The organism is Serratia sp. CY38905 (assembly GCF_052168875.1).
GTDB classification, from domain to species: Bacteria; Pseudomonadota; Gammaproteobacteria; order Enterobacterales; family Enterobacteriaceae; genus Serratia; species Serratia sarumanii.
This window is the reverse complement of the sequence record NZ_JBJNLV010000007.1, coordinates 115344-228211: the sequence shown is the minus strand read 5'-3', so window position 1 is coordinate 228211 and position 112868 is coordinate 115344. Positions and strand designations below refer to the sequence as shown.

The window sequence follows — 112868 nt, the reverse complement described above, 5'->3', positions numbered from 1 at the left end:
GTGGTCGAGAACCGCGAAGAGTGTGAATACGCGATTATCCCCGCGAGCGTCGCTGATAAAATCGCGCAGCGCGATGCGGCCAGCATTGTGCTGCACAGCGCGCTGAGTCAGGAAGAACAGGATGAAGACGATCCGTACGCCGACTTTAAAGTGCCCGACGATTTGATGTGGTAAGCCGCGTTCAGAACGGCGCGGCGTGACGAGCGGCGATCCGCTCCCCGCTAATGGGGTGCACAAAGTCCAGCTCGCTGGCGTGCAGCATCAGCCGCGGCGTTTGTTCGGTACCTGGCAGCAGTCGCCCGCCATACAGATCGCAGCCTAAAATAGGGTGGCCCAACTGCCGGCTGTGAATACGCAGCTGGTGGGTGCGCCCGGTCTCCGGGATGAGCTGCACCCGCGTCAGCGGCAGCGAGATCCCGTCTTCCGCTTCACGATAAAAACGCTCGACGACCCGATAGCGGGAGCGGGCGGGCTTGCCGTGGAGGGCGCAAATCGACATCAGCGGGAACAGCGCCGGATCTTTGGCGATCGCCGCGTCTATTACCCCTTCGTTATCCGCCAGATGGCCGCACAGCAGCGCGCTGTACACTTTGCCGACGGTGCGCTCGCTGAACTGCCGGCAGAGCGCGGCGTTGACGGCCTTGTTGCGGGCCACCACCATCAAGCCGGACGTGCCGAAATCCAGGCGGTGCACCAGGGTGCAGCCGGGGAAGGTCTGTACCAGCCGATGGTGTACCGAATCGAGATTCTGCGGATTCTTGCCCGAAAGGCTGAGCAGCCCGGCCGGCTTATTGATCAGCGCCAGATGATCGTCCTGATAGAGGATCTCTATTTGGTCATGGCATGGCGGTGCGATAAAGGTATCGGTGACAGTAGACATTGGGCGGCCGGCTGGAAGGTGGGTGCGGATGATAGCGAATTTTTCGCCGATGGGCGAATGCGGTTATCGTTATCACTGCGCCTCATGCCCGCTGGCACCCGATGCGGCAAAGCATCGGGCGCAACGATTATGGCCCTGGCGCGCTACTGCCCGTAGTAGGCGTTTTGGCCGTGTTTGCGCAGGTAGTGTTTGTCCAACAGTTCGCGCTGCATGCTGTGGATGCCCGGCGTCAGCTGGCGTGAGAAAATGCCCATGTAGGCAATTTCTTCCAGCACCACCGCATTATGCACCGCATTGTGGGCGTCTTTGCCCCAGGCGAAGGGGCCGTGGGCGTTGACCAGTACCGCTGGGATAGCGTTGGGATTGATATCGCGCCGGCGGAAGGTTTCGATAATCACCTTGCCGGTTTCCAGTTCGTAATCGTGCTCAATTTCATCCTGGGTCATCAGGCGCGTGCAGGGGATAGCGCCATAAAAATAGTCGGCGTGGGTGGTTCCCCAGGCGGGGATGTCCAGCCCGGCCTGCGCCCAGATGGTGGCGTGGCGGGAATGGGTGTGGACGATGCCGCCGATATCGGCAAATTCGCGGTACAGCGCCAGATGGGTGGCGGTGTCCGACGACGGTTTCTTTGCCCCTTCGACGGTGCGGCCGCTGGCCAGATCGACCACCACCATATCCTCCGCCGACATATGCTCGTATTCAACGCCGGAAGGCTTGATCACCACCAGGCCGCGTTCGCGATCCACCGCGCTGACGTTGCCCCAGGTAAAGGTCACCAGCTTATGGCGCGGCAGATCGAGATTGGCCTCCAGCACCTGTTGTTTTAACTGAGTCAGCATGTCATGCCCCCTTGTTGCATTTTCTGTTCGATCCAGCGGCGGGCCTGAACGATCTCGGCCACCGGCTCCTCGGCTTTTTCTGTCCACATCTCAATCAGGAATGCGCCGCGGTAATTGAGGCGCTGCAGCGTGCGAAACACCTCGACGAAGTCGACGCAGCCTTCGCCAAACGGCACGTCACGGAATTGCCCCGGCGAAGCGGCGGTGACCGGGTAGGTGTCTTTCAGGTGAATGGCGGCGATGCGATCGATGCCCAGCTCCAGCTCGCGCGGCACGTCGTTGCCCCAGGCGCTGAGGTTGCCAACGTCTGGATACACCGTGAACCACGGCGAGGCCAGCAGGGCGTCCCAGGCTTTCCATTTACCGATCGAGTTCATAAAGGCGGTATCCATAATTTCCACCGCCAGCATCACCTGGGCGGCGGCGGCACGGTCTACCGCCCACTGCATGCCTTCGCTAAAGCGTGCCAGCGTCCCCTCGTCCTGCTCTTCGTAATACACGTCGTAGCCGGCCAGCTGGATGGTGCGGATACCGACGTCTTGGGCCAACTGAATGGCCTGTTCCATCACGTCAAAGGCGCGCTGGCGCAGCGCCGGATCGTGGCTGCCAAACGGAAAGCGCCGGTGGCCGGAGAGGCACATCGACGGGATGCGGATGCCGGTTTCCAGCATGGCGTCCACCAGCGCCAGGCGCTGCGCTTTGCTCCAGCTCAGGCGCGCCAGGCGTTCATCGCTTTCGTCCACTGACATTTCGACGAAGTCAAAACCGCAGGCCTTGGCCAGCGCCAGGCGTTCGGGCCAGCTCAGGTGTTTCGGCAGCGCCTTCTCGTAAATTCCCAACGGGTGCTGACGCATATCATGATCTCCAGATGTCATCGATGGCGGTGCGGAACTGCCTGGCGGCCGCCGGCGGATCCCCGGCTTCGGCCAGCGCGCGGCCGGCGATAAAGGCGGTGACGGCGATCTCTTTAAACAGCGGCAGGTCTGCGGGCGTAATGCCGCCGGTCACCGACAGTTCGATGCCCAGATCGGACAGCGCCTTCATCCGATCCAGATCCTGCCGGCCCCAGGTTTGCCCGCTGGCCTGCGCGTCGCGGCCGCGGTGATAGATCGCCTGGCGAATGCCGAGGCCGCGCCATTGCCGTGCATCCTCCAATGTCCAGCGGCCGAACAGTTCGATCTGGATTTCACCGCCGTGACGCTCGGCGACCTCCCGCGCGCTGGCCATGGTGGCCAACGGCGCGGCGCAGATCACCGTCATCCAGTCCGCGCCCTGGCCGAAAGCCTGCTCGGCCAGCGTCGCGCCGGCGTCGGCCACCTTGAGATCGGCCACCAGCGTGTGCTGCGGGCAGCGCTCGCGCAGCGCGCTAACCGCCTGAATGCCGGCGCTGATGCACAAAATGGTACCGGCCTCGATGATGTCCACATGGGGGCTGAGGGTCTCGGCGGTGCGCAGCGCCATATCCAAACGGGTTTGATCGAGCGCCAACTGCAGGCGCGGTTTCGTGCTCATGGAGCCTCCTTGTTGGCGGGCTGCAGATTTTGCAATGCAGCAATCAGTGCCTGATAACGTTGGTGTTTGTTGTCGTAAGCTTCAGCGGCGGCCGCATCTGGCAGCAGCCGCTCGATACGCGGCGCCAGCCGGTGCTGGGCGGCGGTGAAATCGTTGAAGGCGCCGCTGCCGACCATGGCCGCCATCGCCGCGCCCAGACAGCCGGTTTCTTCCACCTGCGGCAGCTCCACCGGCAGGCCGCTGACGTCGGCGAACATTTGCATCCAGGGGAGGGATTTGGCAGGGCCGCCGGTCACGCGCAGCGCCTGCGCCTCAGGGAAACGCCGGCGCATGCGGTTAAGGTGCGTCATGTGGCAGAACACCACGCCCTCGTAGATCGCCTGCACCAGGTGCTCGCGCTGGTGGAAGGCCTGCAGGCCGTAGAAGCTGGCGCTCAGCCCCAGGCCGGCGTTGGATCCGTACAGGAAAGGGGCGAACAGCAGATCGCCGGCGGCTTTCGGCAGGGCGGCGACCCAGCGGTTAAGCTGGCCGTAGTCCTGCAGCCCCCATTGGCGACAGAACCATTCCAGGTTGGCGGCGGACGTGGGGCTGGCTTCATGCACGATGTATTGGCCGCTTTCGGCGTGGCGGCCATAGACAAAGGGATGATCGAAACCCTCGACGATGGCGTCGGTGATGCCGCTGGTGACTGACCAGGTCCCCATCACCGCATTGAGCCGGGTTTCGTCCTGCAGGCCGGCGCACAGCGCGGTGGACACCACGTCGAACAGCCCGCCGACCACCGGGGTGCCGGTTTGCAGGCCGGTGATGGCCGCGGCGTTTGCCGCGACGCGCCCGGCGATATCGGCCGAACCGACAATCGTCGGCAGGGCGGGCATGATGTCGCCGATACCCAGCAGTTGCGCTAGCGCCGGGTCATAGCGTCCGCTGCGCATCTGATACAGGTTGGATTCGGAGATATTGGTTTCTTCGCAGGCCAGCTCGCCGGTCAGGCAATAGCGCAGGTAGTCGTGCGCCATCAGCACGCTGCCGATGCGGGCGTAACGTTCCGGCTGATGCCGCTTCAGCCAACGCAGCAGCGAGACCGGGTGCCCGGTCCACAGCGTTTGGCGCGTTTGCGGATACAGCGCCTGCGGCACGCCCTGTCGCTGCCATTCCTGCACCAGCGCCAGCGCGCGCTGATCGGAAGAGAGCATGGCGTTGCCCAGCGGCTGCCCCTGCTTATCCAACAGAAATGCGCCCTTGCCCTGCGCCGAGATGCCGATGGCCTGGATGGCGCCGGCGGCGACGCCGCTGGTGGACAGCACTTCGCGGATCACGTCGGCGGCGGTGTGCCACAGCGATGCCATATCGCGCTCGGCCCAGCCGGGCTGCGGCGCGACGATCGCCAGATTGCGCCGCGCAACGCCGTGTTCATGGCCCCGGCGGTCGTATAATCCCGCCTTGATGAAGGTGCCGCCGCAGTCGAGCCCCAGCCAATATTCCATCATTCGTTCCTCGCGCCGTGGTCGCATTTATTGGGCAGCATCAACGCCAGCACGGAGGCGATCGCCAACGAGGCCGCCAGGCTGTAGACGCCGACATCCTTACTGAACAGGCTGATCAGGACGCCGACCATATACGGGCCGCAAAAGCCGCCGAGGTTGCCCAGCGCATTGATCACGCCGCGCGCGCCGCCGGCCACTTCGGCGTTGAACAATTTGGGCGGGATGGTCCAGAACACCCCGGCTGCCGCCTGAATAAACACGCCGCAGCCGACCAGCGCAGCGTAAGACCACCAGACGTGATCCTTCAGCAGCACCGACAGCGCCATGCAGGCAGCAAAGCAGGCCAGCGGCAGGGCGACGAAGACTTTGCGCTTGCCGGTGCGATCGGAGAGGGTGGAGATGATCAGCATGCCGAAGATGGCGCCGATATAGGGCAGGATAGCGAGCAGGCCCACTTGCTCCATATCGCCGTGAGTCAGCCCTTTCAAAATGGTCGGCAGCCACAGGGTGTAGCCGTAGATACCGGTCTGGTAGAAGAAATTTACCAGGATCAACTGCCACATGATCCGGTCGCCCAGCACCCGGCGCAGCGAGGCGTTGCGCACCGTTTTTCCTTTAATCAGCAGCTGTTCGTCGTGCAGGGTCTTCACCAGATACTCTTTTTCCGCCTGCGAGATCCATTTGGCTTCCTGCGGCCGGTTGCTGATGGTGAAGTACCACAGCGCCATCACCACCAGCGACAGAGCCCCCTCCACCAGGAACAGCATGCGCCAGTCCCAGGCGGTGATGATCCAACCCGACAGCGGGGCGGTGAGGATGCCGGCGATCGGTACGAACATGATGACGATGGCGTTGGCGCGGCCGCGCTCCTTATCCGGGAACCAGTTGCTGATCATGGTCAGCACCACCGGCAGCATGCCGCCTTCGGAAACGCCGAGGGCGAAGCGCAGGAACAGCAGCTGGTATTGGTTGGTGACCAGGCCGGTCAGCACCGAGATCACCGCCCAGGCCAACAGTGACCAGCCGATGAATTTCTTGCCGTTGCCGTATACCGCCAGCTTGCCGCCGGGCACCTGCAGAAACAGGTAACCGATGAAGAAAATGCCGCCGGCCAGCCCGGCCATCGAGGCGGTGATGCCGAGTTCGTCATCCATGCCGCCGGGCATGGCGAAGGCGATATTGACCCGGTCCATGTAAGAAATGATGCAGGTGATGAGGATCGGCGGCACGATCCTCAGCCAGCGGAGCTTGGGTATCGCCTGGCTTTGGCTGACGGAAACGGAGGCTGTATTCATAAGGACCTCTTTCGATGTTCGCTTTTTTGTAGGGTCGGGCGTTATTGTTTTGCTTGGTTTGAGCGCAAGGGCGCCCGCACAGGCCCCATGGACCGGTGTTGTTATCGTTACGGGTGTTGCGGCCGATCAGGCGCTAAACGACGCCAGCGGTATCTTCACCACCACCTTGCGTATCGCGCTGGAGCGCTGGTTAATGCAGGCCGGGCGATGCACGTCCTGCGGAAAAAATACCGCGAAGTTGCCGGGTTGCATCGTGAGCCAGGATTCGTCGGCCACGTCCTGATAAAACAGGATGTCGCGCTGCGCCAGCAGCTCCTGATGAACGACGTTGTCGCCGCTGTCCGCCGCTACGCCGATAAGCTCGGTGCCGCTGACCAGAAACTGCACGTCGACGTTTTGCCTATGCACTTCCGGGCGCAGCGCATCCGGTGGTTGGGTATGCAGATCCAGCACTTGCACCACGTAGCCGGTGGCGGGATCTTCATAACGCCCTGCGGGCAAGACGCTGAAATCGGTGCGTTGCAGATAGGCGACGGCGTTGGCGACCGGCGTCGGATACTGCTCGGGCGCGGTGTTGGCGATGTGGCCGAATATCATGATGATCCTCCCGTTATAGCGCCTGAATGCGCGCCCAGACTCGTTCGTCAATCGGAATGCCGTCGCGCAGGTTTTCTTCCAGAATGCGCGGGAACTTGTGGCCCGGCAGGCGAATGGCGACGTCGGGATTGTCCCGTTCGGCGCTGGTGACGTAGCCCATGATGCGCTGCAGTTTATGATCGCGGCTGTCGCCGTCGATCAACCGGTCTATCTCAATCGCGATGAACACCTGGGAGACGCCGTATTCGTCGCGGTGATCTTCCGTCACTTCCGCCACCGAGGCGCCGCCGGACAGCAGGGTAGCGATCATGTCCAGCACGATCGACAGCGCCGATCCTTTCCAATACCCCATCGGCAAAATGCGCCGGTTCTCTTCGATGGTGGCCGGATCGCGGGTCAGGTGGCCGTCGTTGTCGAAGCCGCCGTCCACCGGCAGGGTTTTACCCGCCAGCCGGTTCAGCTCCAGCGCGCCGTAGGAAAACATCGACATCGACATATCCACCATGGTGATCGGGTTGCCGGGCACGGCGACGATCAGCGGGTTGGTGCCGATACGGCACGTTTTGGCGCCCCACGGCGGCATCACGGCGATCGAGTTGGTCCAGCAAATGCCGATATAGCCTTTCTCCGCCGCCTGCCAGCCGTAACCGCCGCCGCGCATCCAGTGGTTGGCGTTGCGCAGCGCCACCAGGCCGATGCCATGATCGTCGGCTAATTGCATGGCGCGATCCATCATGCGGCGGGCGGTAAGGTTGCCGATGCCCTGGTGCGCATCCCATTGCTCGATCGCCCCCAGAGACAACAGTTTGCTGGGTTCGGCGTCCGGCACGATATCGCCGGCGTCCAACTGCTGAATAAAGCGCGGAAAGCGGTTAACGCCGTGGGAGTAAACGCCGCTGGCGGTGGTGTCGGCGAACATGCCGGCGCAGTCGTCGGCGGTGTGTTCCGCCACGCCGCGCGCCAGCAGCACGCGTTTGAATTGCTGTTTTAACTCGCTGTAACTCACTCTCATGCCGGTTCTCCGCCTGTGCGAATCGTCTGTTTTTGGTTCGCTAAATTTCAATATACGAAATTGCATTTCAAATAAATGCTATCCCGGCGGTTCAGGGAAGTCAAAGCAAGAGGGGGTAAAATTATTCATGAAAAACATGACGTTAAAATTGAGTGGTGGTTTTGTGATCGCCGCCACGTTTTGGTGGGAATGACGTGCTTCAGACGCGACAAAGCAGGGCGGATCGAAACCCACCCTGCGTTTTGCGAGGCCCCGGCTAACCGCGGGTGTTCAGCACCATGCGGTAGAGCGAGGTGGTGGCGGTGATATAGAGCTCATCGCCGTTCGGGCCGCCGAAGGTACAATTGGAGACGCGTTCCGGCACGCTGATTTTGTCGATCTGTCGCCCCTGTGGATCAAAGACCAGCACGCCGTCGGCGCAGCTGCAAAACAGATTGCCGGCCCGATCGACGCAGAAGCCGTCCGGGAAACCGGGCTCCACCGTCGCGAAACGGCGGCCGGCTTCCAGCTCGCGGCTGTTGACCGCATAGACGCGCAGCTCGCGGCGGCCCAGCGTCGGAAAATCCACGATCGACATGTCCGCAACGTACAGCCATTTTTCATCCGGTGAAAACGCCAGGCCGTTCGGGCGCTGCAGGTCGCAGGCGGCGATGGTCAGCGAACCGTCGCGCGGATCGAAGCTGTAGAGATAACAGCCGACCACCTGGCTTTCCGATTTGTAACCCTCTTCGTCGCCGATGATGCCGTAGGGCGGATCGGTGAACCATAGGGTGCCGTCGGAGCGCACCGCCACGTCGTTCGGCGAATTAAAGCGCTTGCCGTCGACGCGGTCGATCAACAGGCGTACCTCGCCATCGCTTTCGGTGCGGCTAATGCCGCGCCGCCCGTGTTCGCAGCTGATCACGCGCCCCTCGCCGTCGCGCGCATTGCCGTTGGCGTAGTGAGACGGCGAGCGGTATAGGCTTAGCTCACCCCGGCGCGACCAGCGGAACATGCGATTGCCTTTCACGCCGCTGAACACCACCGCATCCTCCTGCGGCAGCCACACCGGCCCCTCGGCCCAGATCGCCGGCGAACACAGGCGCTCGAGCCGGGCGTGCGTGCGCAATGAATCGCCGTTCACTTCACGCCCCAGATCGCTTTGTAATGGCCCTGATAATCGTTTTGCGGGTCATACAGGTTATTGGCACCGCCGTCGGCGGCGATATTGTCGCGGGTGACCAGATGCGCCGGGGTGACGTAGCCGGAAGGCGGCTGCTTGGCGAAGGCGCGGTTGAATTCGTCCAGCAGTTGCCAACCGTGCAGCTTCAAGGGTTCCGGCACCGTCGCCGACTGGCTGTCGCCTGAGCGGATACGCTGGTAAGCGGAGATTGAACCGTCGCCGGCCGATACGTTGTAAGGTGCGTTCTTGCCGCCTTTGCCGGCGGTCTTCAGCGCCGGCGCCATAAAGTCGAAGTACAGATCGTTGATCGCCAGCGCATATTGGAATTTGTCGCCGTACTTCTGCAGCAGGCTGAAGGTCATCGCCGGCATGCGGTTGGCGGTATCGGCCAGCGGCGTGTCGATGAATTCCAGCAGCGTGCAGCCGCTGCATTTGGCGATCTCTTCTTTCATGACGTTGGCCTTGTCCAAGGCGATTTGGTACAGCGAGTCGGTGAAGATCAGCACGCTCGCCTTGCCGCCGGACTGCACCACCGCGTATTGCGCGGCGATGCGCGCCACTTCGTTGGAGTCCGACGTGACGTTATAGAACACGTTATATTTGGCGATGGGGCCCGGTTCCGGCACCGCATGCCAGGCGGTCAGCACGATACCCTGCTGCACGGCCTTTTTCAGCGGGATCTTGGCGACGTTAGGGTTCCAGCCGCCGATCACGATGCCGTCCGGCTTTTGGGCGATGGCCTGATTGAGCGATGCCAGCTGATCTTTCACCGAGCCGCCGCCGTCGAGCGTTTCCAGCTTCCAGCCGGCGGCTTTCGCCGCTTCGCTCAACCCCTGTTGCACCCCTTGCACGCCGCCGTTCTTCATGTCGGAGGCGATAAAAATGATCTTCTTGTTGGCCTGCAGCTGCGGGCCGCTGGTGGGGCCGTCCCACTGGGTGGCGCTGGCGGTGGCCTTCGCGACGGCGGCGGTGGCCTGATCGAGATAGGCGTCGGCCCAGGCCGGCGATGCGGCGAGCAAGAATGTGGTGAACCCCGGTAACAGCCAAATGCGTTTCATGGTGTGCTCCTGGTTTAAGGGTGGGTCGCTGTCTGATTGTTGTTGTCAGCCGGCGTCGCCTGGCTGCGTTGTACCGCTTTCTGATTGAGCAGCCGGCGGCGTTGGGCATAGCCGGCCAGGGTGATCGACAGCAACAGCGTCGCGCCGTTGAACAGCGGCTCGACCCAGAATTCACCGCCGAACTGCTGAATGCCGGCGATGCCGATAGCCAGAATGGCGATGCCGACCACGGTGCCCCAGACATTGACGCGCCCAGGGCGAATGGTGGTGCTGCCGAGGAAGGCGCCGACCAGCGCCGGCAGCAGATAGTCCATGCCGACGCTGGCCTGGCCGACGCCCTGTTCGGCGGCGATCAACACGCCGCTGAAACCGGTGAGCACGCTGGAGGCGATGAAAGCGCCGATGGTGAAGCGGTTGACCGAGATGCCGTTCAGGCGCGCCGCCGCCGGGTTGCCGCCCACCGCATACATGCAGCGGCCGAGCGGGGTATGTTCGGTGATGAGCCACAGCACCACCGCGACGATCAGCACGTAAAACGCCACGATCGGAATGCCGGCGATCTCGGTGTGGTGCAGCGCGATAAAGGCATCCGGCAAGTCGCCGACGATCTGCCGCCCGCCGGAGTGCCACAGGGCAATGGCGTACAGCACGGTGCCGGAGCCGAGAGTGGCGACGAAGCTGTCGATATCGGCCAGCGCCACCAGAATGCCGTTCAGCAACCCGTACAGCGCCGAGATCGCCAGCACCGTCAGCACCGCCATCTGCCAGGAGAAGCCGTATTCCACCTGCAGCGTGATCGCCAGGATATGCCACAACACAATGCCGAAACCGACGTTAAGATCGATCTTGCCCACGATCATCGGGATGGTCGCCGCCAGCGCCAACAGGGCGATTTTGGCCTTGCTCGACAGGATCGCCTGCAGCGTCAGCATCGACGCGAAAGAGGGAGTGATCAGTGAGAACAGCACGACCAGCGCGACGCACAGCAGCAGCAGGCCATAGCGGGTGAGAACCTGCATCAGCCAGGGGCCGGCGCCGTCCTGCGCCAGACTGACGCGCTGCTCCAGCGCGGTTGATTTAACGGATGTTTTAGACATGGCCTACCTCGGATTCTGACGTGATTGCGACGCTTTCCCCGGTGCTGGCAGAGGCCAGCTCCAATAAATTGGCGAATGACACCTGCTGATTTTTCAGCTCGCCGACCACTTTCCCACGGTTGAACACCAGTGCGCGGTTGCAAATATGGGCGATCTCCTCGAAATCGTTGGAGATCACCAGCACCGCCACGCCTTCCACCAGGGATTTATTCAGCAGGTGGTAGATTTCCGCTCGTGCGCCGACGTCCACGCCGGCGGTGGGATCTTCCAGGATCAGCAGCGGCGCTCCCAGGTGCATCCAGCGCGCCATCACCACCTTTTGCTGGTTGCCGCCGGACAGTGCGCTGATATCGATATTGACGTCCTTGGGGCGCACGTCGAATAGCTGCACTTTCCACCAACTGGCGCCGATCTCCGCTCGCCGCCCGTAGCGGGAGAGCAGCCGGTGGCCGCTGGCGCAGGGATTGATAAACAGGTTTTCACGCACGCTCATCGACATCACCAGGCTTTCGCCGGTGCGATCGCCCGCCACCAGCGAAACGCCGCACGCCATCGCCTGCTGCGGGGAGCTCACCTGATAGGGCCGATCGCGAAACCGAATCGCGCCGCCGTCGGCCTGACGCAACCCGAACAGCAGCCGGCCAATCTCTTCTTGCCCGGCCCCGCGCAGGCCGGCCAGTGCCAGCATCTCGCCCGGCTGCAAATCGAAGCTCACCGGGCCGATGTCGCCTACCGTGACGCTATCGAGCTGCAGCACCGGCGGACGATGTTCCGGTAGCGGTTCGCGCTGATCGTCCGCCATCGCTTCACCGACGATGGTTTGCACCAGATCCCGCAGCGAGTAGTCGGCGGTGCGGCCGCCGGCGACATAGCGCCCGTCGCGCATTACGCAGACCCGATCGGCGATTTCGATCACTTCGTCCAGGCGGTGGGTGACATAAATCATGCCGACCTTTTTGGCGCGCAGCCGGTTGATCACGGCGAACAGATGGCGCACGTCGTTGGCGGGCAGGGAGGCGGTCGGTTCATCCAGCACCAGCAGCTCGGCGTTGACCGCCACCGCGCGGGCGATCGCCAGCAGCGATTTTTCGGTGCGCGACAGTTCGAAGACGCGCGCATCGGGATCGAGCGCGATACCGACGTCGTGCAGCGCCTGCGCCGCCCGGCGGCGAATGGCGCGCCAGTCGATCAACCCAAAGCGGCGGGGAAACCCCATCACCAGCGCCATGTTCTCCGCCACCGTCATCCATTCAATCAGGCCGAGATCCTGATGAATAAAGGCGATCGGCTGGCGGCTGGCGCTTTTTATCGCGGCGGCGGAGGCGATGCTTGCGCCCTGAAAACGAATATCGCCGCCGTCGCGCGGGTAGACGCCCGCCAGCACTTTGATCAGCGTCGATTTGCCGGCGCCGTTTTCGCCCAGTAGCGCCAGAACCTCGCCCGGCATCACCTGCAGGCTGACGTCGTTGACCGCCACGTTGCCGCCAAATCGTTTGACGATGTGGCTGAGGGTAAGGATGGGTTGTGCCGCATTATCGATAGTCATGTGATGCGCCCCTGGTGTTGCGCCCGAGCGAAGATGCCGGGCAAATTAGCCAAACCGCTGGTGAGTATCTGGTCTTTAAATTTCAATATGCGAAATTCAATTTCAAAAATAATATGACGTTCGTTGCGCTAAATCAAAGGTGATGAAGTTTTAATTGTTTTTATTAAACAATGGGTTATTTTTTACTTTGCGGAAGTGTGACCGATGGCTCACTTCAATGCGGGGGAAATATTGCGGATTTTTGGCCCGCTGCGGACAATGAAACGGCGTTCCGTCTTCACGTGATGCAGGCCTTGGGGTAACATGCCCGGCAAAGAGCCTGCTGACTTCGCCGCAGCGCCGGTTGGCGGTTCGACACTGGAGAGATTTTCGCTATGAGCCTGAAAGCCGTCGACGAGAAAGATGACAAGAAAGACAAACCGCTGGGCAGCCAAAGCCTGTTCCGCGGTTTGCAGTTGATTGAGATCCTGAGCAATTTCCCCAATGGATGCCCACTGGCGCATCTGTCCGAACTGGCCGGCATGAACAAGAGCACGGTGCACCGCTTGCTGCAGGGGTTACACACCAGCGGCTATGTGACCCAGGCGCCGTCGCCGGGCAGCTACCGCCTGACCACCAAGTTCATTTCCATCGGCCAGAAGGCGCTGTCGTCACTCAATATCATTCACGTGGCCGCGCCGCATTTGGAACAGCTGAACCTGGAAGTGGGTGAGACGGTCAACTTCTCCAGCCGCGAAGACGACCACGTCATTCTGATCTACAAGCTGGAGCCGACCACCGGCATGATGCGCACCCGCGCCTATATCGGCCAGCATATGCCGCTGTACTGTTCGGCGATGGGTAAAATCTTCATGGCCTACGGCAACGACGATTACCCGGCCCACTACTGGCAGAGCCATCAGCAGGAGATTCAGACGCTGACGCGCAATACCATCACCGAGCTGCCGAAAATGTATGAGGAACTGGCCGATATTCGCCAGCGCGGTATGGCGATGGATCGCGAAGAAAACGAGCTGGGGGTCTCCTGCGTGGCGGCGCCGGTATTCGATATTCAACAGCGCGTGCCCTATGCGGTGTCTGTTTCTCTGCCGACCGCCAAGCTGCAGCAAATCGGCGTCAAAAGCCTGATTAAACCGGTGCTGGCCACTGCGCAACGCATCTCGCAGGAGCTGGGGTTCGTCACACCGATTTAAGTATTAGCATCTCTGATACTGGATTAGAAACATCAATTTCACCTAATGATCGCTTCCTCGTATGATGCGCGTGTTGACCGACACGCGCCCTCGTCCGGCGCCTTTTATCATCCGAGGAATCTCCCATGTTAGCCGTCTTCCTGCAGGGTTTTGCCCTGAGCGCCGCCATGATCTTGCCGCTGGGCCCGCAGAACGTATTCGTGATGAATCAGGGCATTCGCCGCCAGTATCATTTGATGATCGCCTCGCTGTGCGCGTTGAGCGATATCGTGCTGATCTGCGCCGGTATTTTCGGCGGCAGCGCGTTGCTGACCCGCTCGCCGCTGCTGCTGGCGCTGGTCACCTGGGGCGGGGTGGCGTTTCTGCTGTGGTACGGCTGGGGCGCGTTCCGTTCCGCCTTCAGCCCGCAACCGGCGCAGGCCGCGGCGCAGGAGCTGGCGCAGAGCCGCTGGCGCCTCGTGGTCACCATGCTGGCGGTCACCTGGCTGAACCCGCACGTTTATCTGGATACCTTTGTGGTGCTCGGCAGCCTGGGCGGGCAACTGACGGCGGACGTGCGCTCCTGGTTCGCGCTCGGCGCGGTCAGCGCGTCGGCGGTGTGGTTCTTCGGGCTGGCGCTGCTGGCCTCCTGGCTGGCGCCGTGGCTGAACACCCAGCGGGCGCAGCGCATCATCAACGCGCTGGTCGGGCTGGTGATGTGGGGCATCGCGCTGCAGCTGGCCTGGCAGGGGGCAAATTTATAAGAATTTGCCACTAATCCGAATTCAAAACGCCGCGCGATATGCTACGTTTGATGCCAGGAATCCGGCGGTTCTCACAGGGAAAAGCCGGCGATCAGAGACAGCCTGTCATTAAGGAGACACTGTGAAGCTAAAAGCATTGGCTATGGCCGCAATGGTCGGATTAGGGACGTTACCGATGGCGCTGCAGGCGGCTGAAGTGCCTGAAGGGCCGCACGTCGTCACCTCCGGCACCGCCAGCGTGGACGCCACGCCGGATATCGCCACCCTGGCGATCGAAGTGAGCGTTTCCTCCAAAGACGCCGCCCAGGCGAAGAAGCAGGTGGACGAGCGCGTAGCGCAGTACTTTGATTTCCTGCAGAAAAATAACATCGAGAAGAAAGACATCAGCGCCGCCAACCTGCGCACCCAGCCGGAGTACGACTACCTGAAAACCGGCGAGTCGGTGCTGAAGGGCTACCGGGCGGTGCGTCAGGTGCAGGTAACCCTGCGTCAGTTGGACAAGCTGAACGAGCTGCTGGACGGCGCGCTGAAATCCGGCCTGAACGAGATCCGCGCGGTGGAGCTGGGCGTCGCCAAGCCGGACGTGTATCGCGAGCAGGCGCGGCAAAAAGCGATCGAGAACGCGACTCAGCAGGCCGAATCCCTGGCCAAAGGTTTCCACGCCAAGCTGGGGCCGGTGTACAGCATTCGCTACCGGGTCGCCAACTACCAGCCGATGCCGGTGGCGCGGATGTATAAGGCGGCCGGTGCGGCGGCGGAAAGCGACGCGGCGCAAACCTATGAGCAGCAAAGCATTCACTTCGACGATCAGGTGGATGTGGTGTTCGAGCTGCAGCGCAACGCCGCGCAGTAAGGTGTTCGTGTTGAAGAAAAGGTTCGCTGCGGCGAACCTTTTTTCGTTTTAATCCTGGCGCAGCACCTGGTGGCCGTGTTCCAGCAGCGCGTCGGTCACTTTGCGCATCATGCGGCTTTCCGGCGCGAAGCGGTGCCAGTACAGCATGCGGCGCTGATACAGCCCCGGCGTCAGATCGATCAGCTCACCGGAAGCCAGCTCCTTTTCGATCTGCAGATGCGGGATCATACAGCAGGTGGTGCCCTGACGCGCCAGCTGCACGAAGGCTTCCGACGAGTTCACGATATGGCAAGGCACGCTGCCCGGCGACAGATCGAAGTTCTGCTGCAGGAACGCCTGGTGCATGTCGTCGAGATGATCGAAGGCCACCGCCGGCGCTTTCAGCAGCGCGGAGCGGGTGACGCCGCTCGGGAAATAGCGCTCGGCGAAGGCGCTGGAGGCCACGAACAGGTAATCCAGCGCCCCCAGCCGATCCACCAGGCAGCTAGGCAGCGGCTGCGGCTGAATACTCACCGCGCCCACCACCTCACCGCGGCGCAGCCGCTCCTGGGTGCGGGTTTCATCTTCCACCTGCAGATTCAGGCGAATTGGGGAATCCGCCAGCACCGGCTTCAGCGCCGGCAGCAGCCAGGTTGCCAGACTGTCTGCGTTGACCGCCAGCGACAGCAGCAGCGGCGTATCGACGCCGGTGTCGTTGCCCAGCCACTCTTCTTCCAGCAATTCCACCTGATGCAGCAACGCCAGCAGCTTTTGCCCTTGTTCGGTCGGGCGCGGCGGCACGGTACGGACCAGCAGCGGTTGGCCGAACAGGTTTTCCAGCTGTTTGATGCGTTGGGATACCGCCGATTGCGTGATGCAGAGTTTTTGAGCGGCGCGCTCGAAGCCGCGCTCACGGATCACCGCGTCCAGCGCTTGCAGCGTACGATAGTCTGGGCGTTTCATCGGAAAGATATCCCTTAAATTAGAATGATACCGGCACTATGCCACATTTTGCGCGCGGCGCAGGTGGAAAAATCACGCCCCCGTCTCGCCGCTAAGCGGCTAAAAATGCGGGCTGCGGCAAATAAGTGTGATCCTGCCGGCGTGAAAAACAGCGTTTTACCCTATAATACGCACACGTTTTCGTACAGAGGCAAGGGACATATTATGACGCAGGATGAACTGAAAAAAGCGGTGGGCTGGGCAGCGCTGGAATACGTGACGCCGGGCACCATCGTCGGGGTCGGCACCGGTTCTACCGCCGCCCACTTTATTGACGCGCTGGGCTCCATCAAGCACCAGATCGAAGGCGCGGTGTCCAGCTCCGACGCCTCCACCGCCAAGCTGAAAAGCCTCGGCATCCATGTGTTCGACAGCAATGAAGTGGACTCGCTCGATATTTATGTGGACGGCGCGGACGAAATCAACGGCCATATGCAGATGATCAAAGGCGGTGGCGCGGCGCTGACGCGCGAGAAGATCATCGCCGCCATCGCCAAGAAATTTATCTGCATCGTCGACGCCAGCAAGCAAGTGGACGTGCTGGGCAAGTTCCCGCTGCCGGTGGAAGTGATCCCGATGGCTCGCTCTTACGTGGCGCGTGAGCTGGTGAAACTCGGCGGCCTGCCGGAGTATCGCCAAAACGTGGTGACCGACAACGGCAACGTGATCCTCGATGTGCATAACTTGAGCATCACCGACGCCATCGCGCTGGAGAACAAGATCAACGGCATCGCCGGCGTGGTGACCGTGGGGCTGTTCGCCAACCGCGGCGCGGACGTGGCGCTGGTCGGCACCCCGGAAGGCGTGAAAGTGGTCAAATAAACCTCCGCCGTTTGTGGCCCGGTAGTGCCGGGCCGCATAATTCTTCGGTTAAAATATCTTTTCTGAAAAACGGCAAATTTGGTGACTTATGTCACATTGTGAAAACTGACTCCCCAAAGCTTCTGCCGAAAACTTTCCCTATGGCATTTTCTGCCGTAAACCGCCATCAACGCTGCGCCTTGTCCTGCTGGGCAGGCAATCGTTTGTATTGCCGCCCGCGTTATTTTTGTTATGTTGGATGGGAGCTGTGTCGTCACAGCCGCTTCTGAAGTCTGAACATAGGGTCGGGTAAATGGCAAAAGTATCATTGGAGAAAGACAGGATTAAATTCCTGTTGGTGGAAGGGGTTCATCAGAGCACGGTCGATAATTTACGTGCCGCCGGTTATACCAACATCGAATACCACAAGGGTGCGTTAGACACCGAATCGCTGAAGGCATCCATCCGCGATGCGCACTTCGTCGGCATCCGATCGCGTACGCATCTGACCGAAGAGGTGTTCGCCGCCGCAGAAAAACTGGTGGCTGTGGGCTGCTTCTGCATCGGCACCAACCAGGTTGATCTGAAAGCGGCGACCAAGCGCGGTATTCCGGTCTTCAACGCCCCGTTCTCCAATACCCGATCCGTGGCCGAAATGGTGCTGGGCGAGCTGCTGTTGATGCTGCGCGGCATTCCGGCCGCCAACGCCAAGGCGCACCGCGGCGTGTGGCACAAACTGGCCGTGGGCTCCTACGAGGCGCGCGGCAAAAAGCTGGGCATCATCGGCTACGGCCACATCGGCACCCAGCTGGGCATTCTGGCCGAAGGGCTGGGCATGAAGGTGTTCTTCTACGACATCGAGAACAAGCTGCCGTTAGGTAACGCGCAGCAGGTGCGCCATCTGTCCGATCTGCTCAATATGAGCGACGTGGTGACGCTGCACGTGCCGGAAACGCTGGCCACCAAGAACATGATGGGGGCGGAAGAGTTGGCACTGATGAAACCGGGCGCCATTCTGATCAACGCCTCGCGCGGCACCGTGGTGGATATTCCTGCGCTGTGCGACGCGCTGGCCAGCAATCACCTGGCGGGCGCGGCGATCGACGTCTTCCCGGAAGAACCGGCGACCAACAGCGATCCGTTCAACTCGCCGCTGTGTGAGTTCGACAACGTGCTGCTGACGCCGCACATCGGCGGCTCCACCCAGGAAGCGCAGGAGAATATCGGCGACGAAGTGGCCGGCAAGCTGGCGAAATACTCCGACAACGGGTCGACCCTGTCCGCCGTCAACTTCCCGGAAGTGTCGCTGCCGGCGCATGGCCCGAACGCCAGCCGCCTGCTGCACATCCACGAAAACCGCCCGGGCGTGCTGACGCAGATTAACCAGATCTTCGCCGAAGAGGGGGTTAACATCGCCGCGCAGTATCTGCAAACCGGGCCGGAAATCGGCTACGTGGTGATCGACATCGAAGCGGAAACCGCGCGCGCCGACGCCGCGCTGCAGCGCATGAAGGCCATCGACGGCACCATTCGCGCCCGTCTGCTGTTCTGATTCGGCGGCTCGCCGCAACAAAAAAGGCCGGAGCGATCCGGCCTTTTGCTATTTGGGCTCGTGCCACGCCCAGCTGCAGAGCGGGGTGAGGATTTCCGGCAGCGGGATATCCCAGTGCTCGATCGGCAGGTGCTCCACCTGCTGGCAATCATGGGCCAGGCCGATAGGATAGGGGCCGCCGCTGCGCCAGTTTTGCAGGGTGCGATCGTAAAAGCCGCCGCCCATGCCCAGACGCTGCCCGGTATGATCGAACGCCACCAGCGGCGTCAGCACGACGTCCAACTCGCCCAGCGGCAGCACCTGGCGCACATCGAGGCGCGGTTCGAGAATATTGAAGCGATTGCGCACCAGCGGCGTTTCCGGCGCATAGCGCAGGAACAGCAGGTGGCCAGGGCTGAACGGGTGCAGCACCGGCAGGTAAACCCGTTTGCCGAGCGTCCACAGTTGCTCGATCAGCGGCCCGGTGTCGAGTTCACCGTCAAACGACAGGAATACCGCGATGCTGTGCGCCGCCTTAATGTGCGTATGCGCGACGAGGCGCTCGGCTATCTTGTCTGCGGCAAAGCGTTGCTGGCCCGGCGTAAGCTCGCGCCGACGTTGGCGTATGAGTTGACGAATGGCTTGGCGCTGCTGCGCGAATTGGGGTTGAAAAGGCATCGTATCAGGCTTGCTCAGTGTGGCGTTCAGCACACATAAACCGCTGAGAAGGGGAATCTCCGAGATGCCGTCGCAGGCTGTAACCCTTGAACCCATGGTTCAAGGTGAACGTGCCGTCGCAATCTTAAGGCTTCTCGGCGCACCGAGCGTGCTCACCGATCGCGGAGCAACACATTCTGTTTGTACTAAATATCGGCTCAGGGGACTGGCCCGCTGGCGAACATCTCAGAGAAATTTTGTACTCGTTGCCGAAACTGTGATTTCAACAACTTAAGTTATTCGAATTGTGCATCCTGACGTTCAGAGATGCGACCTTGTTCAAGCAACGCTTGTTCAATGGTCTGCTGCAGCATCCGTATGCGTTGTTCCATATTGGACGCATAGTCACGGGTTTTCAACCGTTCTTGAGCAAGTTCGTGACAGACGTTCAATGCCGCGATGAAAACCAGTTGCTCAGTATTGGAGACTCTAGTGCGAACTTTAAGATCTTGCAACCGTTGGTTAAGATCGTCCGCCGCCATATTCAACGCATCTTGTTGTTCTGGCGGGCAATTGACTCTTAACGAGCGGCCAAAAATTTGAATATCTACCGGTTGTGCAGACATGCCACCTTCCTGCCTAAATTTCGCGCCAGCCTTGTCCGCCCTGGCCGGGCCGTCAAAGCGGGCGCCACTATATATACCTCGGTACCAAGATACAACCCCTTTTTCAGTACCTGGTTGTAATCTACTGTGGCGCACATTGCCAGTCAAAAAAGGGTTTCAAAATGCGTATTTACCGCACTTTCGTCACCCGCCGGCGCAGTGTGAAACCTGCCACATCGCGATTATAACTAGCCACTGAGGTGTCGCGCTTATCTGGTATAGCGACGGACCTTGGTGGTAGCATAACACGAACTTATCCTGCCAACGATGACGAATGCGCATGTCTATACAGAATACATTTCCAAGTTACCAATCTTTGACCGTGGCCCTCAACCAGCAGTCGGTGGCGCTGACCGCGGCAGAAATGCACGGCCTGATCAGCGGCCTGCTGTGCGGCGGCAGCCGTGATGCCGGCTGGCAGGCGCTGGTGCACGATCTGACCAACGAAGGCGTCGCCTTCCCGCAGGCGCTCAGCCAACCGCTGCAACAGCTGTATGAAGTGACGCGCGAAACGCTGGAAGACGACGAATTCCTGTTCCAACTGATGTTGCCGGAAGGGGAAGCCGTCAGCGTGTTCGATCGCGCCGACGCGTTGGCCGGTTGGGTCAACCACTTCCTGCTCGGGCTAGGCATGATGCAGCCCAAGCTGGCCCAGGTGAAAGACGAAGTCGGTGAAGCGATCGACGATCTGCGCAACATCGCGCAGCTGGGCTACGACGAAGACGAAGATCAGGAAGAATTGGAGCAGTCGCTGGAAGAAGTGGCGGAGTATGTGCGGGTTGCCGCCATCATGTGCTACGGCGAATTCACCCGTCACAAGCCAACGGCGCCGGAAAACATCAAACCGACGTTGCACTAAACGTCCTATCGGCCCTCCGCCGGCGATGCGGATGGCATGATTTCAGGAGAAGGTAATGACTCAGCAGGAATTCAACAACCGCCGTCAGGCGCTGTTGGCGAAAATGGCGCCGGCCAGCGCGGCGGTTATTTTCTCTGCGCCGGAAACGACGCGCAGTGCAGATTCAGACTATCCCTATCGGCAGAACAGCGACTTTTGGTACCTGACCGGCTTCAATGAGCCGGAAGCGGTGCTGGTGCTGATCAAAAGCGACGAAACGCACAACCACAGCGTGCTGTTCAACCGGGTGCGCGATCTGACGGCGGAAATCTGGTTTGGCCGCCGTCTGGGGCAAGACGCCGCGCCGGCGAAGCTGGGTGTGGATCGCGCGCTGCCGTTCGATGAAATCAATGACCAGCTGCACCTGCTGCTCAACGGCTTGGACGTGGTCTATCACGCGCAGGGCGAATACGCCTATGCCGATCAGATCCTGTTCGGCGCGCTGGACAAGCTGCGCAAGGGGTTCCGCCAGAATCTGCAGGCGCCGGCCACCGTGACCGACTGGCGGCCGTGGCTGCATGACATGCGCCTGTTCAAATCGCCGGAAGAGCTGGCGGTGATGCGTCGCGCCGGTGAGATCAGCGCGCTGGCGCACACCCGCGCGATGGAAAAATGCCGCCCGGGCATGTTCGAATACCAGTTGGAAGCGGAGATTCACCATGAATTCACCCGCCTCGGTGCCCGTTACCCGTCTTACAACACCATCGTCGGCAGCGGCGAAAACGGCTGTATCCTGCACTACACCGAGAACGAGAGCCAGATGCGCGATGGCGATCTGGTGCTGATCGACGCCGGTTGTGAGTACCAGGGGTATGCCGGCGACATCACCCGCACCTTCCCGGTCAACGGCAAGTTCAGCAAGCCGCAGCGCGCGGTGTACGACATCGTGCTGGCGTCGCTGCAGCGCGCTTTGGAACTGTTTAAACCCGGCACCAGCATCCGCGAAGTCAACGACGAAGTGGTGCGCATCATGGTGGTCGGGCTGGTGGAACTGGGCGTATTGAAAGGTGAAGTCGATCAGTTGATCGCCGAGCAGGCGCACCGGCAGTTCTTCATGCACGGGCTGAGCCACTGGCTGGGCCTCGACGTGCACGACGTCGGCCACTACGGCACGCCGAGCCGCGATCGGCTGCTGGAGCCGGGCATGGTGCTGACCGTGGAACCGGGGCTGTACATTGCGCCGGATGCGGACGTGCCGGCGGAATACCGCGGCATAGGCATCCGCATCGAGGACGACATCGTGATCACCGCCGACGGCAATGAAAACCTGACCGCTACCGTAGTGAAAGACGCCGATGCCATCGAAGCGTTGATGGCGGCGGAAAGGTCATAAAATGAGCGTAATTATCGTTGGTGGCGGTATGGCGGGCGCGACGCTGGCGCTGGCTATCTCGTCGCTTACTCAGGGAAGATTGGCGGTGGATCTGGTCGAGGCGACTCGGCCGGATGACCGCAGCCATCCGGGCTTTGACGCCCGCGCCATCGCACTGGCGCAGGGCACTTGCCAACAGCTGGCGCGCATCGGCGTTTGGCCGGCGCTGCGCGACTGCGCTACGCCGATCGCTCAGGTGCACGTCAGCGATCGCGGCCACGCCGGTTTCGTGAATCTGCAGGCGCAGGATTATCAGGTCGATGCGCTCGGCCAGGTGATCGAACTGCATGACGCCGGGCAGCGGCTGTTCGCGCTGCTGGCGAAGGCGCCGGGCGTTACGCTGCACTGCCCCGCGCGGGTGGTGGACGTGATTCGCACCGCCGAGCGGGCGGAAGTACAACTGGATACCGGTTTGCGCCTGCGCGGGCAACTGCTGGTGGCGGCCGACGGTTCGCGTTCGGCGCTGGCGCAGGCCTGCAACGTGCAGTGGCGGCAGGAGGACTATCCGCAGTTCGCCACCATCGCCAACGTCACCACGGCGGAAGATCCGCAGGGGCGCGCCTTCGAGCGCTTTACCCGCTACGGGCCGCTGGCGCTGCTGCCGATGTCGCAGGGGCGCAGTTCTTTGGTGTGGTGCCATGCGCGCGAAGATCGCGCCCGGGTGGATGCCTGGGACGACGAGCGTTTTATCGCCGAGCTGCAACAGGCCTTCGGCTGGCGGCTGGGGCGCATCCTCAAGGCCGGTAAACGGCACAGCTATCCGCTCAGCCTGCTGACCGCCGATCGCCATGTCAGCCATCGTCTGGCGCTGGTGGGCAACGCGGCGCAGACGCTGCATCCGATCGCCGGGCAGGGGTTCAACCTCGGTCTGCGCGACGTGATGTCGCTGGCGGAAACGCTGGCAGAAGCGATGGACAGCGGCGAAGACGCCGGTGGTTATGCGCTGCTGAGCCGCTATCAGCAGCGGCGGCAAAACGATCAGCAGGCGACGATCGGCGTGACCGACGGATTGATCCGCCTGTTCGCCAACCGTTATGCCCCGCTGGTGGTCGGCCGCAACCTGGGGCTGATGGCGATGGAGCGTTTGCCGGCGGTGCGCGACGCCTTCGCCAAGCGCACGCTGGGCTGGGTGGAACGTTAGACACAGAATCGGGCGCCCTGTGGCGCGCCCAAAACGCGGCGCGGCAAGGCGTCGCGCGTTATTAAGGAAATCGAGCAGCATGCAATCATTTGACGTGATTATCGCCGGTGGCGGTATGGTGGGGCTGGCGTTGGCCTGCGGCCTGCAGGGCAGCGGGCTGCGCGTGGCGGTGCTGGAGCAGCGCCAGCCGGACATGGCGCCGCCGTCGGAGCAGCCAGCGCTGCGCGTCTCCGCCATCAATGCCGCCAGCGAGCGTTTGCTGCAGCATATCGGCGTGTGGGATGACATTCTCCAGCTGCGCGCCAGCGCTTATAACGCGATGGAAGTGTGGGATCGCGACAGCTTCGGCAAAATCGCCTTCCGCGGCGACGAGTGCGGCTTCAGCCATCTTGGCCACATCATCGAAAACTCGGTGATCCAGCAGGCGCTGTGGAAACGCGCCGAAAGCCTGTCGGACATCACGCTGATTACCCCGGCCGCGCTCAAGCAGGTGGCGTGGGGCGAGAACGACGCTTTCGTCACGCTGGAGGATGGCCGCATGCTGACCGCCCGCCTAATGATCGGCGCCGACGGCGCCCAGTCGTGGCTGCGCCAGCACGCCGACATTCCGCTTACCTTCTGGGATTATCGCCACCATGCGCTGGTCGCCACCATTCGCACCGAAGAGCCGCATCAGGCGACGGCGCGGCAAATTTTCCACGGCGACGGCATTCTGGCGTTCCTGCCGTTCAGCGATCCGCATTTGAGCTCCATCGTCTGGTCGGTGACGCCGGAAGAGGCCGAGCGGCTCAAGCAGCTGGAACCGGCGCAGTTCAACCGCGAACTGGCGATGGCCTTCGACATGCGCCTGGGGGCTTGCAGCCTGGAAAGCGAACGGCTGGCGTTCCCGCTGACCGGCCGCTATGCGCGCAGTTTCGCCGCGCACCGCCTGGCGCTGGTGGGCGATGCGGCGCATACCGTGCATCCGTTGGCCGGGCAGGGCGTGAATCTGGGCTTTATGGACGCCGCCGAGCTGATTTCCGAACTGCGCCGCCTGCAGCGGCAGGGCAAGGATATCGGCCAGCACCTCTATCTGCGCCGCTATGAGCGCCGCCGCAAACATGGCGCGGCGGTAATGCTGGCCAGCATGCAGGGGTTCCGCGAACTGTTCGACGGCAATCACCCGGCCAAAAAGCTGCTGCGCGACGTGGGCCTGCGGCTGGCGGACAGCCTGCCGGGCGTCAAGCCGAAGCTGGTGCGTCAGGCGATGGGCCTGAACGATCTGCCCGAGTGGCTTGCCTGACATCCTGCCTTCTGCGAGCCCTCCGCGGGCTCGCGCTTCTTGCCTTATGCCATCGTCTTTCCTTATATAACCCTTCATTTGAAATAATCTAATTTCAGCCGCTTTTTATCATTACTTTTTCTAATTCCATGTTCGGTTATCAAAAGTCGGAATCTCATGTGCGGCCGTCGGTTTGTTATATAACTTCGGAGTTTTGCCGCTTTAATTGTTAATTTTGTGCCTTAAAGCGCATTTTTCCAGTGAAAAACTCTGCACACTAGCCCGGCATTTTACCGCCCCGGAACGGCGATGAGCCTATTTTAACTTATGGTTAATGTGGTCGTTCGGTGATAAGTTCGAGGGAAAGGTATCGTTTGCGTCACGGCGGTTGCACGCAGTTTCCGCCCGTCCCGGCGCAGCATTTGTGTTGAGCAGTCAGTGCGCCATGGCGATCGGGCCGCGAGCCAGGCTCCGCCGCATTGCGTGGCAGCACCCTAACTTCTAGCGACGAGTGGAAAGAGGGAAAAGATGGCAAAGCAAACCCCACTGTACGACCAGCACGTGGCGTGCGGTGCGCGCATGGTAGACTTTCACGGCTGGATGATGCCGCTGCACTACGGCTCGCAGCTTGATGAGCACCACGCGGTGCGTCAGGATGCCGGCATGTTCGACGTGTCTCACATGACCATTGTGGATCTGCACGGCGCCCGCACCCGCGAATTCCTGCGCTACCTGCTGGCGAACGACGTCGCCAAACTGACCCAACCCGGCAAAGCGCTGTACACCGGCATGCTGAATGCCTCCGGCGGCGTGATCGACGACCTGATCGTTTATTTCCTCACTGAAGACTATTTCCGCCTGGTGGTGAACTCCGCCACCCGCGACAAAGACCTGGCCTGGATCGAAGAGCACGCTGCGCCGTATGGCGTTGCGCTGACGGTACGCGACGATCTGGCGTTGATCGCGGTGCAGGGCCCGCAGGCCAAAGAGCGCGCCGGCACGCTGTTCACCCCGGAACAAAAAAGCGCGGTTGAAGGCATGAAGCCATTCTTCGGCGTACAGGCCGGCGAGCTGTTCATCGCCACCACCGGTTACACCGGCGAGGCCGGCTATGAGATCGCGCTGCCGAAAGCGCAGGCGGCGGATTTCTGGCAAAAATTGCTGGCCGCGGGCGTCAAGCCGGCCGGTCTGGGCGCGCGCGACACGCTGCGTCTGGAAGCGGGCATGAACCTCTACGGGCAAGAGATGGACGAAGGCGTTTCGCCGCTGGCCGCCAACATGGGCTGGACCATCGCCTGGCAGCCGGAAGATCGCCGTTTCATCGGCCGTGAAGCGCTGGAACAACAGCGCGATCAGGGCACCGAGCAACTGGTCGGCTTGATCATGACGGAAAAAGGCGTATTACGTAATGAGCTGCCGGTGCGTTTCACCGACGCGGCGGGGCAAACCCACGAAGGCGTGATCACCAGCGGTTCGTTCTCTCCGACGCTGGGCTTCAGCATCGCGCTGGCGCGCGTGCCGGCGGGCATCGGCGAGCAGGCCATCGTGCAGATCCGCAACCGTGAAATGCCGGTCAAAGTGACCAAGCCCGGTTTCGTTCGCGCCGGCAAGCCGCTGACAAATTGATTTTTTATTGATTGATTCTTTTATTTCTTCGAAGGAGTAACCGGCGATGAGCAATGTGCCAACAGAATTGAAATACGCATCCTCCCACGAGTGGGTTCGTGCAGAAGGTAACGGCGTTTACACCGTAGGCATCACCGAACACGCGCAGGAACTGCTGGGCGATATGGTGTTTGTCGATCTGCCGGAAGTGGGCCGCCGCGTCGCCGCCGGTGAAGATTGCGCCGTGGCGGAGTCCGTCAAGGCGGCGTCGGACATTTACGCGCCAATCAGCGGCGAAATCGTGGCGGTGAACGGCGAGCTGGAAAGCTCCCCGGAGCTGGTGAACAGCGAGCCTTACGGTGACGGCTTCCTGTTCCAGATTAAAGCCGCCGACGAAGGCGAGCTGGCGAACCTGCTGGACGCCGCGGCTTATCAGGCCTCGATCGACGAGTAATCGTGACCACGCCCCAGGCCTTTTGGCCGGGGCGTTTTAGTTACCGCTCAAGCTATATCCCGTATCACGCAAGCATTCAGGAATTTGTAGCAATGACCCAGACACTCAGCCAACTCGAACACAGCGAAGCGTTCATCGAACGCCACATCGGCTCTTCTGCGGAACAACGCCAGGAGTTGCTGGCAGCGGTGGGCGCTCGCTCGCTCAGCGCGCTGATCCAACAGATCGTGCCGGCGGACATTCAGCTGCCGGGGCCGCCGCCGGTCGGCGACGCGGCGACCGAACACCAGGCGCTGGCTGAGCTGAAGGCGATCGCCTCGCAGAATCAGCGCTACAAATCCTATATCGGCATGGGCTACAGCGCCGTGCTGACGCCGCCGGTGATCCTGCGCAACATGCTGGAAAATCCGGGCTGGTACACCGCTTACACCCCTTATCAGCCGGAAGTGTCGCAGGGCCGTCTGGAAGCGCTGCTGAACTTCCAGACCGTGACCCTCGATCTGACCGGCCTGGATCTGGCTTCCGCTTCGCTGCTGGATGAAGCTACCGCCGCCGCCGAAGCGATGGCCTTGGCCAAACGCGCCAGCAAGCTGAAAGACGCCAACCGCTTCTTCGTGGCTGACGACGTGCATCCGCAGACGCTGGACGTGGTGCGCACCCGCGCCGAAACCTTCGGCTTCGACGTCATCGTCGATAAAGCGGAAAAAGTGCTGGAGCTGGACGGCGTGTTCGGCGTGCTGCTGCAACAGGTGGGCACCACCGGCGAGCTGCACGACTACAGCGCGCTGCTGGCCGAACTGAAATCGCGCAAAATCATCACCAGCGTGGCCGCCGACATTATGGCCCTGGTGCTGCTGACCGCGCCGGGCAAGCAGGGCGCCGACGTGGTGTTCGGCTCCGCGCAGCGCTTCGGCGTGCCGATGGGCTACGGCGGCCCGCACGCCGCCTTCTTCGCCTGCCGCGACGAGTTCAAGCGCTCGATGCCGGGCCGCATCATCGGCGTTTCCCGCGATGCCGCCGGCAACACCGCGCTGCGCATGGCGATGCAGACCCGCGAGCAGCATATCCGCCGCGAAAAGGCCAACTCGAATATCTGTACCTCGCAGGTGCTGCTGGCCAACATCGCCAGCCTGTACGCGGTGTACCATGGCCCACAGGGGCTGCAGCGCATCGCCGGGCGTATCCATCGCCTGACCGACATTCTGGCCGCCGGGCTGCAGAAGGCCGGCCTGACGCTGCGCCACAACACCTGGTTCGACACCCTGACCGTTGAAGTGAAAGACAAAGCGGCGGTGCTGGAACGCGCGCTGAGCTTCGGCATCAACCTGCGTACCGATATCCACGGCGCCGTAGGCATCACGCTGGACGAAGCCACCTCGCGTGAAGACGTGCAAACGCTGTTCGCACTGCTGGCCGGCGACAACCACGGCCTGGACATCGACGCGCTGGACGCGGCGGTGAGCAAGAACAGTCAGTCGATCCCGGCCGCCATGTTGCGCCAGGATCCGATCCTGACCCACCCGGTATTCAACCGCTATCACAGCGAAACCGAGATGATGCGCTATATGCATCGCCTGGAGCGCAAGGATCTGGCGCTGAACCAGGCGATGATCCCGCTGGGCTCTTGCACCATGAAATTGAACGCCGCGGCGGAAATGATCCCGATCACCTGGCCTGAATTCTCCGAGCTGCACCCGTTCTGCCCGCCGGAGCAGGCTGCCGGCTACCAGCAGATGATCGGCCAACTGTCTCAGTGGCTGGTGCAACTGACCGGCTATGACGCGGTGTGCATGCAGCCGAACTCCGGCGCGCAGGGCGAATACGCCGGCCTGCTGGCGATCCGCCGCTACCACGAAAGCCGCAACGAAGCGGGCCGTCACGTCTGCCTGATCCCGAGCTCCGCGCACGGCACCAACCCGGCCTCCGCCCAGATGGCGGGCATGAGCGTGGTGGTGGTCGCCTGCGACAAGAACGGCAACATCGATCTGCACGATCTGCGCGTCAAGGCGGAGCAGGCGGGCGAAGAGCTCTCTTGCATCATGGTGACCTACCCGTCGACCCACGGCGTGTATGAAGAAACCATCCGCGAAGTGTGCCAGATCGTGCATCAGTTCGGCGGCCAGGTGTATCTGGACGGCGCCAACATGAACGCCCAGGTGGGTATCACCACGCCAGGCTACATCGGCGCGGACGTTTCGCACCTCAACCTGCATAAAACCTTCTGCATCCCGCACGGCGGCGGCGGCCCGGGCATGGGCCCGATCGGCGTGAAAGCGCACCTGGCGCCGTTTGTGCCGGGCCACAGCGTCGTGCAGATCGACGGCGTAACCACCCAGCAGGGCGCGGTTTCCGCAGCGCCGTTCGGCAGCGCCTCCATCCTGCCTATCAGCTGGATGTACATCCGCATGATGGGCGCGGAAGGCCTGAAGCAGGCCAGCCAGATGGCGATCCTGAATGCCAACTACATCGCTACCCGCCTGAAAGACGCCTATCCGATTCTGTATACCGGCCGCGATCACCGCGTGGCGCACGAATGTATCCTTGATATTCGTCCGCTGAAGGAAGAGACCGGTATCAGCGAAATGGACATCGCCAAGCGCCTGATCGACTTCGGCTTCCACGCGCCGACCATGTCGTTCCCGGTGGCGGGCACGCTGATGGTCGAGCCGACCGAGTCGGAAAGCAAAGTGGAGCTGGATCGCTTTATCGATGCGATGCTGGCGATCCGCAGCGAGATCGACCGCGTCGCCAAAGGCGAATGGCCGCTGGAAGACAACCCGCTGGTGAATGCGCCGCACGTGCAGGCTGAGCTGGTTAACGACTGGCAGCACCCGTACAGCCGTGAGCTGGCGGTGTTCCCGGTGGCCGGCGTGCGCGAGAACAAGTACTGGCCGAGCGTTAAGCGTCTGGATGACGTGTACGGCGACCGTAACCTGTTCTGCTCTTGCGTGCCGATGAGCGACTACGAATAACACGTTCGGCAAAGTTTGTGTTCGGGGGACACCGCATCATGCGGTGTCCCTTTTTATTTTATTGCGGCCTATTCTTTCCCGTACGTTCCCACGATTTGAGGAGTCACCATGCAAGCGGCAATCGTAACAGCGTTGGGGCAAGCCCCGGTTTTCGGCACCTTTGAGGAGCCTCAGGCGCAGGCGAATGAAGTGCCGATCGACGTTCTGGCGGCCGGTATCAAACAGCTGGATCGCGCCACCGTCGCCGGCACCCATTACTCCAGCCCCAAGCAGCTGCCGATCGTGCCCGGCACCGACGGCGTGGGCCGGACGGCCGACGGGCAACGGGTGTATTTCGCCTCCTTCCGCCGCCCTTACGGCGCGATGGCTGAGCGCAGCGTCGCGTCATGGACGGTGCCGGTGCCGGAGGAGGTGGACGACGCCACGGCGGCGGCGCTGATCAATCCGGCCTTCGCCGCCTGGCTGCCGCTGCGCTGGCGGGCGGATCTGCAGCCCGGTGAAACGGTGCTGATCATCGGCGCTACCGGCACTTCGGGAAAACTGGCGGTCGCCGCGGCGCGTCAGGCGGGAGCCGGGCGCATCGTTGCCGCCGGCCGTCGGCTGAGCGTGCTGGAAGCGTTGGGCGTGGATGCCACGGTGGATCTGAGCCTGCAGGGCGAGGCGCTGACGCAGGCCTTCGCGGCGGCGGCGGGGCCGGGCGGTTATCAGGTGATCGTCGATTATATCTGGGGTCCGGCGACCGAAGCGCTGCTCGCGACGCTCAATAATCACGATCTCTCGTCTTACGCCGGCGGGCGCGGCATTCGCCTGGTCAACGTCGGCTCGATGGCCGCGCCGGACATCCGGCTGCCGGCGGCGGTGCTGCGCAGCAATCAGCTGCAGATCCTCGGCAGCGGCACCGGCAACTTCCCGCCGATCCCGGAGATGCAGCGCTACGCGACCGAAATTCTGGCGCTGGCGGCGACGGGCGCGCTCACTATCGAGACGCAGGAGCACGCGCTGGCGGAGATCGCCGAGGTATGGGATCTGAACAAGAAAAGCGACGTGCGTTCGGTGATACGCATCGCCCGCTAAGTTCCTGCCGCTAGCAAGGGCAGACCAGGTGAATATCCTCCGGCTCGCGGGCGAACAGCTCGGCATCCGGGCGCTCGATGAGCCGGCACCCTTGCGCCAGATAGAAGTCTACGGTGCTTTTGTTGGGGATGGAGGAGACGTACAGCCCGGCGGCGCCTTCTTGCGCCGCCTGACGCAGGCAGAGCTGGAACAGCTGCTTGCCTAATCCCTGGCCGCGTTTGTGCGCGCTGACGTAAAAGAACAGCAGCTGGCGCAGATCCCGCTGCGGGCCGCGCGGCTCGGTGTCCAGCGCCGCCGCCGCCACGATCTCCTCGCCTTCGAACCGCGCGAAGAACGCGCCGCCGCGATCGAAGCAGGCTTCATGGATCGGCGTATAGGTTTCCCGGTCGTGCGGATCCCAACCGCGCACGTCGTAGTAGTCCGGGTAGGCTTGCAGTTTACCGTCCTGCAGGCGATACAGGGTGTCGATAATTTCGCTGCGGTCAATATCCCATAGTCGGTCGAGTTGCTGCCGTTGCAGCAGGACAGGGGCGCTCATGATCGTTGTTCACTCTCAGTCTGTGGCCGGTAACTTTCCGGCAAATCGATAATAAAACCGATGCCGCGATCGTCGAGGCCTTCGGTGACGCGCAGCTGCGCGCCAATCTTGTCGGCCAGGTTCCGGGCGATGGCCAATCCCAGTCCGCTGCCGGTCTGCTGCGTGCCGGGCACGCGGTAAAAGCGTTCAAACAGGCGCGGAAGGTGCTCTTCGCTCACTCCGGGGCCGTTGTCGCGCAACGTAATATAGCAGCCGAGCGGTGCCAGTGAACGGATATGGGCTTCGATGCGGCTGCCGGGCGGCGCGTACTTGAGTGCGTTATCCAGCAGGTTGGTGAAGATGGCGATCAGCGCAGGGCGATCGGTGGTTACCACCACGTCCTCGCTGCCGTCGAGCGAGAGTTCCACATCCTTTTCCAGCGCATAGGGGACGTGCTGCGCGATGCATTTTCCGATCTCTGCGTAGATGTCCACCGCCTCGATTTTCAGCGGAAAATCTTCCGCCTCCAGCTTGGCCAGGTTGATCAGCTGGCGCGACAGCGACGCCGCGCGATCCAGCCCCTGCTGCATGTCGCCGATGATCTCCCGGCGCTCCTGCTGCTCGCTGACCTGGGTCAGCAGATGCAGCTGCGCCAGCACGGCGGCGATCGGCGTGCGCAGTTCGTGCGCCGCATCGGCCATAAAGCGTTTCTCGCGCTGATTGGCGGCGTCGATGCGTGCCATCAGTTTGTTGACCTCCACCACCACCGGCCGGATTTCCTGATACTGCTCGCTGACATTGATCGGCGATAGGTTGCCCGGCTGGCGATCGGAGATGGTGCGGGCGATCTGGCGCAGCGGCCGCAGGCTGAAATAGGCGGTAAATAACAAGGTGACGATGATGGCTGCCAGAATGCCCAGCAGCGGTACGGCGGTGCTTTCCGCCGGATTGCCGAACTGCGTGGTGCGATCGTTGAACGATTCGCCGACGATGACCCGATACTGACGCTTTTCGCTCCAACTGCCGGCGAGATGCCAGTTGGCGCCGGCGTATTTAACGGAGCCGGACAGCACCGAAGGCGGCAGGCGCAGCGGTTCTCCCTGCGTCAGCGAACTGTAAAGCATCCGGTTTTCCCGATCATAAACCACGAACAGCGGGTGATAGTCGATTTGATCCTGCATGCCATTATTGATGGAATCAATGTACATGCCTTCAATGGTCTTGATGATGCCGAGATAATCGATATTGTCAGTGCCGGTTTCATCGAGAATATTGGCGATGCCTGCGGCGACGATGCGTTGCTGATTATCGAAATATTTCTCCATGTCGGGGTAATACCAATATTTCACCCAGGCGACGAGGAGCCCCCACAATAATAAAATGGCCAGCACCTGGAAAATAATGGTGCGCATAAAGAAGGATTTAAAACCGATCATGCCGCTACTCTTTCTTCAGCAAATAACCAATGCCGCGTACGGTAATAATCCTTTCTTTACCGATCTTGCGCCGTAAATTATGCATGTGCACTTCCAGCGAGTTGCTTTCCACACTGTCGCCGTGGCCGAACAGCCGCTGCTCCAACACCGCTTTGCGCACCACGGTGCCGGCGCAGCGCATCAGTTCATGCAGCAGGTGATACTCTTTTTTCGACAGCATCAGCAGCTCGTTATCCAGCGTCACCTGATGGTTGACCGGATCGAGATACAGCGTGCCGAGGCTCCAGGTTTGCGAAGCAAAGCCGGCCATACGCCGGTTGACCGCCTTGACGCGCGAGATGAGTTCGAGTAGCGCAAAGGGTTTGGCCAGAAAGTCGTCCGCGCCGGAGTCCAGGCTGTTCACCAGGCTTTCGATGCGGTCGCGAGCGGTCAGGATGATGATCGGGATATTTTGCCCGGCGGCCCGCCAGGCGATCAGCTTCTGCAAACCGTCGCCGTCCGGCAGCGTGAGATCCAACAGCATCAAATCGAACCCGCCGGATGAAAGTTTATTTTCCGCGTCGGCGAGCAGGCGCACCCAGCATAAATTAAAACCGGCCAGCTCCAATGCGCGGCACAGCGCCTTGCCTAATTGCAGGTCGTCTTCCACCAACAGTATGTTCACGTTTTTTCCGCTGAGATCTTTGAGTCGCGCTTATCTAACTATAACGTTGACGGGAAGACAACGGGGAAACCTGCACTGCCTGCACGTTCTTAAGCAAACCTTAATCTGGCTTTAATCTCGCGTTAAGGGAGCAAGAGGGAATTTCAGTTATTTTGCAGCCATTCGAAATCATGACAGAGGGCGCGAAACATGCAGACTGACGGTTCCCCGCTCGCGGGCACCTCGCGGCGGCTGATATATACAGGCGTGGCGACGCTGCTCGTTCTGTTGACGCTGTCTTTTCGCGGCGATGCGCAGAGCCATAGCGACAATGGCCCGCATGCTGCCGGCTTGCAACGGGGGCATCAGGCAGCGACGTCGGACGCCTACGGCTGCGTCAAAGCGCGGATTAAAAAGCAGCTGCGCCGCCTGGCTCAGCTTTGAAGCGCTTTTTAGGGCGCAGCTCTATACTCTGACGGGCAAACGGGGCGTCTGCATGCAGGCCGCTGTGTTGACATCGCTAACCAGAGAAAAAACAGTATGACGAAAGTGGCATTGGTGACCGGCGCGAGCCGGGGAATTGGCCGTGCGGCCGCGTTGTTGCTGGCCCGGCAGGGTTATGCAGTGGGCGTGAATTACCTGCGTGACGAAAGCGCGGCGCGGCAGGTGGTGGCGGAAATCGAGGCACAGGGCGGCAAGGCGCTGGCGTTGCAGGCCGACGTGGCCGATGAAGCGCAGGTGATGGCGATGTTCGCCGCGCTGGACGCCCGGCTGGGCACGCTCAGTGCGTTGGTCAACAATGCCGGCATTCTGTTCCGGCAGGCGAACATTGAGCAGTTGACCGCCGAGCGCATCAATCAGGTGCTGAGCACTAACGTTACCGGTTACTTCCTGTGTTGCCGCGAGGCGGTGAAGCGCATGGCGCTGCGCCATGGCGGGCAGGGCGGCGCGATCGTCAACGTTTCCTCCGCGGCGTCCCGGTTGGGGGCTGCCGGGGAATACGTCGATTACGCCGCCTCGAAAGGCGCCGTCGATACCCTGACCATCGGGTTATCGCGCGAGGTGGCGGCGCAGGGCATTCGCGTCAACGGCGTGCGGCCCGGATTCATCTATACCGAGATGCACGCCAGCGGCGGCGAGCCCGGCAGGGTGGATCGCGTGAAGGACAGTTTGCCGATGCAACGCGGCGGCCAACCGCAGGAAGTGGCGGAGGCGATCGCCTGGCTGCTGTCTGACGCCGCGTCTTACGTGACCGGCACTTTTATCGAGGCCGCCGGCGGGCGTTGAACGCATGAGGGGGTTTTGACATCCCGCCGTGCGGAGTGTATTTTGATTAAATAACAATCAAAATGTAGTTACAAAAATGTATGTTCATTTTGAATGGAATCAGGATAAAAATCACAGTAACCAGTGTAAACACCGCGTCAGTTTTGAGATTGCGCAACGGGTTTTTCTGGATCCCAACCATTTGGCCGTGCTGGAAAGGATTGAGGATGGAGAAGAACGCTGGCAAACGCTCGGTATGGTCGGCTCCTGTTTGTTGCTGGTGGCACATACGACGACCGAAAAGGATGTCGAAGGCGATGCCGTAGAGATCGTGCGCATCATTTCAGCACGCAAGGCCGATGCCAAAGAGAGGGGAAGATATGAAGCGCAAAAATTCAGCCAAAAATCTGGCGCATAGCGTACTCCCTCCGTTGACGGAGGAGCAGAAAGCGCAAATTGCTTCACTGAGCGCGCTGCCGGATGAGGATATCGATTATACCGATGCCCTGGCCCTGGGTGAGGAGAAGTGGCAGGCTGCGGTTCAGGGGCGTTTTTATAAACCGATGAAAGTATCGAAAACCATCCGAATCGATGCGGATGTGTTGGCCTGGCTCCAGCGGCCAGGCAAGGGCTATCAGAAACGCCTGAACGCTGTGCTGCGTGAGGCGATGTTGAAAGAGCATGAGCACGAGGAATAATTTGTGTCAGGTGGCTAACGGTCCGGTGAGATTCTCACCGGATTTTTTTGCTGTTTTTTAAGGCAACGCCTACCAACGTCGGCCACCTCTCGACGGAGCTCGGTCAAAACTATAAAACGGTCATTCCGTGGAACGTGAAATGTGACCGTTTACCGTTTATCTCCTGCTCATCGGCAGAACAGGGTCATCATAACTATTCCCGGTAATATCATGCGCCGCGGGGTTACCCGTCGTGCAGCAGCGCGCTGCGGAATGACAGGATATGCGCCTGCGCGGCCTCGGCGGCGGCGGCGCTGTCTTGTGCGGCCAGCGCGGCGATAATTGCCCGGTGTTCGTCGATCACTTCGCGCATATGCCCTTCCCGCGACAGGGTGCTGGCCCAAAAACGCTGTGCCCTGGCGTGCAGCACACTCAGGATATCCGCCAGCATGTTATTGCCGGCGATCTGCGCCAGCTCCTGGTGAAACTCATGATCGAGTGTCATCATTCGCACTCTATCTCGCTCCTGGCTCGCGGCTTCGATTTGCCGATTGAGTTCGGTCAGCGTCGCGATTTGCCTCTCGGTAATCCTCTGGCTCGCCAGCTGCATGCACAGCATCTCGTTAGCCAGCCTTACTTCGATCAATTCCAACGCATCGTCCATCGACAACGGTGAAACCATCACGCCTTTGCGCGGGATGACCTGCAGTAACCCCTCGTTGGCCAAGCGGTGGATTGCCTGATTGATCGGCGTTCTGCCCATATCCAGATCGTTCATCACCTGCGCGGTATTGAGATATTCGCCCGGCTTGTAGCTGAGTGTGACCAGCGCCTGTTTGAAGCGCCGGTAGGCCAGCTCGTTCAGTGAGACGCCGGCTTCTTCCGTCATCGGGCGCTGCGGGCTTTCTGCGTCAACAGTCTTCACGTTTTGCTCCTGCAAGAAGAAAGTTTTTAGACATAGTACACAAAAACATGGCATGAAAATCGCTTATTTGGTAACTAAAGATATAGTGAAATTTCACAGTGTTTTAACAAGAGGGGCGAAACTGCCATGAGACTGACCTTCACTTTACCTGAATCCCGTGGCGCGGCGACGTTGAATGTTGAGATTGATCATCTGGTGATCGCCGGTTGGACCGGACGCGATCGCGAAGCGATCTTGCACCATATTCGTGAATTGGCCGAGCTGGGCGTGCCCCAGCCCAGTGCAATCCCCCTGTTTTACCGCGTTGCCGCCAATCAGTTGAGCCAGCAAGAGACCATTGAAGTCATTGGCAACGCGACGTCCGGCGAAGCGGAGCCGCTGATTTTTGCCCATCGCGGCGAGCTGTTCGTGTCATTGGCGTCCGATCACACCGATCGTCAACTCGAAGCGCACAGCGTGGCGCTGTCGAAACAGATTTGCGTTAAACCGGTGGCGCGAGCAGCCTGGCCGCTGCAGGAGGTGCTGGAACATTGGGACAGTTTGATCTTGCGTTCGTGGATCAAGGAAGAGGGCGAATGGCGATTGTATCAACAGGGCAGCCTTGCCGCGCTGCGTACGCCTGGTGATTTGCTGGAGCGTTACTTCACCGGTATGCAGCCGCCGGAGTGCGGGCTGGCGCAACCGCAAACGCCCGACGGGTTGGCGATGACTTGCGGCACGGTAGCGGCGATCGGCGGCATTCGACCGGCCGGCGAGTTTCGCATGGAACTGGTGGACGATGTGCTTGGGCGCACCATCAGTCACGGTTATCGCAGCATTGAACTGCCGGTGGTGGCGTGATGAAAAAGCAGACGTTGATGCAGGCCAGCGCCGGCCTGGCTAGCGGTGAGTTCACCGCAGCGCAGCTGACCGCCGCCGCTTTGGCGCAGATCGCCGATGAGCGGGGAGAGGGGGCGCGCGCGTTTACGCGAACCTACGCCGAGTGGGCGCAACGGCAAGCGCAGGCCTCCGATCGGCGGCGTGCCGCCGGCTCGCCGCTGTCGGCGCTGGATGGCGTGCCTGTCTCAATCAAGGATCTGTTTGACGTGGTCGGTGAGGTGACCACGGCGGGCTCGCGCGTGTTAGCCGACGCGCCGCCCGCGGAAAAGCACGCTGCGGTAGTGGAACGGCTGTTGCAAGCCGGCGCGGTGGTGGTGGGCAAAACGACGATGACGGAATTTGCCTATTCCGGGCTGGGCATCAACCCGCATTACGGGACGCCGGCCAATCCCTGGGAGCGCCAGGCGGCACGCATTCCCGGCGGCTCCTCTTCAGGTGCGGCGGTGGCGGTGGCCGACGGCATGTGCCTGGGCGCGATTGGCAGCGATACCGGCGGGTCGGTACGCATTCCCGCCGCGCTGTGCGGGTTGACCGGGTATAAACCCACTGCACGGCGCATCAATGACGCTGGCTTATTGCCGCTGTCGCCTTCGCTGGATTCGATCGGCGTGATTGCTCATGACGTCGCCAGCTGTATTGCGCTGGACGCACTGATTGCCGACAGCCCGCTGCGGGTGCCGCAAAAAAGCTTGGCGCAGGCGCATTTTGCCGTGCCGCAAACGGTGGTGCTGGATGAACTGCAGCCGGCGGTTGCCGAGGCATTCCAGCGCAGCCTGCAATGCCTGTCTCAGGCGGGGGCGCAGATTGAATTCATTCCCGCTACGGCGTTCGCCGAACTGGCCGCGATCAATGCCAACGGTGGTTTCACCGCGCTGGAGTCCTGGCGCTGGCATCAAGCGTTGATCGCTGAACGGGCCGAGGGCTATGACCCGCGGGTGCTGTCGCGCATTCGCCGCGGTGCATCCTTGGGCGACGCCGATCTGCAGCTGTTGCAGCGGCAACGCGCCGACTGGCAGCGGCGGATTACGGCGGAGCTGCAGAGGTTTGACGCTCTGCTGATGCCGACCGTGCCGATGATTGCGCCAACTATCGGCGAGCTGGCGGCGGATGATGCCTACTTCCGTTGCAACGGACTGATGCTGCGCAATCCCGCGATCGTCAATTTCCTCGATGGCTGTGCGCTGTCCTTGCCCTGCCAGCGGCCGGGCGCCGCGCCGATCGGCCTGATGCTGGCGGGCTTGCCGATGTGTGATGAGGCGCTGCTGGGATGGGCGCTGGCGATCGAACGCCGTCTTGCCGAGGCGTGATTTTCCGGTGGGCGCAGGCCTGCCTTTTGAGATGACCAGGAGAATATCCATGAACGATTCCCCGAACGGAATGCTGTTTGTCGCGACGGATGTCGCCACGCAGGATGATGCGGATTTCAATCGCTGGTATGACCGCGAACACGTGGAGGAGCGGGTGCGGGTGCCCGGCTTTTTATCCGGCACACGCTATCGGGCATTGCAGGGCGGGCGTCAATATTTGGGGCTGTATAAAACCGAATCGTTGGCCAGTTTTACCTCCGAAGCCTATCGCGCCGCGTTTCAACACCAAACGCCTTGGTCGGTGGCCAGCCTGGAGAAAATGCGTGATCCAATGCGCCGGGTGTGTGCGGTGGAGGCGGTCACCGGCCAAGGGTGCGGCAGTCATCTCTGTATCTTCGTGCTGCCGTCGGCGGCATCGGAAGCGCTGCATGCCCGCATCTTGCAACTGGGCGCGCGGCTGGCTGAACAGCCTGGCTTTGTGCGCAGCAGCCTGTTAACGCCGGATGCCGAACTCAGTTCCCCGCTGCCGAAAGAATCGCGAGAAAACCGCCGAATACTGCCGATGCTATTGATCGAAAGCAGCGACGCCGAAGCCGGCCTGCGTTTAAGCGAGCAGGCCGCTGAAGCGCTGAACATGCCCGCCGCCGATGCCTGGCACTATGCCCTTGGCTGGCAACTGACCGCACAGGAGCTGACATCATGAACGCATACACCACTGAAACGGCACAGGCTGCCGCGCCGGCCGCAGAAAGTGCCGCCGCACCGCCCAATACCGGCAAGCTGGCGGCGGCCAGCTCGATCGGCACGGCGTTGGAATGGTACGATTTCACCGTCTACAACATCATGGCCGCGTTGATTTTCAACCATGTATTCTTCCCATCGTTCGATCCGCTGGTGGGCACGATTCTGGCGTTCTCCACTTACGCGGTGGGTTATGTTTCCCGGCCGATCGGTGGCATCGTGTTCGGCCACCTTGGCGATGTGTTGGGGCGGCGCTTTGTGCTGGTCACCACGCTGGTGATCATGGGCGTGACCACGGCGCTGATGGGATTGTTGCCCGGCTATGCCAGCTGGGGGATTTGGAGCCCGTTGCTGCTGGTGACGCTGCGCTTTATTCAGGGCATTGCGCTGGGCGGAGAATGGGCGGGGGCGGTGCTGTTGTCGATGGAACACGGTAAGCCGCATCAGCGCGGGCGCAACGCGTCCTTTGCTCAGGTAGGGCCGTCCTGCGGTTCGCTGATCGGCACCGGCCTGATTACGCTGGTGACGTTGGCGATGTCGGCGGACGATTTCCAGCAATGGGGCTGGCGGATCCCGTTCCTGCTGAGTCTGGTGCTGGTCATCTTCGGTTTGTGGCTGCGTCGGGGGGTGGGTGAGACGCCGGCATTTTTGCAACTGGAGGCATCGAAAGATGTTACGCAGTCGCCGATCCGCGAAGTATTCACGCAGCACATGCGCCCACTGCTGATCGCCGGCGGATCGCGTATCGGCTCTGACGTGCTCTATGCGTTGGTGGTCGTGTTCACGTTGACCTACGTCACCACCGTGCTGAATCTGCCGCGCCCGCTGGCGCTGGGCGCCACCATGCTGGGGGCGATAGGTAACGCCGTCGCGGTACCGCTGTTTGGCGCCTTGTCGGATCGCTTCGGCCGTCGTCCGGTGTATATCGGCGGTGCATTGGCGGCGATCGCGTGGGCGTTTGCATTCTTCGTCCTGCTCGACAGCAGTCAACCGGTGTTGATCTGCACGGCAGTGGTGATCGGGCTGTTGATCCATGCGGCGATGTATGGGCCACAGGCGGCATTCATCACGGAACAGTTCCCGACACGGGTGCGTTATGCCGGATCGTCGTTAGCCTATACCTTGGCGGGGATTATCGGTGGCGGCTTTGCCCCGCTGATCATCACTTCGTTGTTTAAATCTTACGACAGCACGCTGGCGATTTCCGCCTATGTTGCGTTGGCTCTGCTTATCACGCTTTGGGCGGTATGGGCGGCGCGGGAAACGGCGCATAAGCCGCTGTAAATAGAATGCCGGGCTACTTTAGGCCCGGCGTTCGGTCAAAACCACAAAAACGGTCATTAACGGTCATGTTGCGGAACGTGGAATTGTGACCGTTTACCGTTTCTCTCCTGTCTGCCTAAGACGCACGCGCATCATAACTGCCTGTTACTCCACACTTTCATAATTATTCATTTCATTTTCCTCCCGATTTTTTTGACAACTATCACACCGCCATCGTTGACCGATCGCGGGGCGATGCGCTTTGCGTCTGCGCGCAAAACGCGGCGCGGCAAATCGATATCGTAATCAACGTCGTGGAGGAGAAAAGAAACATGCTGCCTGTAGAACGTCATCGTTTTATCACCGAAGTCTTGAGCCAGCGCGGCCGCGTGATGGTGCAGGAGGTGGCGCAGCTGTGCCACATCTCTATCGAGACGGCGCGGCGTGATCTGGCCTTGCTGGAACGGCGCGGCCTGCTGCTGCGCAGCCACGGCGGCGCGGTGTTCGTCGAGCCGCCGGCGGTGGAGAAAACCTATGTGCCCGCCGAGATAGACCAGGGGGAATCTTTCCGCCAGCGCAGCAATGAGGCGCCGGAGCAGAAGACGCGCATCGCCAAACGCGCGCTGGAGTTTATCGCGCCGGGGGATTGCCTGCTGCTGGACAGCAGCTCCACCAGCTGGTTTTTGGCGCGCCAACTGCCGGATATCTCGCTGGTGGTGTTGACCAACTCGCTGCACATCATCCAGACGCTGGCCTGCAAGGCCAACGTGCGCACCATCGGACTGGGGGGCGAGTATTCCGCCAAGTATGAGGATTTTATCGGCGTGCTGGCGGAGCAGATGCTGAAAGAGTTCGTGATCAACAAGCTGTTTTTCTCCTGCCACGGCATCTGCCAGGACGGCGGCATCCGCGAAAGCAACGAGCACCATGCGCGGCTGAAGCAGCAGATGCTGCTGGCGTCGGAACGCAAGTTCCTGCTGGTGGACAGCAACAAGTTCGGCCGCCGCTCGTTCGCGCGCATCTGCCACTACCGGGAGATAGATACCTTAATCACCGATCGGCTCAGCGACGACGAATTTCGTCAGGAACTGGCCTGGAACAACGTCGACGTGATTGAAGTTTCACCCGCCGCGAAAAGGGCGGCGCGATAACAACAACGAAACCCCCTTATTTACAGCCAACACTTGTGGAGAGAGAACAATGAAAAAATCCGTACTGGTCGGTCTGTTTGCCTCGCTGCTGCTGTCGCTATCCGCGCAGGCGGCGGACAAGCTGAAAATGGGCGTGGTGGTGAAGATCGGCGGCATTCCGTGGTTCAACGCCATGGAGGCCGGCATTAAAAGCGAAGGCGCCAAACGCGGCATCGACGCCTGGATGGTCGGGCCGACGGCGGCGGATCCGGCGCTGCAGGTGCGCGCCATCGAAGATCTGATCGCGCAGAAGGTGGACATCATTGGCGTGGTGCCGAACGACGCCCGGGTGCTGGAGCCAGTGCTCAAGCGCGCGCAGGAGGCGGGCATCAAGGTGATCGTGCACGAATCCCCCGGCCAGAAGTACGCCGACTGGGACTTTGAGCTGGTGGACGCCTCGCAGCACGGGGTCAACCACATGAAAGCGCTGGCCGCCTGCATGAAAGAGCAGGGCAAGTACGCGGTGTACGTCGGCAGCCTGACGGTGCCGCTGCATATCACCTGGTCGGACTCGGCCATCAACTACCAGAAGCAGCACTACCCGAACATGCAGCTGGTGGGCGACAAGTTCGGCGTGGGGGAATCGCTGGATGACAGCGTGCGCACCACCAACGATCTGATGGCCAAATATCCCGATCTGAAAGGCGTGCTGGCGTTCGGATCGCAGGGGCCGATCGGCGCCGGTCGCGCGGTGCTCAACCGCGGCAAAAGCAACGATATCTGCGTCATCGGGCCGTTCAGCCCGGGCCAGGGCGCTTCGCTGGTCAATCGCGGCGCCATCAAGGGCGGTTACATCTGGAACCCGATGGTGGCGGGCGAAGTGTTCGTGCGCATCGCCGACATGATGCACAAGGGAGAAAAAATCACCGACGGCATGACCATCGAAGGCATGGGCAAGGTGCAGGTGGATGCGCAGCAGCACACCATTCTCGGCAACGCCACTGAAAGCCTGGATAAGCAAAACCTGCCGAAGCTGGTGAAGATGGGGCTGTAATCATGGCGATTTCCGGCAATACGGCAACCCAGGGCGCGCCGCTGATCGCGCTGCAACAGCTGTCGATGACCTTTGGCGGGCAGCGTGCGCTGAACGCTATCTCGCTGGCGCTGATGCCGGGGGAAGTGCACTGCCTGGCCGGCACCAACGGCTGCGGCAAGAGTACGTTGATCAAGGCGATCGCCGGCGTGTATCAACCGGACGACGGCAGCCGCATCACCATCGACGGGCAAACCTTCGGTCGGCTGTCGCCGGATCAGGCGCGCGCCTTCGGCATTCAGGTGATCTACCAGGATCTGTCGCTGTTTCCCAACCTGACGGTGGCGGAAAACATCGCCTTCGAGCACAACCTGCATGGGTTGCTGGGATGGTACCGCCCGGCGCGGCTGCGGCGCACCGCCGAGCGGCTGCTGCAGGAGCTGAGTTTCCATCTGGATCTCGATAAACGGGTGGCGGAGCTGCCGATCGCCCAGCGGCAGCAGGTGGCGATCTGCCGCGCGCTGGTGGCGGAGGCGCGGCTGGTGATCATGGATGAACCGACCGCCTCGCTGACCCGCACCGAGGTCAATCAGCTGCTGCGCACGGTGGATTACCTGAAAGCGAAAGGCATCTGCGTGGTGTTCGTCAGCCATCGGCTGGACGAGGTGCTGGAGATCTCGGATCGCGTCACGGTGATCCGCGACGGCAACAAGATCGGCACCTGGCCGGCGGCGGAGATCACCGGCGATCGTCTGACCGAGCTGATGACCGGTCTGAAGCTGGACTATCGCCTGAAGTCACCCAGCATGAATAAGGATCGGGTGCTGCTGGAGGCGGATCGCCTCAGCCGCGCCGGGCAGTATCAGGACGTGAGCTTCCGGCTGCATCAGGGTGAGGTGCTCGGTCTATGCGGGCTGCTCGGCTCCGGGCGCACCGAGCTGGCGCTGAGCCTGTTCGGCATGACTCGGCCGGACAGCGGCAAGCTCTACCTCGACAGCAAACCGGTGCGCTTTCGCGGCCATGAGGACGCGATCAAGGCCGGCATCGGCTACGTCTCGGAGGATCGCCTGACGCTCGGCCTGGTGCAGCAACAGTCGGTGGCGGACAACGCGGTGCTGACCATTCTCGATAAGCTGCGCGGGCGTTTTCGCCTGATTGACGACTACCGCAAGAATCGCATCGTCGCGGAGTGGATCGCCAAACTCGGCGTGCGGGTGGCGGATCCGGAGCAGGCGGTTTCGACGCTGTCCGGCGGCAATCAGCAAAAGATCGTGTTGGCCAAGTGGGTGCTGACCCAGCCACGGATCCTGATCCTCGACTCGCCGACCGTCGGCGTCGACGTCGGCGCCAAGGCCAGCATCTACCAACTGATCCATCTGCTGGCGCAGGAGGGGATCGCCATTTTGCTGATCTCCGACGAAGTGCCGGAGGTGTATTACAACTGCGATCGGGTGCTGCACTTCAGCGGCGGCAGCGTGATCGGCGAGTACCTGCCGGGGCAGGTGAGCCAGCAACAGCTGGCGGAGGCGGTCAATGCGTAGATTCAGCCTGAAACCGCGCGGTAACGAAGGCTACCTGGCCTGGGTGCTGTTGCTGACGGTCATCGTCTTTTCGCTGCTCAGCGAGCAGTTTTTAACGGTGCAAAACCTGCTCGATCTCTGCGAAAGCTATGCGGTGAGCGGCATCTTCGCCCTCGGCCTGTTCGTGGTGCTGGTGACCGGCGGCATCGATATCTCCTTCGCTGCGGTGGCCTCGGTGGTGCAGTACCTGATCGCCACGCTGGCGACCCATTACGGCCTGGCCAGCCCGGCGGGCAGCATTCTGCTGGCGTTGGCGATCGGCGCCGCGCTGGGCATGGTTAACGCGCTGCTGATCTACTGCCTGCGCATCGTCTCGATCATCGTCACCATCAGCATGCAGGCGTTGTTGTTCGGCATGCTGATGTGGCTGACCAACGGCCGCAGTCTGTACGCGCTGCCGGACTGGTGGACGCTGCCGCGCAGCGTGCTGCCGTTCCAGTTGGGTGAACAGAGCTATCAGCTCGGTTTGCCGACGCTGGTGATGCTGGCGGTGGCGCTGCTGACCTGGCTGCTGCTGAACAAGACGCACCTCGGGCGCCAGCTGTTTGCCGTCGGCGGCGATGCGGAATCGGCGCGGCGCATCGGCATTCGCGTCGGCCTGCTGCACCTGTTCGCCTACGGCTATCTGGGCGTGATGGCGGCGATCGGCGGCCTGGTGCAGGTGTACCGCATGGGCGAAGTGGTGCCCAACGCGCTGGTGGGCGGCGAGCTCGACGTACTGGCGGCGGCGGTGCTGGGCGGCGCCAGCCTGAACGGCGGCAAGGGCAGCGTGGTCGGCACGCTGATGGGCGTATTCCTGATCGGCGTGCTGAAAAACGGCCTCAACCTGATCGGCGTGTCCAGCTACTTCATGAACGTGGTGATCGGCCTGGTGATCGTCGCGGCGATCACCGTCACTCACTACAAGAAACGCAAAGAAACCGACGTCGGTTTCGCCTGAGGAGCGCCTGATGGGCAACTACCTGAAATTTCGACCGGACGGCACCGCCGTCGGCCTGTTGGCGCTGCTGGTGGCGGTGGTGCTGGCCTTCAGCCTGCTGATGCCGGGGCGCTTCTTCAGCGGCGCCACCTTCACCAGCGTGGCGTTCCAGCTGCCGGAGCTGGGCCTGCTGACCCTGGCGATGTTCATCCCGATCCTCAGCGGCGGCCTGAACCTGTGCATTATCGCCAGCGCCAACCTGACCAGCCTGCTGATGGCCTGGCTGTTCATCAGCTATCTGCCGCCGGACGCCGGATTGGGATTGCAGGCGCTGTGGCTGGTGTTGGCGCTGGCGGCGGCGATGCTGCTGGCCGTGACGATCGGCGCGGCGACCGGCGCGTTGGTTGCGTACGTCGGCGCGCATCCGATTCTGGTGACGCTGGCGACCATGACCACGGTCAACGGCATCGGCATCTATCTGACGCGCGGCGCAGCCCTGAGCGGCATGCCGGAGATCGTGCGGTTTATCGGCGCCGAGCGCGTGCTGGGCGTACCGGTACCGCTGTGGATCTTCTTGGCGGTTGCCGTGCTGCTGGCGCTGTTCTTGCAGAAAACCCGGCTCGGCAAATGCATCTACATGAGCGGCAGCAACATCAACGCCACCCACTTCAGCGGCGTGAATACCCATCGGGTGCTGATCGCCATTTACACCCTCTCCAGCCTGCTGTGCGTCATTGCCGGGCTGGTGATGATGGCGCGCTTCAACTCGGCGCGCATGGGCTACGGCGACTCTTACCTGCTGCTGACGGTGCTGGCGATCATTCTGGGCGGCACCGATCCGTTCGGCGGTTTTGGCCGGGTCAGCGGCGTGGTGCTGGCGCTGATCGTGCTGCAGGTGATCGCCACCGGTTTGAACCTGATGAACGTCAGCCCGCACTTCAGTCTGGCGATGTGGGGCGCGGTGCTGATTGCGGTGCTGGCGCTGAAGTTTTTCCGCCATCGCTATCGGCAGCGGCGGGCGATGCGCCGCAGTGCGGCCCAGGCCAGAGCCGCGGCGGGCCACTGATCCTTTTTCCCTTTTGCGCAGGATAACGCTAATGAAATACCAGATTTCACCTTCACTGATGTGCATGAACCTGATGGATATCCGGCAGCAATTGGCGGTGCTGAACCGCCGCGCCGATATGCTGCATATCGACATCATGGACGGGCACTACGTTAAAAACATCACGCTGTCGCCGTTCTTTATCGAACAGATCCGCCCGCACACCTCGTTGCTGCTGGACGTGCATCTGATGGTGGAGAACCCGACCGATTTTATCGATCCCATCGCCCGCGCCGGCGCGGACTTTATCTGCCCGCACGCCGAAACCATCAACCGCGACGCGTTCCGGGTGATCAACCAGATCCGCGCGCTGGGCAAAAAAGTGGGTGTGGTGCTGAACCCGGCTACGCCGGTGGAGTTTATCCGCCACTACCTTCATCTGCTGGACAAGATCACCGTGATGACCGTCGATCCGGGCTATGCCGGGCAGCCGTTCATTCCCGAAATGCTGGAAAAGATCCGCCAGTTGCGCGATCTGAAACGCCAGCAAAACCTGAGCTATCTGATCGAGATCGACGGATCCTGCAATCAGCGCACCTACCGTGATCTGATGGGCGCCGGCGCGGAAGTCTTGATCGTCGGCAGCTCCGGGCTGTTCAACCTCGATCCGGATCTGGAGACGGCATGGGAAAAAATGCTGGATCAGATGCGGCAGGCGGCCTGAGGCGGGGAACATGATGCGGCATTTTCTTGGCGTAGACGTCGGCGGCACCAATACCCGCCTGCTATTGATGGATGATGACGGCGAGTTCAGCGGTTACCGCAAGATGGCGACCGCCGATTGGGCACGACAGGCCGATCCGCTGGCGGCGTTGGGCCGCCTGATCGCCGGGCATTGCCAGGATCGTCAGGTGGCGCAGGTGATGCTGGGGCTGCCGGGTATCCTCAGCCGCGATCGCTCGCGGGTGCTGTCGCTGCCGTTCATTCCGGCGTTGGATGCTCAGCCGGTGGCGGCGCTGTTGGCCGACTTGCTGGCGCTGCCGGTGCGGATGGATAAAGACGTCAATCACCTGCTGTGGTGGGACTTGCAGCAGCTGCCGGCGCTGCCGCAGGTGGCGGTGGGGCTGTATTTGGGCACCGGCATGGGCAATAGCCTGTGGCTGAACGGCGATTTTTACCACGGGGCGCACGGCGCCGCCGGCGAGCTGGGGCACATTCCCTGGCCGGGCCATCAGGGCGAGTGCCCGTGCGGTAAACGGGGCTGCGTCGAGAGCCTGACCTCCGGTCACTGGCTGACCGGCTGGGCGCATGCCAACGCGGCGCAAACGCCGTTCGAACGGCTGTTCGAACGCCACGGCGAACATCCGGATCTGCGGCGCTTCGTCGAACGATTGGCGCAGACCATCGCCATCGAAATGAACGTGCTCGATCCAGAGCGGCTGATCCTGGGGGGCGGCGTGATCGCCATGAATGGTTTCCCGTTGGCGCAGCTGGAGCAAGAGATCCGCCGCCATCTGCGCGGGCCGCAGCCGGCGCAGGGGCTGGCGATCTCCGTCAGCCGCCTGACCGATGAAACCGGCAGTAAAGGCGCCTGCCTGGCCGCCTGGCGCCATTTCCAATTGAGCAGGGAGTACCCGCAATGAAAGGCAAAGTCTGCGTGTTCGGTTCGTTCAACCTGGATATCGTCGCCGGCATGGCGCGCTTTCCGCAGCCCGGCGAATCGCTGATCGCCCGCAACAGCATGATGGGAGCGGGCGGTAAGGGGGCCAACCAGGCCACCGCCGCGCTGCGCGCCGGGGCGCGGGTGCATTATATCGGCAAGGTGGGGCGCGACGACTTCGGCACCTTTGCCCGGCGCCATCTCGCCGCCGCCGGTTTCGATGCGGTGACGCTGTTCTCGACCGGCGATTGCCCGACCGGCAATGCGCTTATCTATGTTGCCGGCGAGGAGGCGGAGAACATGATCGCCGTCGATCCCGGCGCCAACCTGACGGTCAGCGAAGATGAGGTGCGCCAGTGCCGGCCGGCGATCGCCGCGGCGGACATTCTGTTGACCCAGCTGGAGAATAATCTGCCGGCGATTGAGCAGGTGATCGCCATCGCCCGCGAGGCGCAGACGTTCATCATTCTCAACCCGGCGCCGTTTCAGCCGGTGCCGGACAGCCTGCTGGCGCAGGTTGATATGCTGACGCCCAACGCCACCGAATGTACGTTGCTGACCGGCGTGCCGGTGCGGGATGTGGCTTCGGCGCGCCAGGCGGCGCAGGTGCTGCACGCCAAGGGCATTCGCTTGCTGATCGTGACCTTGGGGACGCAGGGCGCATTGTTCTCGGACGGAGAAAACAGCGAGCTGATCCCGGCGTTTCCGGCGCAGCCGAAAGACACCACCGGCGCAGGCGATGCGTTTAACGGCGCCCTGGCGGCGCAGCTGGCGAATCAGGTGCCGTTAGCCGATGCGGTGCGCTTCGCCGCCGCCTACGCCGCGGTCTGCGTGGAGCGCGCCGGGGCGGCGGGGTCGATGCCGAGCTATGAGGAGGCGTTGGAACGCCAGCGGGCGTTCGCTTGACGTTGAAGGGCTGCCGCGGCAGCCCGGTTCACTTACTTCAACCAGCCTTTGCGCTGCGCATCGCGCAGGTGCTGTTCCATGTGGTGCCACAGCTCGGGGTGCACGTCGGCGATCGATGCATTGCGCGCCAGCACCTGCTCCAGGCTGATGCCGTTCTCTACCCAGCTCTGGCCTTCATTGTGCAGGTTCATCAGCATCGGCATGGTGCGATCCAGCAGCAAAGCGAAGCGTGCATCGGCGCTTTCGCCATCTTCATATTCCTGCCATAAAGCGGTGAAATACTCGCGCTGAGCCTCCGGCAACATGCCGAACAGACGGCGCGCCGCCGCCACTTCCTGATCGTGGATCGCCGCGCGGGCCGCCAGATCGTAGACCAGCACGTCGCCGGCGTCGATTTCCACAATGTCATGCAGCAGCGCCATCTGGATCACGCGCTGAATGTCTACGTCATCACCGGCGTAGGGCGCCAGGCTCATGGCGGCGATGGCGAAGTGCCAACTGTGTTCGGCGGAATTTTCCTGGCGCTGGGTGCCCAGCACTTTGGTGCGGCGTTGCACGCCTTTCAACTTATCGATTTCCATCAGGAACTGGATGACCTGGGTCATTGAGCCGAAATCTAACGCGGGTACAGCGGATGACATGGTGTAAACCTCAAGGTGGGTGGGTTGAAGCCTGACGATTGTAGACCACCGGGCGGGCGATTTCGATGGTTACACGCGTTCACATTTTTATTTTAGCGTACACGTGTACACTGGAATTATTCTCAGTTAAGCTGCTTTGCGTTAATTTCGCACAAAGCAGGGCATTTTGAGGGGTTGCGCGTTATGGGGAAAACGGACGTAGTGAAAGCCGGGAACAATAAGATTGTCGCCGCGGCTTATCCGTGGGCGGAAGAGATCGCCAACAGCATCAGCCACGGCATCGGGCTGGTGTTCGGTATCGTCGGCCTGGTGTTGCTACTGGTGCAGGCGGTGAATACCGGCGCGGATGCGACGGCCATCACCAGTTACAGCCTGTACGGCGGCAGCATGATCCTGCTGTTTCTCGCTTCCACGCTGTACCATGCGATCCCGCATCAGAAGGCCAAGCATTGGCTGAAAAAATTTGACCACTGTGCCATTTATCTCCTGATTGCCGGGACTTACACCCCGTTTCTGCTGGTAGGGCTGGATTCGCCGTTGGCGAAGGGCCTGATGGCGGTAATCTGGGGATTGGCGCTGCTCGGCGTGCTGTTCAAGCTGGCCTTCGCCCACCGTTTTGAAGCCCTGTCGCTGGTAACCTACCTGACGATGGGCTGGCTGTCGCTGATCGTGATTTATCAGCTGGTTACGCGGCTGGAGGCCGGCGGCGTCACGCTGCTGGCGATAGGCGGGGTGGTCTATACCCTCGGCGTGATTTTCTACGCCTCCAAGCGCATTCGCTTTGGCCACGCCATCTGGCATGCCTTCGTGCTCGGCGGCAGCGCCTGCCATTTCATGGCGATCTACCTCTACGTCTAAACGTTATCGCTACGTCTGAATGCGTATTGAACGGGCGCCTCTTTTGTTTTAAAAAAGAGGCGCTTGCTTCTTTCGGGTATCCAGCAAGCCCGTTCTTTCATTTCTGAGCCCGCATACTCTTTCTCTAAACTTTGTTCAGGACTCATCACGATGATCGTTCGCTTATCCAAAGCGCTGCTGGTCTGCGCTATCGCTTTGTTCGCTTCGCTGGTGGCCTTCGGCAATATCACCGATTACGGCTCCAACTTCGCCTTCGTGCGCCACGTCTTTATGATGGACACCATTTTCCCCGACGCCACCATCGGCTACCGTTCGATACAAACGCCGTGGCTGCATCACGCCGGCTATATCTTCATCATTGCGCTGGAGAGCCTGACCGCGCTGCTGTGCTGGATCGGCGGCCTGCGCTTGCTGTGCGGCCTGAAACTGCCCGCTAAAGCTTTCAACGGCCGGAAAAAGCTGGCGGTAGTGGGGCTGACGCTGGGCTTCCTCACCTGGCAGGTCGGCTTTATGTCGATTGGGGGCGAGTGGTTTGGCATGTGGATGTCGAAACAGTGGAACGGCGTGCCCGATGCGTTTCGCTTCTTCGTCACCATCATTCTGGTGCTGATTTATCTGGTGCAGCGCGACGGGGAGTTGGACGAGTAACGAAGACGGCCGCAGGCAGGGCGCCTGCGGCCGACGGATTATTTCTCTTCGGCCAGCGAATACGGCAGCGGTTTGATCGCCAGCTGGCTGGCGGCATCCTCGCGCACCCGCAGCTTGCTATCGGCGTCCAAATCGTTGTTCATCACCACCTGCACCCACAGCCTGCCGTCGGCCAGTTGGCTCGACGCCAGCACGGTGCCGGTGCGGCGCCAGTTTTCACCCAGCTGCAGCTCCAAATCTTCCGCCGCCTGCGGGGCGCGGGCGGCCTTACCTTCCAGCCAGTAGAGCGCACGCTTGTTGGCGCCGCGGAATTTGGCGCGCGCCACCATCTCCTGACCGGTATAGCAGCCCTTGCTGAAGCTGATGCCTTCCAGCGCCTGCAGGTTGGTGGCCTGCGGGATCAGCTGCGCGCTGTTGGCGGCGTCGATAACCGGATAGCCGGCTTCGATCTCCAGCGCAAGCCACTGGCCGCTGTCATTCAGTTCCGCCTGGTCATGCAGTTTGCCGATCAGCTGTTCGGCCACGGCGGGGCGGGTCACCAGCAGAAAACGTTCCGCCGGCGCATTGAAGTGCAGGATCGTGGTCTCGCCGTCCTGCACCACCGGGTGCTCGGTGCTCGGCAGCGTGGCGAACAGATCCGCCAGCGCGGCGCGCGCCTGGAAACCGGCGACGCCCAGCAACACCGCGTCGTTATCGGCGGCGATGGTGACTTTGGAGAACACCGCGTATTTTTTGATTTCCGCCAGCTGGCTGTCCAGCACGCTGCGGCGTTCCAGATAGGCGAAGCCTTCGCCACGGTGGAACAGACGCAGGTTGCTCCACATTTTGCCCTTGGCGTCGCAGTGGGCGCACAGCACGTGTTGATCGGCCGCCAGCGCGTCGATGTCCGCCGTCACCTGACCCTGGAGATATTTCACCGTGTCCGGCCCGTTCAACGTCACCAGCGACCAATCTTCCAGCGAGATCAGCGTCAGGGGCAGATGGGTGGAAGCGGAGGGCTGACGGGGTGGGAATGGAATGTTATGCGCCATAGTAAGTTCCTGCTCAACGTTTAGCTTACCTGAAGGGTATTGAACCCATGGTAAAAGAGGCGGCGGGCTTTGCAAACTGTTATTCGCGCCGCGGCGCCGGGGTGCGCTTTTTTTGGCATTTTGCGCTTTATTACGCTTTCCGCAGCAAAGCGCCTTCCCGGCGTGTATGTCAAATTGTTACTCTATAGGCTTGCGGCCAGGGCACCCTTGCAGACAGATCCCCGGCTGATGGAATTATATTGCGACGGCGTTGCCATACAGAGTGTCATTTGAACCCTGCGCTGGCGCTGCCGCGCTGAAAAGAGGTGAGTCATAACAACATGGATATTAACAACAAAGCACGTATTCACTGGGCTTGCCGCCGTGGCATGCGCGAGCTGGACATCTCCATCATGCCGTTCTTCGAGTACGAATACGACAGCCTGAATGACGCGGACAAGGCGCTGTTTATCCGCCTGCTGGAGTGCGACGATCCCGATTTGTTCAACTGGCTGATGAATCATGGCGCGCCGCAGGACGGCGAGCTGCAGAGAATGGTGACCCTGATCCAAACGCGAAATAAAGACCGTGGCCCAGTGGCGATGTGATATCCGCATTTCCTGGCGCACCCAGCTGTTTTCACTGTTGACCCACGGCGTGTTGATCCTGCTGATCCTGATTTCGCCCTGGCCGGAAGGTTTTGGCCCGCTCTGGCTGGTGCTGCTGACGCTGGTGGTGTTTCAGTGCATTCGCAGCCAGAAGCGCATCGCCGCGGCGCAGGGCGAGCTGCGGCTGCTGGCGGACCGGCGCTTCAGCTGGCACGGCCGCGAGTGGCGGCTGGCGAAAAAACCGTGGATGCCGGGTTACGGCATGCTGCTGACGCTGCTGCCGATGGAGGGCAAAAAGCGCCGCCGGCTGTGGCTGGCTTCCGACTGCATGAGCAAAGAGGAGTGGCGCCACCTGCGGCAGCTGTTGCTGTATCCGCCGGCGGGTGACGGCGAGGATCCCTGATGAAACCCGTACTCTGGTTGGTGGAGGATGAACCCAGCATTGCCGATACGCTGGTTTACACGCTGGAGAGCGAAGGCTTCGAGGTGCGCTGGTTCGAACGCGCGGAACCGGCGTTGCAGGCGCTGGCGCAAGGCGCGCCCGCGCTCGCTATCCTCGATGTCGGTTTGCCGGATATCAACGGCTTTGAATTGTGTCGCCGCCTGCTGGCTCAGGCGGCCGACCTGCCGATTCTGTTTCTCACCGCCCGCAGTGATGAAGTGGATCGCCTGATCGGGCTGGAGATCGGCGCCGACGACTATGTCGCCAAGCCGTTCTCTCCTCGCGAGGTCAGCGCGCGGGTGCGCACCATTTTGCGTCGCCTGCACAAGCAGCAGCGCCTGCAGCAGAGCGCGCCCTACCATTTCGGCGCTTTCGCGCTCGACGAAGACGCGGCCACCATCTCCTACCATCAGCGGCCGCTGCCGCTGACCCGTTACGAATACCTGCTGCTGAAGACGCTGCTGTTGGCGCCCGGACGGGTGTTCTCGCGGCAGCAACTGATGGAAAGCGTTTGGGCGCAGGCGGAAGAAAGCCTGGATCGCACCGTCGATACCCACATCAAAACACTGCGCGCCAAGCTGCGTGCGGTTGAACCCGGTGAACCGCCGATCCACACCCACCGCGGATTGGGCTACAGCGTGAGCCGCCAGCCATGAAAATTGGCCTGCGCCTGCTGCTGGGGTACTTTCTGATCGTAGCGGTGGCCGGGTACTTCGTGCTGAGCATTTTCGTCCAGGAAGTGAAGCCCGGCGTGCGGCGCGCTACCGAAGGCACGCTGGTGGACACCGCCAACCTGCTGGCGCAGATCGCCCGTCAGGACATGCAGCGCGGCGATGCGGCGCATGGCCAACTGGCGCAGGCGTTTACGCAGCTGAATCAGCGGCCGATCGGCGCCAACATTTCCGGCATCCGCAAGGACCGCAGTGAATACCACGTCTATCTTACCGATGCCCAGGGCCGGGTCATCTTCGATTCCGCCGGCCGCGCGCAGGGGCAGGATTATTCGCGCTGGAATGACGTTTATCGAACGCTGCGCGGCCAGTACGGCGCCCGCAGCACCCGCAGCGACCCGCAGGATGAAAACAGTTCGGTGATGTATGTGGCCGCGCCGGTGATAGAACAAGGGCGCATTATCGGCGTGCTCACCGTGGGTAAACCCAACAGCACCATGGCGCCGGTGATCAAGCGCAGCGAACGGCGCATTCTGTGGGCCGGCGCGTTGCTGCTGGGGATCGCTCTGCTGATCGGGGCGGTGTTCGTCTGGTGGATCAACCGGTCGATAGGCCGGCTGGTGCGTTATGCCGATGGGGTGGCGCAGGGCGAAAATGCGCCATTGCCCAAAGTGGGCGGCCGGGAACTGACCCAGCTGGCGCAGGCGCTGGAGAGCATGCGCCTGAAGCTGGAAGGCAAAGCCTATATCGAACAATATGCGCATGCCCTGACGCATGAGCTGAAAAGCCCGCTGGCGGCGATCAGGGGCGCGGCGGAGCTGTTGCAGGAGCTGCCGCCGCCGGAAACCGCTCGGCGTTTTCTCACCAACATTGAGCAGCAAAGCGCGCGCATCCAACAACTGGTGGATAAACTGCTGGTGCAGGCGCGGCTGGAGAGCCGGCCAGACATGGAGACGGCGCCCATCGCGATCGCGGCGTTGATCGACCAGACGGTGGCGGGCAAAGAGGCGCAGGCGACGCAGCGCGGCGTCAGGTTGCGGCTGGAGGCGCTGGCGGAGGTGACGCTGAACGGCGATGCGTTGCTGATCAGCCAGGCGCTGACCAACCTGCTGGACAACGCGATCGACTTTACCCCGCCGGGCGGTTGCGTCAGCGTGCGAGGCGAACGGCGGGAACAGCATTACTGCATCAGCGTTTGCGACGACGGCAGCGGCATTCCTGACTATGCGTTCGATAAGGTGTTCGAGCGCTTTTATTCGTTGCCGCGCGCCGAACGGCCAAAAAGCAGCGGGCTGGGGCTGAACTTCGTGCAGGAGGTCGCCCGTCTGCATCATGGCGGCATTCACCTGCGCAACCGCCGGCCGCACGGGGTGGAAGCGACGTTCATGTTATCGCTGTGACTTCACCTTCCCTTCACATAACCACATTCTGATTTCACCTGCGGGTTTTATCGTGGCCTCATTACCTACGAGGAGCGAGCATGATGAAATCGGTACTTTTCTGGAAAATAACCACGCTGCTGGGATTGATGGTGGTGATGTTGATCCCCATAGCCCAACTGATGAGCGTGATCGACGAACGCAGCGGCTATCGGCAAAGCGTGGTCGGGCAGGTGAGCGAAAGCACCAGCGGGGCGCAGCGCGTGCTCGGCCCGTTGATTGTCATTCCTTATGTCGAACGAGAAGAGAAAAAAGACGAGAAAGGACAAACGGTGGTGCAGCGGGTGCAGCATCACCGCTATTTGCTGCCGGAGTCGCTTCAGGTGCAGGGGGCGCCGAATGTGGAAGTGCGCAAGTTGGGCATTTATCAGGCGCAGGTTTACCAGGGGCCGCTGAACTTCAAGGTGCGTTTCGGCCAGCCGGAGCTGGCGGATTTGCAACGTGCCAACGTGACCGTCGGCCAGCCGTTCCTGCTGGTGGCGCTGAGCGATTCTCGCGGCATCAAGAGCATTTCCCCGCTGGCAACGCCGCAGCCGGTGGCGTTTGAGCCGGGCACCGGCGTGGGATCGTTGCGCCAGGGGATCCACGCACCGCTGACGCTGGCGGCGCTGCAACAAAAAGCGGGGCTGAGCGCCGACTTCACCCTGACGCTGGCGGGCACCAGCAGCCTGTCGCTGGTGCCGCTGGGGCGCAGCAGCGAGCTGCAGCTGCAAAGCAACTGGCCGCACCCGAATTTCCTCGGCAACTTCCTGCCGGACGAACGCAAGGTGACGGAGCAAGGGTTTAGCGCTCGCTGGCGCAGCACCTGGTTCGCCAACAACATCAACAGTGCGTTCCATTACGACGATGGCATTATCGACGAGGACAAGCTGCCGGCCTTCAGCGCCAGCCTGGTCGAACCGGTCGATCACTATCAGTTGACCGAGCGCGCGGTCAAATACGCGCTGCTGTTTATCGGGCTGACATTTATGGCGTTTTTCCTGTTCGAAACCCTGACCGGGCTGCGGGTGCACCCGATTCAATACCTGCTGGTCGGCGCGGCGCTGGTGTTGTTCTACCTGATTCTGCTGGCCTTCTCCGAACACCTGGGATTCGCTCTCGCTTACCTGGCGGCCAGCATCGCCTGCAGCGGTCTGATCGGCTTCTATCTGAGCGCCGTACTGCGCGGCAAGCTGCGCGGTGCGCTGTTCGCCGCGAGCCTGTTGCTGTTGTACGGCGTGCTCTATTTGCTGTTGCAGTCGGAGGACAATGCGTTGGTGTTGGGGGCGGGGCTGCTGTTCGCCATTCTGGCGGGCATTATGCTGTTGACGCGCAAGCTGGACTGGTATCAGGTGGCGGATCCGGCGCGGTTGACCAAGGAAACGCCGGCCGGGGAAGATGAGCCACGCTTCCGTCTGTGGAAATAAGCGGGGGAATCGGGCGCGCTCAGCGCCCGACAGCGGCTACAGCAGCGGCTCCATCTCCAACAGGATCTGTTCGCACCATTGCTGCAGGCGCTCTTCGCTCAGATCGTATTGATTGACCTCATCGAGCGCCAGGCCAACGAAGTGTTTGCCGTCGGCGCTCAGCGGTTTGGGGCTGGTGAACTCGAAGCCCTCAGTGGGCCAGAAGCCGATGAACTGTACGCCCAGCGGCGCGATGTGATCGTGCAGCATGCCCAGCGCGTCGAGGAACCACTCACCGTAACCGAGCTGATCGCCCATGCCGTACATGGCGACGATCTTGCCTTTCAGATCCAGCGCCGGCAGCTGCGGCCAGATCGCTTCCCAGTCTTCCTGCAGTTCGCCGAAATCCCAGGTCGGGATGCCGAGGATCAGTATGGAATAGTCCTCCATCAGCTTGGGAGAGACGTCTTTCAGGTTGTGCAGGTCGACCAGGTCTTCACCCAGAATCTCACGGATTTTTTCTGCCGCCATCTCGGTGTAGCAGGTGCTGGAGCCGTAAAACAGACCAATCTTCATGTGTAAACCGTTACGTTGCCGTTTAGAGAATTGCAGCGAGTATACCTGATTTGCGTCGGCTTAAGGCATAATGGCGCGGGTGGAAATGCAACAAAGAGAGGACCGCGTGCAACAGCAAGACCATGCGCTGATTGAACAATTCCTGGATGCGCTGTGGCTTGAGCGCAATCTGGCGGAAAATACGCTGGCCTCCTACCGGCTGGATTTGCAGGCGCTGGGCACCTGGCTTGGCCAGCAAAACACCGCCTTGCTGCAGGCGCAGGCGTTGGATCTGCAGGCGTTTCTCGCCGAGCGGGTGGACGGCGGCTACAAGGCCACCAGCTCCGCGCGTTTGCTGAGCGCCATGCGCCGCCTGTTTCAGTACCTGTACCGCGAAAAGCTGCGCGCCGACGATCCCACCGCGCAGCTGGCGTCTCCCAAGCTGCCGCAGCGTTTGCCGAAGGATTTGAGCGAGGCGCAGGTCGATGCGCTGCTGCAGGCGCCCTGCGTCGATCAGCCGCTGGAACTGCGCGACAAGGCGATGCTCGAAGTGTTGTACGCCACCGGGCTGCGAGTTTCCGAACTGGTGGGGCTGAGCATCAGCGACGTCAGCCTGCGCCAGGGCGTGGTGCGGGTGATCGGCAAGGGCAACAAGGAGCGGCTGGTGCCGCTGGGCGAAGAGGCGGTCTACTGGATCGAAAATTATCTTGAGCACGGCCGCCCGTGGCTGGTCAACGGCCAGACGCTGGACGTGCTGTTTCCCAGCACCCGCTGCCAGCAAATGACCCGACAGACGTTCTGGCATCGAATCAAACACTATGCCATCCTTGCGGGCATCGACAGCGAGCGTCTGTCGCCGCACGTGTTGCGGCACGCGTTCGCCACCCATTTGCTGAACCATGGGGCCGATCTCCGTGTCGTACAGATGTTGTTAGGGCACAGCGATCTCTCGACCACGCAAATTTATACTCATGTAGCGACCGAACGACTGAAACAGCTACATCAACAGCATCACCCGCGCGCCTGAGCGGCGGGTTCGAAAGGATTGGAACAATGAAAAAAGGTTTAATGCTGCTCTCACTGCTGGTGGCTTCGGTGACCAGCGCCGCCCATGCCGATGACGCGGCGATCAAAAAAGCGCTCGCCAGCCTGGGCATCCAGCAGGCGGACGTGCAGCCTTCACCAGTCAACGGCCTGAAAACCGTGCTGACCGACAGCGGCGTGCTGTACGCCTCCGAAGACGGTAAGCACATTCTGCAGGGCCCGCTGTTCGACGTCAGCGGCAAAGAGCCGGTCAACGTGACCAACCAACTGCTGGGCAGCAAGATGGACGCGCTGAAAGATCAGATGATCGTTTACAAAGCGCCGAAAGAGAAACACGTGATCACCGTGTTCACCGACATCACCTGCGGTTACTGCCACAAGCTGCACCAGCAGATGAAAGAGTACAACGATCTGGGCATCACCGTGCGCTACCTGGCGTTCCCGCGCCAGGGGCTGGCCTCCCAGGCTGAGAAAGACATGCAGTCGATCTGGTGCACCGCCGACAAGGCCAAGGCGTTCGACGCCGCCATGAAGGGCGATGCCGTTTCTCCGGCGACCTGCAAAACCGACATCAGCAAGCATTACGAGCTGGGCGTGCAGTTCGGCATTCAGGGCACGCCGGCGATCATCCTGGAAAACGGCATGATGATCCCGGGTTATCAGGGGCCGAAAGAGATGGCCGCCATGCTGGATGCGCACCAGGCCGCCACCAAAGCCGGTGGTTAATCGCCGGTGAGTATCAAAACGCAACTACGCCGCCGCCCGGCGGCGGACGACACGCATCTGCCCGCCAGTTTGCCGCCGCTGCTGCGCCGGCTTTACGCCCTGCGCGGCGTGCAGGCTGAGCAAGAGCTGGAACGCGGCGTCAAGGGCATGCTGCCCTGGCAACAGCTGGACGGCATCGACGACGCCGTTAGCCTGCTGCAACAGGCGCTGGCCGACGGCCGCCGCATCATGGTGGTGGGCGATTTCGACGCCGACGGCGCCACCAGCACCGCACTGACGGTGCTGGCGCTGCGCAGCATGGGCGGCGCCAGCGTCGACTACCTGGTGCCGAACCGCTTTGAAGACGGCTACGGCCTGAGCCCCGAAGTAGTGGAGCAGGCGGCGGCGCGCGGCGCGGAGCTGATCGTCACCGTCGATAACGGCATCTCCTCCCACGCCGGCGTCGACGTGGCGCACGCCAAGGGCATGCAGGTGTTGGTGACCGATCACCACCTGCCGGGCGAGACCCTGCCGGCGGCCGAAGCGATCGTCAATCCCAACCTGCGCGGCTGCGCCTTCCCGTCCAAATCGCTGGCCGGGGTGGGCGTCGCGTTCTACCTGATGCTGGCGCTGCGCGCCCGGCTGCGGGACAGCGGCTGGTTCGAACAGCGCGCGCTGGCGATGCCCAATCTGGCGGAACTGCTGGATCTGGTGGCGCTCGGCACCGTGGCCGACGTGGTGCCGTTGGACGCCAACAACCGCATTCTGGTGTATCAGGGGCTGAACCGCATCCGTGCCGGCAAATGCCGACCGGGCATCCGCGCGCTGCTTGAGGTGGCCAACCGCGACGCCCGCCAGCTGGCGGCCAACGATCTCGGTTTCGCCCTCGGCCCACGTCTCAACGCCGCCGGCAGGCTGGACGACATGTCTATTGGCGTGGCGCTGCTGCTGAGCGACGACATTGCGCAGGCGCGCATGCTGGCCAACGATCTCGACGCGCTGAACCAGACGCGACGCGAGATAGAGCAGGGCATGCAGGTGGAAGCCCTGCAGCTGTGCGACCAGTTGGAGCGCACCAGTACCGAGCTGCCTTACGGGCTGGCGATGTATCACCCGGAATGGCACCAGGGCGTGGTGGGCATCCTCGCCTCACGTATCAAAGAGCGTTTCCACCGCCCGGTGATCGCGTTCGCGCCGGCGGGCGACGGCATCCTGAAAGGCTCCGGCCGTTCGGTGCCTGGCCTGCACATGCGCGACGCGCTGGAGCGGCTGGATATGCTGAACCCCGGGCTGATGATGAAGTTCGGCGGCCACGCGATGGCGGCCGGGCTGTCGCTGGAAGAGGCCAGGTTCGACGAGTTCCGCCAGCGCTTCGGCGAGCTGGTGGGGGAATGGCTCGATCCGGCGATGCTGGAAGGGGTGATCTGGTCTGACGGCGAGCTGGCGATGCAGGAGCTGTCGCTGACGACGGCGGAGCTGCTGCGCGAGGGCGGCCCGTGGGGCCAGGCGTTCCCGGAACCGACCTTCGACGGCAAGTTCCGCATCCTGCAGCAGCGGCTGGTGGGCGAGAAACACCTGAAGCTGATGGTGGAGCCGCTCGGCGGCGGCCCGCTGCTCGACGGCATCGCATTCAACGTGGACACCACGCTGTGGCCGGACAGCAGCGTGCGTGAGGTCGAACTGGCCTACAAGCTCGACGTCAACGAGTTTCGCGGCAACCGCAACTTGCAGCTGCTGATCCAGCATCTTTGGCCGCGCTGAGGCGAAATTGAACACAATTCGGGGATTGGGCTCTCCAATCCCCTGCATCCTTTCCGATCGCCACAAAAACTGACCAACTCGCTATAAACTGCCGCCCGGATCCGTTAGAATTAGCGGTTCCAATGGCATTCCGCCATCGACGACATCAACGTAAAAGAACGAAACCATGTTTGAAATTAACCCGGTAAAAAACCGAATTCAGGACCTGTCCGAGCGGACTGCGGTTCTTAGGGGGTATCTTTGACTATGATGCCAAGAAGGAACGCCTAGAAGAGGTCAACGCCGAGCTGGAGCAGCCGGACGTTTGGAACGAGCCGGAGCGCGCACAGGCGCTCGGCAAAGAGCGCGCCGCGCTGGAAGCCATCGTTGAAACCATCGATCAGCTGGAGCAGGGCGGCGAAGACGTCGGCGGGCTGCTGGAACTGGCGGTGGAAGCCGACGATGAAGAGACCTTCAACGAAGCGGTCGCCGAGCTGGATCAGCTGATGAGCAAGCTGGATCAGTTGGAATTCCGCCGCATGTTCTCCGGCGAATACGACAGCGCCGACTGCTACCTGGATATCCAGGCCGGCTCCGGCGGCACCGAAGCGCAGGACTGGGCCAGCATGCTGCTGCGCATGTACCTGCGCTGGGCCGAAGCCAAGGGCTTCAAGACCGAAGTGATCGAAGAGTCCGACGGCGACGTCGCGGGCCTGAAATCCGCCACCATCAAGATCATCGGCGACTACGCGTTCGGCTGGTTGCGCACTGAAACCGGCGTTCACCGCCTGGTGCGCAAGAGCCCGTTCGACTCCGGCGGCCGCCGCCACACCTCGTTCAGCTCGGTGTTCATCTACCCGGAAGTCGACGACGATATCGATATCGAAATCAACCCGGCGGATCTGCGTATCGACGTGTACCGCGCCTCCGGTGCGGGCGGTCAGCACGTCAACAAAACCGAATCCGCCGTACGTATTACTCACCTGCCAACCAACATCGTGGTGCAGTGCCAGAACGATCGTTCTCAGCATAAGAACAAGGATCAAGCGTTTAAACAGCTGCGAGCCAAGCTGTACGAGTTTGAGATGCAAAAGAAAAATGCTGATAAGCAGACGATGGAAGACAACAAGTCCGACATCGGCTGGGGCAGCCAAATCCGTTCTTACGTGCTGGATGACTCCCGCATCAAGGATTTGCGCACCAACGTCGAAACGCGTAACACGCAGGCCGTACTGGATGGCGACCTGGATAAATTCATTGAGGCAAGTTTGAAAGCCGGGTTATGAGGAATAGAAATGTCTGAACAACAAGTACAGGGCGCCGATCAGGCGCTGGATCTCAATAACGAACTGCAGTCCCGCCGCGAGAAACTGGCCGGCCTGCGCGAGAACGGCATTGCGTTCCCGAATGACTTCCGTCGCGACTCCACCTCCGACAAACTGCACGCCGCGTACGGCGATAAAGACAACGAAGAGCTGGAAGCGCTGGGCGTAGAAGTGACCGTCGCCGGCCGCATGATGACCCGCCGTATTATGGGCAAGGCATCCTTCGTCACGCTGCAGGACGTGGGTGGCCGCATCCAGCTGTACGTCGCGCGCGACGATCTGGCTGAAGGCGTGTACAACGACCAGTTCAAGAAGTGGGACCTGGGCGATATTCTCGGCGCACGCGGCAAGCTGTTCAAAACCAAGACCGGCGAACTGTCGATCCACTGCACCGAGCTGCGTCTGCTGACCAAAGCGCTGCGCCCGCTGCCGGACAAATTCCACGGCCTGGCGGATCAGGAAACCCGTTACCGCCAGCGTTACCTGGACCTGATCGCCAACGAAGAATCGCGCAACACCTTCAAGGTGCGTTCTCAGGTGATGTCGGCTATCCGTAACTTCATGGTGGAACGCGGCTTCATGGAAGTCGAAACCCCGATGATGCAGGTGATCCCGGGCGGTGCGTCCGCGCGTCCGTTCATCACCCACCACAACGCGCTGGATATCGATATGTACCTGCGCATCGCGCCGGAACTGTATCTGAAGCGTCTGGTGGTTGGTGGCTTTGAGCGCGTGTTCGAAATCAACCGTAACTTCCGTAACGAAGGCGTTTCTCCGCGTCACAACCCAGAGTTCACCATGATGGAACTCTACATGGCTTACGCGGATTACAAAGACCTGATCGAGCTGACCGAGACGCTGTTCCGCACCCTGACCGAGAAAGTGCTGGGCACCTCTCAGGTGCAGTACGGCGACGAAGTGTTCGACTTCGGCAAGCCGTTCGAGAAGCTGACCATGACCGAGGCGATCAAGAAATACCGCCCGGAAACCGATCTGGCTGACCTGGCCGACATGGGCAAAGCGGTGGCCATCGCAGAATCCATCGGCATCAAGGTTGAGAAGAGCTGGGGTCTGGGCCGCGTCGTGACCGAGATCTTCGAAGAAGTGGCGGAAAGCCATCTGATTCAGCCGACCTTCATCACCGAGTACCCGGCTGAAGTGTCGCCGCTGGCGCGCCGCAACGACGTTAACCCGGAAATCACCGACCGCTTCGAGTTCTTCATCGGCGGCCGTGAAATCGGCAACGGTTTCTCCGAGCTGAACGACGCCGAAGACCAGGCGCAGCGCTTTGCCGATCAGGTGAACGCCAAAGACGCCGGCGACGACGAAGCGATGTTCTACGACGAAGACTACGTCACCGCGCTGGAGCACGGCCTGCCGCCGACCGCCGGTCTGGGCATCGGTATCGACCGCATGGTGATGCTGTTCACCAACAGCCACACCATCCGCGACGTGATTCTGTTCCCGGCGATGCGCCCACAGAAATAATTCCGTTTAGCGTGAAACCACCGGTGCAGGCAACTGCGCCGGTTTTTTTTGCCCACCGGACTTAACCGCTTAAAACATCGACAGTTACGCGCCATCTCCGCTTGCCCGCCGCCGATAACCGGTTATAATGCCTGTCGCACACCGATGCGGGTGTAGTTCAATGGTAGAACGGCAGCTTCCCAAGCTGCATACGAGGGTTCGATTCCCTTCACCCGCTCCAGCACTCCCTCATGAAAACATCCTGATTCTCCGAAACGTTATCCCGAACCAATCCTTTGCTCATAAAGCGCTGTTTCTGTTTGTCCGCCATTCCAACCGCATCATCAGCACTGTGGTGAAGAAAGCGGGGCAAAAAAATGCCGCCCCGGGGGACGGCATGTCGGCATTCAGCGAACCAGATGCAAGAAATGCAGATGTTTCTCGTACTGGTCAAGAATATCGTTGATCAACTGCTCCTGATTCCAGCCCATGACATCGTAGTTCTGGCCGCCTTCTTTCAGGTAGATCTCCGCGCGATAATACTTGTGCTGCTCGGCTTGCTGTTCATCGTTATCCAGCCCGGCGAGGGCGAACGTCGGCGAGCTGTAGCCGCGCAGTCTGACTTCATAGATAAAGTTAAGCTCATCGCCCAAATCGACCTCGAAACGAATGCGGTCTTCCGCGGTGGCATTGATGCTGCTGAGCGTGTTTTGTTTACTCAGCTCTTCCTGCACCAGCGTCATGGCAGGCTGGATGACCTCATCCATAAAGCGCTTAACCAGCGAGCGTTTTGGCAGATAGGCGATATTGCGCAGCCTGCGCTGCCAGGGAATGGGGTTGCGGGCGGCGGTGGGGGCGATGGTGGCCATATTTTGGCTGTCGCGTTTGGTCAGATCGCGGCGCAGGGCCTTAAGCAAGCCGTAAATGGATATCAGCAAGATGGCCGAGAAAGGCAATGCGCTGGCGATGGTGACGGTTTGCAGCGCGCTGAGCCCCCCGGCGATCAGCAAGGCGATGGCGACGATGCCCATCAGCGACGCCCAGAAAATGCGTTGCCAAACCGGCGTGTTGCTGGAGCCGCCCGAAGCCAGCGTATCCACGACCATGGCGCCGGAATCGGCGGAGGTGACGAAAAAGACGATAACCATCGCCATGGCGATAAACGAAAGCACGCTGGAGAACGGGAAATGCTCCAGGAAGTTAAACAACGCCAGCGCCACGTCTTGTTGTACCGTAGCGGCGAGGTCTGTCGCGCCCTTTTCCATGATGAGGTAAATGGCGCTGTTGCCGAACACCGTCATCCACATGAGGGTGAAGCCGGCCGGGACGAACAGCACGCCCGTGACAAATTCGCGGATGGTTCGGCCGCGGGAAACTCGTGCGATGAACATACCGACGAAAGGCGACCAGGAGAGCCACCACCCCCAATAGAGCAGCGTCCATCCGCCTAACCAGTTGCTGGATTTCGGCTCATAGGCATACAGGTTGAACGTCTTGCTGACCAGCTCGGACAGATAGCCGCCGGTATTTTCCACAAAGGATTTCAACAGCAGAACGGTTGGCCCCAACAGCAAGACCAAGGCCAGGAGCAACAGCGCCAGGCCAAGGTTCAGCTCCGACAGAAAGCGTATGCCTTTCTCCAGCCCTGAAACCACTGAAATGGTGGCCAGCCCGGTAATCACCACGATCAATATCACCTGAACGGTTTCGTTGATCGGCACGCCAAACAGGTGGTTAAGCCCGGCGTTGACCTGCAACACGCCATAACCCAGCGAGGTCGCGACCCCGAATACGGTGCCGATGACCGCGAAGATATCGACGGCGTGGCCGATAGGGCCATAAATGCGGTCGCCGATGATCGGATAAAGCGCAGAGCGCAGGGTCAACGGCAGGCCATGCCGATAGCTGAAGAAGGCCAGAATCAACGCCACGATGGCGTAGATCGCCCAGGCGTGCAGCCCCCAGTGGAAAAAGGTCAGGCGCATGGCCTGTTTGGCCGCCTCGACGCTCTCGGGCGTGCCGACCGGCGGCGAAAGATAGTGCATAACCGGTTCTGCCACGCCGAAGAACATCAGGCCGATGCCCATCCCCGCTGAAAACAGCATGGCAAACCATGAGTGGTAGCGAAAATCGGGTTGCGCATGATCGGGGCCGAGTTTGATGTCGCCGTAGCGGGAAAGCCCCAGAAACGTCACGCTGAGCAAAATCAGCGCCACGGCCAAAATATAAAACCAGCTGGCGTTGGTGAAGATTTGTTGCTGCAGAAGTTTGAAGTTCTTGTCAGCGACGTCGGGGAAAAAGGCGGCGAACGCGACCAGAAGAAAAATGAGGACTGCAGAGGTGAAGAATACCGCTTTGTTGATATGGCTTTGCGGATTTTTTAGGGGGGTGTCTTTCTCACTCATAAATTAATTTATTCCATTTGTTTGATTATCGCCCTGAATGGAGGAGAGGTGTAACCTGTTATATCGTAGCAAAATAGTCAGGCTGTCGGTGTCGGTCAATAGGGCGGAATTACCGCTGCCTGAGTGCGGTAATTCCGAGTTATTCCGTGTTGCCGTTAGTTAAATAAAAATGCCAATAACCCCGTCACCTTATTTTTATTTTCCCATCCTTCCAATTTCATGCAGGCATTAACGTGTTCTGTTCTGCGCATTGCATTGCTGTCCGAGGGAAAGGCGCCGCCACCGGCGTTGGGGATCTCCGTGCCGTTGATAGTCATGGAGGAGAAGGCCGGTGAGCTGGCGTGCAAAGACAGGCTGACGGGATAGCGCTGTTCAGCTGCTTGCCGGCAGCTGGCTCTGGCTGCTTCCAGGGGCGTCGGGGTTGCCGTTTGCGCTTCCCATTTCTCCGGCGTGGCGCAGGAAGACATCATCAACGCGGCGGCGATAACTGCATATTTTCGCAAAGTAAAAATCCATTTCTAAAATAAAACCCTCTGTATTCTACCCCCGGCGTTGCGCGATGGGCAGCGTTGGTGAAGGCGTCTGTTGTTTGACCGATATGGCCTGCGAAAGATGTGGCGCTGTGCAGCCCGCTCAATAAGGTGAGCGGGCCGATGTGGCGAGTTAACTGAGGATATCTTCGGCGATCACTTTAAACAGCGTGTCTATTTCGCTCTGGGTGTTGTAGTGCATCATGCCGATGCGCAGCACGCCGCCGTCCTGTAACCCCAACTGCTGGATCAGGCCCAGCGCATAGAAATGCCCGCTGCCGGCGCAGATGTTGTGCTGCCCGAGATGACGGGCGATCGCATCAGGCGTCTGGCCGCTGAAGGTCAGGGCGAAGGTTGGCGTGCGGCGCGCGCTGTCCGCCTGTGAATGGCCGTAGAGCCGCACGCCGTCGAGTTGCTGCAGCCGTTGCAAAAAGTGGCGGCACAGCGCCTCTTCATGCTGGTGGTAGGCGGCGAAACTCTCCTGCAAACGCTGCCTTAACGGCGCGCCGGGCGTGCCCCACTGCGCCAGATAGTCGATCGCCGCCGCGACGCCGGCCAGCGCCTCGAAGCTTTGCGTGCCGGTCTCGAAACGGCCGGGGCCGACGTCGGTGGCCGGCTCGACTTTATATGGCCGCAGGCGTTGCAGCCACTGCGGCGCAAGGTAGGCCATGCCGACGTGCGGGCCAAAGAACTTGTAGGCGGAGCATACCAGGAAATCACAGCCCAGCGCCTGCACGTCGATCAGGTTGTGCGGCGCATAGTGCACGGCGTCGACATACACCTGCGCGCCGACCCGATGCGCGGCTTCGACGATGGTTTTGATATCGACGATGCTGCCGGTGACGTTGGAGGCGTAGCTGACCGCCACCAGGCGAGTGTTGGCGTTGATGCGTTCACACACCTTTGCGGCGTCGAGAGAACAGTCTGCGCTCTCCAGCGGTATCTGATGCACCATGGCTCCTTTGTCGGCGGCGGCCTGCTGCCAGCTGGAGACGTTGGCGTAGTGATCGAGCGCGGTGACGATGATCTCATCGCCGGCCTGCCAGTCGCGGCTGATGATGCGGCTGAGATGGAAAGTCAGCGTGGTCATGTTCATGCCGAAGACAATGTTGTCGGGCGACGGCGCATTTAACAAGGCGCGCACCGATTCTCGCGCCTGGCCCATCACCTCGCCGGTGACCCGGCTGGAGAAGTAGTGGCCGCCCAGGTTGGCGTTGTATTTCCCCAGGTAGTCCGTCATTTTTTCCAGCACGCCCCGTGAAACCTGCGCTCCACCGGGGCCGTCGAAAAAGATCGCCGGTTTGCCGTCGATTTGCTGAGACAGGGCGCTGAACTGGCGTCGGGCGAGCTCGGGCGTAAAGGTCATGCTTTCTCTCCCCGCGCGGTGAGGACGAAGAGATCCAAATGGCCTTCCTCAGTTGGGTTCACGGCGTTGATCGGCGTGGCGTTGTGCCACAGTTTGCTGTCCGCCAGCAGCACGGCCTCACCGTCCGCCAGCGCTTTTTTAAAGAAGGGATCGTGGTGGCTGTCGTCGTACAGCATAATTTCACCGCCGACGATGTTGTGCCGGTGAATGGCGATCATCGCGATATGGTCGAAACCGTCCTGGTGAATGCCTTCCGGCGCCACCTGGGTATCTTTCTCGATGGCGACCACGCGCATCTGATGGATCTCAATCTCGGCGCCTTCCGGCAGCTCGTTGCTTTCTGCAAACAGGTTGCACATCTCCGCCATGCCGGCGCTCTGCAGTACGGCGCTGTCGATAGGCTCGAAGCGGCGCACCACGTTGCCCTGGAAGTGGTTGATCTGATCGGACTGCATGAAGGTGCGTGGCCCCACTTCGGCGACGTTGGGGTTGAGGTATTTAACGACCGAATAACGGCGCAGGCGATATTTGCCGTCGGCGTGTTGCGTGTGGGGCAAGGAGGAAAACGAAGGCATCAGTTGTTGGGTGGCTTGCGGGCTTAGTACAGTCATACTTATTACGTTTTCGTGTTTCTGTAACATAATCACCTCTAATAATAATAATTTCTGATGTTGTAGGGGGTAATTCGATTGAATTGTAGACGACTCTATAACCAACGCAATTTGGCGGTGGCGAGGTGTGACGGCGGTCGTAAAGTGGGGTGAACGCGGAGAGGGAACGGTTGCATCAACGCGTTTTTCGGTGGTAATGAGAGGTAAACGTCATTCTTACAAGAGCATCCCAATCAAGCTTGGTTTACACCTGGCTAAGGAGTGGGGGCATGATAGAACACTGCCCGTCAGATGAGGGGGGAGGGATAAGAGGACAAATTATCGAATGGTGTGCACAAGACTTTCATATCTATTGGCGATTTTCTGTCAGGGCAGAGGTCTGCTTTATTATATTGAATATTTTAACTTTAATGAAAAAGAGTGGAGGTTAAAGATATTTTATCCAAGATTTTTATGCATAGGTAAACCATTGTGAAGAACAAAATATCAGGCGGGTATTGATTTTTTAGATTTAAATTTCAAAGTGAAAGTCTATAACTAGAAAAGTGGAGGAAAAAAAGTGCTGAGCTATTTTTATAAATAAGTGTCTGTATTGTGAGCTTGGAATATGAATAATCCATTAGCCTCATTATCATTAGCGTGGATGCTTTCTGGCTGTACCAGCCCTTATCCGATCCCGGTAGAAAAACCTCGACCCGCACCGTGGTCGGTCGCGGCAGAAAAAAAACCTAAGATTGATAACATTAAAAAAATCGCTTTGGTTTATCGAGAATTATGGCGAGGGAAATACATAAGTCTTTATCGGAAAACCTATGGGTATAATGAGGTGGGTTTTTTTGGTACTCTCGTCGCTGTAATTTCTGCCGCAAGTGGTTCAGTGACGACTGCGATGTACAGTGGCGGCATTGCTGTTGGCGATAATATTTTTTCTGGTCATTATAATTATGCGGCGCAAATCTATAATTACAAGACGGCTGCGGCATCGGCTAATTACATGTATGAAGTTATCAACCTTTTAGACCAGGGTGTTGTGTTAATTATTGATAATAACAAGGCATACTATACTGATGTGGGAAATTATCTTTACCAAAATCTGGGGGATTTGGCATATGAATTGGAAATCAGGCTGGCGGGTGTTGAATTAATCACGCCTAATCTTGATGCAATGGCGGAGGCTATTAAAAAAGAACAACAAAACAAAGCAAGGTTGTTGGGTGTCACAACGAGTCAGGGGTATAAGTTTTACAGTAAAGAAGATAAAGAGTTAGCTGTCGCTTCTGTGACGTTGAAAATAAAAATCTGCCGAATTAATATGACCGACAAACCGTCATAATTTATTATGTATGTCTTTATGCTTGTCGGTAATATATATCATTTGGCGCCATGCTTTCACCGAGGGTAACATTATGTCAAATGTCATCACCCACTCATGGAAAAATAGCCGGACTTCTCCAGGTGAGCCGGTCATGCCAGATCCTGTTGTTATGATTAAAGATGATGGCCATATTTTAATTATTGCCGATGCAGATACGGATGCCGATGGTAGTCCTGATGCGGAGGAAATCGATCCGACAGGTCAAAAGGAAACCAGCTTAAGAAGAGGGAATGGTTGGCGAGGTGAGGGAGATTATGTCAATGCGCGAATTATTCCTTATTTTGTTATTCCAGGTAATTGGAAGAAGATCACCGGAGTCGCTGTAAATATGGGGGATATGGCTAAAATAAATTATAGAGATAGTCATATCTATGCAATCTGTGCAGACGTCGGTGGAAAAGAGTCTATCGGAGAGGCTTCCATTGCCGCAGTTGAAGCGCTTGGCGTTAACCCATGGAGTAAAAATAAGAAAAAAATAATCAGAGGGATCGGGTATGGAGTGGCCTATGAGATCATTGCAGGCTCTGCAAGCTTGGGGGCAACGGTGAGTTTTGAAACGATCCAGGCATATGGTCGAGAGTTGTTCAAGGAAAATTTGCCTTTTAGTTTGCCGATGAAAATCGAAGATATCTCAGGTGTTATGTTAGGTAGTAATGGAAAGGGAACGCCGACGGTAGTTATCTCGTCGAAATCGGGAGAAAGTCATGTTAAAGAATATAGTGATACTCAGGAACTTGCTCTGATATTGCAACTGCTGCCCAAAACAAAGGTCACGATAGATGCACCGTTTGTCGCGCAACTGGCTGATGCCGTGGTGTGGGATGATCATTTTTACAGCAACGCTGAGCGGTTTGTCGGGATGTTTAAAGAAGATTACCGTTCAATCCGGGAAGCGGTAGAAGACTGGTTTGTGCCGGAATACAGCCCTACCGCGACAAGCAATGCCTGCGTTGCACACCAGGTCAGTTGCCTTAAGCTCTGTGGCTTGCCTTATCCGAAACTTGGCAGCATGCAGTCTATCAATGTTGATTACTTCGTTGAATGGGCTCTAGAGCAGGGATGGCAGAAGATAACCCACCGTGCGAGTCTGGCGCCGGGAGATATTTGTGTCTCCGGGCCGATTGGCCACCCCAAGGAGTTTGACCACGTTTATTGCTTTGTCTCGTTTTCTACCGAGCAGGTTGGTTATGCAGTTATTTTTGATAATCAATACTTTGGCATCCATACACGTTCTCTCGACGGTATAGGTTCAAAGATAGGGGAATGGCGTTACGCAATAAGAATGCCCTAGGGAATTTTTATTGGCGTGATATCCAAAGCCGCCGCTCAAGAGAGCGGCGGCTACCGAGTTAGCTTTTTTTAAACAGATTCGCCGCCTGGAACAGCGCAAAGGAGCTGACCAGCATCTCGATGCCGACGATCGCCGTCACCAGCGTGACCGATGCCGCCGGGCCTGAGCCGATCAGCATCCAGGCGATGATCAAATCGAGCACGCCGATAACGAACTGCAGCCAGTTGCCCGGCAGCCCGCGGCGCATGTAGCCCGCCGCCAGGCGCGCGATACCGCCGAGCGCGAACAGCACGGCGAGGTACACCGCCAGCGCCAGAATGCCCGCCAGCGGGCTGGCGATGAACACATAGCCGATAATCAGGTAGGCCACGCCCAGCAGAATGCCGCCGATCATCGGCCAGGTATTCTGCGCCCGGTTGGCGATCATGGCGATAATCAGCCCGGCGCCGCTCAGTAGCAGCAGGATGCCGACCACGATGCTCAGCGCCGCGCCGGAGGCGAAAGGATTGACCAGGCACAGTATGCCGCCCGCCAGCAGCAGGAAGGCGATGATCAGCAGGGTGGTACGTTGCTTTTTGAGCAATTCTTCGCTCAGGAGGGGCAGATTATTGCGGTCGAGGTTCAACATGATAGTTCTCCATTTTGCGTATTACGATCCTGAAATCTACGACTGTCGATTACTAGCATAGTCGCCATTGGGGATATAAGAGAAAATGCCGCGGCAGTAATGGGTTGAAAAATCGCCTGCTATCCATTGAATTCATCAACAATGAAATCAATTAATACTCTGACAGCGGGAGGCAGGCCTTGTCGGGTGGGGTAAATGGCGACAATTTTATGCGCCTCCACAGACCAATCGTCGAAAACGGTTTTCAGGCTTCCTGCCATCAACTCTTGCTCCGCCAGCGCCAGCGGCAAAAAACCAACGCCGACGCCGCCCACCAAGGCATCTTTTATCAGGCGAATATCGTCGCACACCAGGCATGGATCGCTGTTGATTTTGATCTCGCGCTTGGCTTGACGAAATGTCCAGGTAGCCTGGACGTGTGAAGACAGCCAGCCAAGCGTGGGCACTTTCGATAAATCCGCAGGTTTGCTTAAAGCATATTTGTCGAATGCTGATGCGCTCACCATAAATGCAGAAGGTATGGTGCAAATGGTCCGCATAACCAGATTGCTGTTTTTGGGCACGTCGGTGACAATTTTTAATGAGATATCATATCCTTCGGCAATGATATCAACATCTCTGTTGAATATCTTTACATGCAGACTGACCTCGGGATACTGCAACATGAACTTGGTTAAAATAGCTGGCAAGCCAAGATCAATAAGCATGTTTGAACATGTTATCCTTATTTTCCCCGTGGGTTTTTCGATTTTATTAATAATGAAATTATCCGCCTCTTCAGCGGCGGTGAGCATTTTTATACAGTAGCGATAATATTCCTTTCCGATATCGGTAATCATTATTTTTCGGGTTGAACGTTGAATTAACCTGACGTTAAGCCTCTTTTCAAGATTGGATATCTTTCTGGACAGCATGGATTTTGATATGCCGAATTTCTTGCTGGCGGCAAGAAAACCACCACATTCAACCACTTTGGCAAACATAAACATTTCATTGAAATCTATCATACAAATCTGACCTTCCCATTGGTGAAATACTCATTCCCAATTTTCTTACTGTTTATCCTGTCTATTCATTGCTAGTTTGAAAAGTGAAGATTTCATTGCATGGTAAATATTTGAAATGCTTCAAACCATCAGAATTTGATGATATGGCGCCGGGCGCGTTGAAATATCTCTGGTCGTTACGACGAGTTAGCCGCCGACCGGCGCTTAAATAATCGCCACAAGGTTTCAGGATGAATAAGTGAGGATATATGAGCTCTCCAGCCAACTTTAATAATCAACGCCCGGTGATTAACCCTGCCGATGCGGCAATGCTGCTTATCGACCATCAAAGCGGTTTGTTTCAAACGATTGGTGATATGCCCATGCCTGATCTGCGCCGCTATGCGACAGCGCTCGCCAAAATCGCCACTCTGGCGAAAATGCCTGTCATTACTACCGCTTCCGTGCCGCAGGGGCCAAATGGGCCATTGATTCCGGAAATCCACGAAAGTGCGCCCCATGCGCAGTATGTCGCTCGCACCGGACAGATAAACGCCTGGGATAACCCGGATTTCGTTGCGGCGGTGAAAGCCACGGGCAAAAAACAGTTGATCATCGCAGGTACGATCACCAGCGTTTGTATGGCTTTCCCGGCGATCAGCGCAATTGACGCCGGTTATCAGGTGTTTGCCGTGGTTGATGCCTCCGGCACCTATTCCAAGATGGCTCAGGAAATCACCTTGGCTCGCGTGGTGCAAGCCGGGGCGGTGCCGATGGATACCGCCGCCGTCGCGTCGGAAATTCAGCAAACCTGGAATCGCGCGGATGCGGCTGAATGGGCAGAAGTTTACACCTTAATCTTCCCGAACTATCGCTTGCTGATTGAAAGCTACAACAAAGCGCAGGATGTGATTAAGAAAAACGAGATCCTGGACTCGCAGCGTTGAAACGTCCTTTGCCTGCTCGTTTTTCGCTTGGCGCCTGAGGGCGCCATTTTCGTGCTGTTTATCGCCCCCCTTTATCCCCCTTTTTTGACTGACCCGGCGCAAATGTTACACTGTGCGGCTGACGCGTATCAGAACCGAAACGACGACTGGGGACAGGATTTGAGCACAGGAAGCAAACTGGCTGGGTGGCGCCGCGTGGCGGTGTGTTTGGCATTGGGGCTGCTGTTGGCCGGGTGTTCGGGCAAAAACACCTATAACCGCGACTATGACAAACTGCCGAAGGGCAGTTATTCCGGCAAAACCTATACCGTCAAACGGGGCGATACGCTGTATTACATCGCCTGGATCACCGACAGTGAAGTCAGCGAGCTGGCCAGAATCAACAAAATTCGTCCGCCTTATAGCCTCGAGGTGGGGCAGAAACTGCGGCTGAGCGGCAGCGCGCCGGCCAAAACCGCCGCTACGCGCCGTAAAAAGTCGTCTTCCGCCGCAATCGTCAAACAAACGCCGCCGCCGGGCGCTTCCCGCTGCTGGCGCTGGCCGACCAGCGGTCGGATCGTGCAGGCGTACTCCAATTCCGACGGCGGCAACAAGGGCATCGATATCGCCGGCAAGCGCGGCCAGCCGATCTACGCTTCCGCCAAGGGCAAAGTGGTGTACGTCGGCAATCAGCTGCGCGGCTACGGCAATCTGATCATGATTAAGCACGGTGAGGACTTCATTACCGCCTATGCGCACAACGACACCACGCTGGTGCGCAACGGCCAGGATGTGAAGGCGGGGCAGAAGATCGGCACCATGGGCAGCACCGGCACCGATTCGGTATTCCTGCACTTCCAGATCCGCTACCGCGCCACTGCGCTCGATCCGCAGCGTTATCTGCCGCCGCAGGGATCGTCGCCGTCCTGTTGACGTCAGTCAGGCTCCGTGAGGAGCCTGACTTTTGTTACTTCAGCGGCAGGTAAAGATCGGTCACCAGTTCATATTCCGCCACCTCGTGCACAAAGTTGTGGTAGTGGAAATAGAGCGGAAAATCGCGCGGTTCCTCGCCGCTGTTCGGCAACCACTCGCTGTAGAGATAACGAGCGCTTTCAGACAGCCCATCCAGCGAGCCGTGATGGCGCAGCACCGCGCAGCGTCCGGCCGGCAGCGTGCTGTTCACCACGCCGAAGGCGTTGTCTTCGGGGATCGGCGCAGTGACCTCGCCGCAAATGAAGAAGCGGAAGTCCTGCGCTTCGGTGGTGGCCGGATCGTGCGGTGCGATGCCGTAAGTGCGGCTGCTTCTGACCGGCGACAGGCCGCTGGTTTTGCGCCACTCGATAAAGCGTGCGGCGGTTTCGTTGACCAGCGCGGACGGGCCGCGATGTTCGATCATCGCCACCGGCGTGGCCGGGAAGTCGACAATGTCTACCTTCATGGGTTGTTTCCTTGTGTGTTTCGGCTCGGGAAAGCGCTGCTGCCAATCGATCCAGGCCGGCCGTTTGCGAAACTGGCTTGGCGTTTGGCTGAACGCCTGTTTGAAGGCGCGGCTGAAGGACTCCGGGTTTTGAAAACCGGCGTCCAGCGCGATGTCAATCACCGGCTCCAGCGGGTTATACGCCAGGCGGTACGAGGCGCGTTTGAGCCTCATCCACTGGATATAACGCCACACCGAGATGCCGCAATACGCGCTAAACTGGCGTTGAAAGTGAAAGCGCGAAAAGTGGGCCACTTCGCTCAGTTTTTCGACGGTGAGCGCCTCGTCCAGGTGGCGGTCGATATAGTCAAAGACCTGCGCAAAGCGCTTTGCATACGTCTGGGTCATGTGATTGTCTCCTCCATGCCTGAACTTTGCCCGAGCCGCCGCTGCTTCTCCTGACGGATGATGCTGAGTTGCCACCGCAGGAAAACGGGATGGCTGCGGCGTTCGCCGCCGGCCAGGCCAAACTCATAACCCCCGCGCGGCCGTGCGCCGCGATCCCGACCGAGAAGATGAATATTACATGATGGATCGTTCCCGTTTGCTGAAATTCCTGCTGCCCTACCTGTGGCCGAAAGACAACCCGCGGCTGCGGGGGTACCTGGTGGTGGCCTTCGTGTTCATGGTGGCGGCCAAGGTCAGCACCACGCTGGTGCCGCTGGCCTACAAAGCGATGGTCGATGCGCTGAGCGGTGAGACGGCGAAAATGCTGGCGGTGCCGCTGGGGCTGATCGTCGCCTACGGCGTGGCGCGGGTGGGCGGCGCGCTGTTTGAGGAGCTGCGCAACGTGATGTTCATTCACGTCAGCCAGAACGCCACGCGCCTGCTGGGCGTGCGGGTGTTTCGCCAGCTGCATGCGCTGAGCCTGCGCTTCCATCTGGAGCGCCAGACCGGCGGGCTGTCGTTGTCCATCGAGCGCGGCACCCAGGCGGTGTCCACGGTGCTGTCGCGGCTGCTGTTCTCCATCGTGCCTATCCTGTTCGAGCTCTCGCTGGTCACGGCGATCATGTGGCACATGCTGAACGGCTGGTTCGCGCTGGCGATCCTGACGACGGTCGGCTGCTACATCCTGTTTACCGTGCTGGCGGTCAGCTGGCGCACCCGCTTTCGCCGCGAGCTCAACAAGGCCAACGCCGACGCCAACAGTAAATCCATCGACAGTCTGCTGAACTATGAGACCGTGAAGTATTTCGGCAATGAAGAGTTCGAGGCCGAGCGTTTCGACCTGTCGCGCCGGCTGTACGAATACGCCGCCATCAAGAACCAATTCAGTTTTACGGCGATCAACCTGGGGCAAACCGCCATTATTTCGATCGGACTGATCGTGATGATGGCCATGGCGGCGCAGGGCATTACCCAGGGGAGGATGACGGTCGGCGACTTCGTGCTGGTCAACGCCTATCTGCTGCAGCTGTATCAGCCGCTGAACTTCTTCGGCTTTATTTATTCCGAGGTGCGCCAGGCGCTGATCGACATGGAAAACATGTTCGATCTGCTGCAGGAAAAGCGTGAGATCGTCGATAGCCCGGATGCGCAGCCGCTGCGTCTCGATCGCGGCGAAGTGCGGTTCGACGCGGTCAGCTTCGGTTACGACACGCGGCGGCCGATCCTCAAGCAGGTGAGTTTTACCATTCCGGCGGGCCACACGGTGGCGGTGGTCGGCGCCTCCGGCGCGGGCAAGTCCACGCTGTCGCGCCTGCTGTTCCGTTTCTACGACGTGCAGGGCGGCGCTATTACCCTCGACGGCCAGGACATTCGCCAACTGACCCAGGCCAGCCTGCGGCAGGCGATCGGCATCGTGCCGCAGGATACGGTGCTGTTCAACGATACGCTGCGCTACAACATCGGCTACGGCAAAACCGGCTCCAGCGATGAAGAAATCGAGCGGGCGGCGCGGCTGGCGCATATCCATGATTTTATCGTCGGTTTGCCCGACGGTTACGACACCCGGGTGGGCGAGCGCGGGCTGAAGCTGTCGGGCGGTGAAAAGCAGCGGGTAGCGATCGCGCGCACCATTCTGAAAAATCCGGCCATCCTGGTGTTCGACGAGGCGACCAGCGCGCTGGATACCCAGACCGAGCGCGAAATCCAGGGGCACCTGCGCGAGGTAAGCCGCAACCACACCACGCTGGTGATCGCCCACCGGCTCTCCACCGTGGTGGACGCCGATGAAATCATCGTGCTGGAGGCGGGGGAGATCGTCGAGCGCGGGGGGCACGAGGCACTGCTGGCGGCTAACGGCCGCTACGCCGCGATGTGGCAAACCCAGTATAGCGAAGAGCAGGAGCCACACTGACGGAGGGGGTCACGCCGCCGATGGCGCGGCCTTGAGCCGTTGTATCACGTAGTCGCAGGCGATGCGGCAGTCCTGCTTCAGGTCCGTCTCGTCGCCGGCCAGGCTGCCGCGCAGCCAGAGCCCATCGATCATCGCCGCCAGCCCGCGCGCCGCGTCGCGCGCCTGCGGCAGCGGCAGCTCGCGGCGGAACTGGCTGCAAATATTGGAATAGAGCCGCCGATCGTTGGCGCGCTGCAGGCGGCGCAGCACCGGCTGATGCATGCTGGCGGCCCAGAAGTCGAGCCAGGCGCGCATGGACACGGCATTGGTTTGGCTGGGGTGGAAGTTGCCCTGGATAATGGCGAACAGCTGTGACTGGCTGTCGCTTGCCGCCTGCGCGCGGCACTCGGCCACCGCATCGCGCAGGTCGCGCAGGATTTTGCGCATGGTGGCGCTCAGCAGCCCCTCTTTATCGCCAAAATAGTGGCTGACGATGCCGGTCGACAGCCCGGCTTCTTTCGCCACCTGAGACAGGGTGACGCCGGCCAGCCCGACGACGTTAATGGTCTCGAAGGCGGCGTTAATCAACTGCTCCTTACGCTGTTCCGGAATGTCTCTTCGGTACATATTTTCCTCAACTGATAGGCCAATCACACTTTGGATTTGATTGATTGAACGGTCAATCAATACTCTATATGCTGCGAGAATGTCAAATAAATGGCGATAATATGTTAACTAAAAGTTGCATTGAAATCGTCTGTCTTTCGCATCATGGAAGCCTGCCAATGACAACAAAAACTCCCCCATCGCTTGACGAAGAACCTGTCAGATTGAATGTTCCGGTATTTTTCGGCTCGGCGGCGGTGATCCTGCTGCTGGGAACGCTGGTCGTTCTGTTCCCCTCCGCCAGCAAACTGTGGCTGAACGCCGCGCAAAGCTGGGTCGCCGACGTATTCGGCTGGTACTACATGTTATTGATGGTCGCCTGCATGGCATTCGTGTTCTGGCTGGCGCTGTCGCGCTTCGGCCATATTCGCCTCAGCCAGGATGACGAGCCGCCGCAGTTCAGCTATCCCTCGTGGGTGGCGATGCTGTTCTCGTCGGGCATCGGCATTGCGCTGGTGTACTACGGCGCCTATGAGCCGCTGGATCACTTCCTGTCGCCACCGGAAGGCAGCGGCGGCACCGTGCAGGCGGCGCGACAGGCGATGGCGCTGACCTTTTTGCACTGGGGGCTGCACGGCTGGGCGCTGTATGCGCTGATCGCCACCGCGCTGGCCTATTTCGCCTATTGCCGCGGCCTGCCGCTGGCGCTGCGCTCTGCGCTATACCCGATCTTCGGCGAGCGCACCCACGGTTGTGTCGGTCATCTGGTGGACAGCTTCGGCATTCTGGTGACGGTGATCTCGATGGTGACCAACCTGGGGATCGGCGCGCTGCTGGTGAACTCCGGGCTGTTTTATCTGTTCGACATCCCGCAAAGCACCGGCGTGCTGCTGGCGCTGATCGTGGTGATGATGGTGGTGGCCACGCTGGCGGCGGTCACCGGCGTCGAGAAGGGCATCGCCATGCTGTCGAACATCAACGTCGGCTTCCTGTGCCTGCTGCTGCTGTTCGTGTTTTTGGCCGGGCCGACGCTGAACCTGCTGAACGGCATGTTGCAGAACCTCGGCGATTATCTTACCTCGCTGGTCAGCCGCAGCTTCGATATGTATCTGTACGGCAAGGCGCGCCAGTGGCAGGGCGCCTGGACGCTGTTCTACTGGGCCTGGTGGGTGGCGTGGGCGCCGTTCGTCGGGCTGTTCATCGCGCGCATCTCCAAAGGGCGCACCATTCGCGAACTGATTTTCGGCGTGCTGCTGATCCCGCTGGGCTTCACGCTGGCGTGGCTGTCGATCTTCGGCAATACCGCCATCAGTCTGGTGCTGGAAGGCGGGCAGGCGATCCTGGGGCAGGTGGCGCAAAGCGATCCGCCGATGGCGGTGTTCAAGCTGTTCGAATACTTGCCCTATACCCAACTGACCGCCGGCTTTGTGGTGGTGATCAGCTTCGTGCTGTTCCTGACGCCGGTCGATTCCGGCACGCTGATGATAGCCAACCTCTCCTGCCAGGGCGGCTCCGCCCATGATGACGCGCCGGCCTGGCTGCGCGTGTTCTGGGCAGCGGTCACCACGTTGGTATGCGCCGGCTTGCTGTACGCCGGCAGTTTCAGCGCGATGCAGACCGCGGTGGTGCTGTGCGGCCTGCCGTTCTCGGCGGTGATCGTGCTGTACATGATCAGCCTGCGCAAGGATCTGCGCCGTTACGCCATGAAGCCGGCGCTGCCCTGAGGCGGTTTATTCGCCCGCGCGCGGCCGGTGATGCACGTACTCGACAATCGTGCCGTCCGGCAGGCGCGCATTGAAACAGGCGCCGGTGGGTACCTCCACCGGGCCGAAGAAAATCTCGGCGCCGGCGGCCAGCAGCCGCTGGTGGTAGGGATAAATGTCATCGACCAGCAGCGTGCCGACGGTGCTGCGGAAAGGACTCAACTGCTCTTCCGCCCCTTCCAGGATCAGAAACGGCCCCACCGCCGCCAATACCAGCCGATGTTCGGGAAAATCGAAGCGCATGTCCGCCGTTACGCCGTGCAGCTGTTCGTAAAAGGCGATGGCGCGGTCGATTTCGCCTTCGCCAACGTAGACCCGAATCAGCACGCGCGGCTCACGCAGCGATGAAGAGTCGGCGGTTTTGCGCCAGAAACCGGCTTTTGTCAGTGCTGTCGTCATGTTCATCTCCTTGCTGGTTGCCTGCCGCTTATCATGCCGTTGTTTTCCCATCCGGGGTTGGATCGAGTTGGCATAAGCTAGCCGCGCCGGTAATAACCCGCTACCAGGGCGTTAAGGGGCGGTCTGTTTGTGATTCCTGTCACGGCCTGCGCTTTTATTATCATTCAGCATTGATAATGTCATTGCGTGATTATTGATTAACACAATGGAGTTAATGGTTCTCGTTATGGCCGCTATAAAGCAAACGGATTCAAATAATAAAGAGGGCGGGGTAATGCGGCTGATGAAAAGGGAAATACCGTCCATTTATAAGCAGGAGTTAAGTTTTATTTGTTAACCTGTTTATAAATCAGCGCGTTTTGGCTTTTTCGATAAAAGTAAAAAGTGCCGTTTAATTTTATTTAAATCATTAAAAACATGATGTTGATTTATTTTCATGTCATTCGCGTTCTGTGAAAAATACCTGAATTGCCTCTGCGTCGCCGTTTTCAACGGCTGTTTGACATGCCCGTAGCTTGAGATAAGTTTATATCATTAACATGTTAATGAGTTGTTATCGTGACCGATGGCCAATATCTCTCTTGGCCGAGCGCTTAACCGACTTATGCCATGGCCGCTCGCCATTTATAAGTTAACTTATGGACCAATGACGCTATGAATAATTCGCCAGGACAGCGCTCGCGATTGAGCGAAGAGAACCGATTGCTGATCATTTTGTTTTTCGTTTTCGGCTGCGTGTTCGTCGATCGTCTGACCATCTCTTTTCTGTTTCCGATGATTGCCGCCGATTTGAAGCTGAGCAACGTGCATCTTGGCACGCTGTCGGCGGTGCTGGCATTGACCTGGGCGCTATCTGGCGCGGGGCTGGGGGCGATTGCCGATCGCTTTAATATCCGCAAACCGATGCTGATCCTGTCGATCCTGGTGTTTTCGCTGTTCTCCGCGCTGTCGGGGCTGGTCAGCGGCTTTGCCATGTTATTGATCTTCCGAGCGCTGATGGGGATCGCCGAAGGGCCGGTGCTGCCGATCGCGCAATCGCTGATGGTGGAAAAATCGCAGCCGCAGCGCCGCGGCTTCAATATGGGGCTGATCCAGGGGGCGGCGCCGGGATTGTTGGGCGGTATTATCGCGCCGCCGCTGATCATCTATCTGGCGCAGAAGTGGGGCTGGAGCATGGCGTTTCACCTGACCGCCGTGCCGGGCATCATTCTGGCGTGGCTGATCTATCGTTATGTGAACGGCAAGAAGGATCCCGCTTTCAGCGCCGCGCCGGCGGCCGACAAGGCGGCGAACAAAGGCGCTTACGGCGAGCTGTTTAAAATCAAGAACGTAGCGCTGTGCATTCTGATCTCCTGCGTGTTCGTCACCTGGTTCATGATCATCATTACCTTCACCCCCAACTTTTTGGTGACCGACCGTGGCTTCAGCGAGGGCACGATGGGCGGCATCATGAGCGCCATCGGCGCCGCCTGGGTGTTTTGGGGCGTGGCGGTGCCGGCGATTTCCGATCGCCTTGGCCGCAAGCCGACGCTGATCTTCTTTTCGCTGCTGGCGGTGTGCTGCCCGCTGTTCCTCAGTTACGTCGATAACCCGTGGCTGCTGGGCGTGCTGGTGTTCCTGTCTTATACCGGCCTTGGCTGCTTCACGCTGTTTATGGCCACCATCCCGTCTGAAACGGTGTCACCGGCCCGCATCGCGACCGCGTTGGGGCTGGTGATGGGGATTGGCGAGGTGATTGGCGGCTGTCTGGCGCCGTTTATCGCCGGGCTGATCGCCGATCGCTATGGGCTGGTCAGCGTGATGTGGCTGGCGGCTACCGGCGCCGTGTGCGCCGGCGTACTGAGTTGTTTTCTCGATGAAACTGCACCTGCGGTGGTGAGCCGCAGAGCGGTGAAACCGGCGGGCGTCGCCGACGTTTGAGGCGGTTTTCATCCCATTCAATCAAGGAGAGCGAAGATGTCAGCAGAACAATCCGTACTGAATCAGAATGCTGAACCGGACTGGAAGAATTACGACGATTTTGCGCGCGGTATCGACACTAACCGGCTGCCGGGCACCCAGGATTGGCGCGGCAAAACGCTGCAGATCGCTTTTGAAAGCAGCGGGGAAATCACGTTGCGCTTCAGCGCCGATCGGCAGCGGGTGCTGTGGGCCTGGGGCGGGGAGAGCGGCGAGGACGCTTACGAAGAGGTGCAAACCTCCGCCGCGCGCTATTTCTTCAATATTCCGCTGCAGTCGCCGGGCAACGAGTGCCTGACGCTGGTACTCAATCGTGACAGCGGCCGGGCGCTGCTGGTGCGCAGCACGCTGTTGCCGGAACAGACGGTGGAAAAGGGGTCCCGTCTCAAGCAAAGCTTCCACGTCGGCCGGATTGTCGGCGCCACGCCGGGTGGCGTCGCGCCGCATCTGACCCGCGAGCTTATCGGCTATCGCACGCTGAACGTCTACAGCCCCAACCACTATTACGAACATTTCTATGTCAACACCGAGCGCTACGCCTGGCAAAACCTGCGCGGCGAACAATTCGGTCACGGCGACATGGACTACGCCACCTACTACAAGTTTGAGGACGAGATGTTCCTGTTCACCTTCCGGGAAAAGATCATCCCGGTGTGCTCGGTGTTCTTCTTCGACTTTATTTCCGGGCGCTGCACCGGCACCTTCCTCGGGCTGGACGCCGCCGGCCGGGTGTTGGTGTCACCGGCCGGGGCCTTCATCAGCAAGATGAGCTATAACGCCTACCCGGAAGGCGTGCAGCCGCTTTGATTCAGGCGTTTCTGACCAGCGATCCGGCGTTGATTTCCGCAATGGTTTTCGCGCCGGTGAGCGTCATGGCGACGCGCATTTCCTTGTCGATCAGATCCAGCAAGTTAGCCACCCCGGCTTCACCGGCCGCCGCCAGCGCATAGACGAAGGCGCGCCCCAGCAGCACGCTGTCGGCGCCCAGCGCGATCATGCGCACTACGTCCAGGCCGCTGCGGATGCCGGAGTCGGCCAGCAGGGTAATGTCGCCTTTCACCGCGTCGGCGATCGCCGGCATGGCGCGCGCGGTCGACAGCACGCCGTCCAGCTGGCGGCCACCGTGGTTGGAGACGATGATGCCGTCGGCGCCGAAGCGCACCGCGTCTTTGGCGTCTTCCGGATCGAGAATGCCTTTGATGATCATCGGGCCGTCCCAGAATTCACGGATCCACTCCAGATCTTTCCAGGAAATCGACGGATCGAAGTTGGCGCCCAGCCAGCCGATGTAGTCTTCCAGGCTGGTCGGTTTACCGCGGTAGGCCGAGACGTTGCCCAGATCGTGCGGCTTGCCGAGCAGGCCGACATCCCAGGCCCACTGCGGATGCGCAAACGCCTGCAGCACGCGGCGCAGGGCGGCATTAGGGCCGCTCATCCCCGAGTGGGCGTCGCGATAACGGGCGCCGGGCACCGGCATGTCGACGGTGAACACCAGCGTTTTCACGCCGGCGGCCTTGGCGCGCTCCAGCGCATTGCGCATAAAGCCGCGATCTTTCAGCACGTAGAGCTGGAACCACATCGGCCGATCGATCGCCGGCGCCACCTCTTCGATCGGGCAGACCGACACGGTGGACAGCGTGAACGGAATGCCTTTTTTGGCCGCGGCGCGCGCGGCCTGCACTTCGCCGCGGCGGGCGTACATGCCGGTCAACCCTACCGGCCCCAGCGCCACCGGCATCGCCAGCTGCTCGCCGAACAGCGTGGTCTGCAGGCTGAGTTCGGACATATTGCGCAGCACGCGCTGGCGCAGGGCAATATCGGCCAGATCCGCGGTATTGCGCTTCAGCGTATGCTCCGCGTAGGCCCCGCCGTCGATGTAGTGAAACAGAAACGGCGGCAGTTTGGCCTGGGCGGCGGCCCGGTAGTCGGTTGACGCGGAGATGATCATAGTGTTTACCTTCTTGTCTTGCTTGCGATAACGAGTGGTCAGTCAGAGCGTGAGGATCGCCGCCATACCGGCCGCAATCCCGCCGTACGCCAGCATCGGCAGTACGGTCTTTCTGATGATTTTGCCTTCGGCGTTGCCGATCCCGAGGATCGAACAGACCGCGATAATGTTGTTCAGGCACACCATGTTGCCCATGGCGCCGCCGACGGACTGCAAGGCCAGCGTCAGGTTGACGTCAAGGCCGCTGCTCTGGGCGATCGATTGCTGAATGCCGCCGAACGTCAGGTTCGAAACGGTATTGGAACCGGAGAAGAACGATCCCAACGCGCCGAGGAACGAAGAGAACAGCAGCCAGCTCTCGCCGGTCAGCGCCGCCAGCGCTTTACCGATCAGGATCACCGGCGCGTTGTCGCCGCCCTGCATCATCAGGTTGACCATCACCAGCGCGCCGAACAGGGCGATAAAGGGCCGCGTGATACGCCCGCCGGTTTCGCTGAACATTTGCCGCACCTGGCCGCCATTCAGACGGAACAGCGGAATGCACAGCAGCACCACCAGCAGGAACGGGATCAGCGCCGGGACATACAGCGTTTTGTAGCCGGCGGCGGCGGAGGTGCCCAGCACCTGCTGCAGTTCGACGATCAGCGCCCGGCTGATGCGCAGCTCCCCGAGCCAGCCGAGGTTTTCCTGCCACAGCAGCGCGGTGTTGTTGAGCAAGGCTTTAAGGCCCAGCTGGTGGACGCGCGTCACTATCAGGATAGCAATCAGCAGCAGGGTTGGGGTCATGGCCTTGACCACCTGCATGAACGGCACCGCCTGCCCGGCGCTCTGCGGTTTGCCGCTGCGGGCGAGGCCGATGCCGCCGCGCGCCAGCAGCACCGACAGCGCCAGGCCGATGGCGCCGCCGACCAGCGCCGGGAATTCATAGTTCACCTGAGCCAGCAGCAGATAGGGCAGGGTGCAGCTCAGCACGCTGAGCAGGATAAACGGCAGGTTGCGGCGGATATCCTGCCAGGAAACGATAAAGCGCAGCGCCAGCAGAGGAATGACGAAGCCGGCGACAAAATGGATCAGCGCGGTCTGCCGGCCGATCTCCAGCAGGCTGGCGTCCGACAGGCCGAGGTTGGCAAAGCCGAACCAGGTGGGGGTGCCCACGGCGCCGAAGGAGACCGGCACCGAGTTCATCACCAGTGTCAGCAGGGCGACGCGCAGCGGGTTGAAGCCCAGCCCGACCAGAATCGGCGCAGCGATGGCGGCCGGGGTGCCGAAGCCGCTGGCGCCCTCAATCATAAAGGCGAACGCCCAGCCGATAATCATCAGCTGGGCCACGGGATTGGGGCTGATGGTTTCCAGCCAGCGGCGCACTACGTTCTCCGCGCCGCTTACCTGCATCAGTTTGTTGAGCAGGATGGCGCCGGCGATGATGGTGATCGGCGTCAGCGTCGATACCAGCGCGGTGATGATATTGGCATGCAGCAGCCGCAGCGAGGCATCGAACCACAGGAGCTGTACGGCGTAGACCACGGCGGCCGTCAGCGGCAGGGCGAGATAAGAGGGCACGCCATTCCTTTTGGTCATCATCCAAATCAGCAGGACGATGGGCGCAATACTGAAAAACAGGGGCATAAGATCCTCAGGGTTATTATTTTTATGGTCAGAGATATGTAGCTGAAAGGTTAATTAGCGCAACATTTTCATTCTAATCACAACGTCGACGACGATGCCATGCGGTATTTTTTTAACATCGGCGAACGGCGCCGGCGGTGGGAAATTGGCCGGTAGAAGGGGATGAATTAACTGCTTAAAAATCAGATTGATAGAAAGTATTATTGTGTGATGAATGCGCAGGCTCACATTAATTAAGCGGTAATGTTCAATAGATTATGTCCAAAAATGCCGTAATCTCCGCGGCCTTTTGCGGCCGCGGGGAAATAATCAGCGAGGAAAATTCAAAAATAGTGGCTGATATTTTGGTAGGAACCGATGATATGCTCGATCAGCAGACGGGTTTTTAACGGCAGATTGCGGGTGTAAGGATAGACGGCGTAAATGCCCAATACCTTGCCGCAGTGGCCGGCCAGGATCTCCGTCAGTTTGCCGTCCTGCAAATCTTCATACACCATGCAGCGTGGCACCATGGCGATGCCGTGGCCGCCGATCACCGCTTTGCGGATCGCCCGCGCATTGTTGGCCGACAGGTTGCCGTTAACCTGCAGCTCGTAGATGTCGTTGCGCCCCGGCCGCTTCATCAGCCAGTTGGCGGTGCCGCTCTCCTGATAGGTGTAGGTCAGGCAGTTGTGGCCGAGCAGGTCTTCGGCGCAGCGCGGTTCCGGGTGGCTTTCCAGATACCCCGGCGAGCAGACGATCACCCAGCGGGAATCGAAGATCGGCCGGGCAATCAGGCTTGAATCCGGCATGGTGCCGGTGCGGATCGCCAGATCGATGCCTTCTTCCACCAGATCGGCAAAGCGATTTTCCAGCCGCATCTCGACTTTCAGGCTGGGATGCAGAGCGCAAAATTCCGCCACGCTCTCGCTCAGCAGCAGCTCGCCCGAAATGGTCGGCACCGACATGCGAATGGTGCCGGTCAACTCTTCGCTCTTTTCGCTGACGGCGTACAGCGCCTCCTGCACTTTGGCGCCAATCTCTTTGGCCTGCTGGTAGAGCGCCTGGCCGCTTTCGGTCAGCGTCAGGCTGCGCGTGGTGCGGTACAGCAGACGGGCGCCCAGCGATTTTTCCAGCCGCCCGATGCGTTTACTGACCACCGAGCTGGTGATGCCGGCGCTCTCCGCGGCCTTGCTGAACGAGCCGCAGTCGACGATCAGGGCGAACAGAATCAGGTCGTTGGCGTATTCGTGGGTGGCGAGCATGGGCATCCTGTAGAGTGAGAGTCCTTTTGTCCCAGTGTAAATCCGACGCGGCAGGAAGCAATCTTTTCAGCGTGTCGCACGTCGTCACCAACTGGTCTGATCTGAATTTTTCTTATTTGTTTTTTCATTTTACTGAGAATTATCCTTTTTTATTTTTCTTGGTGTAACCGGTTTTAGTCTACTTTTCTTGTTTTTAGTCTTATTTAAATTGGAATAGTCCTGTAATCGAGCGTTACTTATTCGATTAACTTTAACTTGCAGTGTAAATAATTGTATTGATCTGCTCGTTTGGGATGGCTATGCTTTTTCCCGAAGCGCTCTCATTGTTATTGGTTAAATAGTTTTGAAATGTATTGAAGGATTGCTCTGTCTGCCGACAGGGTAATGGGTAGTGTGTTTATGTTTTAATATAAATAAGGATATTGTAATGAAAAAAATCAATCTGTCAGAAGCGGAAAACATCGTCGGCGGTACTTTTGTTTGTACCAAGGAATTTGCCTGGGTGGGCAGCGGCAACAACCGCACCTGCCAGCTGGTGAAAACCTGTGCGAACAAATTCGGTGGCGTACAGAAGTCTTATTACCCGGCGCCGGTAGCAAGCTGCCCGTCTAACCCAACCACGCCAAGCTGATGCGGGTTGACCCCCTGCATTTAGATTAGCGGTGGGCAGGCGGGCAGCGTTCGCGCTGTCCCGCCTGATACCGGCGAAAAAGTCGTCTTACGTTCTCATTATTTACGGTATTAACTCTTTTTCATGTATTCACTCTGCCGGGTGAATATTAATATATGCGCAGGATGCGTCCGTTATGTATAAACGTCCCTTGCTTTTTATCGGCTACACGCTCGTTATTATTTTTGCCTCTTCTTTTTTGACCGCATTTTATTTTCAACATTACGTCATGCAACCGGCGGAGGCGGAAAGCCTGAGTTTTATCTCCCCGGAAAAAATCGAACAAAGCCCGTTGCAAGACGATAATACCATTGTCGAAGTCTTCTCTTACGCCTGCCACTATTGTGAAGTCAACGAAAGCGGCGTGGCAGAGCTGGAAAAACGTTTGCCGGCGGGCGCCAAATTGGTGCGCTTGCACCTCAGCGACGACAGTCAAGCCGGCATGGCGGCCTTTGCGCCCCTGTTCGCCACGCTGACGATCATGGGGATCGAAGCACAGCATCGCCCCGCCGCTTATCGCGCCATTATCAAAGAAAACCTCAACCTGGCGGACGACAAGCAGCTTAGCGCCTGGCTGACGGCCAACGGTATCGATGAGGCTGCCTATCGGCAGGCCAGAGAGTCAGAGCGGGTCAAGGCGTTGTTGGCGCATATGACGGCGGTGAGCCGCTATTACCAGATCAACGCGACCCCCAGTTTTATCGTCAATCGCAAATGGCTGGCGCTGCAAGATCGCGAGTTTTCCGCTTTCAGCCGGCAGCTGCTGTCGCTGTTGCAGCACGATAAACCGCTGGCCCCCTGATGCGCCTGCTCGCGGTTCGGGGGTATTTGGCCTGGCGCAACGGCCTGGACGCGATGGCCCGCTTATCGGCTGCCGGTGCCGGGATGGGCAACCGCCTGACGTGTGCCCTGCTGCGGCGCGTGGACTATCGCCTGTGGCTGGCGGTGCGCCGGCGGTTGAGGGGAAGCAGGCCGCAGCGCCGCTTTCGCCACCGGCATGCGGTAGCGCTGGCGAACCGCCAAAGCCTGTTGGGTGAAGGCAAGCTGGACTTCGCCTGGCTGATGCAGCGGCGGCAGTGGCTGGACATGGCGGCGGTCTCTGCCCGCAATGCGGCGTTGATGAGCCATTTGGCGCACTGTTCCGCGCAGCTTGATCAGGTCGTGGAACCGCTGCATCGCGCGGGCGTGCCGGTGCTGCTGGCGCCGATGCATACGGTCTCCGACGTGTTGGCGACGCTGGTCGGCGCGGGCGTTTATCCCGGGCGGGCCACGGTGATCGTTTCCGGCGATGTGCAGGCGTTTGCGCGGCGATCGCCGGAAGACGAATGGCGGCAGCGGCTCGACTATTGCTCGATTCACGACGATCCGCGGCACATCGCCGGCACCCTGTCGCAGGCGATGCTGGAAGCGGCGGAACATCGGCGCAACATCATCCTCTTCCCCGACATCACGCCGGATTACACCCTGCACAGCAATCAGGATGTGGCGGCTAAATTGGCCTGCCATCTGTTCGGCCGGCCGGCGCATTTGCACAGCGGCATCGTTAGGCTGTCCCGGGCGCTGCGGGCTCAGGTGGTGTTCTATTCGCTTTATTTCGATCGCGGCATCCGCATTCACATTGAAGAACCTGTCGCCGCAGATCGGGTCGGCCGCGTCATGCCGGCGATCGTCGAGCGAACCCTCCGGCGGCATGCGGATGATTGGCTGCTATGGCATTCGCACTCTTTATTTTTTATAAACGGATAAGTCAGGGATATCACAACGTATGGAAAACACCCTTCCTACGCCGGTCTTGCAGAGCGAAATCAATGAGTGCGGGCTGGCCTGCATCGCCATGCTGGCGGAAACTCAGGGCATTCGCGCACCGTTGACGGAGCTGCGGGAGCGTTATCCCGCTTCGCAGCACGGCACTTCGCTGGCGACGCTGTGCGCCATTTTGGGAGAGCTGGCGCTACCGGCTTATCCGGTGGCGTTCGAGCACCGGGATCTGGCGGCGCTGCCGTTACCGGCCATTTTGCATTACGGCGCGGGCCACTATGTGTTATTGGCGTATCGCCAGGGGGGGTACGTGTGCGTAATGAACCCGGCGTTGGGGCAGCAGCTGCTGCCGTATGCCGCCCTGAAAGCGGAAATCAGCGGTTATGCGTTGGTGCTGGATCGCGATGATTTGCCGGCCACCGTCGCGGCCCGGCGCAGCCACCGCCGCAGCGCTTTCGCCAGCTTAAGCCTGAAGGATACCGCCGGCATCGCCGGCATCTATCGCCTGGCGGCGATGACGTTTTTTATCTCACTGACGCTGTTCATCATGCCGATGATGGTCGCCAGCGCGATCAATCAGGTGTTCGCCATGGCCGGCGAGGTCGCGTTCCCCTACGCCTATTATCTGCTGGCGTTTGTGGCGTCCACGGCGTTGGCGCTGATTGCGCGCACCCTCACCGAACGCTTCATCAAAAATTTCGTGTTGTTGCACGGCGCCGCCGGTTTTTCTCGCCTGCTGGAAAACTCACTCAATTTCTTCAGCAAGCGCGCCCCCGGCGAGATCTTCAGCCGTTTCACCAGCTGGCAGATGGCCGCCGGCCAGAAAATCGAACTGGACAACGGCCTGCGCACCGACTGGATCATCGGCGCCATCGCGCTGGCGGTGATGTGCTACCTGAGCCCGATGCTGGCGCTGGTGCCGGTTGTCGGCGTGCTGCTGATGGGGGCGGTCAGCGTATGGGCCATCTACCGCGATCGGCATTACACCCAGCAGCTGCAGGTGCGAGGCGCGGTGCAAAATGACTTCATCCTGGAAACCATCCAGGGGTTTTCGACCATCAAATCAGCCGGCCTGGCCGGCCAGCGGCAGGAAGGGTTCGCCGAACATGCCCGCTCGCTGTTCAATTGCCTGCAGCAGCAAAAGATCTATGAACAGATAAAAGGCAGCATTTACCAGTTGATCGGCAGTCTGGAGATGGTGTTGTTCATGCTGCTGGCGTTGCCGCTGCTCAAGGAGGGCGAACTCAGTCTGGGGGCATTCTTCGCCTACAGCTTTTTGCGCGAAATCTTTACTTCGTACAGCAGCAAGATCTTTTTTGCCGTTTTGCAGAAAAACCAGCTGCACGTCATCGATGAACGCGCGCGGGATCTGTTTCCTGCGGTATCCGCTCGGGCCAAGTCTGCGGACGAAAGCGTGAGCCATTTTGACGCGCGGTTGGCGTATCGGAGTGTGGCCTTCGCTTACGACGCCGGTCAACCGGTGTTGCGCGATTTGTCGCTGACGCTGGAGCGTGGCGAGTGCATCGCCATTTGCGGCGGTTCCGGCGCGGGCAAGAGCACGTTGCTGAAGGTGCTCGCCTGCCTGCTGACGCCGCAGCAGGGGGAGCTGACGCTGGATGGGCGCGTACTGGCAAGTGCCGCCGCGCAGCGGCTGTTCTTCCTGCAAAGCCAGGAGGACATTCTGTTCAACGCCTCGGTGTTGCAGAACATCACGCTGTTCGCGCCGTCTGCGCCGGGCCAGCAACGGCAGGTGGAACAGGCGTTGCGCAGTTTGGGGCTGGCGGACGCGGTGGCGCAGCTGCCGGGGGGCGTGAACGCCCTGGTGCGGGAGAGCCATGCCGGGCTGTCGCTGGGGCAGCGGCAGCGTCTGTTGCTGGCGCGCGCCATGTACAGCCGTTGCCCGGTGTTGGTGCTGGACGAACCGACGGCGAATCTGGATGAAAAGACCGCGGCGGCGGTGATGTCGGCTCTGGTGGCGCATTGCCGTGAAAACCGTAAAACCCTGGTGACGGTCACCCATAATCCGCGGCTGTTGCCGTTATTCGATCGGGTCTTGCGCATGTCGCAGGGGCGGCTGGTGGCTGAGCCCACCGACGACGCCAGGATGAATGATTGTGCAGAGGTGGAGTGAGGTGCCCGGAAAGAGACGCTGGCGGCGAGTGGTGTTGGCGATGGTCGTTTTGGCGGCGTTGCTTGGCGGGCTGTCGTTGCTGAATCGGCCCCCTGACACGCAACCACCGCAAACGGCGCGCGTTGAGCGCGGTGACATCGAAAAAAGCGTGTTGGCGACCGGGATTCTGAAACCGCTTCGGCAGGTGAACGTGGGCGCGCAGGTCAACGGGCAGTTGAAAAAACTGTATGTCAAACAGGGTGACAGGGTGATCCAGGGGCAGCTGTTGGCCGAGATCGATCCGACGCTGCAGCTTAACGAACTGCGCAAGTCACAGGCTGAATTACGCAGCGCACAGGCACAGAAACTGGCGAGCCAGGCACAGCTGAAGCAGTACCAGCTGGAGCTGAAGCGGCAAAGAGCGCTGGCGCGAGACCGCGCCGGCGTGGCCAGCGATTTGGAAAAAGCGCAGGCGCAGCACGACGCGCAACTGGCGCAGTTGAAAGTGAACGAGTCGCAGATCGTCCAGGCCGAAGTGGCGCAGGAAACCGCCAGGGCCAATCTGGCTTTTACCCGTATTACCGCCCCTATCGACGGCGAGGTGCTGGGCATCGTCACCCAGGAAGGGCAAACCATCGTCTCGTCGCAAAGCGCGCCGACCATTTTGGTGATGGCAGACGTGGATACCATGATGGTGCATACCCGCATATCGGAAAATGACATCTTGCAGGTGAAGACGGGGCAGCCGCTGTGGTTTTACGTCGCCGCCGATCCCAGCCGCCGATATGAGGGGGCGATGGGCGCGATACAGCAGGCGCCGGCGGAGGCGCTGGAAACCGACCCACTGGGCAGGAACTCAAGCCAGCAAACGGCGGCGGTGTATTACAACGGCGTGTTTGCCGTCGCCAACGGCGAGCGTCGATTGCGCACCTCGATGACGGCGCAGGTATTCATCATGACCGAACGCGCACAGGGGGTGGTGCGGGTACCGATGGCTGCGCTGGGCGCGGCATTGGATGAAGGAAGCTATCAGGTCAAGGTGCTGGAAGGCGGGCAAACGGTGGTGCGCCGCGTGCGTATCGGTACCCGCGATCGCCGCTATGCCGAAGTGTTGGAAGGGCTGAACGCAGGAGAGCAGGTGCTGCTGGAGCAACAGCCTGATGTGGAGGAGGGCGCTGATGTCAGTTAACACCGCTCCCATCATTGCGTTGGATAACGTCTCGCGCGAGTTTCAGGCGGGGGAGCAGAAAATTGCGGTCCTCAAGCGCATTTCCCTGAGCATTCAACGGGGGGAAATGGTCGCTATCGTCGGCGCCTCCGGTTCCGGAAAATCGACGTTGATGAACATCATCGGCTGTCTGGACAAACCTTCTCAGGGCGACGTGCACATCAACGGGGTGGCTATTGGGCAAGCCGACGCCGATCGCCTGGCGCAGCTTCGCAGCCGGCATATCGGCTTTATCTTCCAGCGCTATCACCTGATGCCCTATCTGACCGCCGGTGAGAATGTGGCGATCCCGGCGTTGTATACCGCCATGCCGGCCGCCGAACGCCGCCTGCGGGCAGCGCATTTGCTGGCCCGGCTCGGGTTGGCGCAGCGCGGCGGTCATCGCCCGGCGCAGCTTTCCGGTGGGCAACAGCAGCGGGTCAGTATTGCTCGCGCCCTGATGAACGGCGCGGAAATTATTTTGGCCGACGAACCGACAGGTGCGCTGGATAGCGCCAGCGGTCAGGCGTTGATGACCATTTTGCACGAGCTGAACGCTATCGGGCATACCGTCGTCATCGTGACACACGATCGGCGGATCGCCGAACAGGCGCGGCGGATCATTGAGATCGGCGACGGCGAGATCGTGGCGGATCGTCGCCATGAAGCCTCCCGACATCTTTCTACGTTCGAACGACCGCTGGCGGTACCGCTGAAACGCATGGCGCCGGGCGCGGCGTTGAAAGAGGCCGTCGGCATGGCCTGGCGGGCATTGCTGGGGCACCGGGTCCGGGCACTGCTATCGATGCTCGGCATCATTATCGGCATTGCGGCGGTGGTCTCCGCCATCGCCATCGGAGAAGGCACGCGGCGTAATATTCTCAATGAAATCAGCCAGCTTGGCACCAGCACGCTGGAGATTCGCCCAGGCCTCGGGTGGGAGAAACCGCGGCCCGACCTTGCGCGCTCGCTGAGCGAGCGGGATGCCGCATTATTGGCGGCGCTGCCTTACGTCGACAGCGTTTCGCCGGTGATCGGCACCCAACTGCTGGCCGTTCGCGAAGGCAAACAGGTGCCGCTTGCCGTGATGGGCGTCGGCGAAGGGTATTTCCGCACGCAGGGCATTCGCCTGCTTTCCGGCGGCCTGTTTACCGCGCAGGATCTGAGTGAGCGCGCACCGGTAGCGGTGATTGATCCCTTGCTGAAACAGGCGCTGTTTGCTTCCCGGCAAGACCCTATAGGCGCGGTAGTGCTGATCGCGGGCGTGCCTTATCGGGTGATCGGCGTCGCTCAGCGCCGCGGCGCTCAATACGCCGGCTCTCAACCGCTTGCCTGGCTGCCCCATACCTCCCTGACCGGCCGCATCGCCGGCGATATGCCGCTGGAATCCATTGTGATGCGAGTGAATGAAAAACTGACGCTGGAAGAGGCGGGGCGGGATGCGACCCGGCGTTTGATCGTAGAACACGGGCGGCGTGATTTCTTCACGTTGACCGACGATCAGCTGACGCAATCCATTCAGCGCGCCTCAGGCTCCATGCAACTGTTGATTACCGCGATTGCCGCCATCTCGCTGCTGGTGGGCGGTGTGGGGGTGATGAACATCATGCTGGTCTCGGTGACGGAACGGACCCATGAGATCGGTATTCGAATGGCGGTGGGCGCCGCCGAGAAGGACATTATGCGGCAGTTTTTGATTGAGGCGGTGGTGATCTGCAGCCTGGGAGGCGTGTTGGGGATCGCCTGCGCCGCGCTGGTCAAAGGGGTTCTGAGCGGATTGGCGCCGCAGGTGACGATGATCTTTACCTGGCCGCCGTTGCTGCTGGCCTGTGGATTTTCAGCGTTGATCGGTGTCGGGTTCGGGTTCTTTCCGGCTCGCACCGCCGCGCGCCTGCAGCCGGTGGAGGCGCTGGCGCGAGAATGAGCCGACTTTGGGTTTACGGGCTGGTGATGCTGTCGCTGAGCGCCTGCGGAGGGCGGCCGATCGACGCCACGGCGCCACCGTCGCTGCCGCAGCAGTGGCGCGTGGTCGATGAGCGTTCCGGTTCGCTGCGGGCGGGCGTCGCCTGGTGGGAAAACTTCAATGATCCGCAACTCTCCTCGCTGATCGATGGCGTGCTGATCGCGAATCAGGATTTGGCGCTGGCCGGATTGCAGTGGCGCGAGGCCATGTTGGAGGCCGGATTAACGGAGGGCAACTTGACGCCGGATTTCACCGCCAGCCTGAGCGGCCGCAATACCCGAGCGTTGCGGGGCGTGTCTACGCCGCAGGAAAGCTACCGTGCAGGGCTTTCTCTGAGCTATGAACTGGATTTATGGGGCAAGCTGGCGCGCATTCGCGAACAGGCCGAATGGCTGGCCGTCGCCTCGGAGTTGGACCGGCGCAATACCGCGTTGACCTTGATCGGTGCTACCGCGCGCGGGTACTGGCAGATTGCCGACTTGAATCAGCAAGTCCTCCATCAGCAACAGGCGCTGGCGATCGCGCGTGAAACTTTGCGGCTGGTGGCGGCACGTCACACCGCCGGCGACGTTGGCCGATTCGAGCTGTTGCAGGCGGAGCAAAGCTTGTTGGCGCGAGAGAATCAGCTGCATGAGCTGGAGCGGCAGCGGGAAGATGCGCGTAACTCGTTGGCACTGTTGTTCGGGCGATCGCCGCTGCTGCGCTATAGCGAACGGCGTTCGTTGCCGCTTGACGAGGTAGCTGTCGCGCAGCGTCAGCCGGCGTGGGTGATTGCGCGCCGGCCGGATGTTCAGGCAGCAGAACGCCGTCTGAGAGCGGCGCTGGCCGGTGCCGAGGCGGCAAGATTGAGTTTTTATCCGGCGCTGAGCCTGGAGGCCGGGTTGGATGCCGGCAGCGGACTTTTCCGCCAGTGGTTCAGTGAACCTTCTCGCTCGCTGGGCGCCACGTTGACGCTGCCGTTTATCGAATGGCGCAAGATGCGTTTGTCCAGCGACAAAGCGGCGTTGCAGGCGCAGCGGGCGGAGATTCAATTTCGCGATGCGGTCTACCGTGCGCTGGCCGATGTGGACAACGCCATGCGACAACGCCTGGAAGCACAGCGGCAAATCGGCAATCAGCGGTGGCATCTGGCGATGAGCCGACAAGCCGTGGCGTTGGCGCGACATCAATATCAGGCTGGTTCCGTTGCGCTGCAAACGCTGCTGGATGCGCAAGAGGCGGTGTTGGCCAGCGAGAATTCGCTGTCGGCACTGCAATTCCGCTATCTGAACGCCACGATGCAACTCTGGCTGGCGCTGGGCGGCAACGAGGCTTTCGCATCCGGGCAAGGAGAATAAGCATGGAGAAAACAAGACGCGTAGTGGTTACCGGTTACGGTGCCGTCACCGCGCTGGGGGGCAACGCGCAGCAAAGCTGGCAGGCTATCATGGCCAGCCGTCTGGCCTATCGTTATCACGATAAATCGGCGGCGGGGATCCACGCGCGCTTTTTTGCTTTGCTGGAGGCCGAACCGCCGCTGGAGGGCGTTGCCGCGCGGGTAAGCCGCCGCTTGCCCAGATTCGCCAGACTGGCGCTTGCCGCCGCCGCGGAGGCGATCGAAATGGCGTTTTCATCCAGTTTTGTTGGGCCCGCGCACTTTTATTCGTCGTTGGAGTGCGGAGCGATTATCGGCAGCGGCTGGGGCGGCCAGGATGAGATCATGCAAAACAATGCGGACTATCTGCAATCTGGGCTGGGGCAGCTGTTTGGCTGTTTTCACGCGATGCCCAATATCGCGACCGCCATATGCGGCCAGCATTGGTTGCTACGGGGCTATCAAGGCTCGCCGGCGGCGGCCTGCGCGACCGGCGGCATCGCGATTGGCGATGCGTTTGAGGTGATACGCTGCGGCCGCGCTTCAATGATGCTGGCCGGCGCCTCGGAGTCGCTGCGCGGCAACGGCGCGATCTGGAATATGGATGCGTTGCGTTTGTTGAGCCGGGAGCAAAAGGATATCACCAAAGCCAGTTGCCCGTTTAGCCGGGAACGCAACGGTTTCGTCCTGGCGGAAGGGGCCGCCGTATTATGCCTTGAGGAACGGGAAGCGGCTTTAGCGCGCGGTGCGACGATTTTGGGCGAAATCAAAGGATACGGCAACTTTTCAGACGCTTTTGATCTTACCGCGCCGTCGAAGGATCCTCAGGCCAAGGTGAAAACCCTACGACGGGCCTTGGAGCAGGCGGGGCTCGGCAGCCATGAAATCGACTATATCAATGCGCATGGCACGTCTACGTTGCAAAACGACGTGAACGAAACCGAGGCGATCAAGGCGGCGCTGGGGCGTGATGCCTATCGCACACCGATTTCCAGCACGAAATCTTATACCGGGCACCTGCTTGGCGCATCCGGCAGCTTTGAGGCGATCGTCTGCCTGCAAGCGTTACAGCAGCAAATGATGCCGGCGACCTGCCATTTGCACGAAGCCGATCCCGCATGCGATCTCGATTATATTCGCGAAGGACATCGGCATGGTCGTCTGCGTAATGTCATGAGCCTCAGTTTCGGTTTCGGCGGCGCCAATGCGGCGCTGGTATTTGGCAATCACTATGAATAACGGTAGAACGCATGGAAAAATATCATCGGTTATATGAGACGATTTGCGGCATGTTGCATGAAGCCCGAGGGCTGGAGAGAACGCTGCTGTCGGCAGACATGCCGCTACAGCAGCTTGGGCTGGACAGCCTGGATTATATGGAGCTGATGTTGTTGGTTCGGCGAGAATTCGGTATTACGCTCACTGCGGAAATGCTTATCGAGCATCCTGAATTGACCCTCGGCGAATTGTGCCACCTGATAACCCGTCAATAATTTCATCCCCCCAGGCGATCGCTTGCTAGGGTCTGGCCTGGGTTTTTCGTCTGTTGTAACGTCCATTTCATTCTTTTCGCATCCTGCTTCACTCAGTTATCGATATCCATAAATATTAATGCTTATCCGTCAGGTTAATATGGCCAGAGATGGCGTTTTTTTATTCAACCTTTGGCGGCGTTATGAATGATGAGTGTTAATTATGTGGCGATATTTTTTAGGAATATTCTTTGTTTTGCCGGTTAATTTATCAATCTCACTCTACATCGCGCTTGTAAGTGATAATGCAAGCTAAAGAAAATAGGGGCAGTGCGGCCTCATTATTTATGATACGGCCGGAATGCTGCGCAGATTATTCACGATAGCGATTCTCAGGGGCGATTGATGGCCGCGAGAATAACGGTTGTCGCGCTGTTCGCATTCGGTAAATCCGCTATACTCCGCGCTGGATGCAGGAACCTATCCATATGTCAGGGGTTGCCCTGAGTGTCCATTGTGGTGATGTAAAAGGAAAATGACAGCCACATTTTTCCTATCAAAGTAATGAGGTTGTATGTCTAATCGTAAACATCTGACGCCTTCTGAAGTGGAGAGACTGCTTGAGGTCACGCTGCATGGAAAGAATCCAGAACGCGATTATTGTTTGATTTATATGTGTTTTATTCATGGGTGCCGCGCCAGTGAAATAGGGGGATGGCGTTTGTCGGATATCGATCTGGAAGGCGGTAATATCTATGTGCATCGGTTGAAAAATGGTTTTTCCACCGTGCATCCGCTTTATCTGCGCGAAAGACAATGTTTGCGGCGCTGGTTGGATAAACGTCAGCGGCACCGCTGGGCCGATCAGGAGTGGCTGTTTCTTTCCAATCGCGGCGGCCGCCTGTCGCGTCAACGTATTTACGGGTTGATTCGCCATTACAGCAAGGTGGCTAAATTGGAGGTCAATGCGCACCCGCACATGCTGCGGCATGGCTGCGGATTTGCATTGGCGGATCGCGGTGTCGACACCCGTTTAATTCAGGATTACCTCGGGCACCGAAATATCCAGAATACGGTGATTTATACCGCCAGCAATGCGCAGCGCTTCAAGGAAATTTGGTAAGTGTGATTTAAGTTAATAACGTTAAGGAGTCACTTTGAACTAAACTGAAACATACTGTAAGGACGCGTAAAAACAATGTCAATATTCCCATGCCTTCTTTCCAGGATAAAGATAAATATCATTTAAAAACAATGCGTTGTGTTTTTTGTGCATGCCATGTCATCCCTGGCAATCTAAGTAAAATCCTACTTAAAACCCCACGAGTTTAAATCACTGCGTTATCACCTCGGTTTTTTAGTCTGATTTATCAGTTATTCATCAATTGGTTGGTTTTAAATTCCGACAAATGTCTATTTATTGGTTTAAAAATCCAAAGGAGTCACTTTAGTTCAAAATGAATCGTTTGGGTGAATAAGCCAGAATCCATCAATCAACTTGGCTTAAGACGTTTCCCATTCATGGAACTAAATAAAAGGAATGACATTAAGGATATGTCGGAAATAAACCCATGCACATTTTGCATAATTTTAAGGAAAGTAGGATGAAAAAGAATCTGTTGGCTGTAGCTATATTGACCGCGTCCGCATTTACCACTTCTGCATTTGCCGCCGACGGCGCGCTGAATATTACTGGCACCATCACCGATCAGTCTTGCACCGTCGATGCGGATTCCAAAAACAAGCAGGTCGCTCTGGGCAAGATCGCCAAAGATGCGTTCACCCTGTCCAAAACTGCCGGCGCCAAGGCGTTCAATCTGGTGCTGAAAAATTGCCCGGCCACCGTCACCGGCGCCACCGTGCGTTTTGACGGCACTCAGGTGCAGGGGCAGTCCGGGCTGCTGCAACTGACCGGCGCCGGCACCGCCGGGGTCGCGGGCGGCATTGGCGTGCAACTGCTGGACGACGGCAGCAACGTGTTAAATATCGGCAACGATTCCCGCGTCTATACCCTGGCCGAGAACAAAGACAACGTTCTGGGCTTTGTTGCGCGCTATTTCGCTTATGACAACGTTTCCGTCGGTAGCGCCAACGCTACGGCCAACTTCACCATCGTTTATCAGTAAGGCCATGCCGTTACGGCGGCGGAACAGTTAGAAAAATGAGCCAGAGAGCGTGTTCTCTGGCTCTTATTCATCGGTGATGGAAACGGGAAGAAAGAGAATGAAAGCGGGATACTTTGTGCTGACGGCGGCGTTGCTGATGACGCTTTGGACTCCGGTACGGGCCGGTGTAGTAGTGGGGGGAACGCGCCTGATCTACGACGGCGGCAAAAAAGAGTCTGCTCTGAATATCAGTAATCCGGATGCGATGCCTTATCTGATCCAATCCTGGGTCGATGCGCAAGAAGGCGATAGCGCGAAAGCGCCTTTTATCATTACACCGCCGCTATTTCGCTTGGATGGCGGCCAAAATAACCTGCTGCGCGTGGTACGTGCGGGCGGCAATTTACCGACGGACAGAGAGTCGCTGTATTGGCTGAATGTGAAGGCGATCCCCTCGGTGGAAAAGAAAGAAAATACCCTGCAAATCGCCATCAAGACCCGTATCAAGTTGATTTACCGCCCGCAAGGGCTCACCGGCAATCTGGAGGAGGCGGCCGGTAAAGTGACGTGGCGGCGCAGTGGCGATCGTCTGCAGGTGACCAACCCTTCACCCTACTACCTCACCTTTTTCAATTTGAAGCTGAATGGCCGCGCCATTACCGGCAACACCATGGTAGCGCCGCAGGCGAGCGCCAGTTTCCCGTTGCCGACGGCGAATGGCGCAGGAGGCGGTCTGAGCTGGCAAATCATCAATGACTATGGCGGCACCGGCCAGACCTTCACCAGCACATTATAACCGGGCTGCGGTACGTGTTTTTTGCTCCGGAATAACGCTGGAGCAGGTGTTCGGCTTACCTGGCTTTTCGTCGGGCCGAGCCAATCGGGACAGGGAGTTAAAAGGATGAATAACCCGAATTGCATTGGTTTACCAGGGGCGCGATCGGTTCTTGCCGGCCTGATATCTTGCCAGGTGGCGCTGCTGAGCCCGATCGGCACGGCTTATGCGCGCGATTATTTCAACCCGGCGTTGCTGGAAATCGATAATCCGGCGCTGCGCGGCGCCGATCTCTCCGTATTTGAGGAGAACAGCAGCCAGGCGCCCGGGAACTATCGGGTCGATCTTTACCTGAACGGCGAACAGATAGACAGCCTCGACGTCGAGTTCCGGCTTATGCCAGGGGCCGGCGGTAAACAAACGCTGCAACCTTGTTTCAGTACTGAGAAATTGGCTGAATTGGGCGTGAGGGTTGCCATGTTTCCGGCGATGGTGCCTGGGGAGAGTTGCGTCAATTTGGCGCAGGCCATTCCACAAGCCTCTTCGACATTCCTGTTCAATCAGTTGAGGCTGAATTTGAGCATCCCGCAGGCGGCGCTGCGCTTGAATGCGCGCGACTACGTTTCCCCGGATAAATGGGATTCCGGCATACCGGCGCTGTTGGTCAATTACAATTTCAGCGGCGCCAATAGCCAGATGCGCGCCAGCGAACGGCAAAACAACAATAACTATTACCTCAATCTGCGCTCGGGCATCAACTGGGGCGCCTGGCGCCTGCGTAACTATTCGATCTGGAATCATTACTCCGGTGGTTCTTCTTCCTGGCGCTCAATCAATACCTACCTGCAGCGCGATATCGTTGCGTTGCAAAGCCGCCTGACCCTGGGTGACAGCACAACATCCAGCGATGTGTTCGATAGCGTGCAGTTCCGCGGCGGGCAGTTGGCCTCTGAGGACGATATCCTGCCGGACAGCATGAAAGGGTACTCGCCGGTAGTGCGCGGGATCGCACGCACGAATGCGCAAATCATAATCCGGCAAAACGGCTACGTGATTTATCAAAGCTATGTGCCGCCGGGGGCGTTTGAAATTTCCGATCTGTATCCCACGGGTGGCAGCGGCGACCTGAATGTAAACGTGCGTGAGGCAGACGGCCAGGAGCAGCATTTTGTGGTGCCGTACGCCGTGGTGCCGGTATTGCAGCGCGAAGGGCGGTTTAAATACAGCCTGACCAGCGGGAAATACCGGTCATACAGCGGCGGCGTTGATGAACGCCCGTTCAGCCAGGCAACCGGGATCTACGGTTTGCCTTGGGGGGCCACGTTGTATGGCGGCGTGCAGGCGGCCAGTAAATATCAGTCTTTGGCGCTGGGATGGGGGCAGAACATGGGGGCGGTAGGCGCGCTGTCTGCCGATGTCACCCAAGCCTGGACCAAGCAGGAAACCCGGCCGAAGGAACAGGGGCAATCATGGCGTCTGCGTTACGGTAAAAACTTCATTGAAACCGGCACCAACTTTAGTTTGGCCAGTTACCGCTACTCCACGCGCGGCTTTTATAGCCTGCAGGAGGCGCTGGAGAGCTATGGCGGCAACAGCGCCGTCTATAGCGATCACAAGAAGAGCCGCGCCGAGCTGACGATGAGCCAAAGCCTGTGGGAGCGGGGAGGAACGCTGTCGCTCAGCCTGTTTAACGAAGACTACTGGGATAACAATCGCCGTTCGCAGTCTGTCAGCCTCAGCTACAACAACAGCTGGGAAGCGGTCAGTTACGGGCTGAATTACACGTTCAACCAGAACGGTTACGACAGTAACGGCAATCGCAGCAGCATTCGTGACCATATCGTGGCTTTCAACGTCAGCGTACCGCTCAGCAAATGGCTGCCGGGCAGCTACGCCACCTACAGTATGAACGCCAGTCGCAATGGTGCCACTAGCAACAACCTTGGGTTGAGCGGTACGGCGTTGCCGGGAAACAATCTGAACTACAGCATCAGCCAGGGCTATACCGGCAGGGATGTGGGGGCGAACGGCAATATTCAGGCGGATTATAAAGGCTCTCTCGCCGAGTTGAACCTGGGGTACGGCTACGATCGCCATCGCCGGCAGGTGAACTACGGCGTGCAGGGCGGCGTTCTGGTGCACCAAAACGGCATCACGCTTTCCCAACCGCTGGGCGATACGGTGGCGTTGGTGCAAGCGCCTGGTGCTTCAGGGGTGAATGTCCTGAACCAGACCGGAGTCAGCACCGACTGGCGTGGCTATGCGGTTGTGCCTTACCTGACGCCTTACCGGCGCAACATCGTCGGATTGGACGGTGAATCTTTCGCAGAGGACGTCGACATGACGCTGAGTAGCCAAACGGTGATCCCAACTCGCGGCGCCGTGGTGCGCGCCCGCTTTAATCCGGACGTCGGTGCCCGCGTGTTGCTGACCTTGCTGACGCGCAGCGGCGCTCCGGTGCCGTTCGGCGCCACCGTCAGCACTCTCAACAGCCCCTCTGACAATGCAGCCATCGTCGGTGATGGCGGCCAGGTTTATCTGGCTGGCCTGGCGGATAGCGGGCGGTTGCGGGTTAAGTGGGGCAATGACGCGGCTCAGCAATGTCAGGCCAACTATCAATTGGCTAATCAGCCCGAGAGCGGTGGGATTCGCCTCGTTAACGGGCAGTGTTTATAAGGTGCATATGATGGCGACAGGAATATCGATTCAACGAGGGATCATCGTCGGTGGGCTATTGGCGTGCGCAACGTTGGGCGCACCACAGGTGCAGGCGGCTTTCGGGCAGTGTGTTCCTATTTCGGGGACCCATGGGTTTTCATTCCTTTTTTCCCCGGTTTTAACCGACCCGTCGCAAAACGTGGTGGGGCGGATTATTAAGAATGCTGACGGCGGCAACTGGAATTTGCCCGGTTCTTATCGGGTGAAGTGCGAATGTCAGACGCGTACGGCGTCTTATGTCACCGCCAAAATGCTGCTGAGCGAGCCGGTATTCAGCAGCGGGGGATTAACGTATTACGCGTTGAATGAATACCTGGGCGTGGCCAGCGAAGTTTTCGTTGCGGGGTATCGCAACGCGTTTATTGCCGCACCATTCACCAATGAGTCTAACTTTAAGACCGATATGGATGGTGATGACGAATCCTGTGCCAGCACGCCCTACAACAGCGGTGCTCGCGGGCGAATTCACCTGTATTTCCGCCGCCCTTTCGTTGGCGTGACCACAATCCCCAGCACCCGCCTGGTAGACACCTACGTCTCCGTGGTGAGCGGGGTGAAAAGCGATGTGCCGGTCTCCACTATCTCCATGAGCGGCACCGTCACCGTGCCGCAGAGCTGTGAAATCAGTCCGCAAACGGTCACGATCGATTTTGGCGATATCTTGACGTCGAATATTCAAACCAAGGGGGCGATGGCGTCCGGCGTCACGCCAGAAGAGAGAACGCTGACGCTGGCTTGCCGCAATATTTCCGCCGGCGTCAAGGTCAGCCTGTCATTTCGCGGTGAGGCGGACGGCAGCATGCCCGAGGCTCTGAAGACCAGCAATCGCGACATTGGCGTGATGATTAAGGATATGCAGGGCAATGTTATTCGGCCTCAGAGCGGGCGCTTGCCGATCGATAACTTCCAATATCCCAACCAGAGTGGCAGCTCACGGATCAGCGTATATCCGATCAACACCACCGGCCAACCTCCTGCCGTGGGGCAGTTCAATGCAACGGCGACCATTCAGGCAGAAATTCAATAACGGATATTTCAACGGTAGCACGCCGGGGGCCCGGCGTTTAACGAGAAGGAGCAGATTATGGGGAAGGTTTTTAGCGGTATTGGCTGCAAATTGGCGCTGGCGGGCCTGTTTCTCCTGGCGATGCCGTCGGCGCATGCCGTATCAAAAATAGTGATTACCGGCAACATCAAAGCGGCACCCTGTGAAATCGACGGCGCGAACGGCACGGTTTCGGTCAATCTGGGGGACGATATTTCTGCCGCCGTACTGGCGACCTCCGGTGCCTTTAGCCCGTGGGTGGAGTTCCCTTTGACACTAAAAAACTGCCCAAGCACCACCACGTCGGTCGTCGCAACCTTCAGCGGAACGGCTGCGGATGAAGGTGCCAGCTTGTACAAAAGTACCGGCAGTTCTCGCCGAGTACAAATTGAATTGCAAAATAGCCAGGGCGCAAACCTGGGCAATGGCAAGAGTATGGCCCAGTTAGTTAATCGGGCGACGAATGAAGCCAAATTCAATTTGCGGGCGCGGGCATTCAGCGTCAATGGCGGTTCAACGCCCGGTTCGATAGAAGGGGCTCTGCAGGTCACTTTCGTCTATCAGTAGACAAAGGGCTGCTCTAGATGGAAGGTTAACGACAGATTTAAGGTGATGATATGAATATTAATTATCCCTATGGAACAACCTTGGCGGCCGGCAATGCGGCGACGGGGGCCGTGGCTATCATGGAACCTTGCCCCCTCACGGCGTTGGGGATGAGAAACCGATTGATTGAGTCCTGCGGTCTACAGCCCGACAACGTTCGACAGGTGACGAACCTGGTGGCGCTGAGAGCCTTATTCACTCAGCACACGCATCGTTTACTGGTGATGGATTTGTGCGGCAAATCAGAATTGGTATTGGACGGCTTCAGGCTGATTGCCGATGTGCGTGAAAGCTCGCCGGACACCGCGATAATTATTTGTACGGCATTGGATGAACCCAGGCTGCTGCGGCAACTGATCGCATCCGGCATCCGCGGCCTGATGTTGAAGCAAGAGCCGGCCATTGCGTTGACTCATTGCGTCCAACAGGTCTTGGCGGGCTGCAGCAGTTTCAGCCATCGGGTGCGTCAGCGTCAATTGCATGAGGCGACAGCCGACAAGCCTCTGACGGCGAAGGAACTGGATGTGCTGACCCAGTTGTTTTCCGGCAAAAGCGTGACCAGCGTGGCGTTAACGATGTGCCGTGATATTCGCACCGTCAGCACGCATAAACGCAATGCGATGTTGAAGTTGGGATTTCACAGCGATGGGGAATTGTATCTTCAGGGGAAATGGATGGCTGCGCAAGGTTCGTCTTTTGTTCGCTAGGCAAGCGTGCGATGCCTCTGGGGTAAGCAAGCATAGGAGCAGATTATGCATTCATGGCGTCAGCAGCCGCTGAACATAGCATTAATGGACAGATGCCCATTAACGCTGGAGGGGTTGGCGAGTTTTTTAAAAACGCTGCCAACCCAGGCAAAAGTCGTCGTAAAGGAAACCAGCGTCCGCGCGGTGGCGGATAGCGTGGTCTATCAGCAGGCTGACGTGCTGATTAGCGAGATGGATGGTGAAGATGAAACGGTCGCTCAGGGCAGGGAAACGTTGCTTGCCTTGTGCACGCAGTTGCCCGAATTGCGGGTGATCGTCTATACCCGCTGCCAGAATGCAGAAGAGGTGGGGCGTCTGTTGAACCAGCCCAATATCAGCATCGTAGCCAGAGATGACGCTTTGCCGCTGGTGGCGGAGTTTTTTAATCGCGTGCTGCTTGGGGAACGCGTGTTGAGCCCGCAGATAGGCGCTTTTCTGGCGCCCTCCGTTAGCGGAGAGGAGGCGGCAACGCGAAAGTTGACCCGCTGTGAGAGCGACGTCTTGGCCTTTTTGTTCAACGGAATGAGCCTGCGGCAAATCGCCGAGTTGCAACGGCGCAGCATCAAGACGATCAGCGCGCATAAATGCAGCGCCATGCGTAAACTGCAGGTGAAGAATGACAGCGAACTGTTTTCTCTGCACGGCAATATTGCGCGGCAATTGGGGGGGAAATGGTCAAAGGGCACCTAACCTTTAATGAAACGGTATGGGCTATGATTTATCGGCAGGTTTGCCGTTAAAAGCTTACCCAGTGTGGCCTATCCCTGGCGCCGATGCATGAAAAGCAGCTCGGCGTTAAAATATTGCTGAGTAGGCCGTTGATGACGTGCCGGGCTGCCTCTCCCATCTGAATATTGCATTGCACTCGATGTGTTGTTTAACGGAGGACGGGGCTGCGTAATTATTTTCGTCGTGAGGTTAAATGTTGATCGTGCGGAATCGCTCAACGTTGGTCGCGGTGTAAATCACCGTATTCTGGATATTTTTGTGCCCTAAATAATCCTGAATCAAACGCGTATCGATCCCTTTATCCGCAAGGGCGTAACCGCAGGAATGTCGCAACATGTGAGGATGGACCTGAACGCTAATGCCGGCCATCTCGCCATACATTCTCATCAACCGATAGAGCTGCTGACGTGATATCTGCCCGCCGTGGCGCGACAGGAATAGCCATGGCGCTTCAGCGTCAGGATAGTTCGCCCGTTGGGCCAGCCAGTTTAACAGCGCCTGCCGTTCTCGCGGTTGAATGGGGTGCTGAACGGAAAACCCGTTTTTTAACCGGGATATATGGATCCTATTGGAGGTAAGGTCAATATCCTGAAGGCGCAATGCACGCAGTTCGCTAACCCGCAAGCCGTGAATAAAGCACATTAATAGTAAACAACGATCTCGAATGCTATTTTTTCCTTCATTCACAGCGGCAATCAGTTGCTCAATTTCAACCTGACTAAGAAATTTCCTTTTTTTCATTTTCCCTTCCTGCGTCTTAGATGTTGGCGATTTCTATTGTGATGTTTTATTAAAGCATTGGAACATAATAGGCGGCAAAGAAAATAAATAATTTCATTTGTGAATGCATGGGTTTTATTGTTTTATTTTTCAAGTGAATGGCTTTTTGATTCATATATGTTTATTTAATTTATTTCGGGAAGCTATTTAATCAGCGAATATTGAGCGTCCTGTAAGAGCCGTATGGGAATTTTGCCCCCGTCAGATGACCACGGGGATACCGCCTCTCTCAGAACGGTGCTTGATAAACTGTGTTGAGAATTCGTCTTGATCTCATTCTCACGCCGCTTACAATGCCTGCCAGATCGCGACTTCAGAGGTTTTTTCATGGAACTGCTACGGGTGGTTTATCACCAGTATCGTTGGCCATTTCTGGCTGTCATGGCGTTGACCATGGCCAGCGCCGGCTTAGGTATCGGTATCATTGCTTTTATCAATCAATACCTGATGGACGCCGGCGGCGATGCCTTGGCCGTGCTGCCGGTGTTTCTCGCCCTGTTGGCATTGTTGATAGCGGTCACCTTGGGTTCGCAATTGGCGCTGACGACATTGGGCCATTACTTCGTCTATCGCCTGCGTGGGCAGTTAGTGAAGCGCATTTTGGATACCGATATTGAACGCCTCGAACAATTGGGCAGCGCCTCATTGTTGGCCAGCCTGTCCAGCGATATCCGCAATATCACCGTCGCCTTCGTGCGCCTGCCTGAACTGGTACAAGGGGTGATTTTAACCCTGGGGGCAGCGGCCTATCTGGGGTGGCTATCGCCGAAAATGCTGGCGGTCACGGCAGTCTGGGTGGCGGTGACCGTCGTGGGCAGCGGCTGCCTGGTATCACGGGTTTATCGTCATATGGCCAGTTTGCGTGAGTCGGAAGAACGTCTCTATCATCGTTATGAGTCGGTGATTGACGGCCGCAAGGAACTGACGTTGAACCGCAAGCGGGCGCAGGCGCTGTACGAACAGGCCTATCAGCCCGATGCGCAAGCTTATCGCCACCACATCATTCGCGCCGATACCTTCCATTTGAGCGCGCTCAACTGGTCAAACATCATGATGTTGGGCGCGATTGGGCTGGTGTTCTTTATGGCCAACAGTCTGGGATGGGCGGACTCGGCGGTGGCCGCCACCTATTCACTGACGCTGCTGTTTTTGCGCACGCCATTACTGCAAGCGGTCGGAGCGTTTCCGACGTTGGTCAGCGCCGAAGTGGCCTTTAACAAGCTGAAGACGCTGCGCCTGGCCGAGTATCAACCGGCGTTTCCTGCCGCCGTTGGTCGCCCCTGGCAGACGCTGGAGCTGCGCGACGTGGTTTTTCACTATGCAGATACGGAACAGCAGCCCGGTTTTGCCGTCGGGCCGCTCAATCTGACGCTGCGGCGTGGTGAGCTGGTCTTTCTGATCGGCGGCAACGGCAGCGGCAAGTCAACGCTGGCGATGTTGTTGACCGGGTTGTACCGGCCGGTGAGCGGCCATATCGTTCTGGATGGCGTCGCACAGAGCGCAGCGGATATGCCGGACTACCGGCGGCTGTTTTCGGCGATTTTCACCGATTTTCATCAGTTCGATCGCTTGCAAGGGCCGGAAGGCGGTGAACCCGATGCGGATCTGGTCGCCATTTGGCTCGAGCGGTTGAATATGAAAAGCAAACTGCAGTTTGACGGCACCAGGGTGACCAATCCGCAACTGTCGCAGGGGCAACGCAAACGTCTGGCTTTGCTGCTGGCGGTGGCGGAACAGCGCGATATCTTGCTGTTGGATGAATGGGCCGCGGATCAGGATCCGCAATTTCGGCGCACTTTCTATCGTGAACTATTGCCGGAGCTGCGCGCGATGGGCAAAACGGTGTTTGCCATCAGCCATGACGATCACTATTTCGAACACGCCGATCGGTTGCTTGAGATGCGCTCAGGCCATTTACGTGAGCTGACCGGCAGCGAGCGTGAACACGCCAGCCGGGATTCCGTCAGCAGAATCGGTTAACTCACGCCGGCCCGAGCGAGACCAAAACGGGCCGGTGTTCTCTCCGCATGATCCCAGTACATCGCTTCATTTTCTCCCCCGTCTCCAGCGCTGCCTGTTGCCGATTTGGCTTACGGGCAGTCAAATAATTGATAGTTGAATTATTTACCAGTGGTTTAATTTCGACCTTCCAAGGTATGGCACACTGCACCTTCGTTCGCCTATCAATTCAAGTTATCGCCTGCCGATAACAGTGATATCCACGGTGCCGTTCTTACTGAGGCGGTGATGCAGGCCTATGGCTGGCAGTTGTTTTTTAAATTTCCATAGGAAAAAGCTACTTTATTGATCGTTAAAATAGATCAATAATCATCATTTGAATGGTTTAATCTATTGGTTGAGGGCGCTGTGGTGAGCAAGGATGGATCAGATATCAAACGTAGAGCATGGCTGTGTGTATTTATCGGTAGCGGGCTGTTCTGGCTGTTAACCGCCGCCGTGATTTACTGGTTACTGAGTTAGCAGGTTAAGCAGGAAGGCGATTCGTGAACAAGAAGCAGGCTAAAAACCGTGAGGGCGCTGAGCGTCGCGCACAGTCCAAAATTCCGCCGTCATGGGTGCTGAGCGATGAGCAGCGCGCCTTTATTGAAGACTTATGGCAGGATACCGACTCTGAGCCGCCGCGGCCCCCATCGCGCAGCCGCGTTAGCTGATCACGCGGCGGCGGCCGGCCAGCGCGCCGAACAGCATTTGCAAGACGGTCAGGCACAGCAGGGCGATCAACGGCAAACGCCAACCTGCCGTCAGATCGTGCAGCAGGCCGAATAGGGTAGGCCCCAGCGCCGCCAACAGATAACCGACGGATTGCGCCATACCCGACAGCAGCGTCGCCTGATGATGATGCTGGCTGCGCAATCCAAAGAACGACAGCGCCAGCACCAGCGAACTCCCCGCCCCCAATCCGGCAAACGTCAGCCACACCAGTGAACTGGCGGGTTGCACCAACAATCCCCCGACGCCGATAAAGATCAGCAGCGAGCTGCCCAGCGCTATCGCCCGTTGATCGTGTGCGCGCGGCAAAATCACCACCATGACAAAGTTGGCGACGATGGCCACCACCTGGTAAACGAACAGCTCGAAACCTGCCTGCTGAGCTGAGGTGCCGTAGCTGGCGGCAAAGGCGCTGAACCAGCCGATGATGGTGTAGAAGGCGATCGATTGCAGCCCCATGAACATCGCCACTTGCCAACCCAGCGCGCTGCCCCAGGGAGAGCGATAGCGCTGTGGTTCCGTCGGCTGCGGCGCTTTGGCGGCGGGAGTGTCTGAGCGTCGCAGCTGCGGCAGCCACACCAGCAGCGCCAGCAACGCGGGCAACCCCCAGCACAGCAAGGAGAAACGCCAGCCGAGGTCGGCCAGGGCAGCCAGCGGCACCGCCAGGCCGGAGGCGATGGCGGCAACCAGCGACATCACCGCCGCATAGGCGGCGATCATCGCGGCGGCGCGATGCGGGAAATCTCTTTTCACCAGCGTCGGCAGCACTACGTTGGCGAAGGTAATGGCGGCGCCGATCAGGATGCTGCCCGGCCATAGCATGGCGTCTTGCGGCAGGGAACGCAGCGCGATGCCGCAGACCAGCAGCGCGAGGGCGAGACCCAGGGTGCGCTCGATGCCGATGCGTTTCGCCAGCGCCGGAGTCAATGGCGAGAGGATGGCGAACAGGATCAGCGGCAGCGAGTTGATCAGGCCGGCGGCGGTGGCGGACAACGCCAGCTGCTGCTGGATCTGTTCCAGCAGCGGGCCGACGCTGGTCAGGGCGGCGCGCAGGTTGGCCGCGATCAGCATAATGCCGACGATCAGCAGAACGGGGCGGTGCAATCGGCGACGCGGGATCGCGGTGGACGCTGGGGGTGAAGCGGGTTGCGGCATGGGTTCCTCGCACCAGGGCATGCAGTCAATCAGTGCTGCATGGCATGATGCGTTGATTGACGTTAACGCTTACGTACCGACAAATCGACGGTATCCGATCGCAAGTGTAGGGAAGATGGCGCGCGCTGACAAGGGGATGGCCCGGCGGGATGGCGGCGGTTAACCCCCACCGGCCGCAGGATAATTGCCATTATGTGATCCTGGTCACTGAGTGAACTAAAAGTCAGGGCGCGGGGCGCGCCAGGCGCCGCTTTCGCTTTCCTCGCAGCCCGCACCTCGGCGCTCCGGGCTTCTCGCCCATCCTGGCATTTCACTTTTTCTCCCTTCCGCTTTTGGGCTTTTCGATCCGTTTCGATTCGAAAGGTTTTTTGACGGTTTTTTTGCTAAAACCGGGCTGTAAGCCCGATCACAATTTCATTGCTTTCGCTTTGCTGTAATGCCTGCGCAGTAGAGCGAAAGCCATCTTCTCCCCGGCGATGCCGGAAACCTGAGGACCGCAGCTCATGCCAGTGAATACCGCAAAGCGACGTGAACACATTATCGATCTGTTATGCGAGCACGGCAGCGTGCGCGTGGAGCAGCTCAGCAAACAGTTTGCGGTATCCACGGTGACGATCCGCAACGATCTGCGCTTTCTGGAACGAAAAGGGTGTGCGCTGCGCGCTTACGGCGGCGCGATGCTCAATCAGCAATTCGCTTTCGATCGGCCGCTGCGGGACAAGGGGCGGTTGAATCGCGACGTCAAAACGCTGATCGCCAACGCGGCGGCCGGCTATGTGCGCGACGGCGATGCGCTGATCCTCGATTCCGGCTCCACCACCACGCAGATCGTGCCGTTCCTGAAGGGGCGGCGCGATCTGGTGGTGATGACCAATGCGCTGAACATTGCCTACGAGCTTTCGGGAAACGACGGGGTGGAGGTCATGGTGCTGGGGGGCAGCGTGCGCCGCAACTCTTACTCGCTCTACGGTCCGGCCGCCGAGCAGCAATTGCGTCAGTACCGCTTCGACAAGCTGTTTTTGGGCGTCGACGGGTTCGATCTGAGCGCCGGCATTACCACGCCTCACCCCGGTGAGGCGCACCTCAATCGCGTGATGTGCGAGGTGGCGCGCGAGATTATCGCGGTGGCGGATGCCAGCAAATTCGGTCGCAAGAGCTTTTGCATGATTCGCGAAGCCGGACAAATCCATCGGCTGATCACCGACAGCCGTCTTCCGGACGATTACGAGCGGGCGTTAACCGAGCTGGGCGTGGAGGTCATCATCGCCGATCGGTAGCAGGGCGCCTGCATGGGGGCTTCATGCAGCAGTTGTTACAGCTTGTCGAGCAGCACAAGGCCGGTATGCCGGTCGGGATCTTTTCCGTCTGTTCCGCCCATCCCTGGGTTCTGAAGGCCGCGCTGCGGCAGGCCAAAGCGCGCGGCACGCCGGTATTGGTGGAGGCGACGTCCAACCAGGTCAATCAGTTCGGCGGCTATACCGGCCAAACGGCGGCCCAGTTCCGCGATGCGCTGTGGCATCTGGCGGATGAGGTTGGCCTGGCGCGCGATCGCGTGTGGCTGGGCGGCGATCACCTGGGGCCCAACGCCTGGCAAGATCGCCCGGCTCAGGAGGCGATGGCGCTGGCGGAAACCTTGATCGACGATTACGTTCGCGCCGGATTTCGCAAGATTCACCTCGATTGTTCCATGTCGTGCGCCGGCGATCCCTCGCCCCTGGGGGATGCCATGGTCGCCGAGCGTGCGGCGCGCTTGTGCGCGGTGGCGGAGCGGGCCTGGATGCAGAGCGGCGGCGAAGCGCCGGTCTATGTGATTGGCACCGAAGTGCCGGTGCCGGGCGGCGCGCAGGAGGCGCTGGCGAGCCTGCAGGTCACCACGCCGCAGGCGGTGGCGCAAACGCTGGAAACGCACCGTATCGCCTGGCAACAGGCCGAGCTGAACGATGCCTGGCAGAGAGCCATCGCGCTGGTGGTGCAGCCGGGCGTCGAGTTCGATCACCACCGCGTCGAACGCTATCAGCCGCAGCGCGCCGACGCCTTGAGCCATTTCATCGAACGCCAGCCGGGCATGATCTATGAAGCGCACTCCACGGACTATCAGCCGCCGCAGGCCTACCGCCAACTGGTGCGCGATCACTTCGCCATCCTGAAGGTGGGGCCGGCGCTGACCTTCGCGCTGCGCGAAGCGCTGTTCGCCCTCGATCGCATCGAGCGTGAATGGCTGGGGGAGCGCCAGTCGGCGCAGCTGTGCGCCACGCTGGAGCAGGTGATGCGCGAGCAGCCGCAGCAGTGGAGCCGCTATTACCACGGCACGCCGCACCAACAGTACCTCGATCGCCACTACAGCCTGAGCGATCGAGTGCGTTACTACTGGCCGCA

Annotated in this window: 107 protein-coding genes, 1 tRNA gene and 1 other RNA gene (2 of these 109 cut by a window edge); 72 read left to right on the top strand and 37 right to left on the bottom strand. The window is 59.7% G+C overall.

Annotated features, from left to right (window positions below):
* On the top strand, positions 1-174 hold the 3' end of the coding sequence (locus ACJ8MK_RS16780) for a DUF2058 domain-containing protein (RefSeq protein WP_033635867.1). It extends 366 nt beyond the left edge of the window; only the last 174 of its 540 coding nucleotides appear in the window; its start codon lies off the left edge, out of view; its stop codon occupies positions 172-174.
* Between the two features lie 7 nt (positions 175-181).
* Here ACJ8MK_RS16780 and ACJ8MK_RS16775 read toward each other — a convergent pair whose 3' ends face one another.
* From ACJ8MK_RS16775 to ACJ8MK_RS16720, 12 genes are all read right to left on the bottom strand, one after another.
* Positions 182-880, bottom strand: coding sequence for an RluA family pseudouridine synthase (locus ACJ8MK_RS16775; protein ID WP_442517913.1), 699 nt, complete (start codon positions 878-880; stop codon positions 182-184).
* Between the two features lie 143 nt (positions 881-1023).
* On the bottom strand, positions 1024-1719 hold the full coding sequence (gene araD / locus ACJ8MK_RS16770; protein WP_103773075.1) for an L-ribulose-5-phosphate 4-epimerase: 696 nt from the start codon (positions 1717-1719) through the stop codon (positions 1024-1026).
* A complete protein-coding gene (locus ACJ8MK_RS16765; RefSeq protein ID WP_164064131.1) occupies positions 1713-2573 on the bottom strand; it encodes an L-ribulose-5-phosphate 3-epimerase in 861 nt (286 codons plus the stop codon). The genes araD and ACJ8MK_RS16765 overlap by 7 nt, the downstream gene beginning before the upstream one ends.
* A gap of 1 nt (position 2574) precedes the next feature.
* On the bottom strand, positions 2575-3231 hold the full coding sequence (gene ulaD / locus ACJ8MK_RS16760; RefSeq protein ID WP_442517912.1) for a 3-keto-L-gulonate-6-phosphate decarboxylase UlaD: 657 nt from the start codon (positions 3229-3231) through the stop codon (positions 2575-2577).
* Positions 3228-4718: an FGGY-family carbohydrate kinase gene (locus ACJ8MK_RS16755; RefSeq protein WP_442517911.1), complete on the bottom strand. Its 1491-nt coding sequence runs from the start codon at positions 4716-4718 to the stop codon at positions 3228-3230. The genes ulaD and ACJ8MK_RS16755 overlap by 4 nt, the downstream gene beginning before the upstream one ends.
* Positions 4718-6013: an MFS transporter gene (locus ACJ8MK_RS16750; RefSeq protein WP_033654042.1), complete on the bottom strand. Its 1296-nt coding sequence runs from the start codon at positions 6011-6013 to the stop codon at positions 4718-4720. Before ACJ8MK_RS16750 ends, ACJ8MK_RS16755 begins: the two co-directional genes overlap by 1 nt.
* A gap of 126 nt (positions 6014-6139) precedes the next feature.
* Positions 6140-6610 carry a YhcH/YjgK/YiaL family protein gene (locus ACJ8MK_RS16745; protein ID WP_442517910.1) on the bottom strand — a complete coding sequence of 157 codons (471 nt, stop codon included), beginning with the start codon at positions 6608-6610 and terminating at the stop codon, positions 6140-6142.
* Positions 6611-6623: 13 nt separating this feature from the next.
* Positions 6624-7622 carry a 3-dehydro-L-gulonate 2-dehydrogenase gene (gene yiaK, locus ACJ8MK_RS16740; RefSeq protein ID WP_442517909.1) on the bottom strand — a complete coding sequence of 333 codons (999 nt, stop codon included), beginning with the start codon at positions 7620-7622 and terminating at the stop codon, positions 6624-6626.
* 256 nt (positions 7623-7878) lie between these two features.
* On the bottom strand, positions 7879-8745 hold the full coding sequence (locus ACJ8MK_RS16735; protein ID WP_442517908.1) for an SMP-30/gluconolactonase/LRE family protein: 867 nt from the start codon (positions 8743-8745) through the stop codon (positions 7879-7881).
* Positions 8742-9842 (bottom strand): ABC transporter substrate-binding protein, encoded by a 1101-nt coding sequence (locus tag ACJ8MK_RS16730; protein WP_025304163.1) that lies wholly within the window; start codon positions 9840-9842, stop codon positions 8742-8744. Before ACJ8MK_RS16730 ends, ACJ8MK_RS16735 begins: the two co-directional genes overlap by 4 nt.
* Before the next feature lie 14 nt (positions 9843-9856).
* A complete protein-coding gene (locus ACJ8MK_RS16725; RefSeq protein WP_049212575.1) occupies positions 9857-10939 on the bottom strand; it encodes an ABC transporter permease in 1083 nt (360 codons plus the stop codon).
* Positions 10932-12485, bottom strand: coding sequence for a sugar ABC transporter ATP-binding protein (locus ACJ8MK_RS16720; RefSeq protein ID WP_442517907.1), 1554 nt, complete (start codon positions 12483-12485; stop codon positions 10932-10934). Before ACJ8MK_RS16720 ends, ACJ8MK_RS16725 begins: the two co-directional genes overlap by 8 nt.
* Positions 12486-12859: 374 nt before the next feature.
* Between ACJ8MK_RS16720 and ACJ8MK_RS16715 the strand changes: the two genes are divergently transcribed.
* The 3 genes from ACJ8MK_RS16715 to ACJ8MK_RS16705 all read left to right on the top strand — a co-directional run bounded on the left by ACJ8MK_RS16715 (position 12860) and on the right by ACJ8MK_RS16705 (position 15274).
* Positions 12860-13678 carry an IclR family transcriptional regulator gene (locus tag ACJ8MK_RS16715; RefSeq protein ID WP_033649427.1) on the top strand — a complete coding sequence of 273 codons (819 nt, stop codon included), beginning with the start codon at positions 12860-12862 and terminating at the stop codon, positions 13676-13678.
* A gap of 125 nt (positions 13679-13803) precedes the next feature.
* The gene (gene argO, locus ACJ8MK_RS16710; protein WP_025304159.1) at positions 13804-14421 is read left to right on the top strand and encodes an arginine exporter ArgO; all 618 of its coding nucleotides are present in this window, start codon (positions 13804-13806) and stop codon (positions 14419-14421) included.
* 121 nt (positions 14422-14542) lie between these two features.
* Positions 14543-15274 carry an oxidative stress defense protein gene (locus ACJ8MK_RS16705; protein WP_025160209.1) on the top strand — a complete coding sequence of 244 codons (732 nt, stop codon included), beginning with the start codon at positions 14543-14545 and terminating at the stop codon, positions 15272-15274.
* Between the two features lie 48 nt (positions 15275-15322).
* Here the strand turns inward: ACJ8MK_RS16705 and ACJ8MK_RS16700 are convergent, their stop codons facing one another.
* Positions 15323-16216: a LysR family transcriptional regulator ArgP gene (locus ACJ8MK_RS16700; protein ID WP_033635863.1), complete on the bottom strand. Its 894-nt coding sequence runs from the start codon at positions 16214-16216 to the stop codon at positions 15323-15325.
* A gap of 204 nt (positions 16217-16420) precedes the next feature.
* Here ACJ8MK_RS16700 and rpiA point away from each other — a divergent pair, with 204 nt between their 5' ends.
* The gene (rpiA, locus tag ACJ8MK_RS16695; protein WP_025304157.1) at positions 16421-17077 is read left to right on the top strand and encodes a ribose-5-phosphate isomerase RpiA; all 657 of its coding nucleotides are present in this window, start codon (positions 16421-16423) and stop codon (positions 17075-17077) included.
* Between the two features lie 292 nt (positions 17078-17369).
* Positions 17370-18608 (top strand): phosphoglycerate dehydrogenase, encoded by a 1239-nt coding sequence (gene serA / locus ACJ8MK_RS16690; RefSeq protein ID WP_025304156.1) that lies wholly within the window; start codon positions 17370-17372, stop codon positions 18606-18608.
* A gap of 48 nt (positions 18609-18656) precedes the next feature.
* Here serA and ACJ8MK_RS16685 read toward each other — a convergent pair whose 3' ends face one another.
* The 3 genes from ACJ8MK_RS16685 to zapA form a co-directional block, all read right to left on the bottom strand.
* Positions 18657-19265 (bottom strand): 5-formyltetrahydrofolate cyclo-ligase, encoded by a 609-nt coding sequence (locus ACJ8MK_RS16685; RefSeq protein ID WP_060388362.1) that lies wholly within the window; start codon positions 19263-19265, stop codon positions 18657-18659.
* A gap of 52 nt (positions 19266-19317) precedes the next feature.
* Positions 19318-19500, bottom strand: a non-coding RNA gene (ssrS, locus tag ACJ8MK_RS16680) — 6S RNA.
* 40 nt (positions 19501-19540) lie between these two features.
* A complete protein-coding gene (zapA, locus tag ACJ8MK_RS16675) occupies positions 19541-19870 on the bottom strand; it encodes a cell division protein ZapA (RefSeq protein WP_004931621.1) in 330 nt (109 codons plus the stop codon).
* Positions 19871-20189: 319 nt separating this feature from the next.
* Between zapA and ACJ8MK_RS16670 the strand changes: the two genes are divergently transcribed.
* From ACJ8MK_RS16670 to ACJ8MK_RS16635, 8 genes are all read left to right on the top strand, one after another.
* Positions 20190-20768: a YecA/YgfB family protein gene (locus ACJ8MK_RS16670; protein ID WP_033635861.1), complete on the top strand. Its 579-nt coding sequence runs from the start codon at positions 20190-20192 to the stop codon at positions 20766-20768.
* A gap of 55 nt (positions 20769-20823) precedes the next feature.
* Entirely contained in the window at positions 20824-22140 is a 1317-nt protein-coding gene (gene pepP / locus ACJ8MK_RS16665) for a Xaa-Pro aminopeptidase (protein ID WP_101427325.1), read from the top strand.
* A 1-nt stretch (position 22141) separates the two neighbouring features.
* Positions 22142-23320, top strand: a complete 1179-nt coding sequence (gene ubiH / locus ACJ8MK_RS16660; RefSeq protein ID WP_442517906.1) for a 2-octaprenyl-6-methoxyphenyl hydroxylase — start codon at positions 22142-22144, stop codon at positions 23318-23320.
* A 79-nt stretch (positions 23321-23399) separates the two neighbouring features.
* The gene (gene ubiI, locus ACJ8MK_RS16655; protein ID WP_039567268.1) at positions 23400-24602 is read left to right on the top strand and encodes an FAD-dependent 2-octaprenylphenol hydroxylase; all 1203 of its coding nucleotides are present in this window, start codon (positions 23400-23402) and stop codon (positions 24600-24602) included.
* A 507-nt stretch (positions 24603-25109) separates the two neighbouring features.
* On the top strand, positions 25110-26207 hold the full coding sequence (gcvT, locus tag ACJ8MK_RS16650) for a glycine cleavage system aminomethyltransferase GcvT (protein WP_060438412.1): 1098 nt from the start codon (positions 25110-25112) through the stop codon (positions 26205-26207).
* A 46-nt stretch (positions 26208-26253) separates the two neighbouring features.
* Positions 26254-26640 carry a glycine cleavage system protein GcvH gene (gene gcvH / locus ACJ8MK_RS16645; RefSeq protein WP_033635856.1) on the top strand — a complete coding sequence of 129 codons (387 nt, stop codon included), beginning with the start codon at positions 26254-26256 and terminating at the stop codon, positions 26638-26640.
* Positions 26641-26732: 92 nt separating this feature from the next.
* Positions 26733-29612: an aminomethyl-transferring glycine dehydrogenase gene (gene gcvP, locus ACJ8MK_RS16640; RefSeq protein WP_004931634.1), complete on the top strand. Its 2880-nt coding sequence runs from the start codon at positions 26733-26735 to the stop codon at positions 29610-29612.
* Between the two features lie 108 nt (positions 29613-29720).
* A complete protein-coding gene (locus tag ACJ8MK_RS16635) occupies positions 29721-30686 on the top strand; it encodes a quinone oxidoreductase family protein (protein WP_197762599.1) in 966 nt (321 codons plus the stop codon).
* Positions 30687-30696: 10 nt separating this feature from the next.
* Here ACJ8MK_RS16635 and ACJ8MK_RS16630 read toward each other — a convergent pair whose 3' ends face one another.
* From ACJ8MK_RS16630 to ACJ8MK_RS16620, 3 genes are read right to left on the bottom strand one after another with little or no spacing between them, the layout of a single operon-like run.
* Positions 30697-31224: a GNAT family N-acetyltransferase gene (locus tag ACJ8MK_RS16630; RefSeq protein WP_197806940.1), complete on the bottom strand. Its 528-nt coding sequence runs from the start codon at positions 31222-31224 to the stop codon at positions 30697-30699.
* The gene (locus ACJ8MK_RS16625) at positions 31221-32639 is read right to left on the bottom strand and encodes an ATP-binding protein (protein ID WP_442517905.1); all 1419 of its coding nucleotides are present in this window, start codon (positions 32637-32639) and stop codon (positions 31221-31223) included. Before ACJ8MK_RS16625 ends, ACJ8MK_RS16630 begins: the two co-directional genes overlap by 4 nt.
* Before the next feature lie 4 nt (positions 32640-32643).
* The gene (locus tag ACJ8MK_RS16620; RefSeq protein ID WP_033654056.1) at positions 32644-33303 is read right to left on the bottom strand and encodes a response regulator; all 660 of its coding nucleotides are present in this window, start codon (positions 33301-33303) and stop codon (positions 32644-32646) included.
* Positions 33304-33492: 189 nt separating this feature from the next.
* Between ACJ8MK_RS16620 and ACJ8MK_RS16615 the strand changes: the two genes are divergently transcribed.
* The 4 genes from ACJ8MK_RS16615 to ACJ8MK_RS16600 all read left to right on the top strand — a co-directional run bounded on the left by ACJ8MK_RS16615 (position 33493) and on the right by ACJ8MK_RS16600 (position 35246).
* Positions 33493-33726, top strand: coding sequence for a hypothetical protein (locus ACJ8MK_RS16615; protein ID WP_033635850.1), 234 nt, complete (start codon positions 33493-33495; stop codon positions 33724-33726).
* A gap of 96 nt (positions 33727-33822) precedes the next feature.
* The gene (locus ACJ8MK_RS16610; protein WP_049232308.1) at positions 33823-34569 is read left to right on the top strand and encodes an SDR family oxidoreductase; all 747 of its coding nucleotides are present in this window, start codon (positions 33823-33825) and stop codon (positions 34567-34569) included.
* A 76-nt stretch (positions 34570-34645) separates the two neighbouring features.
* Complete coding sequence (locus tag ACJ8MK_RS16605; RefSeq protein WP_101427321.1) at positions 34646-34966, top strand: BrnT family toxin; 321 nt, start codon at positions 34646-34648, stop codon at positions 34964-34966.
* The gene (locus tag ACJ8MK_RS16600) at positions 34929-35246 is read left to right on the top strand and encodes a BrnA antitoxin family protein (RefSeq protein ID WP_101427320.1); all 318 of its coding nucleotides are present in this window, start codon (positions 34929-34931) and stop codon (positions 35244-35246) included. Before ACJ8MK_RS16605 ends, ACJ8MK_RS16600 begins: the two co-directional genes overlap by 38 nt.
* 223 nt (positions 35247-35469) lie before the next feature.
* On the opposite strand, the gene ACJ8MK_RS16595 is transcribed toward ACJ8MK_RS16600, so the two are convergent.
* Positions 35470-36114, bottom strand: a complete 645-nt coding sequence (locus tag ACJ8MK_RS16595; RefSeq protein ID WP_170929847.1) for a GntR family transcriptional regulator — start codon at positions 36112-36114, stop codon at positions 35470-35472.
* Between the two features lie 162 nt (positions 36115-36276).
* Between ACJ8MK_RS16595 and ACJ8MK_RS16590 the strand changes: the two genes are divergently transcribed.
* From ACJ8MK_RS16590 to rbsK, 12 genes are all read left to right on the top strand, one after another.
* Positions 36277-36990, top strand: coding sequence for a DUF2848 domain-containing protein (locus tag ACJ8MK_RS16590; protein WP_033635845.1), 714 nt, complete (start codon positions 36277-36279; stop codon positions 36988-36990).
* Positions 36990-38336: an amidase gene (locus ACJ8MK_RS16585; protein ID WP_442517904.1), complete on the top strand. Its 1347-nt coding sequence runs from the start codon at positions 36990-36992 to the stop codon at positions 38334-38336. Before ACJ8MK_RS16590 ends, ACJ8MK_RS16585 begins: the two co-directional genes overlap by 1 nt.
* Positions 38337-38385: 49 nt before the next feature.
* Positions 38386-39039, top strand: a complete 654-nt coding sequence (locus tag ACJ8MK_RS16580; protein ID WP_442517903.1) for a hypothetical protein — start codon at positions 38386-38388, stop codon at positions 39037-39039.
* Positions 39036-40361 (top strand): MFS transporter, encoded by a 1326-nt coding sequence (locus tag ACJ8MK_RS16575; RefSeq protein WP_033635842.1) that lies wholly within the window; start codon positions 39036-39038, stop codon positions 40359-40361. Before ACJ8MK_RS16580 ends, ACJ8MK_RS16575 begins: the two co-directional genes overlap by 4 nt.
* 311 nt (positions 40362-40672) lie before the next feature.
* Positions 40673-41491, top strand: a complete 819-nt coding sequence (locus ACJ8MK_RS16570) for a DeoR/GlpR family DNA-binding transcription regulator (protein WP_004931653.1) — start codon at positions 40673-40675, stop codon at positions 41489-41491.
* A 49-nt stretch (positions 41492-41540) separates the two neighbouring features.
* Entirely contained in the window at positions 41541-42524 is a 984-nt protein-coding gene (locus ACJ8MK_RS16565; RefSeq protein WP_033635841.1) for a substrate-binding domain-containing protein, read from the top strand.
* 2 nt (positions 42525-42526) lie between these two features.
* Positions 42527-44044, top strand: coding sequence for a sugar ABC transporter ATP-binding protein (locus ACJ8MK_RS16560; protein ID WP_033649443.1), 1518 nt, complete (start codon positions 42527-42529; stop codon positions 44042-44044).
* Positions 44037-45023 (top strand): ABC transporter permease, encoded by a 987-nt coding sequence (locus tag ACJ8MK_RS16555; protein WP_442517902.1) that lies wholly within the window; start codon positions 44037-44039, stop codon positions 45021-45023. The genes ACJ8MK_RS16560 and ACJ8MK_RS16555 overlap by 8 nt, the downstream gene beginning before the upstream one ends.
* Positions 45024-45033: 10 nt before the next feature.
* A complete protein-coding gene (locus ACJ8MK_RS16550; RefSeq protein WP_033654064.1) occupies positions 45034-46068 on the top strand; it encodes an ABC transporter permease in 1035 nt (344 codons plus the stop codon).
* Between the two features lie 31 nt (positions 46069-46099).
* A complete protein-coding gene (alsE, locus tag ACJ8MK_RS16545; protein WP_033635837.1) occupies positions 46100-46771 on the top strand; it encodes a D-allulose 6-phosphate 3-epimerase in 672 nt (223 codons plus the stop codon).
* A gap of 10 nt (positions 46772-46781) precedes the next feature.
* The gene (gene alsK / locus ACJ8MK_RS16540) at positions 46782-47690 is read left to right on the top strand and encodes an allose kinase (protein WP_442517901.1); all 909 of its coding nucleotides are present in this window, start codon (positions 46782-46784) and stop codon (positions 47688-47690) included.
* Complete coding sequence (rbsK, locus tag ACJ8MK_RS16535) at positions 47687-48613, top strand: ribokinase (protein ID WP_038871218.1); 927 nt, start codon at positions 47687-47689, stop codon at positions 48611-48613. Before alsK ends, rbsK begins: the two co-directional genes overlap by 4 nt.
* 32 nt (positions 48614-48645) lie before the next feature.
* Here rbsK and ACJ8MK_RS16530 read toward each other — a convergent pair whose 3' ends face one another.
* Complete coding sequence (locus ACJ8MK_RS16530) at positions 48646-49254, bottom strand: HD domain-containing protein (protein WP_025304127.1); 609 nt, start codon at positions 49252-49254, stop codon at positions 48646-48648.
* A gap of 183 nt (positions 49255-49437) precedes the next feature.
* On the opposite strand from ACJ8MK_RS16530, the gene trhA reads away from it, so the two are divergent.
* Both trhA and ACJ8MK_RS16520 read left to right on the top strand, forming a co-directional pair.
* Positions 49438-50112 carry a PAQR family membrane homeostasis protein TrhA gene (gene trhA / locus ACJ8MK_RS16525; protein WP_038871224.1) on the top strand — a complete coding sequence of 225 codons (675 nt, stop codon included), beginning with the start codon at positions 49438-49440 and terminating at the stop codon, positions 50110-50112.
* A gap of 150 nt (positions 50113-50262) precedes the next feature.
* Positions 50263-50760, top strand: coding sequence for a DUF2165 family protein (locus tag ACJ8MK_RS16520; RefSeq protein ID WP_033649451.1), 498 nt, complete (start codon positions 50263-50265; stop codon positions 50758-50760).
* A gap of 38 nt (positions 50761-50798) precedes the next feature.
* Here the strand turns inward: ACJ8MK_RS16520 and ygfZ are convergent, their stop codons facing one another.
* Entirely contained in the window at positions 50799-51791 is a 993-nt protein-coding gene (ygfZ, locus tag ACJ8MK_RS16515; protein ID WP_060438403.1) for a tRNA-modifying protein YgfZ, read from the bottom strand.
* A gap of 320 nt (positions 51792-52111) precedes the next feature.
* Between ygfZ and sdhE the strand changes: the two genes are divergently transcribed.
* The 5 genes from sdhE to creD all read left to right on the top strand — a co-directional run bounded on the left by sdhE (position 52112) and on the right by creD (position 56336).
* Positions 52112-52378, top strand: coding sequence for an FAD assembly factor SdhE (gene sdhE / locus ACJ8MK_RS16510; protein ID WP_004931679.1), 267 nt, complete (start codon positions 52112-52114; stop codon positions 52376-52378).
* Entirely contained in the window at positions 52359-52781 is a 423-nt protein-coding gene (locus ACJ8MK_RS16505; protein WP_033649453.1) for a protein YgfX, read from the top strand. The genes sdhE and ACJ8MK_RS16505 overlap by 20 nt, the downstream gene beginning before the upstream one ends.
* Entirely contained in the window at positions 52781-53476 is a 696-nt protein-coding gene (gene creB / locus ACJ8MK_RS16500; protein WP_049232287.1) for a two-component system response regulator CreB, read from the top strand. Before ACJ8MK_RS16505 ends, creB begins: the two co-directional genes overlap by 1 nt.
* Positions 53473-54891: a two-component system sensor histidine kinase CreC gene (gene creC, locus ACJ8MK_RS16495; protein WP_049232286.1), complete on the top strand. Its 1419-nt coding sequence runs from the start codon at positions 53473-53475 to the stop codon at positions 54889-54891. The genes creB and creC overlap by 4 nt, the downstream gene beginning before the upstream one ends.
* An 80-nt stretch (positions 54892-54971) precedes the next feature.
* Complete coding sequence (gene creD / locus ACJ8MK_RS16490; protein ID WP_440482721.1) at positions 54972-56336, top strand: cell envelope integrity protein CreD; 1365 nt, start codon at positions 54972-54974, stop codon at positions 56334-56336.
* A gap of 36 nt (positions 56337-56372) precedes the next feature.
* Here creD and fldB read toward each other — a convergent pair whose 3' ends face one another.
* The gene (fldB, locus tag ACJ8MK_RS16485) at positions 56373-56891 is read right to left on the bottom strand and encodes a flavodoxin FldB (RefSeq protein ID WP_033635825.1); all 519 of its coding nucleotides are present in this window, start codon (positions 56889-56891) and stop codon (positions 56373-56375) included.
* Between the two features lie 106 nt (positions 56892-56997).
* On the opposite strand from fldB, the gene xerD reads away from it, so the two are divergent.
* The 6 genes from xerD to ACJ8MK_RS16455 all read left to right on the top strand — a co-directional run bounded on the left by xerD (position 56998) and on the right by ACJ8MK_RS16455 (position 63392).
* Positions 56998-57897, top strand: a complete 900-nt coding sequence (gene xerD / locus ACJ8MK_RS16480; protein WP_033638574.1) for a site-specific tyrosine recombinase XerD — start codon at positions 56998-57000, stop codon at positions 57895-57897.
* Positions 57898-57923: 26 nt separating this feature from the next.
* Positions 57924-58640, top strand: a complete 717-nt coding sequence (gene dsbC / locus ACJ8MK_RS16475; protein WP_033635824.1) for a bifunctional protein-disulfide isomerase/oxidoreductase DsbC — start codon at positions 57924-57926, stop codon at positions 58638-58640.
* A 6-nt stretch (positions 58641-58646) separates the two neighbouring features.
* The gene (gene recJ / locus ACJ8MK_RS16470) at positions 58647-60380 is read left to right on the top strand and encodes a single-stranded-DNA-specific exonuclease RecJ (RefSeq protein ID WP_442517900.1); all 1734 of its coding nucleotides are present in this window, start codon (positions 58647-58649) and stop codon (positions 60378-60380) included.
* 166 nt (positions 60381-60546) lie between these two features.
* Positions 60547-61645 (top strand): peptide chain release factor 2 gene (gene prfB, locus ACJ8MK_RS16465; RefSeq protein ID WP_096242572.1). Its coding sequence is split into 2 segments (ribosomal slippage): positions 60547-60621 and positions 60623-61645, totalling 1098 coding nucleotides; the frame shifts between segments, so codons are not numbered across the junction.
* Between the two features lie 9 nt (positions 61646-61654).
* Positions 61655-63172, top strand: coding sequence for a lysine--tRNA ligase (lysS, locus tag ACJ8MK_RS16460; RefSeq protein WP_033649459.1), 1518 nt, complete (start codon positions 61655-61657; stop codon positions 63170-63172).
* 146 nt (positions 63173-63318) lie between these two features.
* Positions 63319-63392: transfer RNA gene (locus ACJ8MK_RS16455), tRNA-Gly, on the top strand.
* A 166-nt stretch (positions 63393-63558) separates the two neighbouring features.
* On the opposite strand, the gene ACJ8MK_RS16450 is transcribed toward ACJ8MK_RS16455, so the two are convergent.
* The 4 genes from ACJ8MK_RS16450 to ACJ8MK_RS16435 all read right to left on the bottom strand — a co-directional run bounded on the left by ACJ8MK_RS16450 (position 63559) and on the right by ACJ8MK_RS16435 (position 68063).
* Entirely contained in the window at positions 63559-65556 is a 1998-nt protein-coding gene (locus ACJ8MK_RS16450) for a BCCT family transporter (protein ID WP_060388376.1), read from the bottom strand.
* A gap of 155 nt (positions 65557-65711) precedes the next feature.
* Positions 65712-66059 carry a hypothetical protein gene (locus ACJ8MK_RS16445; RefSeq protein WP_049194800.1) on the bottom strand — a complete coding sequence of 116 codons (348 nt, stop codon included), beginning with the start codon at positions 66057-66059 and terminating at the stop codon, positions 65712-65714.
* 160 nt (positions 66060-66219) lie between these two features.
* Complete coding sequence (locus tag ACJ8MK_RS16440; protein ID WP_442517899.1) at positions 66220-67452, bottom strand: cysteine desulfurase-like protein; 1233 nt, start codon at positions 67450-67452, stop codon at positions 66220-66222.
* Positions 67449-68063, bottom strand: a complete 615-nt coding sequence (locus ACJ8MK_RS16435; protein ID WP_223182037.1) for a 2OG-Fe dioxygenase family protein — start codon at positions 68061-68063, stop codon at positions 67449-67451. Before ACJ8MK_RS16435 ends, ACJ8MK_RS16440 begins: the two co-directional genes overlap by 4 nt.
* A gap of 607 nt (positions 68064-68670) precedes the next feature.
* Here ACJ8MK_RS16435 and ACJ8MK_RS16430 point away from each other — a divergent pair.
* Both ACJ8MK_RS16430 and ACJ8MK_RS16425 read left to right on the top strand, forming a co-directional pair.
* Entirely contained in the window at positions 68671-69396 is a 726-nt protein-coding gene (locus ACJ8MK_RS16430; protein ID WP_133160041.1) for a hypothetical protein, read from the top strand.
* 73 nt (positions 69397-69469) lie between these two features.
* A complete protein-coding gene (locus ACJ8MK_RS16425) occupies positions 69470-70729 on the top strand; it encodes a glycoside hydrolase family 75 protein (RefSeq protein ID WP_101427309.1) in 1260 nt (419 codons plus the stop codon).
* 58 nt (positions 70730-70787) lie between these two features.
* Here the strand turns inward: ACJ8MK_RS16425 and ACJ8MK_RS16420 are convergent, their stop codons facing one another.
* The gene (locus tag ACJ8MK_RS16420) at positions 70788-71357 is read right to left on the bottom strand and encodes an HdeD family acid-resistance protein (protein ID WP_033635816.1); all 570 of its coding nucleotides are present in this window, start codon (positions 71355-71357) and stop codon (positions 70788-70790) included.
* Positions 71358-71476: 119 nt separating this feature from the next.
* On the bottom strand, positions 71477-72340 hold the full coding sequence (locus ACJ8MK_RS16415; RefSeq protein WP_164097719.1) for a LysR substrate-binding domain-containing protein: 864 nt from the start codon (positions 72338-72340) through the stop codon (positions 71477-71479).
* 272 nt (positions 72341-72612) lie between these two features.
* Between ACJ8MK_RS16415 and ACJ8MK_RS16410 the strand changes: the two genes are divergently transcribed.
* Together ACJ8MK_RS16410 and actS are read left to right on the top strand one after the other, a co-directional pair.
* A complete protein-coding gene (locus ACJ8MK_RS16410) occupies positions 72613-73290 on the top strand; it encodes a hydrolase (protein WP_442517898.1) in 678 nt (225 codons plus the stop codon).
* A gap of 159 nt (positions 73291-73449) precedes the next feature.
* Positions 73450-74202, top strand: coding sequence for an amidase activator ActS (gene actS, locus ACJ8MK_RS16405; RefSeq protein WP_033635813.1), 753 nt, complete (start codon positions 73450-73452; stop codon positions 74200-74202).
* Positions 74203-74236: 34 nt separating this feature from the next.
* Here the strand turns inward: actS and ACJ8MK_RS16400 are convergent, their stop codons facing one another.
* Entirely contained in the window at positions 74237-75094 is an 858-nt protein-coding gene (locus ACJ8MK_RS16400; protein ID WP_033635812.1) for an AraC family transcriptional regulator, read from the bottom strand.
* Between the two features lie 181 nt (positions 75095-75275).
* Between ACJ8MK_RS16400 and ACJ8MK_RS16395 the strand changes: the two genes are divergently transcribed.
* Complete coding sequence (locus ACJ8MK_RS16395) at positions 75276-77045, top strand: ABCB family ABC transporter ATP-binding protein/permease (RefSeq protein ID WP_086581101.1); 1770 nt, start codon at positions 75276-75278, stop codon at positions 77043-77045.
* 9 nt (positions 77046-77054) lie between these two features.
* On the opposite strand, the gene betI is transcribed toward ACJ8MK_RS16395, so the two are convergent.
* Entirely contained in the window at positions 77055-77651 is a 597-nt protein-coding gene (betI, locus tag ACJ8MK_RS16390; protein ID WP_033649464.1) for a transcriptional regulator BetI, read from the bottom strand.
* 158 nt (positions 77652-77809) lie between these two features.
* Between betI and ACJ8MK_RS16385 the strand changes: the two genes are divergently transcribed.
* Positions 77810-79354 (top strand): BCCT family transporter, encoded by a 1545-nt coding sequence (locus tag ACJ8MK_RS16385; protein ID WP_033654079.1) that lies wholly within the window; start codon positions 77810-77812, stop codon positions 79352-79354.
* Positions 79355-79360: 6 nt separating this feature from the next.
* Here ACJ8MK_RS16385 and ACJ8MK_RS16380 read toward each other — a convergent pair whose 3' ends face one another.
* Positions 79361-79792, bottom strand: a complete 432-nt coding sequence (locus ACJ8MK_RS16380; protein WP_060388381.1) for a VOC family protein — start codon at positions 79790-79792, stop codon at positions 79361-79363.
* 702 nt (positions 79793-80494) lie between these two features.
* On the opposite strand from ACJ8MK_RS16380, the gene ACJ8MK_RS16375 reads away from it, so the two are divergent.
* Both ACJ8MK_RS16375 and ACJ8MK_RS16370 read left to right on the top strand, forming a co-directional pair.
* Positions 80495-81712, top strand: coding sequence for an MFS transporter (locus ACJ8MK_RS16375; RefSeq protein WP_077791400.1), 1218 nt, complete (start codon positions 80495-80497; stop codon positions 81710-81712).
* Positions 81713-81748: 36 nt separating this feature from the next.
* The gene (locus ACJ8MK_RS16370) at positions 81749-82558 is read left to right on the top strand and encodes a MoaF C-terminal domain-containing protein (RefSeq protein ID WP_033635808.1); all 810 of its coding nucleotides are present in this window, start codon (positions 81749-81751) and stop codon (positions 82556-82558) included.
* A 1-nt stretch (position 82559) separates the two neighbouring features.
* Here the strand turns inward: ACJ8MK_RS16370 and lldD are convergent, their stop codons facing one another.
* The 3 genes from lldD to ACJ8MK_RS16355 form a co-directional block, all read right to left on the bottom strand.
* Positions 82560-83699 (bottom strand): FMN-dependent L-lactate dehydrogenase LldD, encoded by a 1140-nt coding sequence (lldD, locus tag ACJ8MK_RS16365; protein WP_033649469.1) that lies wholly within the window; start codon positions 83697-83699, stop codon positions 82560-82562.
* 42 nt (positions 83700-83741) lie between these two features.
* Positions 83742-85325, bottom strand: coding sequence for an L-lactate permease (locus tag ACJ8MK_RS16360; RefSeq protein WP_060388384.1), 1584 nt, complete (start codon positions 85323-85325; stop codon positions 83742-83744).
* 323 nt (positions 85326-85648) lie between these two features.
* On the bottom strand, positions 85649-86569 hold the full coding sequence (locus tag ACJ8MK_RS16355; protein ID WP_033654085.1) for a LysR family transcriptional regulator: 921 nt from the start codon (positions 86567-86569) through the stop codon (positions 85649-85651).
* A 427-nt stretch (positions 86570-86996) separates the two neighbouring features.
* Between ACJ8MK_RS16355 and ACJ8MK_RS16350 the strand changes: the two genes are divergently transcribed.
* The 17 genes from ACJ8MK_RS16350 (at position 86997) to ACJ8MK_RS16270 (ending at position 105788) form a co-directional block, all read left to right on the top strand.
* Complete coding sequence (locus ACJ8MK_RS16350) at positions 86997-87200, top strand: DUF4762 family protein (RefSeq protein ID WP_033635804.1); 204 nt, start codon at positions 86997-86999, stop codon at positions 87198-87200.
* Positions 87201-87375: 175 nt separating this feature from the next.
* Positions 87376-88041, top strand: coding sequence for a DsbA family protein (locus tag ACJ8MK_RS16345; protein WP_033649473.1), 666 nt, complete (start codon positions 87376-87378; stop codon positions 88039-88041).
* Positions 88041-88985 (top strand): ABC transporter, encoded by a 945-nt coding sequence (locus ACJ8MK_RS16340; protein WP_442517897.1) that lies wholly within the window; start codon positions 88041-88043, stop codon positions 88983-88985. The genes ACJ8MK_RS16345 and ACJ8MK_RS16340 overlap by 1 nt, the downstream gene beginning before the upstream one ends.
* A gap of 19 nt (positions 88986-89004) precedes the next feature.
* Positions 89005-91128, top strand: coding sequence for a peptidase domain-containing ABC transporter (locus ACJ8MK_RS16335; RefSeq protein WP_442517896.1), 2124 nt, complete (start codon positions 89005-89007; stop codon positions 91126-91128).
* The gene (locus ACJ8MK_RS16330; RefSeq protein ID WP_033649476.1) at positions 91106-92296 is read left to right on the top strand and encodes an efflux RND transporter periplasmic adaptor subunit; all 1191 of its coding nucleotides are present in this window, start codon (positions 91106-91108) and stop codon (positions 92294-92296) included. The genes ACJ8MK_RS16335 and ACJ8MK_RS16330 overlap by 23 nt, the downstream gene beginning before the upstream one ends.
* Positions 92286-94238 (top strand): ABC transporter permease, encoded by a 1953-nt coding sequence (locus ACJ8MK_RS16325; RefSeq protein ID WP_442517895.1) that lies wholly within the window; start codon positions 92286-92288, stop codon positions 94236-94238. Before ACJ8MK_RS16330 ends, ACJ8MK_RS16325 begins: the two co-directional genes overlap by 11 nt.
* Positions 94235-95614, top strand: coding sequence for an efflux transporter outer membrane subunit (locus tag ACJ8MK_RS16320; RefSeq protein WP_060706816.1), 1380 nt, complete (start codon positions 94235-94237; stop codon positions 95612-95614). The genes ACJ8MK_RS16325 and ACJ8MK_RS16320 overlap by 4 nt, the downstream gene beginning before the upstream one ends.
* A 2-nt stretch (positions 95615-95616) precedes the next feature.
* Complete coding sequence (locus tag ACJ8MK_RS16315) at positions 95617-96870, top strand: beta-ketoacyl-[acyl-carrier-protein] synthase family protein (RefSeq protein ID WP_060452460.1); 1254 nt, start codon at positions 95617-95619, stop codon at positions 96868-96870.
* Positions 96871-96881: 11 nt separating this feature from the next.
* Complete coding sequence (locus ACJ8MK_RS16310; protein ID WP_033649480.1) at positions 96882-97124, top strand: acyl carrier protein; 243 nt, start codon at positions 96882-96884, stop codon at positions 97122-97124.
* A gap of 553 nt (positions 97125-97677) precedes the next feature.
* On the top strand, positions 97678-98226 hold the full coding sequence (locus ACJ8MK_RS16305; protein ID WP_033635795.1) for a tyrosine-type DNA invertase: 549 nt from the start codon (positions 97678-97680) through the stop codon (positions 98224-98226).
* A 481-nt stretch (positions 98227-98707) separates the two neighbouring features.
* Positions 98708-99229, top strand: coding sequence for a fimbrial protein (locus tag ACJ8MK_RS16300; protein ID WP_033635794.1), 522 nt, complete (start codon positions 98708-98710; stop codon positions 99227-99229).
* A gap of 97 nt (positions 99230-99326) precedes the next feature.
* Entirely contained in the window at positions 99327-100004 is a 678-nt protein-coding gene (locus tag ACJ8MK_RS16295) for a fimbrial biogenesis chaperone (RefSeq protein WP_033635793.1), read from the top strand.
* A 105-nt stretch (positions 100005-100109) separates the two neighbouring features.
* Entirely contained in the window at positions 100110-102659 is a 2550-nt protein-coding gene (locus ACJ8MK_RS16290; protein ID WP_033649481.1) for a fimbria/pilus outer membrane usher protein, read from the top strand.
* A 10-nt stretch (positions 102660-102669) separates the two neighbouring features.
* Positions 102670-103728, top strand: coding sequence for a fimbrial protein (locus ACJ8MK_RS16285; protein ID WP_223915442.1), 1059 nt, complete (start codon positions 102670-102672; stop codon positions 103726-103728).
* Between the two features lie 57 nt (positions 103729-103785).
* Positions 103786-104313, top strand: coding sequence for a fimbrial protein (locus ACJ8MK_RS16280; RefSeq protein WP_033649482.1), 528 nt, complete (start codon positions 103786-103788; stop codon positions 104311-104313).
* Positions 104314-104363: 50 nt separating this feature from the next.
* Positions 104364-105059 (top strand): response regulator transcription factor, encoded by a 696-nt coding sequence (locus ACJ8MK_RS16275; RefSeq protein WP_033649483.1) that lies wholly within the window; start codon positions 104364-104366, stop codon positions 105057-105059.
* Between the two features lie 45 nt (positions 105060-105104).
* On the top strand, positions 105105-105788 hold the full coding sequence (locus ACJ8MK_RS16270) for a response regulator transcription factor (protein WP_049232261.1): 684 nt from the start codon (positions 105105-105107) through the stop codon (positions 105786-105788).
* Between the two features lie 228 nt (positions 105789-106016).
* Here ACJ8MK_RS16270 and ACJ8MK_RS16265 read toward each other — a convergent pair whose 3' ends face one another.
* Positions 106017-106568 carry a tyrosine-type DNA invertase gene (locus ACJ8MK_RS16265; RefSeq protein WP_033649485.1) on the bottom strand — a complete coding sequence of 184 codons (552 nt, stop codon included), beginning with the start codon at positions 106566-106568 and terminating at the stop codon, positions 106017-106019.
* Positions 106569-106934: 366 nt separating this feature from the next.
* Here ACJ8MK_RS16265 and ACJ8MK_RS16260 point away from each other — a divergent pair, with 366 nt between their 5' ends.
* A complete protein-coding gene (locus tag ACJ8MK_RS16260; protein ID WP_033649486.1) occupies positions 106935-108587 on the top strand; it encodes a multidrug ABC transporter permease/ATP-binding protein in 1653 nt (550 codons plus the stop codon).
* 387 nt (positions 108588-108974) lie between these two features.
* A complete protein-coding gene (locus tag ACJ8MK_RS16255; protein ID WP_049232362.1) occupies positions 108975-109088 on the top strand; it encodes a YmiA family putative membrane protein in 114 nt (37 codons plus the stop codon).
* Positions 109089-109271: 183 nt separating this feature from the next.
* Here ACJ8MK_RS16255 and ACJ8MK_RS16250 read toward each other — a convergent pair whose 3' ends face one another.
* Positions 109272-110492, bottom strand: a complete 1221-nt coding sequence (locus ACJ8MK_RS16250) for a CynX/NimT family MFS transporter (RefSeq protein ID WP_442517894.1) — start codon at positions 110490-110492, stop codon at positions 109272-109274.
* A gap of 503 nt (positions 110493-110995) precedes the next feature.
* Between ACJ8MK_RS16250 and agaR the strand changes: the two genes are divergently transcribed.
* Both agaR and ACJ8MK_RS16240 read left to right on the top strand, forming a co-directional pair.
* Positions 110996-111769 carry a transcriptional repressor AgaR gene (agaR, locus tag ACJ8MK_RS16245; RefSeq protein WP_033649488.1) on the top strand — a complete coding sequence of 258 codons (774 nt, stop codon included), beginning with the start codon at positions 110996-110998 and terminating at the stop codon, positions 111767-111769.
* A 23-nt stretch (positions 111770-111792) separates the two neighbouring features.
* Positions 111793-112868, top strand: partial view of a D-tagatose-bisphosphate aldolase, class II, non-catalytic subunit gene (locus tag ACJ8MK_RS16240; RefSeq protein WP_049212611.1) — the 5' portion only. Its footprint extends 208 nt past the window's final position; 1076 of the gene's 1284 nt are visible here — the first part of the coding sequence; the start codon lies at positions 111793-111795; its stop codon lies off the right edge, out of view.

Coding starts and splice junctions, on each gene's coding strand:
- lldD (WP_033649469.1), bottom strand. CDS start 83,699: ATGATCATCTCCGCGTCAACCGACTACCGGGCCGCCGCCCAGGCCAAA.
- ACJ8MK_RS16730 (WP_025304163.1), bottom strand. CDS start 9,842: ATGAAACGCATTTGGCTGTTACCGGGGTTCACCACATTCTTGCTCGCC.
- ACJ8MK_RS16590 (WP_033635845.1), top strand. CDS start 36,277: ATGAGACTGACCTTCACTTTACCTGAATCCCGTGGCGCGGCGACGTTG.
- ACJ8MK_RS16610 (WP_049232308.1), top strand. CDS start 33,823: ATGACGAAAGTGGCATTGGTGACCGGCGCGAGCCGGGGAATTGGCCGT.
- ACJ8MK_RS16260 (WP_033649486.1), top strand. CDS start 106,935: ATGGAACTGCTACGGGTGGTTTATCACCAGTATCGTTGGCCATTTCTG.
- ACJ8MK_RS16450 (WP_060388376.1), bottom strand. CDS start 65,556: ATGAGTGAGAAAGACACCCCCCTAAAAAATCCGCAAAGCCATATCAAC.
- yiaK (WP_442517909.1), bottom strand. CDS start 7,622: ATGAGAGTGAGTTACAGCGAGTTAAAACAGCAATTCAAACGCGTGCTG.
- ACJ8MK_RS16570 (WP_004931653.1), top strand. CDS start 40,673: ATGCTGCCTGTAGAACGTCATCGTTTTATCACCGAAGTCTTGAGCCAG.
- ACJ8MK_RS16345 (WP_033649473.1), top strand. CDS start 87,376: ATGTATAAACGTCCCTTGCTTTTTATCGGCTACACGCTCGTTATTATT.
- alsE (WP_033635837.1), top strand. CDS start 46,100: ATGAAATACCAGATTTCACCTTCACTGATGTGCATGAACCTGATGGAT.
- ACJ8MK_RS16745 (WP_442517910.1), bottom strand. CDS start 6,610: ATGATATTCGGCCACATCGCCAACACCGCGCCCGAGCAGTATCCGACG.
- ACJ8MK_RS16290 (WP_033649481.1), top strand. CDS start 100,110: ATGAATAACCCGAATTGCATTGGTTTACCAGGGGCGCGATCGGTTCTT.
- ACJ8MK_RS16550 (WP_033654064.1), top strand. CDS start 45,034: ATGGGCAACTACCTGAAATTTCGACCGGACGGCACCGCCGTCGGCCTG.
- lysS (WP_033649459.1), top strand. CDS start 61,655: ATGTCTGAACAACAAGTACAGGGCGCCGATCAGGCGCTGGATCTCAAT.
- ACJ8MK_RS16685 (WP_060388362.1), bottom strand. CDS start 19,265: ATGCCTTTTCAACCCCAATTCGCGCAGCAGCGCCAAGCCATTCGTCAA.
- ACJ8MK_RS16750 (WP_033654042.1), bottom strand. CDS start 6,013: ATGAATACAGCCTCCGTTTCCGTCAGCCAAAGCCAGGCGATACCCAAG.
- ACJ8MK_RS16325 (WP_442517895.1), top strand. CDS start 92,286: ATGTCAGTTAACACCGCTCCCATCATTGCGTTGGATAACGTCTCGCGC.
- alsK (WP_442517901.1), top strand. CDS start 46,782: ATGATGCGGCATTTTCTTGGCGTAGACGTCGGCGGCACCAATACCCGC.
- ACJ8MK_RS16275 (WP_033649483.1), top strand. CDS start 104,364: ATGAATATTAATTATCCCTATGGAACAACCTTGGCGGCCGGCAATGCG.
- ACJ8MK_RS16370 (WP_033635808.1), top strand. CDS start 81,749: ATGTCAGCAGAACAATCCGTACTGAATCAGAATGCTGAACCGGACTGG.
- creB (WP_049232287.1), top strand. CDS start 52,781: ATGAAACCCGTACTCTGGTTGGTGGAGGATGAACCCAGCATTGCCGAT.
- ACJ8MK_RS16635 (WP_197762599.1), top strand. CDS start 29,721: ATGCAAGCGGCAATCGTAACAGCGTTGGGGCAAGCCCCGGTTTTCGGC.
- ACJ8MK_RS16305 (WP_033635795.1), top strand. CDS start 97,678: ATGTCTAATCGTAAACATCTGACGCCTTCTGAAGTGGAGAGACTGCTT.
- ACJ8MK_RS16630 (WP_197806940.1), bottom strand. CDS start 31,224: ATGAGCGCCCCTGTCCTGCTGCAACGGCAGCAACTCGACCGACTATGG.
- ACJ8MK_RS16520 (WP_033649451.1), top strand. CDS start 50,263: ATGATCGTTCGCTTATCCAAAGCGCTGCTGGTCTGCGCTATCGCTTTG.
- ACJ8MK_RS16420 (WP_033635816.1), bottom strand. CDS start 71,357: ATGTTGAACCTCGACCGCAATAATCTGCCCCTCCTGAGCGAAGAATTG.
- ACJ8MK_RS16300 (WP_033635794.1), top strand. CDS start 98,708: ATGAAAAAGAATCTGTTGGCTGTAGCTATATTGACCGCGTCCGCATTT.
- sdhE (WP_004931679.1), top strand. CDS start 52,112: ATGGATATTAACAACAAAGCACGTATTCACTGGGCTTGCCGCCGTGGC.
- ACJ8MK_RS16725 (WP_049212575.1), bottom strand. CDS start 10,939: ATGTCTAAAACATCCGTTAAATCAACCGCGCTGGAGCAGCGCGTCAGT.
- araD (WP_103773075.1), bottom strand. CDS start 1,719: ATGCTGACTCAGTTAAAACAACAGGTGCTGGAGGCCAATCTCGATCTG.
- ACJ8MK_RS16380 (WP_060388381.1), bottom strand. CDS start 79,792: ATGACGACAGCACTGACAAAAGCCGGTTTCTGGCGCAAAACCGCCGAC.
- zapA (WP_004931621.1), bottom strand. CDS start 19,870: ATGTCTGCACAACCGGTAGATATTCAAATTTTTGGCCGCTCGTTAAGA.
- ACJ8MK_RS16355 (WP_033654085.1), bottom strand. CDS start 86,569: ATGCTCGCCACCCACGAATACGCCAACGACCTGATTCTGTTCGCCCTG.
- ygfZ (WP_060438403.1), bottom strand. CDS start 51,791: ATGGCGCATAACATTCCATTCCCACCCCGTCAGCCCTCCGCTTCCACC.
- pepP (WP_101427325.1), top strand. CDS start 20,824: ATGACTCAGCAGGAATTCAACAACCGCCGTCAGGCGCTGTTGGCGAAA.
- ACJ8MK_RS16315 (WP_060452460.1), top strand. CDS start 95,617: ATGGAGAAAACAAGACGCGTAGTGGTTACCGGTTACGGTGCCGTCACC.
- ACJ8MK_RS16430 (WP_133160041.1), top strand. CDS start 68,671: ATGAATAATCCATTAGCCTCATTATCATTAGCGTGGATGCTTTCTGGC.
- ACJ8MK_RS16270 (WP_049232261.1), top strand. CDS start 105,105: ATGCATTCATGGCGTCAGCAGCCGCTGAACATAGCATTAATGGACAGA.
- ACJ8MK_RS16280 (WP_033649482.1), top strand. CDS start 103,786: ATGGGGAAGGTTTTTAGCGGTATTGGCTGCAAATTGGCGCTGGCGGGC.
- ACJ8MK_RS16425 (WP_101427309.1), top strand. CDS start 69,470: ATGTCAAATGTCATCACCCACTCATGGAAAAATAGCCGGACTTCTCCA.
- gcvP (WP_004931634.1), top strand. CDS start 26,733: ATGACCCAGACACTCAGCCAACTCGAACACAGCGAAGCGTTCATCGAA.
- ACJ8MK_RS16385 (WP_033654079.1), top strand. CDS start 77,810: ATGACAACAAAAACTCCCCCATCGCTTGACGAAGAACCTGTCAGATTG.
- ACJ8MK_RS16775 (WP_442517913.1), bottom strand. CDS start 880: ATGTCTACTGTCACCGATACCTTTATCGCACCGCCATGCCATGACCAA.
- rpiA (WP_025304157.1), top strand. CDS start 16,421: ATGACGCAGGATGAACTGAAAAAAGCGGTGGGCTGGGCAGCGCTGGAA.
- rbsK (WP_038871218.1), top strand. CDS start 47,687: ATGAAAGGCAAAGTCTGCGTGTTCGGTTCGTTCAACCTGGATATCGTC.
- ACJ8MK_RS16605 (WP_101427321.1), top strand. CDS start 34,646: ATGTATGTTCATTTTGAATGGAATCAGGATAAAAATCACAGTAACCAG.
- ACJ8MK_RS16340 (WP_442517897.1), top strand. CDS start 88,041: ATGCGCCTGCTCGCGGTTCGGGGGTATTTGGCCTGGCGCAACGGCCTG.
- ACJ8MK_RS16350 (WP_033635804.1), top strand. CDS start 86,997: ATGAAAAAAATCAATCTGTCAGAAGCGGAAAACATCGTCGGCGGTACT.
- ACJ8MK_RS16395 (WP_086581101.1), top strand. CDS start 75,276: ATGGATCGTTCCCGTTTGCTGAAATTCCTGCTGCCCTACCTGTGGCCG.
- ACJ8MK_RS16765 (WP_164064131.1), bottom strand. CDS start 2,573: ATGCGTCAGCACCCGTTGGGAATTTACGAGAAGGCGCTGCCGAAACAC.
- ACJ8MK_RS16720 (WP_442517907.1), bottom strand. CDS start 12,485: ATGACTATCGATAATGCGGCACAACCCATCCTTACCCTCAGCCACATC.
- ulaD (WP_442517912.1), bottom strand. CDS start 3,231: ATGAGCACGAAACCGCGCCTGCAGTTGGCGCTCGATCAAACCCGTTTG.
- ACJ8MK_RS16625 (WP_442517905.1), bottom strand. CDS start 32,639: ATGATCGGTTTTAAATCCTTCTTTATGCGCACCATTATTTTCCAGGTG.
- ACJ8MK_RS16670 (WP_033635861.1), top strand. CDS start 20,190: ATGTCTATACAGAATACATTTCCAAGTTACCAATCTTTGACCGTGGCC.
- betI (WP_033649464.1), bottom strand. CDS start 77,651: ATGTACCGAAGAGACATTCCGGAACAGCGTAAGGAGCAGTTGATTAAC.
- ACJ8MK_RS16530 (WP_025304127.1), bottom strand. CDS start 49,254: ATGTCATCCGCTGTACCCGCGTTAGATTTCGGCTCAATGACCCAGGTC.
- argO (WP_025304159.1), top strand. CDS start 13,804: ATGTTAGCCGTCTTCCTGCAGGGTTTTGCCCTGAGCGCCGCCATGATC.
- ACJ8MK_RS16595 (WP_170929847.1), bottom strand. CDS start 36,114: ATGACGGAAGAAGCCGGCGTCTCACTGAACGAGCTGGCCTACCGGCGC.
- fldB (WP_033635825.1), bottom strand. CDS start 56,891: ATGAAGATTGGTCTGTTTTACGGCTCCAGCACCTGCTACACCGAGATG.
- ACJ8MK_RS16360 (WP_060388384.1), bottom strand. CDS start 85,325: ATGCCCCTGTTTTTCAGTATTGCGCCCATCGTCCTGCTGATTTGGATG.
- ACJ8MK_RS16415 (WP_164097719.1), bottom strand. CDS start 72,340: ATGTTTGCCAAAGTGGTTGAATGTGGTGGTTTTCTTGCCGCCAGCAAG.
- ACJ8MK_RS16265 (WP_033649485.1), bottom strand. CDS start 106,568: ATGAAAAAAAGGAAATTTCTTAGTCAGGTTGAAATTGAGCAACTGATT.
- ACJ8MK_RS16565 (WP_033635841.1), top strand. CDS start 41,541: ATGAAAAAATCCGTACTGGTCGGTCTGTTTGCCTCGCTGCTGCTGTCG.
- ACJ8MK_RS16715 (WP_033649427.1), top strand. CDS start 12,860: ATGAGCCTGAAAGCCGTCGACGAGAAAGATGACAAGAAAGACAAACCG.
- ACJ8MK_RS16575 (WP_033635842.1), top strand. CDS start 39,036: ATGAACGCATACACCACTGAAACGGCACAGGCTGCCGCGCCGGCCGCA.
- ACJ8MK_RS16400 (WP_033635812.1), bottom strand. CDS start 75,094: ATGACCCAGACGTATGCAAAGCGCTTTGCGCAGGTCTTTGACTATATC.
- gcvH (WP_033635856.1), top strand. CDS start 26,254: ATGAGCAATGTGCCAACAGAATTGAAATACGCATCCTCCCACGAGTGG.
- agaR (WP_033649488.1), top strand. CDS start 110,996: ATGCCAGTGAATACCGCAAAGCGACGTGAACACATTATCGATCTGTTA.
- ACJ8MK_RS16615 (WP_033635850.1), top strand. CDS start 33,493: ATGCAGACTGACGGTTCCCCGCTCGCGGGCACCTCGCGGCGGCTGATA.
- ACJ8MK_RS16440 (WP_442517899.1), bottom strand. CDS start 67,452: ATGACCTTTACGCCCGAGCTCGCCCGACGCCAGTTCAGCGCCCTGTCT.
- ACJ8MK_RS16250 (WP_442517894.1), bottom strand. CDS start 110,492: ATGCCGCAACCCGCTTCACCCCCAGCGTCCACCGCGATCCCGCGTCGC.
- ACJ8MK_RS16320 (WP_060706816.1), top strand. CDS start 94,235: ATGAGCCGACTTTGGGTTTACGGGCTGGTGATGCTGTCGCTGAGCGCC.
- ubiI (WP_039567268.1), top strand. CDS start 23,400: ATGCAATCATTTGACGTGATTATCGCCGGTGGCGGTATGGTGGGGCTG.
- creD (WP_440482721.1), top strand. CDS start 54,972: ATGATGAAATCGGTACTTTTCTGGAAAATAACCACGCTGCTGGGATTG.
- ACJ8MK_RS16335 (WP_442517896.1), top strand. CDS start 89,005: ATGGAAAACACCCTTCCTACGCCGGTCTTGCAGAGCGAAATCAATGAG.
- ACJ8MK_RS16555 (WP_442517902.1), top strand. CDS start 44,037: ATGCGTAGATTCAGCCTGAAACCGCGCGGTAACGAAGGCTACCTGGCC.
- serA (WP_025304156.1), top strand. CDS start 17,370: ATGGCAAAAGTATCATTGGAGAAAGACAGGATTAAATTCCTGTTGGTG.
- ACJ8MK_RS16295 (WP_033635793.1), top strand. CDS start 99,327: ATGAAAGCGGGATACTTTGTGCTGACGGCGGCGTTGCTGATGACGCTT.
- ACJ8MK_RS16585 (WP_442517904.1), top strand. CDS start 36,990: ATGAAAAAGCAGACGTTGATGCAGGCCAGCGCCGGCCTGGCTAGCGGT.
- creC (WP_049232286.1), top strand. CDS start 53,473: ATGAAAATTGGCCTGCGCCTGCTGCTGGGGTACTTTCTGATCGTAGCG.
- ACJ8MK_RS16330 (WP_033649476.1), top strand. CDS start 91,106: ATGATTGTGCAGAGGTGGAGTGAGGTGCCCGGAAAGAGACGCTGGCGG.
- dsbC (WP_033635824.1), top strand. CDS start 57,924: ATGAAAAAAGGTTTAATGCTGCTCTCACTGCTGGTGGCTTCGGTGACC.
- trhA (WP_038871224.1), top strand. CDS start 49,438: ATGGGGAAAACGGACGTAGTGAAAGCCGGGAACAATAAGATTGTCGCC.
- ubiH (WP_442517906.1), top strand. CDS start 22,142: ATGAGCGTAATTATCGTTGGTGGCGGTATGGCGGGCGCGACGCTGGCG.
- ACJ8MK_RS16560 (WP_033649443.1), top strand. CDS start 42,527: ATGGCGATTTCCGGCAATACGGCAACCCAGGGCGCGCCGCTGATCGCG.
- ACJ8MK_RS16285 (WP_223915442.1), top strand. CDS start 102,670: ATGGCGACAGGAATATCGATTCAACGAGGGATCATCGTCGGTGGGCTA.
- ACJ8MK_RS16580 (WP_442517903.1), top strand. CDS start 38,386: ATGAACGATTCCCCGAACGGAATGCTGTTTGTCGCGACGGATGTCGCC.
- ACJ8MK_RS16435 (WP_223182037.1), bottom strand. CDS start 68,063: ATGACTGTACTAAGCCCGCAAGCCACCCAACAACTGATGCCTTCGTTT.
- ACJ8MK_RS16755 (WP_442517911.1), bottom strand. CDS start 4,718: ATGGAATATTGGCTGGGGCTCGACTGCGGCGGCACCTTCATCAAGGCG.
- gcvT (WP_060438412.1), top strand. CDS start 25,110: ATGGCAAAGCAAACCCCACTGTACGACCAGCACGTGGCGTGCGGTGCG.
- ACJ8MK_RS16700 (WP_033635863.1), bottom strand. CDS start 16,216: ATGAAACGCCCAGACTATCGTACGCTGCAAGCGCTGGACGCGGTGATC.
- ACJ8MK_RS16600 (WP_101427320.1), top strand. CDS start 34,929: ATGAAGCGCAAAAATTCAGCCAAAAATCTGGCGCATAGCGTACTCCCT.
- ACJ8MK_RS16310 (WP_033649480.1), top strand. CDS start 96,882: ATGGAAAAATATCATCGGTTATATGAGACGATTTGCGGCATGTTGCAT.
- ACJ8MK_RS16410 (WP_442517898.1), top strand. CDS start 72,613: ATGAGCTCTCCAGCCAACTTTAATAATCAACGCCCGGTGATTAACCCT.